This is a genomic window from Myroides sp. C1519 (genome assembly GCF_038039755.1).
Taxonomy (GTDB): Bacteria; Bacteroidota; Bacteroidia; order Flavobacteriales; family Flavobacteriaceae; genus Flavobacterium; species Flavobacterium phaeum_A.
Window position 1 is genome coordinate 1 of the sequence record NZ_JBBPHM010000007.1, and the last position, 115,343, is coordinate 115,343.

Annotated in this window: 103 protein-coding genes, 1 tRNA gene and 1 riboswitch (1 of these 105 running past the window's edge); of the genes, 62 read left to right on the top strand and 42 right to left on the bottom strand. The window is 33.7% G+C overall.

Going from position 1 to position 115,343, the window contains the following annotated elements:
* Positions 1-228: 228 nt before the first annotated feature.
* A tRNA-Gln gene (locus AABL81_RS05590) sits at positions 229-299 on the top strand.
* Between the two features lie 105 nt (positions 300-404).
* On the opposite strand, the gene AABL81_RS05595 is transcribed toward AABL81_RS05590, so the two are convergent.
* From AABL81_RS05595 to AABL81_RS05615, 5 genes are read right to left on the bottom strand one after another with little or no spacing between them, the layout of a single operon-like run.
* Positions 405-1,190 (bottom strand): enoyl-CoA hydratase/isomerase family protein, encoded by a 786-nt coding sequence (locus tag AABL81_RS05595; protein ID WP_341340537.1) that lies wholly within the window; start codon positions 1,188-1,190, stop codon positions 405-407.
* A gap of 11 nt (positions 1,191-1,201) precedes the next feature.
* A complete protein-coding gene (locus AABL81_RS05600) occupies positions 1,202-2,674 on the bottom strand; it encodes a sensor histidine kinase (RefSeq protein ID WP_158209905.1) in 1,473 nt (490 codons plus the stop codon).
* Positions 2,674-3,216 (bottom strand): CopD family protein, encoded by a 543-nt coding sequence (locus tag AABL81_RS05605; protein ID WP_341340538.1) that lies wholly within the window; start codon positions 3,214-3,216, stop codon positions 2,674-2,676. The genes AABL81_RS05600 and AABL81_RS05605 overlap by 1 nt, the downstream gene beginning before the upstream one ends.
* Positions 3,217-3,218: 2 nt before the next feature.
* Complete coding sequence (gene hemH, locus AABL81_RS05610; protein ID WP_341340539.1) at positions 3,219-4,235, bottom strand: ferrochelatase; 1,017 nt, start codon at positions 4,233-4,235, stop codon at positions 3,219-3,221.
* A gap of 3 nt (positions 4,236-4,238) precedes the next feature.
* On the bottom strand, positions 4,239-5,111 hold the full coding sequence (locus AABL81_RS05615; protein WP_158209908.1) for a helix-turn-helix transcriptional regulator: 873 nt from the start codon (positions 5,109-5,111) through the stop codon (positions 4,239-4,241).
* Positions 5,112-5,342: 231 nt separating this feature from the next.
* Between AABL81_RS05615 and hemA the strand changes: the two genes are divergently transcribed.
* From hemA to dnaG, 13 genes are all read left to right on the top strand, one after another.
* Positions 5,343-6,602 (top strand): glutamyl-tRNA reductase, encoded by a 1,260-nt coding sequence (gene hemA, locus AABL81_RS05620; protein ID WP_158209909.1) that lies wholly within the window; start codon positions 5,343-5,345, stop codon positions 6,600-6,602.
* Positions 6,595-7,524: a hydroxymethylbilane synthase gene (gene hemC / locus AABL81_RS05625; RefSeq protein ID WP_158209910.1), complete on the top strand. Its 930-nt coding sequence runs from the start codon at positions 6,595-6,597 to the stop codon at positions 7,522-7,524. The genes hemA and hemC overlap by 8 nt, the downstream gene beginning before the upstream one ends.
* A 1-nt stretch (position 7,525) precedes the next feature.
* Positions 7,526-8,191 (top strand): uroporphyrinogen-III synthase, encoded by a 666-nt coding sequence (locus AABL81_RS05630; RefSeq protein WP_341340540.1) that lies wholly within the window; start codon positions 7,526-7,528, stop codon positions 8,189-8,191.
* Between the two features lie 37 nt (positions 8,192-8,228).
* The gene (gene hemE / locus AABL81_RS05635) at positions 8,229-9,257 is read left to right on the top strand and encodes a uroporphyrinogen decarboxylase (protein WP_090409448.1); all 1,029 of its coding nucleotides are present in this window, start codon (positions 8,229-8,231) and stop codon (positions 9,255-9,257) included.
* Positions 9,258-9,323: 66 nt separating this feature from the next.
* The gene (locus AABL81_RS05640) at positions 9,324-9,683 is read left to right on the top strand and encodes a hypothetical protein (RefSeq protein WP_158209913.1); all 360 of its coding nucleotides are present in this window, start codon (positions 9,324-9,326) and stop codon (positions 9,681-9,683) included.
* An 8-nt stretch (positions 9,684-9,691) separates the two neighbouring features.
* A complete protein-coding gene (locus AABL81_RS05645; RefSeq protein ID WP_341340541.1) occupies positions 9,692-9,988 on the top strand; it encodes a hypothetical protein in 297 nt (98 codons plus the stop codon).
* The gene (gene hemF, locus AABL81_RS05650; protein ID WP_158209914.1) at positions 9,985-10,890 is read left to right on the top strand and encodes an oxygen-dependent coproporphyrinogen oxidase; all 906 of its coding nucleotides are present in this window, start codon (positions 9,985-9,987) and stop codon (positions 10,888-10,890) included. The genes AABL81_RS05645 and hemF overlap by 4 nt, the downstream gene beginning before the upstream one ends.
* Before the next feature lie 126 nt (positions 10,891-11,016).
* A complete protein-coding gene (gene hemB, locus AABL81_RS05655; RefSeq protein ID WP_341340542.1) occupies positions 11,017-12,009 on the top strand; it encodes a porphobilinogen synthase in 993 nt (330 codons plus the stop codon).
* A gap of 474 nt (positions 12,010-12,483) precedes the next feature.
* Positions 12,484-12,894 carry a c-type cytochrome gene (locus tag AABL81_RS05660; RefSeq protein WP_341340543.1) on the top strand — a complete coding sequence of 137 codons (411 nt, stop codon included), beginning with the start codon at positions 12,484-12,486 and terminating at the stop codon, positions 12,892-12,894.
* Positions 12,895-13,357: 463 nt separating this feature from the next.
* Positions 13,358-14,959: a fumarate hydratase gene (locus tag AABL81_RS05665; protein ID WP_158209916.1), complete on the top strand. Its 1,602-nt coding sequence runs from the start codon at positions 13,358-13,360 to the stop codon at positions 14,957-14,959.
* A 486-nt stretch (positions 14,960-15,445) separates the two neighbouring features.
* On the top strand, positions 15,446-16,486 hold the full coding sequence (rlmN, locus tag AABL81_RS05670; RefSeq protein ID WP_158209917.1) for a 23S rRNA (adenine(2503)-C(2))-methyltransferase RlmN: 1,041 nt from the start codon (positions 15,446-15,448) through the stop codon (positions 16,484-16,486).
* A gap of 161 nt (positions 16,487-16,647) precedes the next feature.
* On the top strand, positions 16,648-17,628 hold the full coding sequence (locus AABL81_RS05675; RefSeq protein ID WP_158209918.1) for a polyprenyl synthetase family protein: 981 nt from the start codon (positions 16,648-16,650) through the stop codon (positions 17,626-17,628).
* Between the two features lie 95 nt (positions 17,629-17,723).
* On the top strand, positions 17,724-19,706 hold the full coding sequence (dnaG, locus tag AABL81_RS05680) for a DNA primase (protein WP_341340544.1): 1,983 nt from the start codon (positions 17,724-17,726) through the stop codon (positions 19,704-19,706).
* Between the two features lie 41 nt (positions 19,707-19,747).
* Here the strand turns inward: dnaG and AABL81_RS05685 are convergent, their stop codons facing one another.
* Positions 19,748-20,209: a hypothetical protein gene (locus tag AABL81_RS05685; protein ID WP_158209920.1), complete on the bottom strand. Its 462-nt coding sequence runs from the start codon at positions 20,207-20,209 to the stop codon at positions 19,748-19,750.
* Between the two features lie 66 nt (positions 20,210-20,275).
* A complete protein-coding gene (nadE, locus tag AABL81_RS05690; RefSeq protein WP_341340545.1) occupies positions 20,276-21,079 on the bottom strand; it encodes an NAD(+) synthase in 804 nt (267 codons plus the stop codon).
* Between the two features lie 70 nt (positions 21,080-21,149).
* Here nadE and gldB point away from each other — a divergent pair, with 70 nt between their 5' ends.
* Complete coding sequence (gene gldB, locus AABL81_RS05695; RefSeq protein ID WP_158209922.1) at positions 21,150-22,136, top strand: gliding motility lipoprotein GldB; 987 nt, start codon at positions 21,150-21,152, stop codon at positions 22,134-22,136.
* Entirely contained in the window at positions 22,136-22,474 is a 339-nt protein-coding gene (gene gldC / locus AABL81_RS05700) for a gliding motility protein GldC (RefSeq protein ID WP_090409473.1), read from the top strand. The genes gldB and gldC overlap by 1 nt, the downstream gene beginning before the upstream one ends.
* 42 nt (positions 22,475-22,516) lie before the next feature.
* Here the strand turns inward: gldC and AABL81_RS05705 are convergent, their stop codons facing one another.
* From AABL81_RS05705 to AABL81_RS05720, 4 genes are all read right to left on the bottom strand, one after another.
* A complete protein-coding gene (locus AABL81_RS05705) occupies positions 22,517-23,497 on the bottom strand; it encodes a LuxE/PaaK family acyltransferase (RefSeq protein WP_158209923.1) in 981 nt (326 codons plus the stop codon).
* Between the two features lie 95 nt (positions 23,498-23,592).
* Positions 23,593-23,943, bottom strand: coding sequence for a T9SS type A sorting domain-containing protein (locus AABL81_RS05710; RefSeq protein WP_233269313.1), 351 nt, complete (start codon positions 23,941-23,943; stop codon positions 23,593-23,595).
* Between the two features lie 116 nt (positions 23,944-24,059).
* Positions 24,060-25,223 (bottom strand): hypothetical protein, encoded by a 1,164-nt coding sequence (locus AABL81_RS05715; RefSeq protein WP_158209924.1) that lies wholly within the window; start codon positions 25,221-25,223, stop codon positions 24,060-24,062.
* A gap of 380 nt (positions 25,224-25,603) precedes the next feature.
* Positions 25,604-28,351 carry a TonB-dependent receptor gene (locus AABL81_RS05720; RefSeq protein WP_341340546.1) on the bottom strand — a complete coding sequence of 916 codons (2,748 nt, stop codon included), beginning with the start codon at positions 28,349-28,351 and terminating at the stop codon, positions 25,604-25,606.
* Between the two features lie 182 nt (positions 28,352-28,533).
* Between AABL81_RS05720 and AABL81_RS05725 the strand changes: the two genes are divergently transcribed.
* The 5 genes from AABL81_RS05725 (at position 28,534) to AABL81_RS05745 (ending at position 32,023) form a co-directional block, all read left to right on the top strand.
* Entirely contained in the window at positions 28,534-29,226 is a 693-nt protein-coding gene (locus AABL81_RS05725; protein ID WP_158209926.1) for a response regulator transcription factor, read from the top strand.
* A 3-nt stretch (positions 29,227-29,229) separates the two neighbouring features.
* Complete coding sequence (locus AABL81_RS05730) at positions 29,230-30,291, top strand: sensor histidine kinase (RefSeq protein ID WP_341340547.1); 1,062 nt, start codon at positions 29,230-29,232, stop codon at positions 30,289-30,291.
* Between the two features lie 100 nt (positions 30,292-30,391).
* Positions 30,392-31,063: a tRNA (guanosine(46)-N7)-methyltransferase TrmB gene (gene trmB / locus AABL81_RS05735; RefSeq protein ID WP_341340548.1), complete on the top strand. Its 672-nt coding sequence runs from the start codon at positions 30,392-30,394 to the stop codon at positions 31,061-31,063.
* A 1-nt stretch (position 31,064) separates the two neighbouring features.
* Positions 31,065-31,691, top strand: a complete 627-nt coding sequence (locus AABL81_RS05740) for an amino acid permease (RefSeq protein ID WP_158209929.1) — start codon at positions 31,065-31,067, stop codon at positions 31,689-31,691.
* Positions 31,691-32,023: an MGMT family protein gene (locus AABL81_RS05745; RefSeq protein ID WP_158209930.1), complete on the top strand. Its 333-nt coding sequence runs from the start codon at positions 31,691-31,693 to the stop codon at positions 32,021-32,023. The genes AABL81_RS05740 and AABL81_RS05745 overlap by 1 nt, the downstream gene beginning before the upstream one ends.
* An 807-nt stretch (positions 32,024-32,830) precedes the next feature.
* On the opposite strand, the gene AABL81_RS05750 is transcribed toward AABL81_RS05745, so the two are convergent.
* Both AABL81_RS05750 and AABL81_RS05755 read right to left on the bottom strand, forming a co-directional pair.
* Entirely contained in the window at positions 32,831-34,156 is a 1,326-nt protein-coding gene (locus AABL81_RS05750; RefSeq protein WP_341340549.1) for a sensor histidine kinase, read from the bottom strand.
* 14 nt (positions 34,157-34,170) lie between these two features.
* Positions 34,171-35,517 (bottom strand): sigma-54-dependent transcriptional regulator, encoded by a 1,347-nt coding sequence (locus AABL81_RS05755; RefSeq protein WP_158209932.1) that lies wholly within the window; start codon positions 35,515-35,517, stop codon positions 34,171-34,173.
* Between the two features lie 154 nt (positions 35,518-35,671).
* Between AABL81_RS05755 and AABL81_RS05760 the strand changes: the two genes are divergently transcribed.
* From AABL81_RS05760 to AABL81_RS05820, 13 genes are all read left to right on the top strand, one after another.
* On the top strand, positions 35,672-36,913 hold the full coding sequence (locus AABL81_RS05760; RefSeq protein ID WP_341340550.1) for an efflux RND transporter periplasmic adaptor subunit: 1,242 nt from the start codon (positions 35,672-35,674) through the stop codon (positions 36,911-36,913).
* Positions 36,914-36,936: 23 nt separating this feature from the next.
* Entirely contained in the window at positions 36,937-37,620 is a 684-nt protein-coding gene (locus tag AABL81_RS05765) for an ABC transporter ATP-binding protein (protein WP_199269114.1), read from the top strand.
* A gap of 13 nt (positions 37,621-37,633) precedes the next feature.
* Positions 37,634-38,395 (top strand): GIN domain-containing protein, encoded by a 762-nt coding sequence (locus AABL81_RS05770; protein ID WP_158209935.1) that lies wholly within the window; start codon positions 37,634-37,636, stop codon positions 38,393-38,395.
* 6 nt (positions 38,396-38,401) lie between these two features.
* Complete coding sequence (locus AABL81_RS05775) at positions 38,402-40,780, top strand: ABC transporter permease (protein WP_341340551.1); 2,379 nt, start codon at positions 38,402-38,404, stop codon at positions 40,778-40,780.
* A complete protein-coding gene (locus tag AABL81_RS05780; RefSeq protein ID WP_341340552.1) occupies positions 40,773-43,211 on the top strand; it encodes an ABC transporter permease in 2,439 nt (812 codons plus the stop codon). The genes AABL81_RS05775 and AABL81_RS05780 overlap by 8 nt, the downstream gene beginning before the upstream one ends.
* A gap of 1 nt (position 43,212) precedes the next feature.
* Positions 43,213-45,630 carry an ABC transporter permease gene (locus AABL81_RS05785; RefSeq protein WP_341340553.1) on the top strand — a complete coding sequence of 806 codons (2,418 nt, stop codon included), beginning with the start codon at positions 43,213-43,215 and terminating at the stop codon, positions 45,628-45,630.
* A gap of 29 nt (positions 45,631-45,659) precedes the next feature.
* Positions 45,660-46,493 (top strand): GIN domain-containing protein, encoded by an 834-nt coding sequence (locus AABL81_RS05790; protein WP_158209938.1) that lies wholly within the window; start codon positions 45,660-45,662, stop codon positions 46,491-46,493.
* A 73-nt stretch (positions 46,494-46,566) separates the two neighbouring features.
* Positions 46,567-48,954, top strand: coding sequence for an ABC transporter permease (locus AABL81_RS05795; RefSeq protein ID WP_233269315.1), 2,388 nt, complete (start codon positions 46,567-46,569; stop codon positions 48,952-48,954).
* The gene (locus AABL81_RS05800) at positions 48,947-50,242 is read left to right on the top strand and encodes a TolC family protein (RefSeq protein WP_341340554.1); all 1,296 of its coding nucleotides are present in this window, start codon (positions 48,947-48,949) and stop codon (positions 50,240-50,242) included. The genes AABL81_RS05795 and AABL81_RS05800 overlap by 8 nt, the downstream gene beginning before the upstream one ends.
* Before the next feature lie 117 nt (positions 50,243-50,359).
* Positions 50,360-51,490, top strand: a complete 1,131-nt coding sequence (locus tag AABL81_RS05805) for an Mrp/NBP35 family ATP-binding protein (RefSeq protein ID WP_158209941.1) — start codon at positions 50,360-50,362, stop codon at positions 51,488-51,490.
* Positions 51,491-51,510: 20 nt separating this feature from the next.
* Positions 51,511-51,750 carry a NifU family protein gene (locus tag AABL81_RS05810; protein ID WP_090409512.1) on the top strand — a complete coding sequence of 80 codons (240 nt, stop codon included), beginning with the start codon at positions 51,511-51,513 and terminating at the stop codon, positions 51,748-51,750.
* Between the two features lie 118 nt (positions 51,751-51,868).
* Positions 51,869-52,924, top strand: a complete 1,056-nt coding sequence (locus tag AABL81_RS05815) for an NAD(P)/FAD-dependent oxidoreductase (protein ID WP_158209942.1) — start codon at positions 51,869-51,871, stop codon at positions 52,922-52,924.
* Position 52,925: 1 nt separating this feature from the next.
* Entirely contained in the window at positions 52,926-53,264 is a 339-nt protein-coding gene (locus tag AABL81_RS05820; RefSeq protein ID WP_090409516.1) for a 2Fe-2S iron-sulfur cluster-binding protein, read from the top strand.
* A 151-nt stretch (positions 53,265-53,415) separates the two neighbouring features.
* On the opposite strand, the gene AABL81_RS05825 is transcribed toward AABL81_RS05820, so the two are convergent.
* Positions 53,416-54,120, bottom strand: a complete 705-nt coding sequence (locus tag AABL81_RS05825; RefSeq protein WP_158209943.1) for a DedA family protein — start codon at positions 54,118-54,120, stop codon at positions 53,416-53,418.
* Positions 54,121-54,128: 8 nt separating this feature from the next.
* Positions 54,129-55,382, bottom strand: coding sequence for a dicarboxylate/amino acid:cation symporter (locus AABL81_RS05830; RefSeq protein WP_158209944.1), 1,254 nt, complete (start codon positions 55,380-55,382; stop codon positions 54,129-54,131).
* Between the two features lie 295 nt (positions 55,383-55,677).
* Here AABL81_RS05830 and AABL81_RS05835 point away from each other — a divergent pair, with 295 nt between their 5' ends.
* From AABL81_RS05835 to AABL81_RS05855, 5 genes are all read left to right on the top strand, one after another.
* Positions 55,678-57,579 carry a S9 family peptidase gene (locus AABL81_RS05835; protein WP_341340555.1) on the top strand — a complete coding sequence of 634 codons (1,902 nt, stop codon included), beginning with the start codon at positions 55,678-55,680 and terminating at the stop codon, positions 57,577-57,579.
* 161 nt (positions 57,580-57,740) lie between these two features.
* A complete protein-coding gene (locus tag AABL81_RS05840; RefSeq protein WP_341340556.1) occupies positions 57,741-58,583 on the top strand; it encodes a hypothetical protein in 843 nt (280 codons plus the stop codon).
* A 409-nt stretch (positions 58,584-58,992) separates the two neighbouring features.
* Entirely contained in the window at positions 58,993-60,192 is a 1,200-nt protein-coding gene (locus tag AABL81_RS05845; RefSeq protein WP_158209947.1) for an aminopeptidase C, read from the top strand.
* Between the two features lie 16 nt (positions 60,193-60,208).
* Positions 60,209-61,036 carry a mechanosensitive ion channel family protein gene (locus AABL81_RS05850; RefSeq protein WP_158209948.1) on the top strand — a complete coding sequence of 276 codons (828 nt, stop codon included), beginning with the start codon at positions 60,209-60,211 and terminating at the stop codon, positions 61,034-61,036.
* Between the two features lie 211 nt (positions 61,037-61,247).
* Complete coding sequence (locus tag AABL81_RS05855; RefSeq protein WP_158209949.1) at positions 61,248-61,832, top strand: DJ-1/PfpI family protein; 585 nt, start codon at positions 61,248-61,250, stop codon at positions 61,830-61,832.
* Positions 61,833-61,881: 49 nt separating this feature from the next.
* On the opposite strand, the gene dusB is transcribed toward AABL81_RS05855, so the two are convergent.
* Entirely contained in the window at positions 61,882-62,874 is a 993-nt protein-coding gene (dusB, locus tag AABL81_RS05860) for a tRNA dihydrouridine synthase DusB (RefSeq protein WP_158209950.1), read from the bottom strand.
* Between the two features lie 154 nt (positions 62,875-63,028).
* Between dusB and AABL81_RS05865 the strand changes: the two genes are divergently transcribed.
* Positions 63,029-65,395, top strand: coding sequence for a hypothetical protein (locus AABL81_RS05865; RefSeq protein WP_341340557.1), 2,367 nt, complete (start codon positions 63,029-63,031; stop codon positions 65,393-65,395).
* Here AABL81_RS05865 and AABL81_RS05870 read toward each other — a convergent pair.
* Entirely contained in the window at positions 65,376-66,533 is a 1,158-nt protein-coding gene (locus AABL81_RS05870; protein ID WP_158209952.1) for a Pycsar system effector family protein, read from the bottom strand. The genes AABL81_RS05865 and AABL81_RS05870 overlap by 20 nt on opposite strands.
* Positions 66,534-66,560: 27 nt before the next feature.
* On the opposite strand from AABL81_RS05870, the gene AABL81_RS05875 reads away from it, so the two are divergent.
* On the top strand, positions 66,561-70,289 hold the full coding sequence (locus AABL81_RS05875) for a metallophosphoesterase (protein WP_341340558.1): 3,729 nt from the start codon (positions 66,561-66,563) through the stop codon (positions 70,287-70,289).
* Here the strand turns inward: AABL81_RS05875 and AABL81_RS05880 are convergent.
* A complete protein-coding gene (locus AABL81_RS05880) occupies positions 70,272-71,153 on the bottom strand; it encodes an SdiA-regulated domain-containing protein (protein ID WP_158209954.1) in 882 nt (293 codons plus the stop codon). The two genes, AABL81_RS05875 and AABL81_RS05880, sit on opposite strands and share 18 nt — an antisense overlap.
* Before the next feature lie 301 nt (positions 71,154-71,454).
* Between AABL81_RS05880 and lepA the strand changes: the two genes are divergently transcribed.
* From lepA to AABL81_RS05895, 3 genes are all read left to right on the top strand, one after another.
* Entirely contained in the window at positions 71,455-73,251 is a 1,797-nt protein-coding gene (gene lepA / locus AABL81_RS05885; RefSeq protein ID WP_158209955.1) for a translation elongation factor 4, read from the top strand.
* A gap of 87 nt (positions 73,252-73,338) precedes the next feature.
* A complete protein-coding gene (locus AABL81_RS05890; protein WP_341340559.1) occupies positions 73,339-73,794 on the top strand; it encodes a hypothetical protein in 456 nt (151 codons plus the stop codon).
* Between the two features lie 78 nt (positions 73,795-73,872).
* Positions 73,873-74,166, top strand: coding sequence for a hypothetical protein (locus AABL81_RS05895; protein ID WP_341340560.1), 294 nt, complete (start codon positions 73,873-73,875; stop codon positions 74,164-74,166).
* Positions 74,167-74,198: 32 nt separating this feature from the next.
* Here the strand turns inward: AABL81_RS05895 and trxA are convergent, their stop codons facing one another.
* The 6 genes from trxA to AABL81_RS05925 form a co-directional block, all read right to left on the bottom strand.
* Entirely contained in the window at positions 74,199-74,516 is a 318-nt protein-coding gene (gene trxA / locus AABL81_RS05900) for a thioredoxin (RefSeq protein ID WP_090409899.1), read from the bottom strand.
* A 7-nt stretch (positions 74,517-74,523) separates the two neighbouring features.
* Positions 74,524-75,951, bottom strand: coding sequence for an MBL fold metallo-hydrolase (locus AABL81_RS05905; RefSeq protein ID WP_341340561.1), 1,428 nt, complete (start codon positions 75,949-75,951; stop codon positions 74,524-74,526).
* 78 nt (positions 75,952-76,029) lie between these two features.
* On the bottom strand, positions 76,030-76,821 hold the full coding sequence (locus AABL81_RS05910) for a sulfite exporter TauE/SafE family protein (protein ID WP_341340562.1): 792 nt from the start codon (positions 76,819-76,821) through the stop codon (positions 76,030-76,032).
* 6 nt (positions 76,822-76,827) lie between these two features.
* Positions 76,828-77,463: a Crp/Fnr family transcriptional regulator gene (locus AABL81_RS05915; protein ID WP_158209959.1), complete on the bottom strand. Its 636-nt coding sequence runs from the start codon at positions 77,461-77,463 to the stop codon at positions 76,828-76,830.
* A 321-nt stretch (positions 77,464-77,784) separates the two neighbouring features.
* Complete coding sequence (locus AABL81_RS05920) at positions 77,785-78,198, bottom strand: DUF6691 family protein (protein ID WP_158209960.1); 414 nt, start codon at positions 78,196-78,198, stop codon at positions 77,785-77,787.
* Positions 78,199-78,210: 12 nt separating this feature from the next.
* On the bottom strand, positions 78,211-78,771 hold the full coding sequence (locus AABL81_RS05925) for a YeeE/YedE family protein (protein ID WP_158209961.1): 561 nt from the start codon (positions 78,769-78,771) through the stop codon (positions 78,211-78,213).
* A 177-nt stretch (positions 78,772-78,948) separates the two neighbouring features.
* Here AABL81_RS05925 and AABL81_RS05930 point away from each other — a divergent pair, with 177 nt between their 5' ends.
* The 12 genes from AABL81_RS05930 to AABL81_RS05985 all read left to right on the top strand — a co-directional run bounded on the left by AABL81_RS05930 (position 78,949) and on the right by AABL81_RS05985 (position 94,148).
* Positions 78,949-79,308, top strand: a complete 360-nt coding sequence (locus AABL81_RS05930; protein ID WP_158209962.1) for a DsrE family protein — start codon at positions 78,949-78,951, stop codon at positions 79,306-79,308.
* Positions 79,309-79,393: 85 nt separating this feature from the next.
* The gene (locus tag AABL81_RS05935) at positions 79,394-81,835 is read left to right on the top strand and encodes a bifunctional UDP-N-acetylmuramoyl-tripeptide:D-alanyl-D-alanine ligase/alanine racemase (RefSeq protein WP_341340563.1); all 2,442 of its coding nucleotides are present in this window, start codon (positions 79,394-79,396) and stop codon (positions 81,833-81,835) included.
* Positions 81,836-81,886: 51 nt separating this feature from the next.
* The gene (gene mscL, locus AABL81_RS05940) at positions 81,887-82,351 is read left to right on the top strand and encodes a large conductance mechanosensitive channel protein MscL (RefSeq protein ID WP_158209964.1); all 465 of its coding nucleotides are present in this window, start codon (positions 81,887-81,889) and stop codon (positions 82,349-82,351) included.
* A gap of 264 nt (positions 82,352-82,615) precedes the next feature.
* Positions 82,616-85,972: a SusC/RagA family TonB-linked outer membrane protein gene (locus AABL81_RS05945; RefSeq protein WP_341340564.1), complete on the top strand. Its 3,357-nt coding sequence runs from the start codon at positions 82,616-82,618 to the stop codon at positions 85,970-85,972.
* A gap of 10 nt (positions 85,973-85,982) precedes the next feature.
* Entirely contained in the window at positions 85,983-87,473 is a 1,491-nt protein-coding gene (locus AABL81_RS05950; RefSeq protein ID WP_341340565.1) for a RagB/SusD family nutrient uptake outer membrane protein, read from the top strand.
* A 7-nt stretch (positions 87,474-87,480) separates the two neighbouring features.
* Positions 87,481-88,338, top strand: coding sequence for a substrate import-associated zinc metallohydrolase lipoprotein (locus tag AABL81_RS05955; RefSeq protein ID WP_158209967.1), 858 nt, complete (start codon positions 87,481-87,483; stop codon positions 88,336-88,338).
* A gap of 9 nt (positions 88,339-88,347) precedes the next feature.
* Entirely contained in the window at positions 88,348-89,184 is an 837-nt protein-coding gene (locus tag AABL81_RS05960) for a DUF4302 domain-containing protein (protein WP_158209968.1), read from the top strand.
* 81 nt (positions 89,185-89,265) lie between these two features.
* Entirely contained in the window at positions 89,266-89,877 is a 612-nt protein-coding gene (locus AABL81_RS05965; RefSeq protein WP_158209969.1) for a 4'-phosphopantetheinyl transferase family protein, read from the top strand.
* Positions 89,878-89,937: 60 nt separating this feature from the next.
* Positions 89,938-90,645, top strand: coding sequence for a Bax inhibitor-1/YccA family protein (locus AABL81_RS05970; RefSeq protein WP_158209970.1), 708 nt, complete (start codon positions 89,938-89,940; stop codon positions 90,643-90,645).
* A 72-nt stretch (positions 90,646-90,717) separates the two neighbouring features.
* A complete protein-coding gene (gene pnuC / locus AABL81_RS05975; protein WP_158209971.1) occupies positions 90,718-91,335 on the top strand; it encodes a nicotinamide riboside transporter PnuC in 618 nt (205 codons plus the stop codon).
* Positions 91,328-91,729, top strand: a complete 402-nt coding sequence (arfB, locus tag AABL81_RS05980) for an alternative ribosome rescue aminoacyl-tRNA hydrolase ArfB (RefSeq protein WP_341340566.1) — start codon at positions 91,328-91,330, stop codon at positions 91,727-91,729. The genes pnuC and arfB overlap by 8 nt, the downstream gene beginning before the upstream one ends.
* A 238-nt stretch (positions 91,730-91,967) precedes the next feature.
* Entirely contained in the window at positions 91,968-94,148 is a 2,181-nt protein-coding gene (locus AABL81_RS05985) for a TonB-dependent receptor (protein WP_158209973.1), read from the top strand.
* 463 nt (positions 94,149-94,611) lie between these two features.
* On the opposite strand, the gene AABL81_RS05990 is transcribed toward AABL81_RS05985, so the two are convergent.
* Positions 94,612-95,064: a Rieske (2Fe-2S) protein gene (locus tag AABL81_RS05990; RefSeq protein ID WP_341340567.1), complete on the bottom strand. Its 453-nt coding sequence runs from the start codon at positions 95,062-95,064 to the stop codon at positions 94,612-94,614.
* Positions 95,065-95,218: 154 nt separating this feature from the next.
* Here AABL81_RS05990 and greA point away from each other — a divergent pair, with 154 nt between their 5' ends.
* The gene (greA, locus tag AABL81_RS05995; RefSeq protein WP_158209975.1) at positions 95,219-95,695 is read left to right on the top strand and encodes a transcription elongation factor GreA; all 477 of its coding nucleotides are present in this window, start codon (positions 95,219-95,221) and stop codon (positions 95,693-95,695) included.
* Positions 95,696-95,712: 17 nt separating this feature from the next.
* Positions 95,713-96,102, top strand: a complete 390-nt coding sequence (locus AABL81_RS06000) for an HIT family protein (protein ID WP_158209976.1) — start codon at positions 95,713-95,715, stop codon at positions 96,100-96,102.
* Positions 96,103-96,148: 46 nt separating this feature from the next.
* Here AABL81_RS06000 and AABL81_RS06005 read toward each other — a convergent pair whose 3' ends face one another.
* Positions 96,149-97,288 carry a sensor histidine kinase gene (locus AABL81_RS06005; RefSeq protein ID WP_158209977.1) on the bottom strand — a complete coding sequence of 380 codons (1,140 nt, stop codon included), beginning with the start codon at positions 97,286-97,288 and terminating at the stop codon, positions 96,149-96,151.
* Positions 97,289-97,425: 137 nt separating this feature from the next.
* Here AABL81_RS06005 and AABL81_RS06010 point away from each other — a divergent pair, with 137 nt between their 5' ends.
* The 3 genes from AABL81_RS06010 (at position 97,426) to aat (ending at position 99,640) form a co-directional block, all read left to right on the top strand.
* Complete coding sequence (locus AABL81_RS06010; RefSeq protein ID WP_341340568.1) at positions 97,426-98,298, top strand: flavin reductase family protein; 873 nt, start codon at positions 97,426-97,428, stop codon at positions 98,296-98,298.
* Between the two features lie 33 nt (positions 98,299-98,331).
* The gene (locus tag AABL81_RS06015) at positions 98,332-98,934 is read left to right on the top strand and encodes a DUF3127 domain-containing protein (RefSeq protein ID WP_341340569.1); all 603 of its coding nucleotides are present in this window, start codon (positions 98,332-98,334) and stop codon (positions 98,932-98,934) included.
* 61 nt (positions 98,935-98,995) lie between these two features.
* Positions 98,996-99,640 (top strand): leucyl/phenylalanyl-tRNA--protein transferase, encoded by a 645-nt coding sequence (gene aat / locus AABL81_RS06020; RefSeq protein WP_341340570.1) that lies wholly within the window; start codon positions 98,996-98,998, stop codon positions 99,638-99,640.
* Here aat and AABL81_RS06025 read toward each other — a convergent pair whose 3' ends face one another.
* The 13 genes from AABL81_RS06025 to rplM form a co-directional block, all read right to left on the bottom strand.
* A complete protein-coding gene (locus tag AABL81_RS06025; protein ID WP_445929825.1) occupies positions 99,641-100,351 on the bottom strand; it encodes a HesA/MoeB/ThiF family protein in 711 nt (236 codons plus the stop codon).
* 10 nt (positions 100,352-100,361) lie between these two features.
* A complete protein-coding gene (thiH, locus tag AABL81_RS06030) occupies positions 100,362-101,474 on the bottom strand; it encodes a 2-iminoacetate synthase ThiH (protein ID WP_341340571.1) in 1,113 nt (370 codons plus the stop codon).
* A gap of 2 nt (positions 101,475-101,476) precedes the next feature.
* Positions 101,477-102,247 carry a thiazole synthase gene (locus AABL81_RS06035; protein WP_341340572.1) on the bottom strand — a complete coding sequence of 257 codons (771 nt, stop codon included), beginning with the start codon at positions 102,245-102,247 and terminating at the stop codon, positions 101,477-101,479.
* Positions 102,244-102,864 (bottom strand): thiamine phosphate synthase, encoded by a 621-nt coding sequence (locus AABL81_RS06040; RefSeq protein ID WP_341340573.1) that lies wholly within the window; start codon positions 102,862-102,864, stop codon positions 102,244-102,246. The genes AABL81_RS06035 and AABL81_RS06040 overlap by 4 nt, the downstream gene beginning before the upstream one ends.
* Positions 102,854-103,609: a hydroxymethylpyrimidine/phosphomethylpyrimidine kinase gene (locus tag AABL81_RS06045; RefSeq protein ID WP_158209985.1), complete on the bottom strand. Its 756-nt coding sequence runs from the start codon at positions 103,607-103,609 to the stop codon at positions 102,854-102,856. Before AABL81_RS06045 ends, AABL81_RS06040 begins: the two co-directional genes overlap by 11 nt.
* Entirely contained in the window at positions 103,582-104,208 is a 627-nt protein-coding gene (locus tag AABL81_RS06050) for a thiamine phosphate synthase (RefSeq protein ID WP_341340574.1), read from the bottom strand. The genes AABL81_RS06045 and AABL81_RS06050 overlap by 28 nt, the downstream gene beginning before the upstream one ends.
* A gap of 2 nt (positions 104,209-104,210) precedes the next feature.
* Positions 104,211-106,028, bottom strand: coding sequence for a phosphomethylpyrimidine synthase ThiC (gene thiC, locus AABL81_RS06055; RefSeq protein WP_341340575.1), 1,818 nt, complete (start codon positions 106,026-106,028; stop codon positions 104,211-104,213).
* A 37-nt stretch (positions 106,029-106,065) separates the two neighbouring features.
* Positions 106,066-106,272 (bottom strand): sulfur carrier protein ThiS, encoded by a 207-nt coding sequence (thiS, locus tag AABL81_RS06060; protein ID WP_158209988.1) that lies wholly within the window; start codon positions 106,270-106,272, stop codon positions 106,066-106,068.
* A gap of 65 nt (positions 106,273-106,337) precedes the next feature.
* Positions 106,338-106,437, bottom strand: a riboswitch (TPP riboswitch).
* A 167-nt stretch (positions 106,438-106,604) separates the two neighbouring features.
* Positions 106,605-107,771 (bottom strand): dicarboxylate/amino acid:cation symporter, encoded by a 1,167-nt coding sequence (locus tag AABL81_RS06065; RefSeq protein WP_158209989.1) that lies wholly within the window; start codon positions 107,769-107,771, stop codon positions 106,605-106,607.
* An 89-nt stretch (positions 107,772-107,860) separates the two neighbouring features.
* Positions 107,861-108,826, bottom strand: coding sequence for a translation elongation factor Ts (tsf, locus tag AABL81_RS06070; RefSeq protein WP_158209990.1), 966 nt, complete (start codon positions 108,824-108,826; stop codon positions 107,861-107,863).
* Between the two features lie 103 nt (positions 108,827-108,929).
* On the bottom strand, positions 108,930-109,670 hold the full coding sequence (gene rpsB / locus AABL81_RS06075) for a 30S ribosomal protein S2 (protein ID WP_090405891.1): 741 nt from the start codon (positions 109,668-109,670) through the stop codon (positions 108,930-108,932).
* Between the two features lie 141 nt (positions 109,671-109,811).
* Positions 109,812-110,198 carry a 30S ribosomal protein S9 gene (gene rpsI, locus AABL81_RS06080; RefSeq protein WP_158209991.1) on the bottom strand — a complete coding sequence of 129 codons (387 nt, stop codon included), beginning with the start codon at positions 110,196-110,198 and terminating at the stop codon, positions 109,812-109,814.
* Positions 110,198-110,653 (bottom strand): 50S ribosomal protein L13, encoded by a 456-nt coding sequence (gene rplM / locus AABL81_RS06085; protein ID WP_158209992.1) that lies wholly within the window; start codon positions 110,651-110,653, stop codon positions 110,198-110,200. Before rplM ends, rpsI begins: the two co-directional genes overlap by 1 nt.
* Positions 110,654-111,066: 413 nt before the next feature.
* Here rplM and AABL81_RS06090 point away from each other — a divergent pair, with 413 nt between their 5' ends.
* Positions 111,067-111,540 carry an immunoglobulin-like domain-containing protein gene (locus tag AABL81_RS06090; protein WP_341340576.1) on the top strand — a complete coding sequence of 158 codons (474 nt, stop codon included), beginning with the start codon at positions 111,067-111,069 and terminating at the stop codon, positions 111,538-111,540.
* Positions 111,541-111,638: 98 nt separating this feature from the next.
* Here the strand turns inward: AABL81_RS06090 and AABL81_RS06095 are convergent, their stop codons facing one another.
* From AABL81_RS06095 to polA, 3 genes are all read right to left on the bottom strand, one after another.
* Complete coding sequence (locus AABL81_RS06095; RefSeq protein WP_158209994.1) at positions 111,639-112,202, bottom strand: 1-acyl-sn-glycerol-3-phosphate acyltransferase; 564 nt, start codon at positions 112,200-112,202, stop codon at positions 111,639-111,641.
* A 276-nt stretch (positions 112,203-112,478) separates the two neighbouring features.
* Complete coding sequence (locus AABL81_RS06100) at positions 112,479-114,716, bottom strand: TonB-dependent receptor (protein ID WP_341340577.1); 2,238 nt, start codon at positions 114,714-114,716, stop codon at positions 112,479-112,481.
* A 108-nt stretch (positions 114,717-114,824) separates the two neighbouring features.
* Positions 114,825-115,343, bottom strand: the 3' portion of a protein-coding gene (gene polA, locus AABL81_RS06105; RefSeq protein ID WP_341340578.1) for a DNA polymerase I. It continues 2,301 nt past the right edge of the window; only the last 519 of its 2,820 coding nucleotides appear in the window; its start codon lies beyond the right edge, outside the window — the gene reads right to left on this strand; it ends in the stop codon at positions 114,825-114,827.

Below are 115,343 nucleotides of genomic sequence, written 5' to 3' on the forward strand. Positions count from 1 at the left end.
TCGAGTCCTAGTAGGCCAACGAAAGCCTCTTGAGAAATCAAGAGGCTTTTTTTATGTCTAAAAATTATTTGTTAAAGTTTTCTTATCGTATTATTGAGAATGAATGGGTTACGGTTTTACTGGGGAAAATAACAACAAAAAGTTTAAATAATATTTGCAAGAATAGAAAAATGTGCTAATTTTGCCCTCGCATTGAAGAAGTAATAACGCTTTTGAAATGATTGGTACTGGCCTATGGTGTAATGGTAACACAGCTGATTTTGGTTCAGTCGTTCTAGGTTCGAGTCCTAGTAGGCCAACGAAAGCCTCTTGAGAAATCAAGAGGCTTTTTTTATTGCTCAAGGTCATATAAGGAGTAGTGAATAAACAAAAGAGGTCAGATATATATCTGACCTCTTTTGTAATTAATTATGTCCTGTGAAATTTGCTTTTCTTTTTTCTAAGAAAGCCGTTGTTCCTTCTTTAAAATCTTCTGTTTCGAAACATTCTCCAAAGTTTTTGATTTCCTCGTGGTAACCATTTACATTCTCTTTGAAGTTTGCATTGATTGATTTGATTGCTTTGGCAATTGCAGTGGCTGAATTTAAAGCTATTTTAGATGCTATCTTCTTTGTGAAGTCTAAAAGTTCGTCTTGTTCTACAACGTGGTTAACTAAGCCGTAATTTAACGCTGTTTCTGCATCAATCATTTGTGCAGTCATAATCATTTCCATTGCACGTCCTTTTCCTACTAATTGTGGTAAACGTTGTGTTCCTCCATAACCAGGAATAAGACCTAATGTTACTTCTGGTAATCCCATCTTAGCATTTTTTGAAGCAACTCTAAAATGAGAAGCCATTGCTAATTCTAATCCTCCTCCTAATGCAAAGCCATTAATGGCAGAAATTACAGGTTTACCTAAATTTTGAATATAATCAAATAAAAGCTCTTGTCCTTTAGATGCTAATTGAGAACCTGCACTTTGTCCAAAGTTTGAAAATTCCTTGATATCTGCTCCTGCTACAAAGGCTTTTTCTCCACTTCCAGTCAAGATGATAACTCTTGTATCTTTATCTTTTTCAATTTGTTTTAAAGCCTGGTGTAATTCTTCAATAGTAGGCTTGTTTAGTGCATTTAGTTTAGTTGGACGATTAATCGTCACTATGGCTAAATTACCTTCTTTCTCGATTAGAATATTTTCAAAATCCATAATATATGTTTTTAAGTTTTAGTTATTGGTAATGTTACAATGAATGTAGTTCCTACATTTAGTTCACTTTCAAATGTAATGGTACCGTTGTAATTGGTGATAATATTTTTAATAATACCCAATCCAAGTCCCATACCACTTGATTTTGTAGTAAACTTAGGTTCAAATATTTTAGTTTTATCTTCAATTGTTATTCCAGTTCCATTATCTGAAACTTGAATAATAACGTTTTCACTTGTTCTTGAAATACTAACATTTACCTGAGGTTTTTCGTTGTCATCAGGGATAGCTTGTATTGCATTTTTGACTAAGTTAGTAATAATTCTGATTAGTTGTGTTCTGTCTATTTTGGAAATGATCTCTTTATCAGTGCTTTCAAAATGTATGAAGTTTTCATTAAAGATATCTAATGAAAGTTGCACTGCTTTTACAACATCGATCGTTTCATTTTGTTGTGCTGGCATAGAAGCAAAACTTGAGAATGCTGTAGCCACAGAGGTCATTGTGTCTATTTGCTGAATTAAAACTTGACAGAAGTCGTTTAGTTTTTCTTTTACATTAGGATCTTCTGGATTGAATCGTCTTTCAAAACTCTGTACCGTTAACCTCATTGGTGTTAATGGGTTTTTAATCTCGTGAGCAACTTGCTTTGCCATTTCCCTCCAAGCTTGCTCTCGTTCGTTTTGAGCAAGTTTGAGATACGACTCATCAAGTTTTTCAACCATATCATTATAGGCTTGTATAAGGGTTGAAATCTCTTTACTGGTTGAAGACATTTCAATCTTCTCATTTTTCTGCCCAAGTTTAGTACTTGTTATCTTTATACTAATGTTCTTTAAACTTTGTGTAATATAGTTGGATAGGAAGTAAGATATAGCAATGGACATAATTAGCATAATTATATACACTTGTCCGAACTTTATCATAAAGTTTTTAATCTCATTTTCATAAAATTCTGTCTTCTCTTCATAAGGAATTTTGATAATTCCCAAAGGCTTAAATTTTAGGTCTTTTAGAAAACTATAGGCAATGCGGATTCTGTTGTTGTCAATTGTTTGAATATCAACAAATCGCTTGTTTGGTGCCGACTGTATAGTCTTTAAGATTAAAGGGGATATGTTTTTAGGAATACTGTCGACAGAAAAAGTACCTCTTGATGAGATCAAGAGGTTACCTGTTAAGTCGTGTATATTAATTTCTGTATTGTGAATTGCCGCTAATTCGTGAATCTTATCTCTAAAGATAAGAGGAATATTCTCTGTGTTTAGAGGATATGTAGTTGTGGTGAGGATGTAATTTATATTTTCATTAACTGAGCTTTCCTTTCTTTCTAATCGATACTGGTGATAGGTACGCGCTTCTTCTCTGAATTGATAAACAGATACTGCTGAAATCAATACAGAAGATATTATACTCAGGAAAATTAATGAAAAGAATATTCTGTTTCTCAACGAGAAATTCTTCAATATAAATTCATCTTTCATTATCTATTGTTGCGTTCTCTCACGCGTTTGTAAAATTTAATGCCTATCATTAATAAAACAGAAAGGCCAACTAATCCTACCACGCCAAAGATCCAATTAAAAGTACTTTTTAAAATTACTAAAAATACAACAGAAAATAAAATAAGTGTCGCTCCTTCATTCCACAATCTAAAATAAGAAGACGTTTTTGTCAATGTTCGCTTATTTATTTGTTGCACATATTTGTGACATTGCAAATGGTAAGCAATTAATAAAACAACAAACAATAATTTGATGTGCATCCACGGCATTTGTAATAAAGCAGGACTGTAAATAAACATTCCAACTCCAAAAGCAGTAGCTAACACCGCAGCAGGCCACGTAATAATGTTCCAAAGCCTATTGGTCATTATGGTGTACTGATCTCTAAGAATCTTTTGCTCTATTTCTGATTTATCTGCTGTTTCAGCATAATAAACAAATAAGCGTACGATATAAAATAGTCCTGCAAACCAACATACAATGAAAATGATGTGTAGGGCTTTGAGGTAAAAGTATAACATGATTATTTATTTTGCCATTCTTTAATCCAAGTAACTAATGCGTCTATCCACATCTCGTCTTCATTTAAACAAGGAATTGTTCTAAATTCTTCTCCTCCGTGTTTGATGAATTCTTCGTGTGCTTCCATTCCGATCTCTTCCAAAGTCTCTAAACAGTCTGCTACAAAGGCTGGTGTTACAACAGCTAATTTCTTAATTCCCTTTTCTGCTAATCCATTTACAGTTGCATCTGTAGGTGGTTGTAACCATTTGTCTGCTCCTAAACGAGACTGAAATGAGTTTGTGTATTTGTCTGCCGGAATGTTTAATTTTTCAACTACTTGGCGTGTTGTTTCTAAACATTGATGTCTGTAGCAAAAGTCGTGCGCTTTTGATGCTGTAACACAACAAGAACCATCTATTTTACAATGTCCTTTCGTAACATCTGATTTTCTAATGTGTCTTTCTGGTACTCCGTGGTATGAAAAAACAATATGATCATAGTCATATCCTTCTAAATGTGATTGAATAGAATGTGCTAATGCATCTACGTATTCTTTTTTGTTGTAAAAAGCAGGGAAGCTTGTTACTTTCATTGCAGGGAAGTGTTTTTGTCTAACTTCTTCTGCTAATACATCAATTGTTTCTGTAGTAGCCATTGCAAATTGTGGGTACAATGGAATCATTAATACATCATCAACACCTTGAGCGTGTAAAGCTGCTAATCCAGTTTTGATTGATGGTTCGCCATAACGCATAGCTAATTCAACTGGAATATCAACCTTTTGTTGCACTTTTTTGTGTTGACGTTGTGAAATCACAATTAAAGGAGAGCCTTCTGGCCACCATATTTTCTTGTAAGCTTCTGCCGACTTTTTAGGTCTTGTGTTTAAAATAATACCTTTAACTAATAGAGCTCTTAAGATGTAAGGCATATCAATTACCCTTTCATCCATTAAGAATTCTCCTAAATATGGTTTAACATCTTTTGCAGTGGGTGTTTTTGGCGACCCTAAGTTTACTAATAATATACCTTGCATTGTTTAATTGTTTGAGTTTAGAGACATTAAGTATTTTTTTGGAGTAGTACCAAATTTCTTTTTAAAAGCAGCGATAAAATGGCTTGCTGAGCTGTAGCCAATTTTCAACCCTACTTCATTTACATTATAAGAACCGTTGTCTAATAATTTTCTGGCGTATTCCATCTTATAATCAAATAAGAAACTAAATACTGAGTCTCCGTAAATTTGTTTAAAGCCTAATTTTAATTTCTTAATATTAATTCCCACCATATCCGCTAATTCTTGCAATGTTGGTGGTTCTGCCATTTTACTTATTATAATATCCTTTGCTTTTTTGATTTTTACAACGTCATCTTCGTCAGATAAGAAAGGACAATTATCTAAGTTTTGGTCTTCGTTTTGGTTAAAAAGCAAGCTTAATAACTCGTATATCTTTCCTGTGTAATAAAGTTTTTTGATTGAAGGATTCATATAGAAATTGAACAATTGGTTCAAAACAATCGCCATTGAAGGGGTGATGTCTTCTTCGCCATAATACTTCTTGTCTTGATTCTCCGGAGTCAAAAAACCAATAAACTCTGCTTCTGTTGAGAAAAGAGAGTGGAATTTTTTAATAGAGATCAATACACTAATAATCCAAGTGTTTGGCGCTATTTCAAGATGAACCGGTAATTTCTTTTGTGGGTTATAAAGAATAAGGGATTTTTCTTCATTAAGAGCCAGTGCATAAGCTCCTTGGTTAAATATAAACTTCCCATTTCCCTTTAAACCAAAGTAGAATTGAATGACATCTGTGCCCATTTCTCTTTCAAAGCGAATAGATTGTTGGGTTGTGTTTTCAAAACGCAGTATTGAAAAATGTTCGTCTATAATAATTTCTTCAGTTGGACTCATAGCGATATTTTATGGTTAATAGAAAAAACTTATTGTTATACTTTTTATTTAGAAAGACTCTAATTAAGCTTTGTTAAAGCCCTTGCTATGCCTGCAAATGTACTGTATTATAACGGAATATGATTCTTTTTTTTTGATATTTCTCTTAGCGATATAAATAGTCCCTCCAGCGTTACTTTTGTCGATTCATTAATCCTAAATTTGTTTACTTTTTTGAAATAACGATATAGTATGGACAAAATAGATACGGCTAAATCCGCTACTTTTTATGCAGTTGGTTTAAGTTATAAGAAAGCAGACGCCGAAATGCGTGGGAAGTTTAGTCTAAGTGATGAAGCCAAAGATAATCTATTGAATCAAGCCAAGAATGAAGGAATCGGAAGTTTAATTGTGATTTCTACCTGTAATAGAACTGAGATATTTGGCTTTGCACAACACCCTTTTGAACTGATTAAATTACTTTGTGATAATAGTAATGGTACTGTGGATGATTTCCGCAATGTTGCTTATGTGTATAAAACACGTGAGGCTATTGAACATTTGTTCAGAGTAGGTACAGGGTTAGATAGTCAGATTTTAGGGGACTTTGAGATTATCAGTCAAATTAAGAATGCCTTCTATTTATCGAAAGAAAAAGGGTTAACTACAAACTACTTCGAACGTTTAGTTAACGCTGTAATTCAAGCAAGTAAACGCATTAAGAATGAAACAGAGTTGAGCTCTGGTGCTACTTCTGTATCTTTTGCTTCTGTACAATATATAATGGACCACGTTGAAAACATATCTAACAAGAATATCTTGTTGTTTGGAACGGGTAAAATAGGGCGCAATACGTGTGAGAATCTTGTAAAACACACGAAGAACGATCATATTACTTTAATTAATCGTACAAAAGAAAGAGCTTTAGAGGTTGCAGGTAAGTTTAATTTAATCGTTAAAGATTATGCTGATTTACAATCTGAAATTCGCAAAGCAGATGTGTTGATTGTGGCTACAGGAGCACAGAAGCCAACTGTTGATAAAGCGTTATTAAGCTTAAATAAACCTCTTGTTATTTTAGATTTATCTATTCCGATGAATGTTTCTGAGGATGTGAGAACACTGGATAATGTAGAGCTAATACACCTTGATTATTTATCTCAAATGACAGATAAAACAATCGAGAGAAGAAAAGAATTTATTCCCCAAGCAGAAGAAATTATTGAAGAGATAATGAAAGAGTTTATCGCTTGGACTAAAATGCGCAAATTCGCCCCTACGATTCACGCTTTAAAATCTAAATTAGAGGAAATAAAAGATGGTGAATTAGATTATCAAAAGAAGAAAATTGATAATTTCGACAGTGAGCAAGCTGAGATTATCAGTATGCGTATTATTCAAAAAATTACTACTCACTTTGCTAACCACCTTCGCCACGAAGAAACAGTGGTTGACCAAAGTATAGAGTGGATAGAAAAAGTTTTCCAATTAGAATCCAATCATAATGAATAGAGTTATCAAAATCGGTACACGTGATAGTGAACTGGCTTTATGGCAAGCAAACAAAGTTGAAAGTGAACTTAAGAAGTTAGGTTATCAAACTCAATTAGTACCTGTTAAATCTACAGGTGATTTAGTGTTAGATAAACCCCTATATGAAATGGGTATTACGGGTATTTTTACAAAAACCCTTGATGTAGCCATGATTAAGAAAGAAGTCGATATTGCAGTGCATTCGATGAAAGACGTGCCTACTATGTTACCTGAAGGTATTGTGCAAGGGGCTGTTTTAAAACGTGCTAACTCTGTTGATATCTTATTACATAAAGGTGATGTTGATTTTCTTAATCCAGACAAAGAAGCTGTTGTTGCAACAGGTAGTTTGAGAAGAAAAGCACAATGGCTTAACCGTTTTCCTAAACATACAATAGTTGATTTACGTGGGAATGTAAATACGCGTATGCAAAAATTAGAAGACAACGATTGGAATGGTGCAATCTTCGCTTCAGCGGGGTTAGATCGTATTAAAAAGAAACCTAAAAATTATATCAACTTAGATTGGATGATTCCTGCTCCAGCACAAGGTGCTATGGTTGTTGTTGTAAACAGTGACGATAGTTTTGCAATGGAAGCTGTTTCTATGTTGAACAACTATGAAACGGAAATGGCTACGCATATCGAACGTCAGTTTTTACGTACGTTAGAAGGTGGGTGTACGGCTCCAATTGGTGCATTAGCTACTTATAATGACCACGATGATACAATCAATTTTAAAGGGGTGTTATTCTCTTTAGATGGAAAAGAAAAGTTTGAAGTTAATAAAGTTGTTCCAATTGAAGAATGGAAAAAGCTTGGTTTTTTTGCCGCTAAAGAGATTCTTGAAAACGGAGGAAGTGTGTTAATGGAGAAGTTGCGCGAGCAATTAAAAAAATAATATGTCTGTAATTCCTACAATTTTATCTACACGTAAAGTAAAAGCAAAAGATTTACAAGGGTGGAATAACGCTACTTGTACACTTTTACAAGCCGACTTTATAACAACAGAGGCGATTCCTTTTGACTTAACAAAGGTGAATGAATACTTGTTGTTTACAAGTCAAAATGCTGTGCGCAGTGTTTTACAAATTGATGAGTTGGCAGTGTTGCAATCAAAACCGACACTATGTGTAGGGATTAAGACCAAAGAATTATTAGAACAAAATGGATGGGAAGTAAAAGCTTGGGCACATTATGCAAAAGATTTAGCTCCTATTTTGATAAAGGACTTTAAACACGATACAATCACTTTTTTTAGTGGGAGTATGCGCCGAGATGTTTTACCAGATGCATTTCGAGCGAATAATATTCACTTTAACGAGTTTAAAGTTTATGAAACAGTATTGAGTCCCCATAAAATATCTGATAAGGTTGATGGACTGTGTTTTTACAGCCCATCGGCAATTCAGAGCTATCTTCAGTTAAATACAATTACCGATGAGGTGTGTTTTTGTATTGGAGATACAACAGCAGAAGCATTAAAAGAAGTAACACAAAATATTGTATTGGCAGAACAACCAACAGTTGAAGCAACATTACAAGCTTGTGTCAAATATTATCAATAAAGTCAGCTAAAAATTGACGTATTAAAATCTATAGGAAATGATTAAAAATGATTTATTCTTAAGAGCCTTAAAAGGAGAAACAGTAGAAAGACCACCTGTGTGGATGATGCGCCAAGCAGGTAGATATTTACCAGAGTTTCGTGCCTTACGAGATAAATATGATTTTTTTACACGTTGTAGAATGCCTGAGATCGCGGCTGAAATTACAGTACAACCAATTCGTATTGTAAAACCAGATGCTGCAATTTTATTCTCAGATATTTTAGTAGTACCACAGGCGATGAATATTGATGTAGAAATGAAACCAGGTGTTGGACCGTGGGTACCTAACCCTATTCGTTCTGCAAAAGATGTTGAGCAAGTGATTGTTCCTAATATTGAAGAGACATTAGGATATGTAATGGATGCTATTAAAGTAACGAAGGAAATGTTGAATGATGAGGTGCCATTGATTGGATTCGCTGGTTCTCCTTGGACTATCTTTTGTTATGCAGTAGAAGGGAAAGGTTCTAAGAGCTTTGATTTAGCAAAAGGATTCTGTTTTTCTGACCCTGTTGCAGCACATACATTGTTACAAAAAATTACAGATACTACAATTTTATACTTAAAAGAAAAAGTAAAAGCAGGGGTAAACGCTGTTCAGATTTTTGACTCTTGGGGAGGAATGTTATCTCCGGTTGACTATCAAGAATTTTCTTGGAGATATATTAATCAAATTGTAGAGGCGTTATCAGAGATTACTCCTGTTATCGTTTTTGGTAAAGGATGTTGGTTCGCGCTTCCTGAAATGGCAAAATCTAAAGCATCTGCATTAGGAGTTGATTGGACTTGTAGCCCACAAAATGCTCGTTTATTTACAGGTGGAGATATTACTTTACAAGGAAACTTTGACCCAAGCCGCTTAATGTCGCCAATTCCTACTATCAAAAAGATGGTACACGAAATGATTGATGCATTTGGAAAAGATAAATATATCGTGAATTTAGGACACGGTATCTTACCTCATATCCCTGTTGACCACGCAAAAGCTTTTATCGAAGCTGTGAAAGAATACGAACAGAAATAATAAATATAAACAGAAAGGTTTACGAGTTAATTGTAAACTTTTCTGTCTTTTTATACCATATCGTTTATGCTAAATAAAGGAATAAAAAGTGAAGAGGATAGACGCATTGAGTCTATCGTTATGAAATTGTCGTCTATTGGTTTTGTACCAGAGGACAAAAAAGTTATGGAAGACTTAGATGAGGAGTTAAAGAAAGTAGGGTTGAGTTATGAACATATGTTGACAATGGCAGATAAGGAATTAGCACAACATTTACATCGACTTAATTTTGCTTGGGATAAAATGGAGCAATTTGCAGATATTTTAGTTCAATGGGCTAAAAAAGAGGTTGCTTTAAAGCCAAAAGCAAAGGCAGTCTATCAATATATTCAGGATGAAAGCAAAATGTTTTCATTTGATATAATGAGTAAGATTAGCCAATTATAAAAGGGGAAATGCATTACTTAAGAAAAGGAGTTATACTGACTTTTGGTATATGGTGTGTGCTATTAATCTATTTAATGTATGCGAATTTCGTCGAAATGCGTGAGCCGTATTGTCCAGAGTTTATACCTATTCATCACTTCTTTTTAGTCTTGAGTATCACTGTTGTTTTACCCTATCTGTTTTTGTTTGCGATCAACGTAATAGAGCACAATAAAAAGACTAATCAGTTTATGACCATAACAAAGTTGTACATCAGTACAATGCTATTGTTTGGGATAGGCTGTATCGTAGATTATTTAGTATGAAAGAAAAATTTTATCAGTATATACAACAACTACAAGACCAAATTACAAAAGGGTTAGAGGATGTTGATGGAAAAGCTAAGTTTCAAGAAGACTTGTGGACTCGCCCTGAAGGGGGAGGTGGAAGAACGCGTGTCATTGAAAATGGGAATGTATTTGAAAAAGGGGGAGTAAACATCTCTGCTGTTCACGGCGTTTTACCTGTTTCAATGCAAAAGTATTTTAATGTAGGAGATGTTGATTTCTTCGCTTGTGGATTGAGTTTAGTTATTCACCCTACAAGTCCAATGGTGCCAACTGTTCACGCAAATTGGCGTTATTTTGAAATGTATGATAAACAAGGAAATGTAGTTCGTTCTTGGTTTGGAGGAGGACAAGACCTTACGCCTTATTACTTATTTGACGAGGATGCGACTCACTTTCATTCTGTGTGTAAAACGGCTTGTGATAAACACAATGAAGCGTTTTATCCTCAGTATAAAAAGCAATGTGATGAGTACTTTTGGAATGCACACCGCAACGAAGCAAGAGGTGTGGGTGGATTGTTTTTTGACCGTTTAGAAGAAACGACAGAAATGACTTCACAGCAATGGTATGATTTTGTAACAGAGGTAGGAAATAGCTTCTTAGAGGCTTATGTGCCTATTGTTGAAAAACGCAAAGACTTGCCTTATACTGATGAACAAAGAAATTGGCAGGAAATTAGAAGAGGTCGTTATGTTGAGTTTAATTTAGTACACGACAAAGGAACTTTATTTGGACTGAAAACGAACGGACGTATAGAGTCTATTTTAATGAGTTTACCTCCACACGTGCAGTGGGTGTATGATCACCACCCTGAAGAAGGAAGCGAGGAGGCACGACTATTAGAGATACTTGGTAATCCAAGAGAATGGGCAATTTAGTTTTCTGTTAACTATAAACAATATTAAAAACACATCGTAGTTTCCAGTTAGTGGTTTGCGGTTTCAACACTATAAACAGTCAACCGTTAACTGTAAACTATCGACATTAATCAAAATATAAAGATTATGTTTCCATTACAAAGAGGTAGAAGATTAAGAACAAATGAGTCTATTCGTAGTTTAGTAAGAGAAACTATTGTGACTCCACAAGATTTTATGTTTCCAATGTTTGTCGCAGAAGGAACAAATGTACAAGAAGCTATTCCGTCAATGCCAGGAATGTTCAGACGCTCTGTTGACTTAACGGTTAAAGAGGTAAAAGAACTTTATGCATTAGGTATTCGCGCTGTAAATATTTACGTAAAAGTAAGTGAGCATTTAAAAGACAATGCAGGAACAGAAGCGTGGAATCCAAACGGATTAATGCAAACGGCTATTAAAGCAATTAAAGACGCTTGTCCTGAGATGATTGTTATGCCTGACGTGGCATTAGATCCATATTCAATTTATGGGCACGATGGTATTATTGAAAACGGAGTAGTTGTCAATGACCCAACAGTAGACGCATTGATGAAAATGAGTGTTTCTCACGCTGAAGCAGGAGCAGATTTCGTAGCACCAAGTGATATGATGGATGGTCGTATTTTACGTATGAGACAAGCGTTAGATCAAAGCGGATTTACAAACGTGGGAATTATGAGCTATTCTGCAAAATATGCGTCTGCTTTTTACGGACCTTTCCGCGATGCTTTGGATAGTGCACCTGTTGATAATATGGAGATTCCGAAAGATAAGAAAACGTATCAAATGGACTATGCAAATAGAATAGAGGCAGTAAAAGAAGCGTTGTATGACGTGGAAGAAGGAGCTGATATTTTAATGGTAAAACCAGGGATGGCTTATTTAGACATCGTACGTGAGGTTAAAAATGCAGTGAATGTGCCAATTTCAGTTTACCAAGTTTCTGGTGAGTATGCAATGGTTAAAGCAGCATCAGAAAGAGGATGGTTAGACCACGATCAAATTATGATGGAGCAATTGACTTGTATTAAACGTGCTGGGGCAAGTATTATCTCAACATACTTTGCTAAAGAAGCGGCAATTTTATTGAATAAATAATTTTTCAATTGTTATAACGAGAAGGGTGTCCTACTGGGACACCCTTTTTTATTGGGCTTTTTTTTCTGTAGTAGGGAGGTGCGGAATAGGAATGGATAGGAGAATAAACATTTTAATTTTTTACTAAAACCAGCATTTTTAAAGGCGATTTTGGATGAATATATAGTCTTAAAATAAAATTATCTGAGTGTTATGCTGTCTGTTTGTATATTTTTTCTATACCTTATGTAGATTGGATGTATGCTTTTACATAAGAAGTATACATTGACTATACATACAGTATACATACACTATACAAGGAAGCATTTTAAAACGTGTCTAATTCTGTATTATTTTAAGCACGCTTTGTTTATTTTAGGGAGTAGAGACGAGGCGTTTATTACGTCATTTTATCTAAATAAATAGAATGTTTTTCAAATCTATATTTTGGTACTGATTTTGTAGTTTTGTAAGAACAACAAATAAACAAAGTATATGACAACATTTATAAAATCTGCTTTAGTGGTTTTTGCCGCTATGAGTATGCTTGCTTGTGGTAATAAAGAAGAAAAGAAAGCACCAGAACCTGTTTATGAATCAGAAAGAGGTGGAGCGACAGAGATGTCTGAAACAGAGAAAATAGCTTTGGGTAAAAAGTTATTTGAAGGAAAGGGAACTTGTTTTTCTTGTCATATGGCAGATAAAAAAGTGATTGGACCAAGTATCAAAGAAATTGTTGAGGTATATGAAAAGCATAATGCAGACCTTGTTTCATTTTTGAAAGGTAATGAGGAAGCAATAGTAGAACCTTCTCAATTTGCTGTAATGCAGGCAAATTTTGCAATTACTAAAAAGATGACTGATGTAGAGTTGGAATCATTAGTTGCTTATATGAAAAGTATTTAGTTGAACTTTAAAAACGTTCTCATTTATAGTTAGAAATCCTGAGGTGTAATGCTTCAGGATTTTTTTTGTGATTTTTGAGAGCTATTAATCTTCTTTTAAAGTAAATAGCCTTTAAGTTTGATAATGAGTAAATTGATAGTTGGTTGCTCGCTAATTAGTAAAGTGTTTTTTTCTTAATGAATAAGTTTTTATAGAAGAAATGTGAATAGAATAATTTAATTAATTGTATGAAATATAGCGTTTTACTCTATTAAAATTAGAAAGATAATGGATTTGATGTATAGAGTGTTGAGGTTGTCTTTAAAAGTTGTAATAACCTTTTTACTCCATTCGCAAATGAATTATTTAGATGAATTCAAAATGTTGTTAAACCCTTGTAAATGCTGGTTATTTAGACTTATTCTAAGAATGTTTGAGGGGTATATTTAGTAACTTTACTAAGTTAAATTAAACTAACAATTCAATGGACTTCATATATCAAGAACCGTATCCAATCCTAAAGGATGATACACAGTACAAAAAGATATCTTCTGAGTATGTAAAAGTAGAGAAATTAGGAGATCGTGAAATTTTAGTAGTTGATCCTAAGGGGATTGAATTATTAGCAGAAACGGCAATGACTGACGTTTCTTTTATGTTGAGAACAGCTCACCTTGAAAAGTTAAGAGCTATTTTAGATGATCCAGAAGCGACAGATAACGATCGTTTTGTGGCTTATAACTTATTACAAAATGCAGCTGTTGCTATTGACGGGCAATTGCCTTCTTGTCAAGATACAGGTACTGCAATTGTAGTAGCTAAAAAAGGTGAAAATGTATATACAGGTTCTAATGATGCCGAGAGTTTATCGAGAGGTATCTTTGAAACTTACCAAAAGAAAAACTTGAGATATTCTCAAATTGTTCCGATTAGTATGTTTGAAGAGAAAAACTCTGGTTCAAATTTACCTGCACAAATTGATATTTATGCGACACAAGGGAATAAGTATGAATTCTTATTCTTAGCAAAAGGTGGAGGTTCTGCTAACAAAACGTTCTTGTACCAAAAAACTAAGTCTTTATTAAATGATAAAAACTTAACTGAGTTTATCAAAGAAAAAATTATGGATTTAGGTACTGCTGCTTGTCCTCCTTATCACTTAGCTTTAGTGATTGGTGGTACGTCAGCTGAGGCTAACTTAGCTGCTGTGAAAAAAGCATCTGCAGGGTACTATGACAATCTACCTACTTCTGGTAATATGGGAGGTCAAGCTTTCCGTGATTTAGAGTGGGAGAAAAAACTACAACTTATCTGTCAAGAGTCTCATATTGGAGCACAGTTTGGTGGTAAATATTTTACACACGATGTACGTGTAATCCGTTTACCTCGTCACGCTGCTTCTTGTCCTGTTGGATTAGGTGTTTCTTGTTCTGCTGATAGAAATATCAAAGCGAAAATTACTGCTGAAGGATTATTCGTTGAGCAATTAGAAACTAACCCAGCAAGATTATTACCTGCGACAGCTCCTCATTTAGAAGAGCCGGTAGTAATTGACCTTGATAAACCAATGAAAGAACAATTGGCTGAATTGACAAAACATCCAATTAAAACTCGTGTAATGTTAAATGGAACTGTGATTGTAGCACGCGACATCGCTCACGCAAAAATCCAAGAAATGTTAGACAATGGGCAAGAAATGCCTGAGTACTTTAAAAATCACCCAGTGTATTATGCTGGACCTGCAAAAACTCCAGAAGGAATGCCTTCAGGAAGTTTTGGACCGACAACTGCTGGACGTATGGACCCATACGTTGATGCTTTCCAAGCTGTAGGTGGTAGTATGATTATGCTTGCTAAAGGTAACCGTTCTCAAGCTGTTACTGATGCTTGTAAAAAACACGGTGGTTTCTATTTAGGTTCTGTTGGTGGACCAGCTGCTATCCTTGCAAAAGAGAATATCTTAAGCGTTGAGGTGGTTGACTTCCCAGAATTAGGAATGGAAGCTGTACGTAAGATTAAAGTGAAAGATTTCCCTGCGTTCATCATCACTGATGACAAAGGAAATGACTTCTTCCAAAACTTATAAGAATAAACTAACGATTCAATAAGCAAAAGAGCTAACTATTATAGTTAGCTCTTTTTTTATGGAACAATTTTAGTAGGTCATATTCTAAATGTAATAGCTGTTTATTTATGAAGTAAATACTTGATTCTTAAATAATAATATTATTATAAAACTGGTGTTAATATTAGCAAATATCAATGCTGTTTTTTTATTATTTCGTAATTTTAATATGTCCTAAAGAAGTGAATAAGGGTAGCGGGAATAGGGATGAAGATATACATAAAATACAGGGCATACTTTCTGTATGTGTTTACAAGAAAATAAGTTTACATAGTTTTGATTTATATTTGAGATTTAAAAGAGCAGGTAGTAATACCTGCTTTTTTTGTTTAAGTGTATTGCTAATTGTGCCTTTTTTGTAAGGGTGTATAAATGAATCGATTTGGGAAGATACTTTCATTTATATTTTGGAATCCAAATTAGAAGAAAATAAATTAACTTTGCAGCATGCAAACGGATAAAAAAGATATTAGAAGCTTATCGAAAGAAGAATTGAGAGACTTTTTTGTTGCTCAAGGTGATAAGGCATTTAGAGGGAACCAAGTTTACGAGTGGTTGTGGAGTAAAGGAGCTCATACTTTTGAAGATATGAGTAACTTATCTAAGACTACACGTGAAATGTTGATGGATAATTTTGTGATTAACCACGTAAAGGTGGATAATATGCAATGTAGTTCAGATGGAACTATTAAAAATGCTGTGAAACTTCACGATGGCCTTGTCGTTGAATCTGTTTTAATTCCAACTGCTACAAGAACTACTGCTTGTGTTTCGTCTCAAGTAGGATGTAGTTTGGATTGTGAATTTTGTGCTACTGCGCGTTTAAAACGTATGCGTAACTTGAATCCAGATGAGATTTATGACCAAGTATTGACGATTGACCGTCAGAGTCGTGAACATCGCAATATTCCATTGTCAAATATTGTATTTATGGGAATGGGTGAGCCATTGATGAACTACAATAATGTACAAAAAGCAATTGATAAGATTACTTCTGAAGAGGGATTAGGTATGTCGCCTAAGCGTATTACTGTGTCTACTTCTGGTATTCCAAAGATGATTACGAAATTAGCAGATGATGGCGTTAAGTTTAAACTTGCGGTGTCTTTGCACTCAGCTATTGAGGAGATTCGTAACCGTATTATGCCTTTCTCAAAAAGTTTTCCTTTAACTGATTTGCGTGATTCATTGCAATATTGGTATTCTAAGACTAAGAGTAGAGTTACTTTTGAATATGTGATTTGGAAGGGAATTAACGATGATAAAAAGTCTATTGATGCCTTAGTTAAATTCTGTAAATACGTTCCTTGTAAAGTAAACTTGATTGAGTATAATCCAATTGATGATGGGGAGTTTCAACAAGCAGATGAACAGGCAACGTTGAATTATATCAAAGCTTTAGAGGCAAATGATATTACTGTAGTGGTAAGAAGAAGTAGAGGGAAAGATATCGATGCTGCTTGTGGTCAATTAGCTAATAAATCGTAATTACTTTTGACAGAAGTAATATAGATTATTGGTTTAATGACGTTTTTTTTCAATCGATTTTAAGATTTGTTAGAAATGCTTGTTTTTTAGCTGTTTGTGATTGTGAAATCTATTAACAGGAAAGGAGCTATAGATATAAAAAAGTCGTATTTTTGGTTACAATGAATATAGTACAGCAAATAAAACAGCCCATACAGCAGGAGATGGACCTCTTTGAAAAGAAGTTCCGCAATTCAATGGCTACAAAAGTAGCCTTGCTGAATAGAATTACTTACTACATTGTAAATAGAAAGGGGAAACAAATGCGTCCAATGTTTGTTTTCTTAGTGGCTAAAATGACAGGAGAAGGACAAGTTAACGAACGCGCTTATCGCGGGGCTTCTGTTATTGAACTTATCCATACGGCTACTCTTGTACACGACGACGTTGTGGATGATAGTAATAAGCGAAGAGGGTTCTTCTCTCTAAGTGCTTTGTGGAAAAACAAAATTGCCGTTTTAGTAGGTGATTACCTTTTGTCAAAAGGATTATTGTTGTCAATAGACAATGGTGACTTTGACTTATTACGCATTATTTCTGTGGCTGTACGTGAAATGAGCGAAGGGGAGTTATTACAAATTGAAAAGGCAAGACGACTTGATATTACTGAAGATGTTTATTACGAGATTATTCGTCAAAAGACAGCTACATTAATTGCTGCGTGTTGTTCTCTTGGTGCGGCAGCTGTTCAACCAGAGAATGCTGAACTTATAGAGCGTATGCGTAAGTTTGGTGAGTTGATAGGGATGGCGTTTCAGATTAAAGACGACTTGTTTGATTATTCTGATGGGCCGATTGGTAAGCCAACGGGAATTGATATTAAGGAGCAAAAGATGACTCTTCCGTTGATTTATGCATTAAATGTTTCTGAGCCGAAAGACCGAAAATGGTTAATTAATTCTGTGAAGAACTATAATGAGGATAAGCGTCGCGTGAAGGAAGTGATTGCTTATGTAAAAGAAAAGGGAGGAATGGAGTATGCTACCAAAAAGATGGTTGAATACCAACTTGAGGCATTAGCTATTTTAAATGATTTTCCTGATTCTCCTTATAAAGAAGCGTTAACCACTATGGTTAATTACGTTATTGAAAGAAAAAAGTAGTAATCTACTTTGCTATATATACACAGAAGTTGCTTAGACTAAAATGGTTTAAGCAACTTCTTTTTTTATCTTTGTCTATTCAAAATTAAAGTGAAATGATTTCTAAAAGTACTATTGATGCCGTTTTTGACGCAGCTCGTGTAGAAGAGGTGATCGGAGATTACGTAAACCTGAAAAAATCGGGTAGTAATTTCAAAGGTCTGAGCCCTTTTGTAAACGAGAAGACTCCGTCGTTTATGGTATCTCCAGTTAAGCAGATATGGAAAGACTTTAGTTCTGGAAAAGGAGGGAATGTGATTAGTTTCTTAATGGAACACGAACATTTCTCTTATCCTGAAGCGATTCGCTACTTAGCCAAAAAATACGGTATCGAGATTGAAGAAACGCAACAGACAGATGAGGAGAAGGAGCATATGAATGAAAAGGAAAGTATGTTTGTGGTGTCTGAGTATGCCAAAAAATACTTTCACGATACAATGTATGAGACGGAAGAAGGAAAAGCAATTGGGATGTCTTATTTTAAGGAGCGTGGGTTTACACCAGAGACTATTAAAGACTTTGGGTTAGGGTATTCTCCTGATAAGTGGACTGCGTTTACTGACGATGCAATACAAAAAGGATATTCATTGGAGTATCTTGAAAAGACAGGGTTAACGATTGTTAAGGAAGATAAGAAGTTTGACCGCTTTAAAGGACGTGTGATGTTCCCTATTCAAAGTATGTCTGGTCGTGTTTTAGGATTCGGTGGACGTATTTTGACTAATGATAAAAAGGCTGCTAAATATCTGAACTCTCCTGAGAGTGATATTTACCACAAAAGTAAAGTGTTGTATGGTATTTACCACGCAAAACAAGAAATAGCAAAGAAAGATAATTGCTACTTAGTTGAGGGGTATACAGACGTTATCCAGATGCATCAAGCAGGGATTAAAAACGTGGTTGCGTCTTCGGGTACTGCCTTAACACCTGATCAGATTCGCTTAGTAAGCCGTTTGACAAAAAACATTACGATGTTGTTTGATGGTGATGCTGCAGGAGTACGTGCTTCGTTAAGAGGAGTAGATCTGATTTTGGAAGCAGGAATGAACGTTCGTGTTTGTTCATTGCCAGAAGGAGAAGACCCAGATAGTTTTGCAAGAAAACATACACAAGAACAGTTAGAGACGTATTTTGAAGGAAATGCGAAAGACTTTATCCGTTTCAAAGCAAGTTTGTTGATGGATGAAGCAAAGAATGATCCTATCAAAAAAGCTGACCTAATTAGGGATATGGTTGTGAGTATTTCTAAGATACCAGACCAAATTCAGAAAGAAATTTATGTGCAAGAATGTGCGCGTATAATGGATATTTCGGAGGAAGTATTGTTTAATTCTTTAGCACAAATCGGGCGAAAAGAATTAGCAGATGCTAATAAAAAGTTCATTGAAGAGAAGAAAAAACTTGAAGTAGTTCATTCATCTCCACAAGATAAAGAACAGATAGATCCTCAATATAATTTAGAGCGAAAGATAATAGAGATATTGCTTTTATACGGTAATGAACGTGAAGTATTTATAGAGTTACTTCTGGATGCAAATGAAGATAACGAAGTAATTGAAGTAGAAAATAAAGTAGAGCAAAAGGTGTATGAGCGCATTTTCTTGAGTTTACAAGAAGATGAGGTGCAGTTGGCTAATCCGTTATTTAAAGCTATTTACAGTGATATTATGGATTATTACAACCATAATGAGTGGAGTTTAGAAAACTATTTAAAAAGGTTAGCTCCGCAGTTTTCAAATGAAGTAACCAGTATCATTATGGAAGATGAAAAGAATTCATTGCACAAATGGGAGTCACAGAATATTATTGTGAAACAAAAATCACAAGGTATTTCTCAGTACGTTACTGAAACAATATTGACACTTCGAATGTATTTAGTAAATACAATGATAGATAAGTATAAAGCGAAATTGAAAGATGCAGAAGAGAAGCGTTCGTTGGAACTATTGTCAATCATTATGGATTATACAAGTCTGATAAATATGTTTTCAAAGCGATTAGGACAAGTAACGTCTCGTTTTAAAACAATAGATAATTAAACAAGAAAGCCACTTTAGACTCTAAAGTGGCTTTCTTGTATTTATTCGTATATGATTGTATCAACGACTACATCATCTGTTCTTAACTTTGGTACAATAGCATTGTACGTTATAAAGTCCTCATATCTTTGACGGTTATTGTAAAGTTTGACTTCTAATAAAACTTGATTAGAATAATTGCAAAATTGCGTTAGGATGGTTTCAATCTTTACATTTCTGTTTTTAATATAAACCTGTCCTATGATTAAATCATAGCGAGAAAAGTCTATTTGATTTTCAAAATAACGCGCATCTCTAACTCTATCTCTAAATTCTCTTTGAGATCTAATAACCGTGTATTCATTTCCTTTAAGTCCGCGAACGATTAAACCTCTTGGATCAATATTAGCAGAAGGCCTAAGATCATAAGTATTGACATATCCTTCATAGCATCCATAATCATCTGTTGTAGAACAAGCAGAGAAAGACAAGATTGCTATAAATAATAAAATAATTTTTTTCATTTCCTTATTTTTTGTCAAATGTAATATTTTAGCCAATAACTGACAAAAAGTATAGAATAGCGATTGCTATTTTAATTCTTGTGGTATTACACAAACTGGAATAGGCTGTATTTTGTGTTGATTGATTCGATTTAATCGGCTGTATATTTCGAAAACTTCTTTTTCTCTACCTGTAAAGTCCTCTGCTTTTGCACCTCTTTCATAAGCAAGCATTGCTACTTCTAATTCGTCATAATTAGCACCTAATTGATCCTCATCAGAACGTTCATCACCAAATAAACCATCTGTTGGTTTAGCGATTATAATGCTACTCGGAACTTTTAAGAACTCACCAATAGCTCTAACTTCAGATTTCATTAAGTCGGCAATTGGACTAACATCTACACCACCATCACCATATTTTGTAAAGAAACCAACGCCAAAGTCTTCTACTTTATTTCCTGTTCCTGCAACTAAGCTTCTGTGTAATCCAGCATAGTAGTAAAGCGTGGTCATTCTCAATCTCGCTCTTGTATTAGCAAGGGTAAGATTTAAAAGAGCTTCGTTATCAGAAGAAGGCACAGCATTTTTAAATGTTTCGAATGATGAAGTTAAATCAGCTTCTGTAGCGTGTACATTAGAAAAGTTTTGTTGTAAAAAAGCGATGTGCTCTTTTGCTCTACTAACCTGTGTAGGGTCTTGATGAATAGGCATCTCTACACAAAGAAGAGGTAATCCTGTCATAGCACATAAGGTTGAGGTAACAGCAGAGTCAATACCTCCTGAGATCCCAATTACATAACCTTGTACTTTTGCATTCTCAGCGTATTGTTTTAACCAAGTAACAATATGTTGCGTAACTGCTGGTGTATTGAAGTTTTTATTAATCATGTCTTAGAATATTTGTGATAGGTTGTGTACTATCTTAGTATATTTGTATTTGGTATAAAAATATAACAAGATGACTTTTTTCAAATTTAGTAATTTATCCCTTGTAGTTTTGCTTGCGAGTAGCCTTTTTTATGTTGGATGTGGCAATAAAGAAAGTCAGCTCGAAAAAGAAATAGGAGCTATTCCCGTTGAAATGCAAGTAGAGCGTTTTGATGAAATATTTTATGCAAGTAAAGCAGAAGAGTTACCTGCAGTAAAACAAAAGTTTCCTTATATGTTTCCTGCTCAACTTACAGATGAGTTTTGGATTGAGAAAAAGAGTGATACAATTTTTCAAGAGTTAAATGAAGAAGTAGAGAAACAATATAAAGATTTGGGTGCTTTGCCAAAGGACTTAGAATCGTTCTTTAAGCATATAAAATATTATTTTCCAGAAGAGGGGACTAAGAAGAAAGTAATAACAGCAATTTCAGAAGTTGATGTTTCTGTGAAAGCAATATATGCTGATAGTTTAGCTTTGATTGCCTTGGATACTTACTTAGGTAATGACCATCGATTTTATATGAACTTCCCTGAGTATTTAAGAGGAACGTTTGACAAAAGTCAGATATTACCAGATTTAGCAGAGAGTTTTGTGATGCAAAAGATGCGACCAAATACCGATAGAACATTTGTGGCAAATATGGTTCAACAAGGGAAGATGTTATATGCAAAAGAGCTATTGTTGCCAGGAGTTGATAAAGAAAATTTAATTGGATATACCAAAGAACAATTAGCTTGGTGTGGGGTAAATGAAGAGTATATGTGGCGTTATTTTGTGGAGAATCAATTGTTGTTTGAAACAGATTCAAAGTTAAGTACCCGTTTTATAGAGCCTGCTCCTTTTTCTAAATTCTATTTAGACATAGATGCAGATAGTCCAGGAAAAGTAGGAGCTTGGTTAGGTTGGCAAATTGTACGTTCGTATATGAAAAATAATAATGTAACTTTGCAACAACTTTTTAATACACAAGGAAAAGAAATTTTCGAACAATCAAAATACAAACCGAGAAAGTAATGAGTAAAAATCACGTTTCTGATATAAAAATTAGAGTAGAGTTAGATGAAAATCGCGTTCCAGAAAATATATCATGGACAGCAAAAGACGGTGGTGTTGAAAATGCTGCTTCAAAAGCGATGTTGTTATCTATATGGGATCACAAAGTAAAAGAAACTTTGCGTATTGATTTATGGACAAAAGATATGCCTGTTGATGAAATGAAGAAATTCTTTCACCAAACATTAGTAGCTATGGCAGATACTTTTGAAAGAGCAACAGAAGACGAAAAGATGTCTGCTACAATGAAAGACTTTTGTGATTATTTCGCAGAGAAAATGGACTTATTAGAAAAATAAAATAAGGTATAAAAAAAAGGAGCTTTTAAAGCTCCTTTTTTTTTATACTACCATAAGGTTACAACCTCGTATGTCAGAATTGTCAAATCTTCCCAGTATTTCGAAAGATCCATCTGAATATTTCTTTCCTAAATCTTGTGTTGCGATAAATGAACACGAGTTTATGTTTGCTAAATCAATTACATTCACTCCTCCAGTTTTTCCTTCTTCTACATAAGTTAAAGCATCTTCTGGATCACGAGTAAGTATATCCATCCACGGTGGGCATTCAAAAATACCATCTCCAAAAGAATATCCTTGAGACAGTAATTCTGTCATTCCATACTCCGAGTGTATTTTATTTACACCAAAACCATCACATAAGATTTTATGTAATTCCTCTCGGATCATTTCTTTTCTACGACCTTTCATTCCTCCTGTTTCCATAATAATGGTGTTTTTCAGGTCAAACTTATTCAGTTCGATTAAATCAAGAAGAGCATAAGTAACTCCAATAAGAAGAATGTTTTTTCCTTGTTGGTCTAAGTCAATTAATTTAGAAGATAATTCTTCGTAATTGTGAAGATAGAAACCACTTTCAGGATGAGCAGAAGAATTGATAAAGTCTTCAGCCATATAAATAAGAGAAGACCCTTCGCGCTCCAAATAAGAAGGCAAAAGGGCTAAGACTACATAGTCTTCAATATTTCCGTAAAAGTGCGAGAAAGCAGCTCTAAAGCTCTCCTCGTAGAAAGAAAGATCAGTTACGTGATGTTTACTTGTTACCATTCCTGTTGTACCACTACTTGTAAAAGTAGTTTTAATGGGATCTGTAGAGCTTAATACTTCTTTTGATTTAAAGAATTGAATTGGTAAAAAAGGCACGTCAACTAATGTTTTTACATTAGCAGGAGTTCTTTCTAATAAGTTACAGAATTGTTGGTATACAGGGTTATTTTCATACTGAAAGCGAAAGACTTTCATAGCTATTTTGTGAAACTCTTTCTTAGTTTGAATTTGTATGATTTCTTCTGGTTTAAACACGGTAAAAAATATTTTAAGGCAAAAGTACAAATAAAAAAAGAGCATCACTTTTATGCGATGCTCTTTTTCAGTTAAATCTAATATTTTAGAAATGCTTACTTGATAACAATCTTTCTTGTAGAAGTAGCATTGTTTTCTCTAATCTTTATAATATAAATTCCCGCATTAACGCTGTAAGGCAAACTAAGTTCTTTTGTATTCATCGTCATTGCAAATACTTTTTTACCCACTACATTATAAAGCTCAACCTCTTTCGGGTCGTTTTTCGTCGATTCTATATACAACTTTCCGCTGGCAGCAGCAGGATTAGGGGATATAGACAGCCCTTCGATATTCTGGTTCGAAAATCTTGGTTCATTGTAACGCAATCCACTTTGCGCGAATGCTGAGCTTGCGCCTAACATTGTAATGAACAATACGATAGTGTAAAAGTATTTATTTGCCATCTAAGAGAAATTATGGTATAAAAGTAGTAATAATAATTCTAATAAAAAATTAAAAAGCGTATGCTTTTTAGGGCATACGCTTTTTTTTAACATTTTTTATTTTGAAAAGTGATATATTATAGTCCCACTGTCCATCCTTTTGTCCATTCTGGAACACCAGCACCATTACCAGCACCGCTGTTATTTGCTTCACTTAGTACTTTAGTTGCATCAGAAGCATTTCCTTTTGTGTCTTTACCAGAAACTTTAGTTGTTACATCAATTAACTGTACATTTTTAACAAATAAAGAACCTTTAGATACGTTGTCAAGTGTTTCATCGTGTTCAACATCGATACCTACTTTCCATCCGCTTAATACTATATTTGAGATTTGACCTTTAGTCCCTTCACGTAATTTTAAGGCAGTACCTTCTCCTTTTTTAGCAGAGATTAAAGTAACTCCGTCAATTTTTGGATTAGAATAAGGATTTGCACTTCTGTTGTTGCTATTATTGTCTGCTTCAAATCCTCTGTCTGCAGTTCCTGATTGTTTAGAATACCAGAATTTGTTTTCTTGGCCATTCCATCCTTCAGTCCAATCGAATTGGTCGTCATCGTTGTTTGTAGATACTAAATATTGCGCACTTACAGTTCCACCAAACCACTCAAAACCATCATCTGAACCTTCGTGTGCTTGTACATATTGTATAGTAGTACCGCTACCAACACCAAACATTGAAAGACCATTAAATTCTTTTTCACTGTTGTAGTTTGCTCCAGCATATTCAATTCTTAAGTACTTGATTGAACCTGAGTTGTCGTTTGCAACATCTCCACCGTACGTTAAGTCTGATACTTCAGCAGTAGCAGATGTTCCTTTATTAATAGGTGCTTTACCACATAATACTAAACCTCCCCAGCTACCTCTTTCTTTTTCAGCAGCAGTCATAACAACTGGATTGTTTTTATTTCCTTCAACAAAGATTTGTCCTCCTTGTGCAACAGCGATATATGCGCTTGTTCCTCCTGTTCCGATAATTACAACACCTTCAGGAATAGTTAACTTAGCACCATCTCCAACGACAAGTTTACTTTTTAAGTTGTATGTTTTGTTTTTCTCAAGTTTTAAGTGTTCTCCTTTTTTAAGTTCCCCTCCAATTGTGTTTTCTGTTGTTGGTGGAGTAATTGTTCCTCCATCTCCAGGTTTACCTGTGTTGTTTGAATTGTCGTCTGATGAACAGCTTGCAAATAATACTGTTGCTAATGATAGTGTTAATCCAAGTCTAAGTAGCTTTTTCATAATTTAAAAGTGTTATAGTTTTTTTTCTATAACAAAGATGCAGTTGTAATATTACCACTGTGTTAATGAAGTGTGATGAAAATATTAATTATGAATGGGTTATGTGTCTTTTGTGTTAATATAAAGTGAGAGATACATTTAGATAATTACTTGTTTTTCAAGGAGAATATTACACAAGTGACTTTGAAAGGTTATTTTACTTCTATTTTATTGATGTACCTCTGCTGTTAAAAAGTTATTTGTAAGTGTATAAGATTAAAGGCAGTTTTTTAAAATATTTAATTCTAAGAATGGTATTGATTATGGTCAAAAAAAAACCGGTTGAATTTAAATTCAACCGGCATAAGTTCCCTCGAAAAGTTACTTATTTAAACACAACGTTAAAATGTATAATTAAAGCCTAAACTGAAATTAGAACCTACTTTATACGATTGTACTAATATGTCTTGTGTTAGATTCTCTTGTTTTCTTTCAATTTTTGGATCTAATAAGTTTTTAGCTGTAAAACTCATTCCAAAATTTTTAGAGAAGTTCATTTTAAAAGCGAAGTCTAACATTCCAAACGATTTGTCAACTAAGTTTCCTCCTTGTTCAGTACCTAAAGAATATAATTTATCAGAGAAGTGTGCATAAGAAATGGTAGTAGTCAAACTTTGGTCACCCCATTCTTTGATATACGAAAGGTCAGCATTTAATAAGAAGTCTGATGCTCCTGTAAAACTTGCATCTTCGTGTGTAAAAGAAGTACTCAGATATTTGTTTTCACGATTTACCTTTTCATTATCTAACTTTTGGTATGTTTTCATTATTGAAGCATTCACACCACCAGTAATTTTATTTGTATTCACATCATCAAAGCTGATTAAGTTTTTTCGAACCTCAATTTCCACTCCAGCTGCATAACCATAATCACCTGTGTTAGCATACGTGATATCATTTGAAGACGAAGAAGAAACAATCTCATTTATTGGATTTTCGATGTATTTACCAAAACCAGTTACAGAGAACACTTCATCATTAGTAGGGAAAAATTCCCATTTTAAGTCAAAGTTATAGTCGTCAGAAGCGTATAAGTCAGGGTTACCCACTTTAATTTCTGTTACATCTTCATAAATAAAACGCGCTCTTTCTTTGAATTGAGGCAGGGTATATGTTTTAGAAAAAGCAAATCTTAAATTGTTTTTATCATTAACTGCATATCGCAAAGACAAACTTGGTAAGAAGGCATTCTTAGAAAACTTATTCTCTGTTTTTATTACATCCAATTGCGTTTGCCAATCAACATTCTGAGATATCTTTTCAAAACGCAATCCTACAATACCTGAAAGTCTGTCTGATAATTTATATTCCACATTTGCAAAACCAGCGTTGATAAGTAAATCACCATTATAAGTCTGTGGTTTCAATGCATCAGGCGTATTTACACCACCTCTAAAAGTATACGTTTTGAAGTATCCGTTTTCAAAGTTAGTTTGATTGAAGAACTGATCTAAAGCATACGGATTAATATTATTATTGTATTCATTGTTGATTTGGAATACGAATTGAGTTGCTTCAAATTTGCGCTCTTTGCTTCTCATATTATATCCAACAGTAAGTTTACCATTGTATAAATTCTCTTCGTTTTTACCGAATTTATAATCTACAGCCAAGTTTGCTGCTATTTCATTTTCAGTAAGGTCTTCAAAGTAACGGTTGTTATCAGATCTTGAGTTTATTGAAAACTTATAAGCATCGCTATCTTTTAGTTTGTTGATTGTGTACTGTTGTCTGTCTGGAGTTTGTGCTGAAACACGGTTATATGCAACTCCCCAGTTTAAGTCAAATTGTTCTGTTAAGTTGTGAGTACCTAATAACTGATTAACAAACAACATATCTTGTTTATAGTTCTGTCTATTTAAGAAAGTATGGTCAGTATTGTCAAGTGTGATATCTCTGATGAATCCGCGGTATTCATCATTTTTTTCTTGAGAATCGTTGATGAATAATACGTTGTATTTAATACTGTTTTTAGCATTGATGTTGTAATCAGCATTAAACATTGCAGTAGTATTTGTATTGTATTCAAAAGACTCCATCTCTAAGTTCTTAGTAAAGTCGTTTTGCGCTTGTGCTGTGCGAGAAATACCCTTTTTGTGTTTGAAATTATTGCTAAAAGAAACTGTAGCAAATAAATTTAAAGACGATTCAGCTCCAAAGTAAAATGATTTACCACCATCTAAGCTAAGACCTAATCCATATGGAGTTCTCTCATTAGTCTGCGTAGTATTTGTAAAAGTATAAGCAGCTAAAGGATTAGTAGGAATGTCTTTTTTAGAAAAACCAATATAGTTTCTATTACCTGTTGTTCTAAAGCTATTTTGTTCAAAAGCATTTGAGTTAAGATTTGAACTAACTCCTAATTGTACATAACCTTCTCCACTGTGTTTTTTAGAAATAATATCAATATTACCCCCTGCAAAATCTCCATAATTACGAGTACTATACGTTTTGTCGATAGATAAATATTCAACAATATCTGTATTAAAGATGTTTAAGCTGATATTTTTCTTTTCCGGATCATTTGAAGAAAGAGGTAGCCCATTGAAAGAAGTACTATTGTAACGGTCACCTAATCCTCTTACGAAGATAGTTCCAGAGCCTTCTTGTTTAGAAACCCCTGTTGTTTTTGTCACAGCAGTCGCAACATCACTAACCCCTTTACGAGAAAGTTCTTGAGAACCGATATGCTGTTTGATTTCAGCAGAGCGTTGTTGCTCAATTAATAAAGCAGACTCTCTTGCTTTAGAGCGAGTAGCAGTAACAACTACCCCTTCTAATTCTACGTGTTCATCTTGTAAAGCTACATTAAGAGCTTTTTTTTCTTTTGCAGTAACTGTAATTTTTTGTTCTTGCTGAAGGTATCCGATATATTCAAAAATAATTATGTGTGTACCAGGATCTAAAGCTATTTGGTAGTTTCCGTCAAGATCTGTATTTACTCCAATTGATGTATTTTTAATACTAACAGTAGCATACGGTAAAGGTTCTTTGGTTGTGTTGTCTGTTATTTTTCCTTTGATTTCTGCTTTTTGGCCAAAGGCGATTGCAGTTGCCAATAAAAAAATAATTGATAAGTAGTTTTTCATAAAAATTTAAAAGTTGTGTTTATGAAGACAAATAACCTTTGTTTTTTGTGGAATAGCATTAATCTAATATTATGATTTTATAATCTAATATTAATTAATTGTTAACATATTAATTAATTGTAAAGTAAGTGTTTACTTCTATTTAATATTCTATATTTGGAAGGTAAAACATTGTTGAAATCATGAAAAACTCGAAGATTAAAATTTTGTTGGTAGATGATGACCTGGATATAATAGACGTTATTAATTACAATCTAAAAAAAGAAGGTTATAAGATTTTAGTTGCTAATAGTGGTGCGGAAGCATTAGAAATAGCAAGAAAAGTAAAGCCACATTTAATATTGCTTGACGTTATGATGCCTGAAATGGATGGTATAGAAACGTGTGAAGGGTTAAGAAAGATGAAAGGACTTTCTAATACGGTAATTGCATTTTTATCAGCAAGAGGAGAAGATTATTCTCAAGTTGCAGGATATGATGCTGGAGCAGATGATTATATAACTAAGCCTATACGACCAAAAGTTTTAATAGGTAAAGTAAAGGGATTACTTAGGCGTTTTGTAACTGATGAAGAAAATAATGGTGATTCGGTTTCTTTTGGAGACTTAGTTATTAATAGAGTGATGTATAAGGTTTTCTTGAAAGACGAAGAGATAAGACTCCCTAAAAAGGAGTTTGAATTGTTATCGCTATTGAGTTCTAATCCAGGAAAAGTATTTGATAGATATGAAATCCTTGATCTTATATGGGGAGTTGATGTTGTAGTAAACGATCGTACAATTGACGTTCACGTAAAAAAACTTCGCAGTAAGCTTGGCGAAAATATTATTAAGACTATCAAAGGAGTTGGCTATAAATTTGAAATGGAGGATTAACCAATGGCTGTTAAGTTTAAGAACTCTTATAAGTTTGCAATAAAGTCATCATCTGTGATTACTTTGATTAGCTTTATTGTATTATTTCCATTTACTTTTTTCTTTTTAGAGATTTCTGTGTGGTACCTTTTATTGTATTGTGCCTTTCTTTATACTATATCCTTTTTTATTCTACAATATAGAGTGGAGTACTTTATTTACCGTAGGATTAAAAAAATTTATGACAATGTTTCACTTTTAGAGCATAGTGAATTAAGATCGAGATCTGTAACGACGGATATTAAAACACTTACAGAAGAGATTGAAAAGTTTGCTTTAAACAAGAAAATAGAAGTAGAATCCTTAGAAGTTCGCGAAGAGTACAGACGTGAATTCTTAGGTAATATTTCACACGAATTAAAAACTCCCCTTTTTACAATCCAAAGCTATTTAGACACACTAATTGATGGTGCTGTTGATGACTTAGAAGTGCGCGATAACTATTTAGAACGTACAAGTCTCAGTGTAGAGCGATTAATCTATATTGTACAAGACTTGGATATGATTACTAAATTAGAAACAGGTCGACTTCATTTAAACCAAACTACATTTGATATTGTTGAGACTATTCAACATGCGTTTGACTTTTTAGAATATAAGGCTAAAAAACGCAATATTTCTTTGATTTTTGATATGAACTATGACAAGCCTATTTATGTAGTAGGAGATAAAGAGCGCATAGGTCAAGTTGTAACGAACTTAATTGACAACTCTATTAAATACGGTAAAGAAAAGGGAACTACTGAAGTAAGTATAGAAGACCTTGTGAAGAATAAATTAATCGTGAGAGTTACCGATAACGGAATAGGGATTAAAAAAGAGAATATCTCTCGTTTATTTGAACGTTTTTATCGCATTGATAAAAGTGGGTCACGAACAGTAGGAGGCTCAGGATTAGGACTCTCTATTGTAAAACATATTGTTGAAGCTCACGATGAACACATCTATGTAGAGAGTAGTTATGGCTATGGATCTGAATTTTCATTTACCTTAGAAAAGGCTTTAACGAGTAAGCTTGAAAAATAAAATCTGTATCTTATTGACAGATAGCGTTAAAGAAAAAAATAAAAAATTTTACTTTCGGTATAATTACTTAATTTTGCGCAAATTTTTAATTGAATAAAACGTGGGAAGTAAAAATAAATTAAAGCGATTCAGAGAGAACGAAACTTTTGACAACGTGTTTCAACCTACAAGAGAAGAAATGCTTGAAAATTTACCACAGAAAGGTAACTGGGGTAAAGAAGTATTTAAAAACGACAATCCAATTATCCTTGAGTTAGGATGTGGAAAAGGAGAGTACACTGTTGAGTTAGCAAAGCGTTTTCCTGAAAAGAACTTTATTGGAATAGACATCAAAGGAGCTCGTTTTTGGCGAGGTGCAAAAACTGCTGTTGATTCTGGAATGAATAATGTAGCTTTTTTACGTACTCAAATTGAATTGATTGAATACGCATTTGCACAAGGAGAAGTTAGTGAGATATGGATTACTTTCCCAGACCCTCAAATCAAGTACAAACGTACAAAACATCGTTTAACAAATAGTGAGTTTTTACAACGTTATAAAGGAATCTTGAAAGAAGATGGTATAATGAACTTAAAAACTGACAGTGAGTTTATGCACGGTTATACTTTAGGTTTATTACACGGAGAAGGACACGAAGTGCTTTACGCTAACCACCACGTTTACAAAAATGAAGGTGCTCCAGCTGTAGTAACAGAAATTCAAACGTTCTACGAATCTCAGTATTTAGAACAAAACAAAGCGATTACTTACATTCAATTCAGAATTAAGTAGAATGGTATTTGAGATATTTACATTACTATTATTAGGATTTTTTGCAGCAACTCTGGGAGTTTCCCTTCCCGGGTTGCTTAATATGACTGCCGTAAAAATAGCAAAGGAAGACGGAGGTAAACAAGCGTTCTTATACGTTTGTGGTGCTTTGGCTGTTATATTTATTCAAACGTATATTGCCATCTTTTTTGCAAAGTTAATTGACTCGAGTCCTGCTATAACAGAAGCATTACACGAAATAGGGCTTGTTATTTTTGGGTTGTTAACTATTTACTTTTTATTCTTTGCTAAGAAAAAAGAGAAGAAGAAAAAACAAAGTCCTTCTAAGCTTAAATCGCCTTTTCTATACGGAGGTTTATTAGCTGCTATTAATGTATTCCCAATACCTTATTACGTATTTTTAAGTGTTACTTTGGCCAGTTACAACTATCCTATTTTTGAGATGATTTATACGATTTTCTTTTCATTAGGAGTTGTTTTGGGTTCTGGGTTAATGTTTTATATCTACGTTTCTTTCTTTAAAAAGCCTTCACGTGAAGACGCTTTTATCCTCAAAAATATCAATTATGTGATTGGTTCAATCACAGGAGTAATCAGTTTAATTACCATTTACAAGCTGTTTTCGTAATGGCAGAGAAAGACAATTTCTTTGAGCGAGTTTATGCCGTTGTAAGGCAAATACCTGAAGGAAGGGTTACAACGTATGGCGCTATTGCAAAGGCGATAGGTGCTGCAAAGTCAGCCCGAATGGTTGGTTATGCGATGAATGCTTCTCATTTTGACGACACAGTGCCCGCACATCGCGTTGTAAACCGCGTTGGACTACTAAGTGGTAAGCATCATTTTGATGGAACTAACCTTATGCAACAGCTTTTAGAGAGTGAAGGGGTTGTTATTAAAGACAATAAAGTTCAAAACTTCCAAGAACTATTGTGGATACCTCCTGTATGTATAGAATAGTAATTATTCTGGGCTTTATTTATTATATCAGTTAGTTTCTTTTTTGAAAAACAAGGAGAAGAAGTAAAAAGTACCATTGTACAAAGCACCATTTTTTTGAGCTAAAAAGTTATTTAATGACTCTTTTGTAAAGCTTTTTTCTATAAAAACACTATTCAAAAGTTGTTTTTTCTTCAAATTAACCTATTTCAACCCTTTTTTTTGTAGTTAATTATAAATCTTTTTTCTTGCCCAAAAAAGGCTGTGTAAAAAAGATAAATCTCTTGTATCTCTTGCTATCAAAGAGTTTGTAAATGCTATTAGGATTGCATTCTCTTGTTAGCAGTAGGATTTATAGTATAATTTAGTCCAATTTTTAGATTAGTTATTGTCTGATATACACGCAAAATTGTCTGACAATTGTCCGAGTTTACTGGCCTGAGCATCATTTTAGTCGGACAACTGTCGGAGGATTGTCAGACAAGCCTCAGAGGAGCCTAAAAATAGAGCTTTGTCATTGTATTTTAAAAGAGTCTTTTTACTTAGTCTGTATAGGTAATTTGTCTCCGTTTAAATAATATTCAGCTTCTTTCTTTATAAGATGTAATTGGTGGTGTAGCACATCAAAAAGAAATTTTCTTTAAAGGCAAATATATTCTCAGGCAAAGTATTGTAGTTTAGGGAATTTAAAGGAATTTACAACAAGTAAACAAAGAGTAGGACATAACAATGCAGTAGTTAAATAGCCTACGAATACTCTTATAGCATTGCCAAGTGCTAAACGTTAAGTGAGATAAATGATGTCTACTATTTAGAGAGTAATCATTTTTAGGTAAGAGGGAAATTTAATGCGAATACAGTCGTTTCTTCCTTGCGACTATAAGAAAGATAACCATTGTGCATTTCTACGATATTTTTAGATAACGGCAGACCAATTCCAGCTCCTTCTTCACGGGTAGTGTAGAAAGGAATAAAAATCTTGTCCTTAATAGCCTCTTCTATACCAGGGCCATTGTCAATAACCTCAATCCACAAGCGATTGTTCTTTTCAAAAAGGTTGAGTTGTATTAACTTATTTTCTTGTTTATTAACAGCAAACATTGCGTTGGTTAATAAGTTTATGATTACTTGTTCCATTTGATGAACATCCCATTCAAGTGTCGGGTTGCTTTCAAAGTTATGCGCTAAGGTAATTTGTTTGTTTTTAAACAAAGGAGACAATGTTTCCATACTGTTTTTCAATACATCAGACACAGCTACTAATTGTTTTTTAGGACTTGGCATCATTGTCAACTTGCGGTAGTTATTGATAAACTGTTGCAAGTGATCTGTTCTATTAACAATAGTGTTTATACTCACCTTTAAGTCGTCAATATCGTCATCTGTCAGCGGAGTTTCTTCGTTTAAAATTTCTTGCGTATTATGAGCTAAAGAGTGAATAGGTGTAAGGGAATTCATAATCTCGTGAGAAATAATCTTCATTAGATTTTCCCACGTATCTCTTTCTTTTTTGTCCAATACCTTTTGAATAGAATCTAATAGAACAATGAAGTATTCTTGATTTTGGCTAACCGTCGTTGAGGTTTGTAAAATGAAGGTTTGTTTTTCATCATTTTCAATTTTAATATCAATAGGTTCTTTCGACTCCTTAAAGCCTAAGTGTTGTAAATGACTTGTCAATGCGGGTAATAAACGGTCTAAGTTTGTCCACGATTTTACCTTTGGAATATCAAACAAATGAGAGAAGTAATCGTTGATCAAAAACACTTCCCATTTGTCTTCTTTTCTTTCAAGGATAACAATTCCCGTTTCTATATTGTTTAGAATGTTGAGGTACACCAATTCTCTAACCTCATTTTCTTGTTGTTTATTTTGTAATTTTTGATATAGCAACTGCAAATTGTTCATTGTCTCATTCGCTTGTGGTTTATTTGATTTCAAAGAGAAGTCATCATAAATCATCGCTAATAATATGCGGTCAATGGTGTTGTAATACTTCTTTTGAAAAAAGTATAATTCCACAAAAAGAACAGCAATTAGCAATACTACTAATAGCAAAGAATAGTACAATCCCTGTGAATATAAATTCATAGCTAATACTCCTGAAAGAAGTATTAAAACGATGCGTATAAATGCTTTAGTGTGAAAAGACATATTGCGTATTCTATTTAGTTTTTAATGTTGTATTTCTCAAGTCTTCTATAAAGAGCAGCTCGTGATAAACCTAACTCTTCTGCCGTTTGACTAATATTGCCTTCGTGTTTTTCTAAGGCTTTTAAGATGGAAACTCGCTCCATATCTTGTAGCGTATTTTCTTCAACAGGACTATCATTTATCATTGTTGATGAAATGCCAAAGTCTGCTAACTTTAATTCAGCTTCATCTGTTAATATCAAAGCACGTTCAACGCGATTTTGCATTTCACGAATATTTCCCTTCCAATCATAAGCTTCTAAAGAAGAAATTGTTTGTTGACTTACCACAGGAACACTTCTCTCGTATTTAGAGGCGTATTCATTGATAAAGAAAGATAAAAGCGGACTAATATCTTCTTTTCGTTCTCTCAAAGGAGGAAGCTGCAGGGTTACTGTATTAATTCGATAATATAAATCTTCTCTAAATAGTTTGTTGTTTACTTCTTGTTCTATTGCAGCATTTGTAGCTGTAATAATTCGAATATCTACAGGGCGAACTTTTGATTCACCTAATCGAATAACACTTTTTGACTGAATTACCTGAAGTAGTTTTGCTTGTAAGTGTAAAGGCACATTTCCAATTTCATCTAAGAAAACAGTACCACCATTTGCTGCTTCAAAACGGCCTTCTGTATCTTGTTTAGCATCTGTAAAAGCCCCTTTAGCATACCCGAATAATTCACTTTCGAACAAGTTTTCATTCAATGAGCCTAAATCAACGTGTATAAACGGTTGGTCTTTTCTTAGGGAGTTGTCGTGAATGTACTTTGCTAATACGTATTTACCCGTACCATTTTCTCCTAAAATAAGCGCATTAACATCCGTTTTAGCAACGCGATTTGCCATTGTATATACCTTTTGAATACTTGGCGCTTCACCAATAAATACCTTATCTTGTTCAGAAGAAACAATAGGTAAGTTCCCTTTTTTACGGGCTTGTTTGACTGCTCCTTTTACAGTTTCAATCAACGCATCATTGTTCCAAGGTTTTAGAATATAATCCGTAGCTCCTAATTTAATTCCTTCAACAGCTGTTTCAATATTTCCATAAGATGTCATTAAGATGATCTGTGTATTAGGCGATAGACGTTTAATTTCTTTAAACCAGAAAATACCTTCTTTTCCGTCTTCAAAACCAACGCGATAATTCATATCCAAAATAACCACATCAACACTGTTTTCTCCTAAATATTCTATTATTTTTTTAGGGTTTGTATTCGTGTTTACTGTTTCAAAATGACGTTTTAATAACATTTTAGCCGCGATTAAAATCTCCGAATTGTCGTCTAATACTAATATGTTGGCTATAATCTTTCTCATAGTAATTTATTGCTGTTTCAAAAGCGGACAAAATAGTGTTCGTTATCGGACACTGTAAATTTGTCTTTTTTTGTAAGGTGTTGATATTTAAGGGTGTGCTATTTTATAGTCTACTGGCACATTTTTCTCATTGTAAAAGAAAAATAGCGTTAGTATGGACAGAACCCTTCCTCGTAAAAATAGAAAAAAACTTAAAGTATTAGTTACTATAGTAGGAATAATACTTTTATTGTTAGCTACTTACTTTACGTTTTTTCAGACGGTAGTCTTAAATGTACCTAAAAAAGAGATAAGAATTAGAGAAGTTACAGAAGACTTTTTTGAGGAGTATATTTCATTTCAGGCACAAGTAGAACCACTACATTCTTTGTTGGTGAATATCGTTGAGGGAGGATCTATTCAGGAGCGCTTTGTAGAAAATGGAAGTATGGTTGAAAAAGGAGAACCTTTAGTACGCATATATAATCCAACTGCGGAGTTCAGTTTTATGTCTCAAGAAGCATCGCTAATTGAACAAATGAATAATTTGAACGTGAATAAGATGAATATTCGAAGTCAAGAACTAAATTTAACAAAAGATTTAATTAGCATCGAATACGACTATAAAAATGCCGAATTGCAATATCAGTTAAACAAAAAGCTATATGACCAAGAGGTACTTTCTCAGAGTGATTGGGATAAAACAAAAGAGACATTGTCTTATCAAAAAAAGCGAAAAGCATTGATGGAAGAGAGTATCGCTAAAGAAAAGCAAAGTAATCAAGTACAGTTACAACAAATGGATCAATCACTGATTGTTTTAGCAAAAAGCTTAGAGAAGTTGAAAGAAAACAAAGGCAACTTTTTATTGAAAGCCCCTATTTCTGGAAGATTATCCTCTTTTGAAGCAGTGTTAGGGAAAACCTACCAAGCAGGTGAAAGTATTGGAAAGATAGATGTAATGGAGGGGTATAAGTTGGTCGCACAAGTTGATGAGTTTTATTTAGACAAGGTAGTTGTTGGACAAAAAGGACAGGTAGATTTAAAAGGACAAATTACAACTGTAGAAGTAACGAAGATATTGCCAGAAGTAAAAAGTGGCCGCTTTGAAGTACAGTTGAAATTTTTGACTGAAGGTGAATTAAAATTACAAGAAGGAACAAGTTTCGGGGTTAAATTATTCTTATCTGGAAAAGAAAAGAGAGTATTATTAGCCAAAGGAAACTTTTATCAAGACACAAAAGGCGAATGGGTATATGTGGTTAAAAATAACAAAGCCCAAAGGCGAAATATAGAAATAGGAAGAGAAAATCCAGCATATTATGAAGTGATATCTGGATTAGAAGTTGGAGAGCAAGTGATTGTATCGAGTTATAAAGATTATTTGAGAGTTGAACATTTAAATATAGAGGATTAGTTATGGTAATATCAATTAAAGAGATGTCTCGTGTTTTCCAAACAGAGGAAGTGGAGACAACAGCATTAAACAAAGTATCCTTAGAAGTGAGAGAAGGAGAGTTTATCTCTGTGATGGGACCTTCAGGATGTGGGAAATCAACATTGTTAAATATCATCGGGTTATTAGATGATGCGTCATCAGGAAGCTATTTGCTGTTAGATAAAGAGATGGTGGGGTTGACAGAAAGTCAACGTGCAAAGATTAGAAAAGAAAACATTGGATTTATATTTCAAAACTTCAATTTAATAGATGAGTTATCTGTTTATGACAACATTGAATTACCGTTGATTTATAATAAAGTGCCAAGTGGAGAACGCAAAAAACGCGTAATGGAAATAGCAGAACGCTTGAATATCGTTCACCGTTTAAAACATTATCCACAACAATTATCAGGGGGACAACAACAACGTGTGGCAGTAGGTCGTGCATTGATTAATAACCCTAAGATTATTTTGGCGGATGAGCCAACGGGTAACTTAGACAGTAAAAATGGTAGTGAGGTAATGGAGTTGTTGACAGATTTACATCAACAAGGGGCAACTATTATAATGGTAACCCACTCTAATCACGATGCTTCTTATTCAGAGCGTACTATTTTGATGAAAGACGGAATGATTCTTTCAGAAAAGGTAAATACCAAAATTGTAGATGTCTTTGCGGACTAAAAAAAGTAAGAATATGATACGTTTTATATTGACTTTATTGCTGATGTTGTGTACTTGGTTAATGAGTGCACAAGGAAAGCAAACAATAACAATCACAGGGGGGGCAACTCATTTATACACTTCGATGCCTATTGAAGTAACTGTGGACCCTACGAAGGATTCTAAAACAGTTGACATCGTTACAACCAAACAAGAAGGGGCTGATGCAATTAGTGTTAGACAAGTAGGAAAGAAAATTTACGTTGATTTATCAAGCGGTAATAGAAAGAGAAATTTTAAGGGCAGTATTGGTAGTATTAAAGTTTCCATTGCTCAAAAAGGAATTGTTAGTTATAACGTAAGTACAGTTTCAAAAGTAATTTTATCAGGAAGAGCAACCGGAGAAAATGTCAATATTAATTTGGATTCAAATGGGTATCTGACAGGTTCTTTTCAAGCGAATACAGTTTCTTTAAATATTGACTCAGCCAGTAAATACGAAGGAGATATTGTAGCGAAAACTATTAAAGCAAATTTGGATAGTGCAGGTAAGGCTGTAGTAACGGGAGATGTAGAAACATTAACAGTGAATATTGACAGTGCTGCGTATTTCAATGGGAAAGGCTTGGTTGCTAAAGATGTAAAAGTAGAGGCAGATTCGATGGGGAAAGCAGAAGTATATCCTACAGAAAGCCTAAATGCCTATGCAGACTCTATGGGGAGTGTGATTTACTACAACACGCCTAAAACACTTAAAAAATACACAGATTCGATGGGATCTGTTAAAGCAAAGTAAACTACGATGTTAACAAATTGGTTTAAAATATATCTAAATTATATCGGTAAGTCTAAGATGTTCTTTCTATGGAACATCCTTGGGTTAGCTATTGGTATGGCTTCCGTTTTAATGGCAGTTGTACACTTGAAAGAGGAGTACAGCTACAACAGATGGATAACAGATATAGACCAATTATATGAAGTTAATATTGAAATGGGGGAACAAGGAAACTCTGTCTTAATTCCCGCAGGTGTAGGTCCATCTTTAATGCAAGCAGGAGAAGTAGAAAGCTACTGTTATTTTGCATTAGAGTACATTGATTTTTATGGAGAAAGTCGCCAAGAACAAGGAATTGTCAATAAGATTCTCAATACGCAGAAGACTTTTTTCGACTTTTATAATTTCGATTTTATCTATGGTCAACCAGAAAGAGTTTTTAATGAAGAGTTGTCTGTGGCGATTTCTGAGCAAACGGCAAAGCGCTTTTTTGGAGAAGTAAATCCAATAGGAGATACACTCTCATTAGCACATCAAAAATATGTGGTTAATGGAGTATATCGCTTGAACCAAAAAGCAACGATAATGCCAGATGTTGTAATTGCTAATATTGAGTGGAACACTGCTGATTCGCCAAGTCTATGGCAAGAGAATACGTCTGGATTAGTGGTTAGAATTTCGAAAGAGCAGCCATTGGAAAATATCAGTAAAAAGGTTAGTACAGAATATCACGAAAAGAGAAAACAAAACAAATACGATAACGATGCGGGAGATAAAATAGCAGTTAAGTTGTCGTCGTTAAAGGAAGGTCGCTTTGATTCTAAGCAAACAGCGTTGTTAGAAGGTCGTTCAAAAATAGAAACTGTAAAGTTGATTTTTGGAAGTTCTCTATTGATATTTTTCTTAGCTATTTTAAACTATATCAGCCTTAATCAAGCCAATGTTTTGAGAAGGGTTAAGGAGTTTAAAATTAGAAGAATTATAGGAGCTTCAAAAAGACAGATAGTAGGACAGATAATTTTCGAAACGGTTTTAAATGCTGTAATCGCTTTGTGTTTAGCACTTGTATTTGTGGAGTTGAGTTTGCCTGTTTACAACAACTTTTTACATAGTGAACTTCAATTTGAAATAGGAAAACTAATAGGTGTTCTTGTGCTATTGTTGTTAGCGGTTATTTGTTTTGGAGGAGTTCTTCCTGCTTTATACGCGAATTATATTGCACTTAGAAACTTAACTAATGCCCCTTTTGTAAAGGGATATAAAGGAGCTGGTTGGCGAGGTACAATTGTAACTGTTCAAGTTGTTATTGCTTTTTTCTTTTTAATTGTTGGTTGGATAATTAACAATCAGGTAGGTTTTATGCAAAAACAACCTTTAGGTTTTGAAGGAGATAATGTTTACCAAGTGAAGTTATACACCCAACAAATCAGACGTAAGTTTTACCGAAATGAGAAGTTGGTGGAGGCTTTACAAGGGATAAAGGGAGTACAAGATGTTTCTTTATCAACTATTTCATACCGTGCAAAAGCAGTTAATCACAATTATACGGCTTATTTAGGATTGAATAAGATTACTGATTTTGTGATGGAGGGAGTAGATGATACTTATATACAGATGCTCGGTTTTGAGCACATTGCTCAAGCTAATATTGCAGTAGATAGTTTGTCAACAGTAGTTGTTAATCAACAATTTGTTGATAAAGTAGGAAAGAGAGCAGATGAAGTAGCTGGAGAGATAATTTCTTTTGATGGGAATACCTATATCGTTAAAGGGGTTATCAACAATTTTTACAGAGATGGGTTTGATGAAGTGATTAAACCGATGGTTTTGTTCAATTGGAAAGACATTGACTTTTTGCCATACAGTATAGAGTCTATTTCTATTTGTATTGACGAAGGAATAAAAGAAGAGACGCTGGAACGCATACAGGCATTTTGGTTGGTTAATGTAGATTATGAATATCCATTTGAACCTATTTTGGTGAAGGAGCAATTTGCTCAGACGTATCAAAAAGTACTATCACAACGCGATATGTTTGTGTTGTGGATTGTTGCCGTAGTGCTAATTTCTTTATTTGGGTTATACGCTGTGATATCATTTGTGGTGGAGCGCAGATTAAAGGAAATAGTTATACGCAAGGTCTTAGGTGCTGATACAGGGCAGATGCTAAGGCAGTTGTTATTGCCTTATGTGATAATGGTAATTGTTGGATATGCCATAGTAGTTTATCCAACCTATTGGTTGATGAATAGATGGCTAATGAGGTTTAGTTATCGACAAGAAATAGAACTATCGCCTTTTATATATGCCTTCTTTCTTTTGTTAGGGTTGATACTCTTGATATTGACAACAAAAGTTTTGAGAGCAACGAGAATTAATGTTTTGAAATACATCAAATATGAATAAGATGATAAAAAATTGGTTGAAAATATATTGGTATCATACAGTTAAGAACAAGATGTATTTCTTGCTGACTGTGATTGGTTTGGCAATCGGTATATCGGCAGTGATATTATCGTCTTTGTATTATTTGGAAGAGTCAAGCTATGACCAATGGAATCCGAATAAGGATGAGATTTATGTTTTGATGAATAAAGGCGAGACAATTACCTATTCAAGTCAGCCAATGCCATTAGGAAGAACGATAAAAGAGAGTTCTTCTGTAGTTGAGGATTATATGTACTATAATTCAGGTTATACGAGTGAATTAGTTGAGTATAACGGAAAAGGAGTAACTATTGAAAAGGTGTTTTTAACACAAGATAATTTCTTTTCTTTTTTTCCTTTTGAATTTGTTTATGGTAGCCCTTCAACAGTTTTTAAAAATCCCAATGATATAGCGATAGAACAAGGTGTTTCAGAACAATTATTTGGAAAGGGAGTTAATTCTATAGGGAAAGAAATTGTAATAAAAGACAAGTATTATATTGTTTCTGGAGTTTATTCAGTAGGAAAAGACAGGGGGTCTGTTAGTCCAAATATAGTTTTAATAGATCTAATGGAAGATATTTTGACCAATGATAATTGGTACACTTCTAATTTTGCTTTGTTGGTTAAAACGAAAGATTCGGGAAAAGTAACAGATGTAATCAATCAAACTTTTTTAGAGAATTATTACAAGCCTATGGCTCTTTCGAAAGGTATTAGTGTAGAAGCCTTAATAAAAGAACAACGCAATCATTTTTATACAGAGCCTGAACTGTATGTGCTAAATGGACTGAGACTTAGTGGAAATGAATATCATTTTCCTGAACGAAATGCAAACATACAGATGCTTAAAATAATGAGTGGTTTATCTATTTTGATTTTGGTGTTGTCTGTGTTCAATTATATCAATTTGACTTTATCTCAAATATTAGGTAGGGGAAAAGAAATCGGAATACGAAAAGCAATTGGGGCAAATAAAAAGGATATTGTGTTGCAAGGATTGTTTGAAGCATTGATAACAGTAGTGATAGCCTTGTTAATAAGTATTGTTTTTGTAGAGTTGATAATACCTTTTATTAACGCCTTTGTACAATCGAATATAGTATTTTCAATTGAAGATTTTCTACCCATATTAATCGGCGTTTTAATCTTTACAGTTTTTCTTGTAGGAGGTTTTCCAGCATTATATTTAGCAAACTATGAAACGCTGTCTGTTCTTAAAGGAAGCTTTTACCGCAGTAAAAAAGGGGATTTTGTTAAAAACACTTTTTTAGTTATTCAGTTTGCTATTGCTTGTTTTTTTATCATTGGTTCTCTTTTAGTAAATCAGCAAGTTAACTTTATGTTGAATAAAGATTTAGGGTTTAAAGGAGATCAGGTTATAGGGATTTCCTTTATGGATAAAGATCGTTGGGATAATGGGGAAGAACGTTTACATAAGTATTTTAACTTCAAAGAAGAGTTGCTTCAAGAATCTGGTATAGAGGGTGTAGCGATAGGTACTACTCATTTTGGTGACAAAGGAGGTTCGGGGACTTTCACTTATTATCCTTACAAAGAAGAAAATGTTTTGACAGCCCAGATCGCGATGGACTATGAGTATTTTGATTTGTATGAAATTAAAATGAAAGAAGGGAGAAATATTGCTAAAGAATTTGCTTCGGATAGTATAAGTAATGTAGTTGTGAATGAAAGTTTTGTAAAAGCAGTAAAGGAACCTTCTCCGATCGGAAAGTTTATAGAAGGTAATGGCTATAAATTTCAAATTATCGGTGTTGTTACCGATTTCAATACATCTGGATTAGAGAGTGGAGTTTCTCCAAGAATGTATATGCATTTAAACACAAGTAAACGCGTTAAAACACAGTTTCAGATAGTTTCTGTAAAACTTAAGCAAGAAAACATACCGGCTACTTTACAGGCTATTGAAAAGATTTGGAATAAGTATAATGTAGGACAGAAAGAGCCTTTTACTTATGAGTTTGTAGATAAGGAATTTGCAAAGACATTTGATAGGGTTCTCTTGGAGAGAAAAGTATTTAGTGTATTGAATTATGTAGTGTTGTTCATTGCCTTATTTGGATTGTTTGCAGTATCCTCATTTACGATTGGTACCAAGCTAAAAGAAGTGGCGATTCGCAAAGTGTTAGGGGCAGAGACCAGTAGCTTATTAAAGCGCTTGAGTATGCAATACGTGGTTTATTGTGTGATTGGTTTTGCTATTGCAGTCTTTCCGAGTTATTATTTTTTGAATAAATGGTTGAGTAATTACGCGTTCCGCATTGAAATAGGGTGGGGCGTGTTTGTAATAAGTTTTGTTGTTATTCTGTGTTTGACCTTACTCATTGTGTTGAGTAGAGCTTATGCAGCAACGAGAATAAATGTTTTGAAATATATCAAATACGAATAAGATGATAAAAAATTGGTTGAAAATATATTGGTACCACACGGTTAAGAACAAGATGTATTTCTTGCTGACTGTGATTGGCTTAGCAATAGGTATATCGGCAGTGATCTTATCGTCTTTGTACTATTTGGAGGAATCAAGCTACGACCAATGGAATCCGAATAAGGATGATGTGTTTGTGGTGGAGTCAAAAGTAGATAAAGATGTTAGTTGGATGAAGCTACCTTATCCCTTTGGCGAAAAGCTAAAAGAACTATCTCCTCAAGTCGTTGATTATAGCTATATGTTCAACTATTATGAAGAAGGAGTATTGATCATAAATGGTGAAAAGAAAGCATATAACAGATTGTTAGATGTGCAGTCTAATTTCTTTGATTTTTTTCCTTTCGAGATTGTAAAAGGAGATAAGAAGAAACCGTTTTCAGGAAAGAAAGCAGCTGTAATACGAGATAAATATGTTAAATATTTATTTGGGGACAAAGACCCTATTGGAGAAGTAATTCGCTATGAAGAGGAGAATTATGTGGTGAGTGGTGTGTTTACTTCAGGTGATAAGAGAAGCTCTGTTGCTGCTAATATCTTGGTCAATTCACAAGATGATTATGTCAAAGAGACTGATAGTTGGGGGAATTACAATGGAACTATTTGGTTAAAGTTAAACGATGTAAACAATAAGAGTCAGGTAGAGGACTTGATAGAAAAGTTATTAATTGATAATCTCTATGCTGTTCAAGCTAAGGCTGAGGGAAAGATTTTAGAAGATTATTTAATAGAAAATCCTTTTGAGAAAGGGTATGTTTTACACGATTTAAGTGGTCAGCGATTAATAAAGGAACTTAATTTGAATGGTACACCAGAAGGAGGGGCAAATGTTCGTTTGTTGTACACAATGATTGGATTATCAGTTTTAATCTTGGTCTTGTCAGTATTTAACTATATCAATATGGTTACTGCACAATCGATTAGTAGAGGTAAAGAAGTGGGAGTGCGCAAAGCAGTAGGAGCAAGCAAGCATAATTTGTGGATTCAAGGAATATTCGAATCGTTGTTAACGACACTGTTTGCTGTGCTAATTGCGATGGTAATAGTAGAGTTTGTATTGCCTTCACTAAAAGGATTTCTAAATACACGAATGGAATTTAAGTTGTTAGATTTCTTGCCGTGGTTGTTGTTGATAACTTTTGGAGTCGTGTTAATTGTTGGAACATTGCCAGCTGTATTCCTTGCTAATTTTAAAACATTAGAGGTTTTAAAAGGAGAAGTAACAAGAAGTAAAAAGGGCGTGAGGTTAAAACAAGGGATGTTGATTGTTCAGTTTGGTATAGCTTGTTTTTTTATTAGTGGGGCCTGGATTGTACAGCAGCAAATTACATATATGTTACAAAAAGACTTAGGCTTTAATGGAGAGCAAGTTGTTTCGGTTCCTTATTTCGGTAAAATTCCGTGGGAGAAAAAACGCGATGTTTATTTCAGTTTAAAAGAGGAGATGTCAAAAGTAAAAGGAGTTGAAGAAGTAAGTACGAGTTCTCTTATGTGGGGTGCAGGAGCAAGTGGAAGTTCATTAAAATATGGAAGTACAAACTCATTAGTCGAAAATGGAGGAATGGACTATAACTTCTTAGATATGCTAAATATCAAAATTAAAGAAGGAAGACAACTTTCAGCAGATTTAGCTTCTGATACAATAAGCAACATATTAGTAAACGAGAATATCGTTAGGAGATTAGGAATGACAGAGCCTATTGGTAAAAAGGTGCAGTGGAATGATTACGAATTTACAATCGTTGGCGTTGTTCAAGATTATCATTTATATGGTTTAAAAAGAGAATATAGTCCTGCTATTTATATGCACTTAAATACAGTGCCTTGGGTAGGGAATACAATCAACTATCTGTTTTTGAAAATAGATGTGAATCATATAGAAAAAACGATGAGTGAGGTTCAAAAGATATGGGAGAGAAGAGATATTTCTGATGAACCGTTTAGTTATGAATTTGTAGATAGGACGTTTGCTAAAACCTTTAACTCTACTTTAAAAGAACGCAATGTTTTCTTGATATTAAACGGTGTTGTCATTTTTATAGCACTGTTTGGACTATATAGTTTAGCCTCTTTTGACATCAATGGAAGATTAAAAGAAGTGGCAATTCGCAAGGTGTTAGGAGCATCAAGAAGAGAATTGTTGAGCCACTTGTCAAAACAGTATTTAGTGATGGGAATAATAGGATTTGTTGTATCAATTTTCCCGAGCTATTACTTTTTAAATAAGTGGTTAAGTAATTATGCATTTCGAATTGAAATATCTGCTATACCATTTATAGTAACATTTGTAGTGATTGCCTTGTTGACGCTTTTCATTGTGTTGATAAAAGCATTTAGTGCTACACGTGTCAATGTTTTGAAGTATATAAAATACGAATAATAAATAGAAACCCCCAAAAACGAATAGATATGAAAAAATTAGTAATGTTCTTCTTATTAGTAGGAAGCAGTGTTTTTGCACAAGTAAAAGAAACGCGCCAGGTAAGTGATTTTGATAACGTAAAAGCATCACAGGGAATTAGAGTTGAGTTTACCTATGGTGAGCCTAAATCAGTAGTTGTTGATGCAGAAGATCAAGAGTTATTAGATCGTGTAAAAACAGAAGTAAATGCAAATGGGCGTTTATCGGTTTACATAGAGTCAAAGGTCAGTAGAAAGCGAAATAAGGTTGTTTATATGGGAAGTAATGGGAAGTCAGTTGTTGTTACAATTCACAACCCTAAGTTAGAAGGAGTACAAGTGTCATCTTCAGCTCGTTTTAATTTGGTCAACGAAGCAAAAGCTAAGCACTTCTCAGTGACAGCATCAAGTTCAGGAAGATATGAAGGAGCCTTAGTTAAAGCGGATGACTTGACAATAGAAGGAAGTTCATCTGCTAAAATAGGAGGAAGCTTTACGGTGATGAGTAATGCAAGTTTATCTGCCAGTTCATCTTCATCAGTAGAGGTTAGTTTAACAAGTAAGAAAGCAAGTTTTGGAGTGAGTAGTTCAGGTAAAATTACTGCATCAGGAAAAGCAAATGAGGTTAATGCATCAGCATCAAGTTCTGGAAATATCAAAGCAAGAGAATTTGCTACAAAGACATTAGATGGCCGTGCAAGCTCATCAGGTTCAATGATTTTTACTGTTTCTGATGAGGTAGTAGGGAGAGCAAGTTCATCAGGGCGCGTTCAATACGTTGGTGATGTTCAAAAAGTAAATGTTTCAACTTCTTCATCAGGATCAGTGAAGAGAGTTGAGTAATCAATACAGATAAAATAAAAGTGTAAGGATTCCTATGATAGCGAATTGGTTTAAATTATATATCAAGAATTTAATGAAGAACAAGATTGTTTCTGCATTAAACATTTTAGGGTTGGCGGTTGGAATGACAGCTGTTATCCTCGTATTGTTATTTTGGAATAACGAGCATAGTTATAACCAGTGGAATCCTTATAAAAATAGAGTATATGAAGTAGAGGGAACGTCAGAGTCGTATTTTAAAAATTGGTTTCCAGCGCCTGTTACAAACAATTTAGATAAGCTATCAGATATTGTAGAAGCTTATAACTTTAGCTTTACGTTTGACGATATTTCAAGTGTTGAGGTAGAGGGACGCAAAGATTTTTTGTACGAAATAAGTGAGAAGCAAGCTAACTTTTTTGAATTTTTTCCGTTTGAAGCAATTTATGGAAGTGCAGAGGAATATAAAAAGAATTATAAAGACGCTTTAGCGATTGACATAACAGAAGCAGAGCGATTATTTGGTAAAGGGGTTAATCCAATTGGGAAGACGATTGTACTGGAAAATGGAAAGGTGTTATCTGTCCGTTTTGTTTATCGTGTTCCTGGAAATAGTTCCGTTACTTTTAAAGGCTTAACCTCTTTTGTTACTGAAGACCAAATAGCTTTTAATAGAGAAAATAATTGGGGAGATCACAATTATACTTTGTTGCTGAAGTTAAAAGAAGGAATCCAGATTAAAGATGTTCAGGAACGTATCAGAGATGTGATTTACGACGATGTTTTTCAAATGTATATGAAGAATAAGTCGCTTACTTTAGAAGAGTTAAAGAAAAATTTTAAAGATAACATTGTACTTCATTTTAATCCATTAGATACAGTTCACTTAAATCCCCTTTCAGGAGGATTGGGAGGAGGAGCAACTGCGGCAAAGGTGTTGAATATAATGATGGTTTCTGCTGTCTTATTGTTAGTGTTATCTATTATAAACGCAGTTAACTTGGCTTTAGTTAACAGTTTTAAACGCGCCAAAGAAATAGGAATCAGAAAAGCAATAGGCGTTACAAAAGGACAATTGTTTCAACAGTTTATTTTTGAATCAATTCTTACTGTAGCTGTAGCTTTGGCGATTGCTTTAGTGTTTGTTGAGGTATTACTACCGTATTTTAATTTGTTAGTTAATCGAACCATTGTGTTTAATCTATCTACTCTTGCATTGCCAATTGTTGGAATTGCTTTAGTGGTTATTTTATTGTCGGGTACATTGCCAAGTTTATTCTTGATTTCATTTGATACGTTGAAAGTGTTGAAGGGGAATTATATGCGTGGAAAAGCAGGTATTCGCATTCGAAATGTGTTTTTAATTTTACAGTTTGTCATCGCCTTTTTCTTTTTGACAACCGCTGTTTTTATTCACAAACAGGTAGATTATATTTTACAAGAGGACTTAGGCTTTAATGGCAATCAGGTTGTTAATATTAATTTTAAAATTAAGGATATTAGCAAGCGAAATACGCTTTATCAACAGATAGAATCTGACTTAAAAAAGATTGCAGGCGTAAAAGAAACGACGATGCATTCAATGCGTATTGGTGGAGGGTATAGCAGTGCTTCTGGAAATAAAATAGGAGACACTTCTGTTCAAAGTAACAATGTTTCTGTAGGTTATGATTTTTTAAAAGTGTTTGATGGAGAGTTGGTAGAAGGGCGTTTCTTTGATCGTAACCTTGCAACAGATAGTGTTAGTAAAGTTCTCGTTAATGAAACATTTAAAACAACTTTCAATTTTTCAGATGGAATACTTGGAAAGAAGATAAAGTGGAATGGAAAAGAGTTTGAGGTAATTGGTGTTGTAAAAGATATGAAGATAGAAGGGGTTAGTAAAAGCACTAATCCGTCAACCTATTTTATGCCTAATTCAGTTGATTGGTTTTATTATTTGGCGGATCATATCGCAGTAAAAATAGACGCTAAAGATACCCAAAAAACATTACAGGCATTAGAGGATTTTTGGAGTAAAAGGATAGACTCTACATATCCTATGCAATATACATTTGCAAATGAAGACTTCGCTAAGAGTTACCAAAAAACACTATATCAACGTACGTTGTTTATGTGTTTGATGGGGGTATCAGTATTTATAGCGCTGTTTGGCTTGATGGCAATTGTGTCTTTCAGTATTGAAAGCAGGTTAAAAGAAATAGCAATTCGCAGGGTATTAGGAGCTGATTCCACTAATCTGATTTTAAAGTTATCTGTGCGATTTATTGTGTATTGTCTTATTGGTTTTATCATATCAATTTACCCTGTAGTCTATGTAATGAATCTGTGGTTAGAGGACTTTGTTTATCGCATTTCAATCACTGTATTACCATTTGTTATTGCTTTTGTATGCTTGATGCTTTTCTCAATGTTATTAGTGTTTTGGAAAGCTTGGCAAGCAACGCGTATTAATGTTTTAAAGTATATTAATTATGAATAAAGTAAGTTGTTTATTGTTTGTCATAATGTTTGCGTTTAGTTCTTATGCTCAAGAACAATGGACTTTGCGTGATTGTGTTGAAAAAGGCAAAGAAAATAGCTATAAGCTGATGGTTGCCAGTTTAACGAAAAGCGTTGCAGAGAAGTCAAAGCAAAGTGTTGCTTCTTATTATTTGCCTAAAGTAAATTTAAATGGGAGTCAAGGATATAACTTTGGTTCGGCCGTAGATATGAGTACAAACTCGCGTGTTAGTTCAAATATTGCAACAACACAAGCTTCTGTAAATACCAGTTTAGAGTTGTTTAATTGGTCAAATTTTGTAGAAAATAAGCAACAGCAGTTATTGGTTGATTATGCAGAATTGAGCGAACAAGAAGTATTTTATGAATACCAATCAGAATTGTTGCAATTGTTTTTTGGGATTATTGGAACACAAGAATTTTTAAAGATTCAACAACAGCAATACGTCAATAGTGAAGAGAACTTCCACCGTGTAAGGAAAGAAGTTGAAGCAGGTGCAAAGCCACAGAGTGATTTGTATGATATAGACTTTATTTTTCACAATGAGAAAATCAATATTCAACAAACAGAGAATGATTTGAATAACCAAAAGATGAGGCTATTGCATTTGTTGAATATAGACTCGCTGTCAACAAGTCAAATTACGTTGGTTTATCAAGAGGAAGCAATGGACTTACTTACAGACTATACGTTCAATCCTACGCTTGAGAAGTTTCGTTTAAATCAGATGATTTTGGAGAAAGACAAGCAACTTTTAAGGTCATCTAATTTGCCTTATATATCAGTAAATTATTCTTTTGGATCTTTTTATTCACGTCCTTTCAATACTGCTTTAGACCTTGATATTAACGCTTTTTCAAAGCAAATGGGAGACAATAAGAGTCATTCTATTGGCTTGCAATTAACCATTCCAATATTTCAAGGAGGGAATATTATTCGTAAAGTGAAAAAGAAAGAAGAAGAATTGCGATTAAATGAAATGCGAATTAAAGAGAGTGAAACAGGATTATTGAAGCAAAATCAAGAAATAAATCAGGAGATTGAACAATTAGATTTAATAGCACAACAGCTGTCTAAGGGAATAGAGTTGTCACAGAAGTCATTCATTACAACGCAAGTTAAGTACGAGAATGGTAAAGCAGATATTTTTTCTTTCAATGCTGCTAAAAATCAAATGTTAAGTGCTCAATATGCCTTGATTAAGAATAATATAAACAGGTCTTTATTGGTAAAAAGACTTCAGTTAAATAATACTAATATGCTATAATTAAAAGTTATAGCATTATTTGTATTTAGAATATATTAACATTAAAATTTCAAATATTCCCACTATATTTGCGTTAGTCAGAATTTATATTAAATTGTTGAAAACTAATCGCATATAATGAAATTAGATAGAAAAGAAATTCTTAAAGCATTGGAAACTATTTCAATCGCTGGAGAAGGAAAGAATATGGTAGAAAGTGGAGCTGTTAGCAACGTAGTAACTTTTGGAGACGAAGTTGTTGTTGATTTAGTGTTAACTACACCAGCTTTACATATTAAAAAAAGAGCGGAAGTGGATGTAATGAAAGTTATTCACGACCAAATTTATGACAAAGCAAAAGTAAAAGTCAATATAAAAGTAGAAGCTCCAGAGAAACCTGAAATCAAAGGAAAAGCAATACCAGGTATTAAGAATATCGTTGCTGTATCTTCAGGAAAAGGAGGAGTAGGTAAATCTACTGTAACTGCAAACTTAGCAGCAAGTTTAGCAAATATGGGATTCAAAGTTGGTATTTTAGATGCTGATATTTACGGTCCTTCTATGCCAATTATGTTTGACGTAGAGAATGCTAAACCAATCTCTGTAGAAGTAGATGGTAAATCTAAGATGAAGCCAGTAACTGCATATGGAGTAGAAATTCTTTCAATCGGATTCTTCACAAAAGGAGATCAAGCGATCATTTGGAGAGGACCAATGGCAGCAAAAGCATTAAACCAGATGATTTTTGATGCAGATTGGGGAGAATTAGATTTCTTATTAGTTGACTTACCTCCAGGAACAGGAGATATTCACTTATCAATTATGCAGTCTTTACCAATTACAGGAGCAGTTGTAGTTTCTACACCTCAAGCTGTAGCATTGGCAGATGCTAAAAAAGGAGTATCTATGTTTATGTCAGAAAGTATCAACGTACCAGTATTGGGAATTGTTGAGAATATGGCGTATTTTACACCTGAAGAATTACCAGAAAACAAATATTACATTTTCGGAGAAAACGGAGCTAAAAACTTAGCAGAAGATTTACAAGTACCTTTCTTAGGAGAAGTGCCAATTGTACAAAGTATTCGTGAGGCAGGAGACTATGGTCGCCCAGCAGCGTTACAAAATGATACGATCATTTCAGAAGTTTTCAATAACGTTACAAGAAATGTAGTAGAGCAAGTTGTGTTAAGAAATGAATCTTTACCACCAACAGAAGCTATTAAAATTACTACTATGGCTGGTTGTTCATCAGCAGGTAAAAAATAATGATTAATTTATAAAGAAATATGACATCACAAACTATCAAACAGAATGTCGAAAAGGCGTTAGATGAAATCCGTCCGTTTTTACAAGCAGATGGAGGAGACATCACACTTTTAGACATTGTAGATGACAAGCACGTAAAGGTTCGCTTAGAAGGAGCTTGTACAGCTTGCAGTGTTAATCAAATGACGCTAAGTGCTGGAGTGGAAACTACTATTAAAAAGTATGCTCCAGAGATCGAATCTGTAGTTAATGTCGGCTAAAAATAACATAGTCAATTATCAATAAACAACCCGTTTGTGGTGTTATTCATTGATAGTTGACTTTTATCATTTTTAATAATTATAGCAAAGAGGAACTTTGCCCAAAAGAAACTACATCATGATTGAAACAGATATAATAATTATTGGAGCGGGCCCTACAGGTCTGTTCGCTGTATTCGAAGCAGGATTATTAAAATTAAAGTGTCATCTAATAGATGGGCTTCCTCAGCCAGGAGGTCAGTTAACTGAGTTGTATCCAAAGAAACCTATTTTTGATATTCCTGGATATCCATCAGTTGGTGCTGCAGAGTTGATCGATAATTTAATGGAACAAATTAAACAGTTCCAACCTGGATTTACATTAAACGAAGTTGCTGAAACAGTTGAAAAACTTGAAGATGGAACGTTTATCGTTACAACAAATAAAGGTACAAAACATCACGGAAAAGCAGTTGCTATTGCTGGAGGTTTAGGTTCTTTTGAACCAAGAAAACCAGAATTAGAGAACTTAGCTTTTTACGAAGATAAAGGAGTTGAATACTTTGTGAAAAAACCTGAAATGTTTGCAGGTAAGAAGATTGTTATCGCTGGTGGTGGTGACTCTGCTTTAGACTGGAGTATTTACTTAGCTGAGATTGCAGCTGAAGTTCATTTGGTTCACAGAAGAAATGAATTTAGAGGAGCTTTAGATTCAGTTGAAAAAGTACAGGTTTTAAAAGATCAAGGTAAGATTAACTTAATTACGCCTGCAGAGGTTGTTGCTTTAAAAGGGAATGACGAGAAATTAGAGGCTGTAGTGATTGAGAAAGATGGAGAGCAATCAGAAGTTGCTTGTGATTACTTTATTCCTTTATTCGGGTTAACACCTAAGTTAGGACCAATTGCTAATTGGGGATTAGAGATAGAGAAAAATGCTATTAAAGTTAATAATGCATTAGACTATCAAACTAACATTCCTGGTATTTATGCTATTGGAGACGTAAACACTTATCCTGGTAAATTAAAGTTGATTTTATGTGGTTTCCACGAAGCAACATTAATGTGTCAAAGTGTTTATAATATGATGAATCCTGGTAAGAAATTTGTATTAAAATATACAACAGTATCTGGAATTAACGGGTTTGATGGAACACGTAAAGAAGCAGAAAAAGCTGTTGTAAAAGCAATAGACTAATATGGCAGAAGATATTAAAATTACGATTGTAGACCGCGATGGCGTTGCCCATGAGGTAGATGCTCCTACAGACATGAATATGAACGTAATGGAGTTAGTACGTGCTTATGAGTTAGCACCAGAAGGAACGATTGGAATTTGTGGAGGTATGGCGATGTGTGCTTCTTGTCAATGTTACGTCTTGAATGCAGATGAAGTAGAGCTTCCTGAGATGAATCCAGATGAGGATGCTATGCTATCAGAAGCATTTAACGTAAAAGACAATAGTAGATTAGGTTGTCAGTTGCATTTAACACCTTCATTAGAAGGTTTAAAAGTTGAATTAGCGCCAGAAGGCTAATTATATAACAATACATAGTAATATAAAGGCTGTACGTTTACGTACAGCCTTTTTTTGTAACGATCATTGTAATCTTAGGTAAATTAAGGAGGATATTGATAAGTACAAAAAAAGGGATAACAATTTGTTATCCCTTTATGTATATTTTATTTTAAGCTTCTTCACTGCTTTTTTTCTTTTCAGAACCACCTTTGCTTTTCATCAATTTGATGATTACAGGAAGTGTAGTAACTAAAACCAAGAATAAAACAATGTACTCGATATAATCTTTTAAGTTGATACCGTAGCTATCCATTAACCATACTTGTAAGTAGTGACCTGCAAAGATTAATGTAGTAGCCCATAAGAAAGAACTGATTACGTTATATAACATAAAACGTTTGATATCCATTCTTACGATCCCAGCAATAATCGGAGCAAATGTTCTTACAACAGGTAAGAAACGAGCAAAGATAATAGCTCTACCACCGTGTCTTTCAAAGAATACTTTAGATTCGTATAAGTATTTCTTTTTGTAAATAAAGTTATCTTTTACGTTATACAAATAGTTACCACTTTTTGCACCAAACCAATAGCCAAAGGTGTTACCTAATATTCCGGCTAAGGCAACTAAAGTAGAAAGTAAAGCAACATTTACAAAGTCACTTTCAATTGCAAAAAGCTCTTGCATTAAAGCTGTGCTATAAATTCCAGAAAGGAATAATAAACTGTCTCCAGGTAAAAAGAATCCTGCAAACAATCCCGTTTCAGCGAATACAATGAATAGTACTACATAGATTCCGATTGAGTGACCAGCGATTTGTAGATTTATATAAAACTCAGGGTTAATTAACTGAGAAATTTGAAATTCGTCCATAATTGTTTTTATTCTATATCAAGTGTTTCATTAGTGTGTTCTTCTTTTTCCTCAAATTTATCAATTGCTGCAGTTGATAAAGCATTTCCTAATACGTTTGTCATACTTCTACCCATATCACAGAAGTGGTCAATAGGTAAGATAAATGCAATACCTTCAGGTGGAATATTAAACATTGCGCAAGTAGCAACAATAACAATTAAAGAAGCTCGAGGTACTCCTGCAACTCCTTTACTCGTAACCATTAAAACAAGAAGCATTAATATTTGATCACCTAAGGTCATAGGTACGTCGTAAATCTGGGCAATAAAGATACTGGCAAATGTAAGATACATCATACTACCATCTAAATTGAAAGAGTAACCCAAAGGTAAGGTAAATGAAACTATTTTAGAAGAACAACCGTAAGCTTTTAATTGTTCAACTAATTTAGGGAATACTGCTTCACTACTTGTTGTAGAAAAGGCAATTAGTAAAGGTTCTTTAATTGCTTTTAACAATCTCCAAACGTCTTTTCCAATAATAAGGAACCCTACCAAAATTAAAACAGCCCATAGAATCACTAATCCTAATGCGAAAGCACCTAAATATTTAGCATACGTGATAAAGATTGTTAGTCCATAAAGAGATACTGCACTCGCAATTGCTCCAAGAACTCCCAATGGGGCAGTCCACATAATATATGTAACCATTTTTAAAACTACTTCAGATATTCTGTCAAATAGTTTAATAACTGGTTTTGCTTTTTTTCCTAAAGTAGATAAGGCAATTCCAAAGAACACCGAGAATACTACAATTTGAAGAATCTCATTATGCGCAAAAGCTTCGAAAATACTCTTAGGGATTAAGTGCTCAATGAATGACTGTAAACTAAGTGCATCTGTTTTAGTCAATAAATCATTGGCAGAAGAAACATTATTTAAATCAAAGTTAGCACCAACACCAGGTTTAAACCAATTAACAAGGACTAATCCGATACCCAGAGAAACCATAGATGCTGTAATAAACCAGCCCATTGCTTTCATACCAACTCGTCCAACCATTTTCATATCTCCCATTTTAGCTATTCCGACTACAAGCGTACAGAAAACTAAAGGAGCGATAATCATTTGAACTAAACGAATAAAGATTGTTCCAAGTAATTTAATGTTGTTGGAAAAACCTTCGATATATTCAGGTAAGGTATAGTGAATAATACTTCCGAATATCACTCCGATAACAAGAGCGATAATAATTGCAATGAAAAGTTTGTTGTTCTTCATTTTTAGTTGTGATTTGAGCGTGAAAATAGTTATTTTTTTAGAAAAAAAAGTTCTTTTAGAAAAAAATAACAAATGTTTTTGTATCACTTCTATGTTTTTTGTGGAGAATTTATTAATATGAGAATTTTATAAGTGATTATTCGATTTTTATAACTATTTAAATCGATGTGAAAAAGGTTTGAGTTTTCAACAATTTTGTTTCTATCGAATTCTAAGGACGTTGTGATAGAATTCTTTATCTTTCGGCTCAAATCGAAAGAAAGTTTATATTTACACACTTTATAAAACCCTAATTATGAAAAAAATATTCTTATTTGCCTTGAGCTTAGCAAGTTTATCTTCATTTTCTCAGGAAGTTATGACCAAAGAATTGCTTTGGAAGCTGGGGAGAGTAACTCCGATTGGTGTTACTAAAGATGGTAAAAACCTTATTTACAAAGTAGGGCACGCTAATATGGAGGAAGATAAGTTTGATTCAAAGACTTATCAAATACCTTTAACAGGTGGTAATCCTGTTGAAGTAACAGATTTTAAATCGTTATTAGTTGACAAGAACATTTCTCCTGATGGAAAAATGATTTTATCTGACAAAGCAGTAAAAGTTGGAAAAGTTCTTGGAAAAGATTTATACCCAACAATGGAAAAATCGGATGCTTATGTGTTTGATGGTTTAGATTACAGACATTGGGATACTTGGAATGATGGAACACATAATCACGTTTTTTACAGTTCAGTAGAAGATGAAAAAGGTGCGATTGACATTATGGTTAATGAACCGTATGATGCTCCACAAAAGCCATTTGGAGGTGATGAGGATTATACTTGGACACCAGATGGAAAGAGTATTGTTTACGTTTCTAAAAAGAAATTCGGAACAGAATACGCTACAAGTACAAATACTGATTTGTATGAGTACAATTTAGAAACAAAGAAAACGAAGAACTTAACTGAGTCGAATTTAGGATACGATACTAATCCTACTTTCTCTCCACAAGGGCACTTAACTTGGTTGCAAATGAAACGCGACGGTTTTGAGGCTGATAAAAATGATTTAATCGTTCGTTACGATGGTAGAGATTTAAACCTTACTGCTAATTGGGATGGTACAGTTGCAGGTTACCAATGGAGTAAAGATGGTAACAAAGTTTATTTTACTGCTGCTGTAGGTGGAACAATTCAGTTATTTGAAATTAACTTCCCAGGAAGAAAGCGTATTGCTCCAGTAGTTCACCAAATCACAGACGGAATGTTTGACGTAACAGGAATTGTTGACGTGATTGGTGATAAAGCAATTGTAACGCGTACAGACTTCAATCACGCAGCAGAAGTTTTCTCTTTCGATATGAAGAAAAATGAGTGGACTCAAATTACAAAAGTAAATGACGAAGCTTATTCAAAAATTGCAATGAGTAAAAGTGAGAAGCGAATTGTAAAAACAGTTGACGGAAAAGATATGGTAACTTGGGTTGTATATCCACCAAACTTTGACCCTAATAAAGAATATCCAACTTTATTATACTGTCAAGGAGGACCACAATCTGCTTTATCACAATTCTATTCATTCCGTTGGAACTTCCAATTAATGGCGGCAGAAGGATATATTATCGTTGCTCCAAACAGAAGAGGTATGCCAGGACACGGAGTAGAATGGAATGAAGCAATCAGTAAAGATTGGGCAGGTAAACCAATGCAAGATTACTTAGCAGCTATTGATGATGTAGCACAAGAAAAATATGTTGATAAAAACAGATTAGGAGCAGTAGGAGCGAGCTACGGAGGATATTCAGTATTCTACTTAGCAGGAATCCACGAAAATCGTTTTAAATCGTTTATTTCTCACTGTGGAGTATTTGACTTAGTAAGTATGTACGGAACTACAGAAGAGGTGTTCTTCCCTAATTTTGATACAGGAGGAGCATACTGGGAGAAAGATAACAAGGATGCACAAAATGCATATGCAAACTTTAACCCAATCAACAATGTTGATAAATGGAATACTCCAATCTTAGTTATCCAAGGAGGAAAAGATTACCGTGTACCAATCGGACAAGGTCAAGAAGCTTTCCAAGCTGCACAATTAAGAGGAATAAAAAGTAGATTTTTATACTTACCAGAAGAAAATCACTGGGTTGTAAAACCACAAAATGCGCAAGTATGGCAAGGTGAATTTTTCCGTTGGTTAAAAGAAACTTTGTAATATAACATAGTATAATTTACGAAAAAGGCTGTCTTCTATAGACAGCCTTTTTTGTTTCTGTAATTTAATGAAAGAGAAATTGAATGTTTTGTAAAACGTATTTTAGTTAATTTTTTTAAGATATGTTTTGGCTAATTTTGTTAAAAATATAAATTTAAGATATGAAAAAGATTTTATTAAGTTTAGTAGTAATTGGAGGATTATTAGTGAGTTGTAGCTCAGATGACAATAGTTCAAATGAAAATGGAACTACAGTAGGTGGAATTACAGCACCTCATAAAGTGATTAGAGTTCTTGACAAGATTGAGGTTAGTTCAACTACAACTTGGCATGATGGAGAGGTAGAGACATCAAATAGTACAATTACTTATGAGTATGAAAATGGAAAGTTAGTTAAAATTGTTACTGATAGAAATGAGGTAGTAGGTGAGATAAAGTATAATAAAGGAGGAATTGAGAGTATTTCTAATATTGAGGATACTTTCTTTTTGTCTGAAATCACAGGAAAAAAGCTTGATGGGGCTAAATATGGAAAAGTGAATCAAATTCACAAAGGTAATCCTGTTGATCTTACGTTTTACTCATTTGATGAAGATGAAAAAGAAATTGAAGGAGAAATTCAAACAAAAATATCTTATGATGCAAAACCATTTTTTGCGTTCCATACTCTAAATACGACAGGGGCAATTGATTTATCTAAGAAAACACAGATTGATTTTGGTTCTCCAGTTGGTGCTGCTTTAAGTGGAATTAATGAGGCAAATAAGTTATTACCTGTGAATAATATTACTGGAATAAACCATATTTATGATGAAAAGGAATCATTTAGTGCTACTGTTACATATGAATATGACAAAGAGGGGTATCCTGTAACTGCTATTTTTGAAACAGTTGATAAATATACTTATAACGATTGGAATAGGGAAACAAGAGAGTCTTTTGAGGTTATAGCAGAAGATAAGGATAAAGGAACTGTAAAATTCTATTTCAAAGAAATAAAATAATATAAGGAGTTGAAAAGCTTGAGAGGCAAGTTATTTTAACTTAATTGTACTTTTGTTAAAGCCTAAGAGATTGTCTCTTAGGCTTTTTTGTTGTTTACTTGTTTAAGATTACTTTTAGATGTACTATAATGAAAACGAGGTAATCCTATTGTGTTTCCATACGATTTCCATAGTTTTTATGGTGCTACTGGAGAACTCTGTCTCGCCTTGCTATAGCTGTACACTTTTTTTGAGATTTTAATGTTAGCAAGGGGAAGGTAAAGAGAGGTAAAAACATTTTTTTTGTGCAAAAACTAATTTATTTTATACTTTAACTCCGTTTTTAATGTTGAAAATGTATGTTTGTTTGAAACAATTTGGAATAAACCTAAAGCTTTTTTTATCTTTACAAATCTAACAACCTAACAATATGTATAAAAATCAATTAAAAGCATGGGCATTAGCGCTTATGTTATCAGCTGGTTACTCTGTAACTTCATTTGGACAAGATAACTTAGTAAACTCACTAAGATTAAATGCAAGTGAAAAGAGTAAGGAATTATATCAATTTACAGATGTAGTTGATATTGAAGCAACTTCAGTAAAAAATCAAGGTTCATCAGGAACTTGTTGGAGTTATTCAGCAAACTCTTTTATCGAATCAGAAATGATGAGAATGGGAAGAAAACCAGTTGAGATTTCACAAATTTTCTCTGCTCGTAATGCTTATGTTGAGAAAGGAAAAATGTATGTGCGTATGCACGGAGCTGTTACTTTAGGTGATGGTGGAGCATTTCACGATGTAATGAATATGTACAAAATGTACGGAGCTGTTCCTCAATCTGTTTACACAGGATTAAATTACGGAACAGATAAAAATAAGTTTGGAGAAATGGCTGCAATACAAGAAGGAGTATTAAAAGCTATAGTTTCTAATCCAAACGGAAAGTTAACTCCAAACTGGGAGAAAGCTTATGCAGCTGTAATTGATGCTTATTTAGGAGAAGCTCCTAAAAAATTCAAATGGGAAGGAAAAGAATATACTCCTCAATCTTTTGCTAAAGAAGTTATTGGTGTAAATGCTGATGATTATGTTGAAATTGGTTCAGACTTAAATTACCCATTATATGATAAGTTTGTTTTATTAGTTCCTGATAACTGGGCTTTTAATCAAGCATACAACGTTAAAATGGATGAATTAACAGAGATTGTTGACCACGCAGTAAACAATGGTTTTACAGTAGCTTGGGCAGGAGATGTTAGCGAAAAATACTTTAGCTGGAAAAATGGTGTAGCTTTTGTACCTGAGAAGGAATATGAAGATATGACTTTGGAAGAAAGACAAGAAATGTTTAACGGACCAAAACCAGAACGTAAAGTAACGCCAGAAATGCGTCAAGAAGCTTTTGATAATTATACAACTACGGATGATCATGGTATGCATATTGTAGGAATTGCAAAAGATCAAAACGGAAGAGAGTATTATGTTATTAAAAACTCTTGGGGAATTTCAAATGACTACAAAGGATATATGTATATGAGTAAAGAATACGTTAAGTATAAAACTACTGATATTATGATTCACAAAGATGGACTTCCAAAAGGAATCGCTAAAAAATTAAAAATATAACAGATAAAAAATTGCTATGGAGAAGATTGTATTGAGTTTAGAAAACTTTTTAGAACAGATATTATTAGCCTTACCGAGATATGCTGTAGGTATATTGGTAATTATAATAGGTATCTATGTTATTAAAGGTGTTGTAGGTATTATAGGAAGAAGATTTGAGAAGAGAGACCTTGATAAATCATTAAGAGGGTTCTTGCTTAGTATGATTCGTTTCATGCTTTATATCGTTCTATTTGTTGTGGTATCGGGTATTATGGGCTTTAAGTCGATGAGTTTTACTGCCATATTTGGTGCCGCTGGTTTAACGATTGGTTTGGCTTTACAAGGAAGTTTATCAAACTTTGCAGGTGGAGTTTTAATCTTAATGTTTAAGCCGTTTAAAGTAGGTGATTATATTTCAAACACGGGTAGTACTGAAGGAACTGTAGAGCGTATAGATTTATTATATACTACGTTAACTACTGCTGCTGGATTAAAAGTTTTTAGTCCAAATGGTACATTAGCAAACTCAGTGATTACAAATTATAGTGAGATTACTGCAAGACGTTATGACTTTGTAGTTGGTATTTCTTACAGTGCTAATATTAAAGAAGCAAGAGAGGTTATTTTAGCTGCTTTAGATAAGCATGAGTCTATTCAAAAAGATCCAAAACCAATTGTTTTTGTAAATGGATTAGCGGATAGTTCAGTTAACTTAAACGTTCGTGCTTGGATGGCAAAAGAGGATTACTGGAATACAGTATTTGAAATTCAACAATTAGTAAAAGTTGCGTTGGATGAAGCAAATATCGAAATTCCATTTCCACAAACAGATTTACACATTATCTCAGATAATACAAAATAATACGAAGAGCCCTTTCAGTTTTGAAAGGGCTTTTTTATTGTCTATGCCTTTAAAGCTGTGGCTTGGTTACTAATTTAAGGCTATTGGAAAAGGAGTGTTTTAAGGTTGATTATAAGTAGGTTGAAATGTGTTATAGAGAAAGTTGCTAAAACTCTTCGCAATGAATTTTTATTGTATGTTATAAATTATAGTAGTTTTGAAATAAAAAAAGATGGAACGTAAGAATATCTACATTTACTTATTTGATGGTTACTCGGATTGGGAGGTTTCTTATATTATGCCTGAAATTCGAAAAAATGCACACTATAGACTCATCACTGTTTCTGACAAAGGAAGGGCAGTAATGTCAAGTGGAGGACTGCGAGTTTTACCGGATGTTTCTGTTGAAGAAATAAACTTAGCTAACGCAACAATGTTTATCTTACCTGGCGGTAAGTTGTGGGAAACCCAATTACCTACAGATATTAGAATAGATGCTGTTATTAATTATGCTTTGGCGCAAGGTATGATGATTGCAGGAATATGTGGGGCAACTGCTTATTTAGGTAAAAAAGGTGTTCTTGATAATCGTTTCCATACAAGCAATGATGTTTCTTATCTGAAAGCTTTAGCGCCAGCTTATACAGGTGATAAGTTGTATTTAAACAGTTTAGCAGCAAGTGATGATTTAATTATTACTGCAAGCGGAATTGGAGCTGTTGAATTTACAAGAGAAATTATGTTGCAATTGCTATTTGAAAAACAATATATAGAACAATGGTTTGAATTGTTCAAAAACGGAAATTTAGTTGCTTGATAAAGCGATGTTTTTAGAGAAGAAAAAAGCTCCTTAATTGGAGCTTTTTTTATTCTATAACGTAATCTTTGTATTCTTCCGCAATGCGATCAAATAAACTTAATAATTCAATAGGATCATCAGTTGTAACTAATTTTAAACGATGTGGTTTAAAACCGTGAATACCTTTGAAATAGTTAGTGTAATGACGTCTCATTTCAACGATACCAACACGCTCACCTTTCCATTCCATAGACCATATTAAGTGGTTTTTAGCAGCCTCTAAACGATCTTTTATTGTTGGAGGAGGAAGTAATTCACCTGTTTTAAAATAGTGTTTGATTTCATCAAAAATCCAAGGATATCCAATAGCTGCACGACCAATCATCATACCATCTAAACCGAATTTCTCTTTGTACTCTAATGCTTTTTGTGGACTATCAATATCACCATTACCAAAAATAGGCATTGTAATACGTGGATTGTTTTTAATGCGTTCAATATGTGTCCAGTCAGAATGCCCTTTATACATTTGTGCACGAGTACGCGCGTGAATAGTTAAAGCTTGTACTCCGATGTCTTGTAATCTTTCAGCTACTTCGTCAATGTTGATAGAATCATCATCCCATCCTAAACGAGTTTTAACCGTAACAGGTAAATTAGTACTGTTGATAACTGCTTTTGTTAAGCGTACCATCAAATCAATGTCTTTTAAAACACCAGCACCAGCACCTTTAGATACTACTTTTTTTACAGGACAACCAAAGTTGATGTCAACTAAGTCTGGTTGAACTGTTTCTACAATACGAGCAGACATTGCCATAGCTTCTTCATCTCCACCGAAGATTTGAATACCTACAGGTCTTTCGTAATCAAAAATGTCTAACTTCATCTTACTTTTCATCGCATCTCTAATCAACCCTTCTGAAGAAATAAATTCTGAGTACATAAGATCTGCTCCGTGTTTTTTACACAAACGACGGAATGGTGGATCACTTACGTCTTCCATAGGAGCTAAAAGAAGCGCGTGGTCAGGAAGTTCTATGTTGCCAATTTTAATCATATTCGTTTTCGAAATTTGATGCAAAAGTACAATAATTTTAGTTTTTCAAATTTTTGTAAGTAAGAAACTTGTCAATTCTACATTATACTGAGTTAATCTATAGCCCGACAAGTAGTTATTTGTTATCTTTAAGGCACTAAAGAACCCCATAATTATGCGATTAACAACTTTTGAATTTACGCCTTTTAACATTGAGTTTTCTTTTCATCGATTGATAAAAGCGATGAATGAATTTATTGTAGATCCGAACAGGAATGAGATAAAAAAGACTTATCTAAAAGATTTATTGGAGAGAATAAATGTTGTTCCTGATTTATGTACAAACATAACAGCTACAGAAGTTCTTCAAGATAATGAGGCTTTGATTCAAGAGTTGTTAGAGATTTTATTTCCAGTAGCTTTAAAAGACAATGAAATAAAAGCAGTTTCTATGCCCTTTCAACAATTGATGTTTAACTACACCAATCGTTTTAAAAAAATAATTGCCGAGAGTGGGATAAGTTATGATATAGAAATTCGTGATTTTGATCAGCATCAATATTATATTGCTTGTTGCTGTATTATTATGAATCATTATTTCAATGCTGATTTTGATTTGACTCGACCGTTGTTTATCGACTTGCCAGATGCAAAAGGAATTATACATCACTATCGCGTGTTATACAATGCTGATTTTGTTGAAATAATTCCAACTGATAAAGCTATTATGCTGACAAAGGCAGATATAGAATTGTTGCAAGATAATTTTGACAACTTAGACTTGTGGAAAGAGAAATTTCCTCAAGAAAGTTGGATTATACGTGGTTTTGGTATTGTTAGTTTGGTAGATGTTACGGTTGAAAGTGCTTTATCATTGTTGAAAGAAAACTTTTTAAAGTCGCAATTACAGCGAACACCTATTGGCGATACATTAGGACAAATATTCAGTTCTATTTTTAGAGTGCCTAATTTAAAAATTGGTTATACACCGATTGAATTAGAGACATTGGTTCAGAAAGAAACTCGTGATATAATGGGATTGAAAAGTCATTTATTGAATGATGAAAGCACAGGTATTGTTTTATCTAAAAAGGCTTATGAGGAGCTTATTTCAGAAAAAAAGTATTTCTGTATCTCTGATATTGATGAAATGATGTTAGATAAGCAGGAAGAGAAAATGTGTCTGCATCTGAGAAAACAAGGTGTTAGGAGCTGTTTGTTTAGACCTGTGGTTATATCAAGTGGTTTGGAGGGTATCTTGGAGGTTGTCTCTGAAGTACCTCGCGATTTACACACTGTAAACGCACAGAAGTTAGAAGCAATGATGCCTATTATTTCAGAAACTTTTGAGCGTGTAAAAGCAGATTTGCTTAACCAAGTTGAAGCTATTATACAGCGAGAGTTTACGACGATTCACCCAAGTGTTTATTGGAAGTTTATTGAAGAAGCAAAACGAAACTATATAGAAAGTGTTATTGATAAAGACTATATTATTAGTCCAATATCATTTCCAAAAGTATTTCCTTTGTTTGGAGAAATAGACATTAAAGGATCAAGCAAGTTGAGAAATGAAGCAATTGTTGCTGATTTGAAATCTCAATTGACTTATTTAATTAATATGTTTGATAAAAGTGCTTGTCGCAATGGGGCACTTGTTTTTGAGAAACACTGTTTGCGTTTAAATGCTTATTTACGTCAATTAGAAACTCGTTTTTATTCTGGTTTAGAACAGTTGATTCAGAACTATATTAAAGAAGAGATACACCCATTTTTAAGAAAAGAAGGGCATCTTTTTGATGAAGAAATATTAAAAGAATACCTGTCTCATATAGACGTTCAGTTTGATATTTATTACGAGCAACGCAAGGTTTTTGACAACCAAGTAGGTCGTATGAATAAGTGTTTTTCAGATATCTTAGACGAGCGTCAACAAATAGTTCAAAAAGTATTTCCACATTATTACGAAAGATTTAAAACGGACGGAATAGAACACAACATTTATATTGGGGAGTCTATATGTCCGGCGATGTCTTTTGATTTTACTTACTTACAAAACCTGCGTTTGTGGCAATTGCAAGTAATGACTGAATTGATGTGTGTTCACTACCGCAATAATATTCAGGATATGATTAAAATGGATGTTACAGTATTAATTTTTGTGTACGATACATCTTTGGGAATACAGTTTAGAATGGATGAAAAACGCTTTGATATAGATGGCTCATATAATACCCGTTATGAAGTAATTAAAAAGCGTTTAGACAAGGCGTGTATTAAAGGCACAGAAGAGCGAATTGTTCAACCACAAAAGTTGACAATTGCGTTTGCCTCTACAGAAGATTTAGAAGAATACAGACAATATCTAACGTATGGGCAACAAATAGGTGTGCTGCTTGGCGAAATTGAGCAATTTGAAATTGAAGATATGCAAAGTGTTTCAGGCCTACTTGGTCTGAGAGTAAATGTTAATTTAGACTTTGATATAGAACAATTAGATTACAATAATTTAATGCATGATTACCTTAGAAGCCAATACCTCTAAAAGCCAATACAAAAGCTAAAACAGATGCGATAATTCCAACTGTAAAGATGGTATAAGTAATGCGCAATAGTTTATATTTTTTATCAAGTACTACACCTAAATTGTACAAGTCTTTTGTCAATGCGTGGTGTAGGTACTTATTGTTTTTTAAAATAGTCATTAAAGTCTCTTCATACTCGTCAAAAGGCATTTGGTGAAATGTACCAAAGAAAAGTAAATTAACCTCGTTGTTGTCAACTTCTTCTTTTGTAAAGGTACCAGAGGTTACTTTTGGTCTTGTAGATTGTATGGCGAAAATAATCGTAGCCACGCTAAAAAACAATAAAATAAAAGTAGGGTAAATCAAGTGAGCATTGCTCGGACTATCTAATTTTGGAATTAAAGTAGAAAGACAAATAGAGATAATAATAGCATTTACAGAAAGCAATATATTCGCTTTTCTATCTGCTATAGCACTTAAAGAAGTGTGATTTCTCAAGGTCGTTCTGAACAAAGTATCAATAGTTCTACTTGATTCTGCTTTTTTCTTACGCGCCTTTCTGGTTTCTATTTTTTCTATTTTGGCAAGAATAGCCAATAAGTTTTTCTGTTTATAAGGTTGCCATTGTTGTTGGGCATACACAGTATAATATCTGTGTTTATAAAGCATAATATCTCTATTTTGCTCTAACCATTCTAAATCAGTAAAGGTTTTATTACAAAAATGTTCAACTTCTTTTCTTAGCAAGTCACTTACATCTACATAATTATCATCTGAAAAGTGAGCAAAATCAGCGTCTTTTAAAATGCATTCAAGATCATTTTCAGGAACATAGTCCAATTTTGTAGCCCTAATTAATTGCATAACAATATGTACGTCATCTACATCAACACCATTTTCAAGTAAGAAAGTTTGCGCCATTTGTGCACCACGTTCTTCGTGTTCTTCCCAAGAGTTGATATATCCAATATCGTGAAACCACGCAGCGTAACGAAGAATATTAGCTTCTTTATTTGTTACGTCAACAGTTTTTAGAATTTCTTCTAAACCATTAACAACACGTAATGTATGGTTAAAGTTGTGGTATGTATATTGATGTGATAGTGTATCTTTGTGTATCTGAAAGATATGTTCTTCAACCTTTTGTAGAATTGTCATATTCAAAACCTTTATAACCTCTAAATTATGAAATTATTTCCTCACATATCTATAAATGCTTTAAAAATAGGTTTAGCATCGCTATTTTCATTTACTGTTTTGAATTCTTGTGCCACGTATGGTACACAATATGGAAAGAAAAGTAAAGAGATAATTGCTGCTGAGGAGGCTGTTTCTAAAGCAGATATATCACATACTTATTACTTGTTAGGGAATACGGGATTTGACAAGAATAAGTCGAGAAAAAAACACTTCGATAAATTATCTTCTTTTATAGGCAAAGGTGAAAAAGAGTCAACGTTAGTTTTCTTGGGTAATAGTATCGATAGGGGAATGGCTAAAGAAGGTGCGAAAAGTAGAGGGAAAGTAGAAGAAACATTGGCCACTCAATTGGGATTGGCAAAAGATTTTAAAGGGAATACTGTTTTTATAAATGGAAACGCTGAATGGGCAAGAGGGTATGAAGGAGTTAAGCGTTTTTCAGATTATATGGCATTAAATTTAGAAGATAAGAAAGCGGTATTACCGAGAAAAGTTTGTGGTTTTGAGCGATTAAAAATCAATGATGAAACTGTATTAATTGCAGTTGATAGCGAATGGTATCTACAAGATTGGGATAAGCAACCCAATATTAATGAGGATTGTGATATCAAGACAAGAGAAGATTTTTTTGATGAACTAAGAGGAGAGATTAACAAAAATCAGAATAGAATAGTGGTGTTGGCAATGCATCACCCTGTTTACAGCAATGGAAATTATGGTGGTCATTTTTCTTTTAAAGACCATATTTACCCATTAAATTCCAATGTACCGTTGCCAATTATTGGTTCGGTTATAAACTATACAAGAGCACTTTCTGGCATTAATACACAAGATTTACAAAGTAAGAATTACAATGAGTTTAATAAGCGCATTAGAACAATGGCGCAGATGTATGACAATGTTGTAATTGCTTCAGCACATGAACAAAATTTACAATACATAGCACAAGATGGGGTAAAACAAGTTATCAGTGGAGGTATGGCTGAAACGACACCTTCAAGAGCTATTTTACCGAATGATATTTCAATCGCACAAGCTGGATTTACGACACTTGAGGTTTTGAAAGATCGCAGTGTAGTGTTGAATTTCTATGTTTTTGACGAAAAAGGTGTTCAGTTAGTTACTAAGAATAAAATATTTGAACCGAGTTCTTATGTTTATGAAGGAGATAATGAAGTAAAAGAAGGAATAACTAAAGCAAGTGTATATCCTGCAGAGTGGACAAAAAAAACAGCTTGGTATCGCTTTTTATGGGGAAAGCACTATAGAGATATATACAGCAGACCTGTTGAAGTTGAAATAGCGGATCTAACAAAGATTAAAGGGGGATTGACGCCAACTATTTCAGGAGGTGGTAACCAATCTATGTCGCTTCGTGTTGTTGATAAAGACGGAAAAGAATACGTAATGAGAGGGGTGCGTAAGAGTGTTTCTCGTTTTGTTCAAACAGCTGTTTTTAAAGATCAATATGTGATGAATTCGTTTCAAGATACTTGGGCGGAAAGATTTATTTATGATTTTTATACGACATCACATCCTTATACTCCGTTTATCATTAGTGACCTTTCTGAAGCAATAGGTATGTTTCATACAAATCCGGAGTTGTATTATATTCCGAAACAAAAAACATTGGGAAGATTTAATGAAAACTACGGAGATGAGTTGTATATGATTGAAGAGCGTCCTACCAGTGGTTTTGAAGATGAGGATAGTTTTGGAAATGCGACAAAGATAATTAGCACAACAGATGTGATTGCTAATTTGAGAAAAGACGAAAAGTATGCTATTGATCAAAAAGCATTTTTGCGTGCACGTATTTTTGATATGTTAATTGGGGACTGGGATAGACACGGAGATCAGTGGAGATGGTCTGAGTTTAAAGAAGAAGGTAAGGTAATTTATAAACCTGTACCTCGAGATAGAGATCAAGCTTTTGCTAAGATAGATGGTGCTTTGTTATCATTGATAAAAAAGCTTCCTCCCTTGAGACATATGCAAAGTTATAAAGAAGATTTTGCTAATCCTCGTTGGTTGAATAAGACGGCTTTTCCATTGGATCAGTATTTATTAAAATCAACTTCTGAAGAAGATTGGATTACAGAGGCAAAAGATATTGTGACAACACTAAGTGATGAAGTCATCGAAGAGGTCTTTGCTAAATTGCCTAAAGAAGTACAAGACAAAGAGATTGACGAAATCAAAAGAATATTGAAGGTTAGAAAGAGTAATATTGTTGCCTATTTGCCAAAGTACTATGCTAAATTGAGAGAGTATGTTATTGTAGCGGGTACGGATAAAAAAGACTTTTTCGACATAGAGCGCTTGTCAAATGGCGATGTAAAACTGACACAATATCGCGATAAGAAATCAGGAAAAGAACTTGATTTTGAAAAAGTATATTCGGCAAAGCAAACCAAAGAAATTTGGATTTACGGCTTAAATGATGAAGATGAGTATGTAGTGAGAGGAGAAGGAAAAGCAAAGATAAAATTGCGTTTAATAGGAGGTAAGAATCAAGATACATACGCGATTGAAAACCCACGTAAAACAATTGTTTATGATTATGCAGATAAGAAAAATGAAATAGCTGAAAAGAATGGTGTTGTTCGAAAATACAGTACGAATAAATATGATTTGAATAATTTCAACTATGAAAAAGTTCCTGTAAACATCAATATGTTATTGCCAAATATTGGTTTTAATCCAGAAGATGGTATTAAGTTAGGTTTTATGTATAGTTCAACTCGTATGAAGTTTTTACAAGACCCATTTACCAGTAAACACGAATTAAAAGGTTTCTATTCGTTTAATACAAAAGGCTTAGAAGCTGAATATAAAGGGTATTTTCCGAATGCTACAAATAATTGGATGTTTACTTTAGGGGCAAGAGCTACGAGTCCGAATTTTGCCAAAAACTACTATGGTATTGGAAACGAAACATATTATTCTGACAAAGAAAAAGGAGATGATTACAAACGTGTGCGTGTTGAAAGTTATTCAATAGCTCCTGGATACCGTTATGAGGGAAAACAAGGAGGCGCTTTTGAAGTAAATCTTGGATACGACGCATTAAAAGTACAAAACAAGTCTAATCGATTCATTACGAGTTCACCAGAAGTTGTCAATCAGAAAGTTTTTGATTTTCAACAATATGGTTCGTTTAATGTAGAGTATAATTATGAACAGTATAACTATCCTGCTAATCCAACAGTTGGATTTGGTTTCAATTCGAAAGCAGGATGGCGTATGAATTTAGAAGATACTAAACAGAACTTCGCTTACTTAGATATGCGAATGAACTTTATTCATTTTATAGACAGAGGAGAGCGTTTTGTATTTGCTACAAATTTCAATTATCAAACAAGGTTTAATGACAATTACGATTTTTATCACGCAGCAACAGTTGGTGGTAACGCAAATTTAAGAGGATTTAGACCAGAGCGATTTACAGGAAAGACATCATTTGTACAAACAACAGATATTCGTTTTAATGCAGGTCAGTTTACCGCTGGATTTATACCAATGAGTTACGGTTTCTATGCTGGTTTTGATTATGGAAGGGTATGGACTCCATTAGAAAGTTCAAATAAATGGCACAATGCTTATGGAGCAGGTTTTTGGATAAATGCCATAGAACAAGCAACCCTACACTGCTCTTATTTCAACAGTGTAGATGGAGGTCGCTTTGTGTTTGGATTAGGGTTTGGGTTTTAAAGCACCCAAATCCACTTTATAGATTTTACCACCTGTTTGCTTTTTAACTTCATCAGCAATGTAAACAGTATTGTTTCCATCGAAAGAAACAGATTCTTTTTGAGAAACGTGGTTTAATTTGTGTTCAGATATTTTACCATCTAAGATTGCGTTAGGATTGAATCCGTCAATAATCCACAATTTAGAATGTGATAATAAAACAAAAGTCTTTTGGTCGGGACTAATAGCAGCCCCTGTAATAGCACAGTGTTTATAAACATTACACCCTTTGAATGTTTGTACCAATTGAGCTTTGTGATGTCCTGCTACATTGGGAATTTTATAAACATTTGATCTACCGTCAAAGCCTTTACTTCTGTTTTTTGTAAAGATGTAAAAATTGTCATTATATAAAAAGAATGCCTCCGCATCATAAATCAACTCTGTGTCTTTGGGAGGAAATTGTTTTTGCTCAGGATATTCAAAAGAGATAATAGCAGAAGCATCAACTTCTTCTTTATCTAAGTTATTTTTGTCTACTTTAATAATTTTCAGGTCTTTTCTCGTGTTTTTGTTATTTCCAAAATCACCGATATACAAGTTTCCTTCAGAATCACTTGTAAGTTCTTCCCAATCTTTATTTTTTTGGTTTTTAACTTTAACGGTATGCACTATACTTCCAGTTGCATCTATTTGGTAAAGTTCATTGCTATTTCCACTGTCTTGAACGGTCCAAAATGTTTTAGAAGTTGCGTCGTAATGCAAACCAGAAACCTCTTGTAGATGATTAGGCAGTGTAATAAAATCTTCTGTAATTTCTTTTTTTTGACCACAACTAATCAATGTAAAAAAAGATAGTGTTGCGATGGATAAGAATGTTTTCATTGCGCGAATTTTTAGAAAGTATAAAGTTAGTAAAAGTGTTAATAAAAACGGGGCATTTGGCAGTTTAATCTTAGTGGTTAAAATACTTGGTCTGTAAAGGATGAAAAGTGTTGATAACTTTAGGTATAACGAAAAAAATGATTAAAAATTCAAACTTTAAAGTATATTTGCAAAATATAGGCTTATATTGTTTTAAACAGAAGAGAATAAAAGTCTTAGAATCTTGATTATATGATTATTGAAAGTTGTTTCAATACTTCTAATGGGCGTATAATCTAATTAAAACTTTGATATAACGAAGATGAAGAACATTAGAAACTTTTGTATTATTGCTCACATTGACCACGGAAAGAGTACGTTAGCAGACCGTTTATTGGATGCTACACAAACGGTAACTGCACGTGAGCAACAAAATCAGCTTTTAGATAGTATGGATTTGGAACGCGAAAGAGGGATTACAATTAAATCTCATGCGATTCAAATGGAGTATGAATATGAAGGCGAGAAATATATTTTAAATTTAATTGATACTCCAGGGCACGTAGACTTTTCTTATGAAGTTTCTAGGTCTATTGCTGCGTGTGAAGGGGCTTTGTTGATTGTAGATGCAGCACAAAGTATCCAAGCACAAACTATCTCTAACTTGTATTTAGCGTTAGAGAATGATTTGACTATTATTCCTGTATTAAATAAAGTTGACTTACCAAGTGCTAACCCAGAAGAGGTGAGTGATGATATCGTTGACTTATTAGGATGTGATTATGAAGAAATTATTCCTGCATCTGGTAAAACAGGTTTAGGAGTAGAAGATATTTTAAAGGCAATTATCGAGAGAGTTCCTGCTCCAAAAGGTAATCCTGAAGAACCATTACAAGCTTTAGTTTTTGACTCTGTTTATAACCCATTCCGCGGTATTGAAGTTATCTTCCGTGTTGTTAATGGTACTATTAAGAAAGGTCAGAAGATTAAATTTATGGCTACAGGGAAAGAGTATTTTGCAGATGAGATTGGTACACTTAAATTAAACCAAGTTCCTAAACAAGAGATTAAAACAGGTGACGTAGGTTACTTAATTTCTGGTATTAAGGAAGCTAAGGAAGTTAAAGTAGGGGATACGTTAACAGATGCAAAAGAACCAACTCAAAATATGATTGAAGGGTTTGAGAACGTTAAACCAATGGTATTCGCTGGTATTTATCCAGTAGATACAGAGGACTATGAAGAATTGCGTAACTCAATGGAGAAATTGCAATTGAATGATGCTTCTTTAGTATTTGCTGCTGAAAGTTCTGCTGCTTTAGGGTTTGGTTTCCGTTGTGGATTCTTAGGAATGTTACATATGGAGATTATTCAGGAGCGTTTAGAGCGTGAGTTTAATATGACTGTTATTACTACTGTACCTAACGTTTCTTACTTAGCTTATACTAAGAAAGAACCAGATACACCAATTGTAGTAAATAACCCATCTGATTTACCAGAACCTTCTAAATTAGAAAGAGTAGAAGAGCCATATATTAAAGCGACAATTATTACTAAAGCTGACTTCGTTGGTCAAGTAATGAGTTTGTGTATTGACAAACGTGGTATTATTACAAACCAAACTTATTTAACGGAAGACCGTGTAGAGTTGACGTTTGATATGCCATTAGCAGAGATTGTATTTGACTTCTATGATAGATTAAAAACAGTTTCTAAAGGATATGCTTCATTTGACTATTCTCCTATTGGAATGCGTACGTCTAACTTAGTGAAAGTTGACGTTATGTTGAACGCAAACGTAGTAGATGCTTTATCTGCTTTAATGCACGCAGATAATGCGTACTACATTGGTAAGAAGATGTGTGAGAAGTTAAAAGAACTTATCCCGCGTCAACAGTTTGATATTCCTATTCAAGCGGCTATTGGAGTGAAAGTAATTGCTCGTGAAACAGTAAAAGCACTTCGTAAAGACGTAACAGCTAAATGTTATGGAGGGGATATTTCACGTAAACGTAAATTACTTGAAAAACAAAAGGCAGGTAAGAAACGTATGCGTCAAGTAGGTAACGTTGAGATTCCACAAGAAGCTTTTATGGCTGTATTAAAATTGAATGACTAACAATTAGTTATATAAATAATGAAAAAAAACTATCAGTAAAACGATAGTTTTTTTTTGCTCAAAAATCACTTAAATACAAATTAACTGATGAAAAAAGTATTAATTGTCTTGGGGTTGCTAATACTAATCGGCTGTAAAGAAACTGCAGAAACAGAGTCAGAGGGTACACAAGAACTTACAGAAGAAAATAGTGTTGAACAAGAAGAAATAAAAGATGTTCATCGATTTACAGATGCTTATGGTAAAGAGGTAAAGGAGGTAATGACACTTTTATTACCCGCATATTATGATGATGATTCGACAGATACTTACTCTGCGATTAACGAAAATTGGTTGGAGTTTAGAAAGGTTGATAAAACACATTTTATTGTGAAACAAGCGGATTATAATTTGACAGATCCGATTTTGAATGAATGTACTGAAGTAAATCAAATTGGGGTATTCTCTCCTGAGGAAGAAGAGCCACTTTTTTTCTGTGCCCCTAATAAGTTACTTACTAAGGGAGATATTGTCTCTTTGCCTATTAAAAAGAAGCCATTATGACCAGGTGAAGTATATGAATACAAGTATAAAGGACATACATATGCTTTAGAAGCGGAAGGTACAGTAAAAAACACCTATATGTACACGGATGATACAGATCCAAAAGGGAAGGAATTTAGAGAGATTGAGGATTATAAATTGTATATCAGTGTAGATGGGGCACAGCAACAGATGGTTTTAAATATCCCTATTTTCAGTGATACTTTTGTCGAATTGCTTTTTGTTGGAGATTTAGATGGAGATGGTAAGCTTGATTTTGTATTTGATACATCAGCAGATTATGAACAAAAAGAAATACAAGTATATTTATCTAAAGAAGCAAAACACTATTTATATCTTGCAGGAAGTGGAGGATATGACTTTAGTTGTTAAATAAAAAAAGGTCTCAATTGAGACCTTTTTCATTAGTAATTATTCTTGTATTGCTCTATGTTAGCAAGTAAAGTTTGTTTATCCATATATCCGGATTGGCGCCATAATAACTTACCTTTTCTAAACAACATCAAAGTAGGTACACCTCTCATTTGATACTGTGTACTATATTGTGTTGTTAATGCTTGGTTTTTATCAACGTCAATCTTAATGATTGTAATATTGTCTTGTAGTGTTTGTTTTACTTCTTCCAAGACAGGTGCAAGCATCTGACAAGGACCACACCAAGTGGCAAAGAAGTCCACTAAGACTAACTGATCACTATTGATTAGTTCTTCAAATTTATTCATTTCTGTATTATTTTCCTGTTGTTGGACAAGTAGCAGTACAAGTGCTTTCTTTTAAAGCAATACCTGTATTTTTAATTGCTCCGAAACCTCCGATTACATCAATCATATTGTGGAATCCTCTTGCTTTCAAGATAGATGAAGCAATAAGTGATCTATATCCTCCAGCGCAGTGGATAAAGAAAGTTTCATCTGTTGGGAATTCAGCTAAATGATCGTTTAAGTAATCTAATGGTGTGTGGTTAACATTCTTATAGTCGATATGAGCAGAATTATATTCTCCTACTTTACGAACGTCAAAGATGTTGATATCTTCATTTTTAACTTTATTAGCTAACTCATCAGCAGTAACTTGTTGAACAGTGTCATATTCCATTCCTTCGTTCTTCCAGTTTGCAAAACCACCTTCTAAGTAACCTAATGTATTGTCATAACCAACACGAGAAAGTCTAATAATAGCTTCTTCTTCTCTTCCTTCTGGACAAACGATTAAGATAGGTTGTTTAATATCTGTAATTAAAGCACCAACCCAAGGAGCAAACTGCCCATCTAATCCAATAAAGATAGATCCAGGAATATGTCCCGCTGCAAACTCTGCACCAGGTCTAACATCTAAAATTAATGCTCCAGAATCATCAGCTAAAGCTTGGAAATCTTTAGGTGATAATTTTTTATTATTAGTGATAATCGTTTCAACGTTCTCGTATCCTTCTTTGTTCAACTTCACATTTAAAGGGAAGTAAGCAGGAGGAGGTAAAAGACCATCAGTAACTTCTTTTACGAATTCAGCTTCTGTCATATCCGCACGTAACGCATAGTTTGTTTGCTTTTGTTCACCAAGAGTACCTACAGTTTCTTTACTTAAGTTTTTACCACAAGCAGAACCAGCTCCGTGTGCAGGGTAAACAATTACGTCATCTGCTAACGGCATAATTTTCGTACGTAAGCTATTGTATAAAGTAGCTGCTAATTGCTCTTGTGTTAAATTAGCTGCTTTTTGTGCTAAATCAGGACGACCTACATCTCCTAAGAAAAGCGTATCTCCACTAAAAATAGCGTGGTCTTTACCATTTTCATCTTTTAATAAGTAAGTTGTACTCTCCATAGTATGACCAGGAGTATGTAAAGTTGTAATAGTAACTTTTCCAAGTTTAAAAACTTCTCCATCTTTAGCAATGTGTGCTTTAAATGAAGGGTTAGCATTCGGTCCATAAACGATTGGAGCGCCAGTTTTTTCAGCTAAAGTTACGTGTCCACTTACGAAGTCAGCGTGAAAGTGAGTTTCAAAAATATACTTGATCGTAGCATTATCTTTTGTTGCTTTGTCCAAATAAGGTTGAACTTCTCTCAGAGGGTCAATAATTGCCACTTCTCCTTCGCTTTCAATGTAGTATGCTCCTTGAGCAAGACAGCCGGTATAAATTTGTTCTATTTTCATATCGTAGTGTATTTCTGTTGTTATTATAAAGTAAAATTAGGAAGATGTTTTGAATTGTACAGTAACAAGAGTTACAAACTAAAGAAACACTTCTTTTATTAAAATATAGATGGCCATAATTAAAACAAAATAACCAAAGCCTTTTTTTAAGTTGTTATCTGGGACAAATTTAGTTAAGTATATCCCTATAAATATTCCGATGATTGAAATTGCACTAAAAGTTAGTAATAATGCCCAATCCATCGTTGTGTGTCCTATATCTCCTAAGAAACCGATTAGCGATTGTATAGCAACGATACATAGTGATGTACCTACTGCTTTTCGCATTGGTAAGTTTGAGAATAATACCAAAGCTGGAATAATAAGGAAACCACCTCCTGCACCAACTGTACCGGCTAATAATCCAATTAATAATCCTTGTATTACCAGTCCTCCTAAGTTAGGATTGCTTTCTTCAACTATTTGATCTTTGCGAGGTCGAATCATCTTGATCGCCGATGTAAGCATTACAATTGCAAACAGCACCATAAGTGCAATGTTTTTATCTAATTGTAAACTTCCAATAGAAATAATATCAGGAACTAAGGGGAGTAAAAATGCTCTTGTAATATAAACCGATATTAAAGAAGGAATACCGAATAAGACAACAGCTTTTGTGTCAACTTTTTTATCAATTAGGTTTTTAAAACCACCTACTAATGAGGTTGAACCTACAATAAATAGGGAATAAGCAGTTGCAACAAATGGTTCTATCTTCATTATATAAACTAAAATAGGAACAGTAAGTATTGATCCTCCACTTCCTATAAGTCCTAATGAAATACCAATTAGTAAGGCTAAAGAATAACCTATTAACGATGTGTAATCCATAGTGTTTTACTGAGATTTAAGTAACTCAATATATTTTCGATTGAGTTGTATAATTCCTTTGTTCTCAAGAGTTTTTAAGATACGAGAAATAACTACTCTCGATGTGTTAAGCTCTTCAGCCAACTCTTGATGTGTGTTGTTTATAAATCTACTATTGTAAACCTTAGCTTTATCTTGAAGTAATTTGCACAAGCGTTCTTCCATATTCATAAACGCTAAACTATCTACTGCAGAAAGTAATTCATTCATTCTGTTGTTATAGCTATTAAGTACGAAGTTTCTCCAACTTTTGTATTTCACTAACCATTCGTCCATTTTTCCAACAGGAACTAATATAACACTACCATCGCGTTCTGCAATAGAACGCACTTGACTTTTCGTTTCACCCAAACAACAAGTTAATGTCATTGCACAGGTGTCTCCTTGTTCAATGTAGTATAAGACAATCTCTCCCTCTTTTTGATCTTCTCTAATTATCTTGATAGCACCTGCTAATAGAAGAGGTATTTTTTTTATGTACTCTCCAATTTCCATCAGTCTTTCACCTTCTTTAAAATCTTTGATAGTTGAAACTTTGATAATTTCTTCTAACAATTCTTCTTCAAAGATGTAGCGGTATTTCGTTTTGATAATATGTTCCATAAAGATTGAATAAGATGGTTTTGGGTTTTAAAATTACTTTATTTAAAGCAACTTATCAATTTTATTACAATCTTAAAAGAGAATATGTGAAATAATGATAGCCGTAATTCTATGTTAATGACTGAAATAGAATAAAAAAAGACTAAAGAAGAGCGTGGTGTAATTGGACAATATCGACAGTGTTCTGGTACTTTTAACCAAAGAAATGCTTGTTTTCAAGAAGGAAGTACCAGAAATATGTCTATAAATTGTCACTTACTGCAAGTGAATATTTATGTAATGTTTTGTGTATGCAGTATTTCAAAAGCTAAGTATTGTTGATTAATGAGGCAAGTATTTTCTCACTAATCCATAAACCCAAGTACCAAGAAGTGCACCAACAATAGCGAAGATAATTGAGTAGAATCCTGCACCAAAGTTAGCAAACATAGGTCCTGGACAAGCTCCTCCAAGTGCCCATCCTAATCCAAAGATTATTCCACCAAATAAGTACCTTGGAATACTCATATCTTTTGGAGTAAATATGATTGGGTTACCAGAGAAGTCTTTAATGTTTTTCTTTTTGATAATTTGTGTTGCTATAACTGCAATTGTTAATGCTGTTCCCATAATACCATACATATGGAAACTGTCAAATTGGAACATCTCATAAATTCTAAACCAAGAAGCGGCTCCTGATTTAAACATTCCAATTCCGAATATCATTCCTACGAATAAATAAGCTAATTTTTTCATTTCGAATATAATTTAAAAGATGAATGGAAATAATAAATGAACCATAATAAGACCTCCAATGAAGAAACCAATTACAGCAATTAATGAAGGTAATTGTAGATTACTCAATCCACTAATAGCGTGTCCTGATGTACAACCACCAGCATAACGAGAACCAAAACCTACAAAGAAACCAGCTAAGATTAAAATTCCAATATTCTTTAAAGAAGAGAAAGTTTCGTTGCTGTAAAGTTCTGTTGGTACATAAGCTTTACCAGCACTCTCAATTCCTAATTCGTTTAATTTTTGAATGGTGTTTTCTCCTAAAGGAATAGCAGCTGCGTCAACACTTAAAAAGTGATATGCAATAAAACCTCCTGCAATTGTACCTACTAAGAAAAGTAAGTTCCACGTTTGTGCTTTCCAATTAAAGCAGAAGAAATCACACGATTTACCAGCTCCCATCATCGAACACATAGTTCGCAAGTTTGATGAAAAACCAAAAGATTTACCAAGAAGTAATAATAATATTAAGGTGATTGCGATAAATAATCCACCAAGATACCACGGCCAAGGCTCAAATATCCAACTCATTTTCTTATTGTTTAAAGAATTAATAATAGTACAAAGGTCTCTATTAAAAATGACACAGAATGTAACTTAGGATACACTACTGCAAAAAAGATATTTGGCAATAAGTGGTACTATTAGTGAGGTTTTTCATAGCTTTATAAAACCAAAAATTAAATCATAAATTTAAAAGAGAAGATTATGAAAGAAGCTAATCACAAAGTAGTTTTTCAATTAAACACAGATAATATAATTGAGCAAAATGCTTTGATTACGTATATCACAAATGTGAAAAATCACTGGGCAGATGATGTAGTAATTCACGTTGTTGTACACGGACCTGGAATTGGTATGGTGCGAAAAAGTAAAACGATGGTTGGAGAAGGATTGAGAATAGTTATGCAAAAGGGGATAAAGTTCTATGCGTGTCAAAATACGATGAATGCAAGAATGATATCGGAAGATGATATTATTGAAGGAGTAGCTTTTGTACCATCAGGATTAGTTGATATAATTGAAAAGCAAGAACAAGGATGGGCTTATATTAAGTGTAACCTTTAGTTGTAAATATTACGCCTTTTAAAAGTCGTTTAATTGAAACTCTCTTTACTTTTGCAAGTAGAATTTTTTGAAATAAAAAATAGTAATGAATATTGATACGAATGCTTTTTGTACGTTTTTAGGAGCAGAGGTTTTGGGAGAGAATGCCCAAGATAATTTGACTATTACAAATATCTCTGTTGATAGTAGGTCTTTGTTAAATGATGAGCATACGTTATTTTTTGCTTTGCAAGGAAAGAACCACAATGGGCACATATATATAAATGAGTTAATCACAAAAGGAGTTAAGTATTTTGTGGTATCAGAAGATAATCTACCTAATGAAACTTCTGGTGTCGTTTATTTTAAAGTAAAGAATACATTAGCTGCTTTCCAAAAAGCAGCTAATTTTCATCGCAGTCATTTTAATTTACCTGTAATTGGAATAACAGGAAGTAAAGGAAAGACTGTAGTGAAAGAATGGTTGAACTTTTTACTAAATGAAGAGTTCTCTGTTATAAAGAGTCCGAAGAGTTATAATTCTCAAACGGGAGTTCCTCTTTCTGTTTTTGGAATTGAGGAGAAACACAATCTTGGAATATTTGAAGTTGGTATTTCGACTATCGGTGAGATGGAACGATTAGAGCCAATAGTTAAACCTACAATAGGTGTGTTTACTGCTATTACTGAAGAACACAGCGAAGGGTTTGAGAGTGTAGAACAAAAAATTCAAGAAAAGATTAAGTTGTTTACAAATGTTGATAACATCGTTTGTGAAGACGATATTCGCATTACCTCTTTCTTACCAAAAGACAAGTTGTATTGTTGGAGTTTTGACAATAAAGAAGCACAAGTTTTTGCGTCTTTGCAGAATGATACGTTAATAGTTACTCCAAATGCTAAATCTGCTTTTGAAGTTAATTTACCTTTTTCAGATAATGCTTCTGTTCGCAATATTCTTACCTGTATCACTACGATGCTATTAATGAATTATTCGACTGAAATAATTAAGCATCGCATAGAATTATTATATCCAGTTGAATTGCGATTGCAGTTAAAAGACGGATTGAATAATTGTACTTTAATTGATGATGCTTATAATGCCGATTATCAGTCGTTAGTAATTGCCCTTGACTTTTTAGAGAAACACAAGATAAATAAGTCTAAAACTGTTATTCTATCAGATGTGTTTAGAAGTGGTTTTGAAGAAGCTGAATTGTATGATTTAGTTCGTTCGTTACTCCTTAATAATAATATTACACGCTTAATAGGAATTGGGAATCATATAACAGAGTACTTATATGGTATTCCAAATACTTACTTATTTAAAACAACAGAAGAGTTTCTTCAAAAAATGTCTGTTGAAGATTTTTCAGATGAGACAATTTTAATCAAGGGAGCAAGAGCATTTCGCTTTGATAAGATAGTTACTACCTTGGAAACAAAAACGCACGAGACAGTTTTAGAGGTGAACTTAAATGCCATACGACATAATTTGAACTTCTACCGTTCTAAATTAGAAAGTAAGACTAAGATTATGGTTATGGTTAAGGCGTTTGGATATGGTAATGGTAGTTTTGAGATAGCAAAATTATTAGCACACGAGAACGTTGACTATTTAGGAGTGGCATTTGCGGATGAGGGTATTGATTTACGTAAAGCAGGTGTTAATACTAAAATTATTGTAATGAACCCTGAGATAAGTGCGTTTTCTGCTATGATTGCGTATGATTTAGAACCAGAGGTTTATTCTGTCAGAGAATTGAACGCTTTTCTAAAAGTAGCTCGTGAGCGCAACTGTTATCAATATCCAATTCACATTAAGTTAGACACTGGAATGCATAGACACGGTTTTTTAACCAATGAACTTCAAGAGTTAGTAGAATTGCTAAAGACTACAAATGTTGTAGAAGTTAAGTCGATTTTCTCACATTTATCGTCAAGTGATATGCCAGAGTATCGTGAATTTACTTTGGATCAGATTAATATGTTTACCAAAAATGCAGATTACTTAACGAGTAGTCTTGATATACAACCTATACGTCATATTTTGAATACGTCTGGAGTTTATAATTTTTCAGCGTATCAAATGGAAATGGTTCGCGTTGGAATTGGCTTATATGGTGTAGGGAATGATGAAGAGGAGATGAAACAATTACATAATGTAAGCACATTGAAAACACGTATTATGCAGATAAAAGAAATTGAAGATGCAGAAAGTGTTGGGTACGGACGTCGCTTTAGAGCGGTTGGAAAAACGAAGATTGCAACAGTACCTATTGGGTATGCAGACGGCGTACATCGTTCTTGGGGAAATGGAGTAGGATATGTGTTAATTAATGGACAGCAAGCACCAATTGCTGGCTCAATATGTATGGATATGTTAATGGTTGATGTTACCGCAATTGATTGTGTAGAAGAGGATGAGGTAATTATTTTCGGACAAGATTTACCAGTTACACTAATTGCGAATAGAATTAACACTATTCCGTATGAAATATTGACAAGTGTAGCACAACGTGTGAAAAGAATTTTTTATGAAGAGTAAATTTGTACTATTTTTGCTCACTTAAACTCAATACTAAAAAAAAAGAAGACTATGGGATTTGTAAAAGAATTTAAAGAATTCGCTGTCAAGGGTAATGTAATGGACCTTGCAGTTGGGGTAATTATCGGTGGTGCATTTGGTAAAATTGTTACCAGTGCTGTAAACGATGTAATTATGCCGCTTGTATCTGCTGTAATTGGTACACCAGATTTTTCAAATATGTATACAGTGTTAAAAGGTACTGTTACAGAAGGAGCTGCATTGGCAGATGCTAAAGCTGTAGAAGGAGCTGTAGTTTTTGCTTATGGTAATTTCATTACTGAAGTGATTAGTTTCTTATTATTAGCTTTAGTTGTATTTATGCTTGTTAAAGGGATAAATAAATTAAGAGAAGCAGAAGAGAAATTAACTAAAAAGAAAGAAGAAGAAGCTGCTCCTGCTGTTGAAGAGCCAAAAGGACCGTCACAAGAGGAGTTGTTATCTGAGATCCGTGATTTGTTAAGAAATCAAAAGTAAAAGTTAACTTTCATTAGGTTAAATAAAACAATATATGTTGTTAAAGCCACGTTTAAACAAACGTGGCTTTTTTTATGCTAATTATTGATTGTGTTATTTTTATATATTTTAATGCGTTTTTTTCTGTAAAAAAGCCTAAATGATGAATAAAGTAGTAGTTATATCTTTGTTAAATAATATTTTATAAAAACTTAAATCAAGGTTGACTTTGTGGAATTTTTGTTAGTTATTTGTTAACGATAAAATAATAAATAGTTAATAAGTATGAGGAAATTTCTACTTCATTTCTTTTTGATGTTTATGACGCTTACTATAAGTGGTAGCGTATATGCTCAAAATAAAGAAATTAAAGGTAAAGTTGTAGCTGCAGATGACGGTATGTCATTACCAGGTGCGACTGTGTTTATTAAAGGCACAAAAGAAGGAGTTCAAACTGATTTAGACGGTAATTACTCTATTAAAGTTAAGAGTAATGAAACTGTATTAGTTTTTGAATTCATGGGATTCAACACTGTTGAAAAAAAGGTAGGAGCGCAATCTATTGTTAACGTATCTTTAGCTGAGGCTACAGAAATGATTGATGAAGTTGTTATTACTACAGGTTATGAAAAGCTTTCTAAAAGAACTTTCACAGGAGCGGTAAGTACTATTTCTGAAAAAGAATTGAAAGTAGATGGTGTAGCTGACGTAAGTAGAATGATTGAAGGTAAAGCTGCAGGGGTTTCAGTACAAAACGTTACTGGTACTTTTGGTTCTGCTCCTAAAATCACTGTTCGTGGTTCATCATCAATTCTTGGAGACACTAAACCATTATGGGTTATTGATGGTGTTGTTCAAGAGGATATCGTAAACGTTTCTTTCCAAGACTTAGCTTCTGGAAACTCTGAAACTTTATTAAGTTCTGCTATTGCAGGATTGAACAGTAATGATGTTGTTAGTATCGAAATCTTAAAAGATGCTTCTGCTACTTCTATCTACGGTTCTCGTGCAATGAATGGTGTTGTTGTTATTACAACTAAATCTGGTATCAAAGATTCTCCAATGAGAATTAACTATACTATGGAAAATGCTATTCGTACTGTGCCAAGTTATGCACAATATGATATTTTAAACTCTCAAGAAAATATGTCTATTTTACAAGAGATGTCAGGAAAAGGATTGTTAGAGTATCCAGATGTTGTTCAAAATAGATATGGTGGAGTTTACAACTTATTAGCTCGTTCTATGGGACAAGTTAATCCTGATGGATCATTTGTTGTAAGTAACTTTAATTCTGATAAAAATAAGTTTTTACAGCCGTATGAAATGGCTAATACAAACTGGTTCAAAGAGTTATTTAGACCAAGTATTACTCAAAACCATACTTTAAGCTTCTCTGGAGGTGGTAAAAACAATGCATACTTTACATCTATTGGATACTACACTGATCCAGGATGGACTATTGCTGACCAAGTACGTAGATTAACTATTAATACAAAAAATACTTTCTTCGTTACAGATAAATTTAATTTATCATTTGGTGTTAACTTCTCTAACCGTGATCAAAAAGCGCCAGGAAGTTACAGTAGTAAAACTGACGTAGTTAATGGTGGTACTTCAAGAGACTTTGATATCAACCCATTTAGCTATGCTTTAAATACATCAAGAACTTTACGTGCTTATGATGGAAGTGGTAACTACGAGTATTACCGTATGAACTGGGCTCCTTTTAACGTATTGAATGAGTTAGAAAATAACGAAATCGATATGAACGTTAAAGATATTAAAGCTCAAATTGATGCTGAATATAAAATTTTACCTAAGTTAACTTATAATGGTAGTGCGTCTGTACGTTATGCAATGTCAAAACGTGACCACAATATTTATGAAGGATCTAACGTGGTTGGTGCTTATAATGCAAACGAAACAACTATCGTTAACAAACAAAATATTTTCTTATATCAAGATCCAAACGATCCTGATGGAATTAAAGTTCCTGTTTTACCAGAAGGTGGTATCAGATACCGTCACAACAATAACTTATTAGCTTATAACGTAAGAAACAGTATTAGCTATAAAGATGTTTTCGCTGATAAACACGAATTAGAAGCATTTGTTGGTACTGAAATGCGTTCAGTAGATAGAAATTATGACTATTTAAGTGCTTTCGGATTACAATTTAATAAAGGATATGTTCCTTATACTGACCCTCGTCTATTAGAAAAAATTATTTCTGATGGTGGAACTTATTATGAGTTTGATGAAGAGCGTGAAAGAACTGTAGGTTTCTTTGGTAAAGCTTCTTATATCTATGATAACAGATATATCTTGTCTTTAACTGGACGTTATGATGGTTCTAACAGACAAGGAGATAGTAATGCTTCTCGTTGGTTACCAACTTGGACTGTTTCTGGAAAATGGAATGCTAAACAAGAGAAATTCTTATTGGATAATGAAACAATCAGTAACTTAAGCTTCAGAGGTTCTTACGGATTAACTGCTACTGCAGGTCCTGCTACTAACTCTTTAGCTATTTACAAAAGTATGATTACTGATAGACAATTTACTGGAGAAAGAGAGCCAGGATTAGAAATCGAAGATTTACAAAACGGTGATTTAACTTGGGAAAAACAACACGAATTAAACGTTGGATTTGACTTAGGTTTATGGAATAATAGAGTTCAATTAGTAGTTGATGCTTATCAAAGAAAAGCGTTTGACTTAATTGATGTTGTAACAACAAGTGGTATTGGTGGACAAAGATCTAAATTAGGTAATAATGCAGATATGACTACTAAAGGTATTGAGGTAGCTTTAACTACAAGAAATATTAGTACTCCTGATTTTAACTGGACTACTACTATTAATGCTTCTTACTACGATCAAGAAATTACAAGACTTCAGAATATTTCGAGAGTTATTGATTTAGTTGGTCCTACAGGAGGTAATGTAGTTGGAAGAGCAAGAAACAGTATTTATTCTTACCAATTTACAGGATTAAACGGAGAAGGTCTTCCTACTTTCGTTTTAGCTGATGGTGTTACTAATAACGTGTTTGGAGCTAACTTCCAAGATAGAAACGATATCACAGGATACTTAAAATATGAAGGATCTGTTGAGCCTAACAAATCTTTAGGTATTACAAATACTTTTAGTTACAAAAACTGGTCATTAAATGTTTTCATTGTGGCTTCAGGTGGTAACAAAATTAGATTAAACCCAGATTTCAAAGGAAATTATACAGACTTAGATGTATTCACTAAATCTTTCCAAAATAGATGGATTAATCCTGGTGATGAGCACATAACTGATATTCCTACTATTGCTTCTGCTTGGCAGATTGCTAACTACGGTAGCTCAAATATTAGTAAAGCTTATAATACGTATAACTATTCTGATGCACGTATTGTTGATGGTGGTTTCGTAAGATTAAAAGATGTTTCTTTAAGCTACGAGTTCCCTGATTTGTTAAAGAAACAATTGAAATTATCTAATTTCTCAGTTAGAGCTACAGCAAGTAACCCTTGGTTGATTTATGCTGACAAGAAATTAAATGGACAAGATCCTGAGTTCTTTAGAAGTGGTGGTGTTGCAATGCCAGTAACTACGCAATACACTTTAACTTTAAATGTAGGATTCTAAATTATAGATTATGAAAAGAGTTAAAATATTAATTGCAAGCTTAATATTAGCTGCAAGTTTTACATCATGTAGTGATTTCTTATCTGAGATTCCAGATAACAGAACTCAGTTAGACTCTTCTGTAAAAATTGGAGAGCTTTTAGTTACTGCTTATCCTCAGTATGGTTATCCTTCATTTACAGAGTTAATGTCTGATAACGTTTGGGATTGTGGAGATGAAACAATGACAATTGACTATCATTTATCAGAATTTAAATGGGAGTTAGAAGAGAGAATATCTCAAGATTCACCTTCTGCTTATTGGGATGGTTGTTATAAAGCTATTGCTGCTGCAAACGAGGCGTTAGATGCTATTGATAAGCTTGGTAATGATGACGGTAAATTAAACGCATTAAGAGGTGAAGCATTAATGGCGAGAGCTTATGCACACCATATGTTAGTTCAATTATGGTCTAAAGCTTATAATCCAGCTACAGCTGCTTCAGATGTTGGTATTCCATACGTAAATAAACCAGAGCGTAAATTAATTCAAGAGTATTCAAGAGGTACTGTTCAAGAAGTTTATGCAAATATTGAAAAGGATTTATTAGAAGGTCTTCCATTATTAACGGATAATTATAAACAACCGAAATTTCACTTTAATAGAACAGCAGGACATGCATTTGCATCTCGTTTCTATCTAACTATGGGGAATTTTGAGAAGGTTTTAGAACATTCAGAATATTTAGCTGCTAATCCAAGTGCTTTTATTAGAGATTATGCGGAATTTAATGCAATTAACTTAAATGCTAAATTCCAACAGTATAGTAGACCATCTGTTAGAACTAACTTATTGTTAACTACTGCTGTTTCTTCTTATAACCGTTATAATAGATATTCTCGCTTCTGGTTAACAGGTGCTGACGAAGAAATCATTATGGGACAAGATAAAAATCCATGGAAAAAATGGTGGTTATATGATTCTGGTTCTTTCAATGGTCAAAAAACTATGGTTTATCCTAAATTAGGAGAGTACTTTAGATTAGATGATCCATCTGCTGGAACTGGGTTACCTTTCGTTAACTTTGTATTATTGAGTAACGATGAGGTTTATCTTAATAGATTAGAAGCTTTAGTAATGACTAATAGAGTTCAAGAAGCTGTTGACGGATTGAACTTCTTTTTAGCAGCTCGTACTGAAGGATATGTTGCTTCTTCTGATAAGAAAGTTGATATTGCTAAATTGAAAGCATTATATCCTGCTGAAGAAGGTTATTTAACACCTGCCTTTGAAATGACAAATGAACAAGCTATTGTTATGAATGCTATTTTAGAAGCAAAACGTAGAGAGTTTATTCAAGAAGGACAAAGATGGTTCGATGTTAAGCGTTTCAATATTGTTGTAACACATGAATTTGTTTCAGGAGAGAAGTTAGTATTAGGAAAAGATGACCCAAGACGTCAATTACCTTTACCTCTACACGTAACAGCTGCTGGAATACCAGATAACCCAAGAAACTAATTTGACTATGAAGAAAATTGTAAGATTTGTAAGTTTATGTTGTTTAACTGCTATGTTCGGTTTAACAGCATGTTCTCAAGAAGATAGTTTAGGGGATTCAAGATTAGATACTACTCCTGAACAAAAAAATGCGTTGGATACATGGATTGATGATAACTACACTTATCCATACAATATGGCTGTTTTTTATAAATGGGATCCATATAAAGTTGACCAAGCACGTTTTTTAACTCCGATTGAAGTAAATAAAGTACAACCAGCTCTTGAAGTAATTAAGACTATTTGGTTAGATAGTTACAAAGAAATTGCTGGGGAAATGTTTGTTAAGAAAACTGCACCAAGAGAATTGGTAATGGTTGGGTCAGTAAATGCTAACACAACTAATACTGTAACTTTAGGGTTAGCTGAGCAAGGTGTAAGAATTTCTTTATTCTCAATGAATTATTTAGATACTAAGAATAAAGCAGAAGTTGAAGAATTTATTCATACTATTCAACACGAATATGTTCACATTTTAAACCAAGCTATTCCTTTTGATGAAGGAGAATATGGTAAGATTAGTGGTGCATATAGAGGTGACTGGCAAAATGGTAAATTACCAGAAGCATTTAAGTTAGGATTTATTTCTACTTACGCTCGTTCTAATGCTACTGAGGATTTTGCAGAACAAGCTTCTTGGATGTTAAAGGATATCAATGCTTATAACAAATTGGTGAAAGATAATCCATATCCAGAAGGAAAAGCTAAGATTCAACAAAAGGAGGCTTTCGTAGTTAAATATTACAAAGAAGCATTCGGAATTGATTTTTATGAGCTTTGTAACTTAACAACTGCAAATACAGAGAAAGCTGTTAACAAAAAATAAAAGTTAGAGATGAGAAAAAATATATTAAAAGCTTTTATTGCTTTTGGAGCAATAGCTATGTTTGCTTCTTGTAGTAGTGATAACTTTGAAAGTAAGTTTGATGAAAATCCAACTGAACGTTTTGAGAATAGAAAAAAAGATTTAACAAACGATCTTTTATCAAGCGAGTTCGGATGGAAAGCTACCTACTTTACGAATGATCAAAAATTCGGTGGTTATACGCACTTAATGAAATTTAAAGATGCTACTAACGTTGAAATGATTAGTGATTTTGATTATCAAAGCTATAATGGTTTGAAAGTTATAGAAAGTGAGTATAAAATCGGATGGAGTACTACTGTAAGCTTGATGTTTAATACTCCTAACCATATTCATATGTTAGGAAATAATCAAATCGCACCTGGTAAAAAAGGAAAAGGTTTTGAAGGAGACTTTGAGTTCTTGTTTAATGCTAAAAATGGACTTGATTTAGATTTCATTACAGTTAGAAGTGGTGTGAATGTTAAATTCGAAAGAGCTCAAGAGAGCGATTGGGAAGATATTAAATTCCATTACGATACTAAGAATGCATTGAATGTAAAGAGAAATTTAGTATTAGTTGAAAATGGTGAAGAAACTACATTTAGTTTCCAATTTGACAGAAATACAAGATGGGCTTGGGTTTTAAATGCTGATCAAACAGAATCTGTAAATGGTACTGGTGGTATTGGAATCGGGTTTAGAAAAGATGGAATTGTTATTAGTCCAGCTATCGAATTCGAAGATGGAACTTCAGTTTCGGAATTTGTTAAAGATGGAACTACTTATGTAGCACAAGTTGGTACTAACAGAGTTATTATCAAATAAATTTTAAAAGAGCCGCGATAGCGGCTCTTTTTTTTGTCTTGTATTGTAGTATCTTTGAATCTCATTTATTAAAGCAAAAGAATGCCATTATTAAAGGTTACAGATACAGGAAATGCTATTGTTTATCTTTGGAGGATTGAAGAATCTGTTGAAGAACTACTTGCTGGAGTAAACTTGCGAGAGGCAAGTAGTACTCGTTTAAGCAGTATGAAATCTGAGGTTCACAAACAAGGATTTTTAAGCATTAGACAATTACTTAAAGTTGCTGGATATAGCGATAGTGAGTTGCTATATGATACTAATGGCAAACCTTATCTAACAGATAAGAAGTGTATTTCTATTTCGCATTCATTTCAATATGCTACGATTATTATAAGTAATGAAAATGTAGGTATTGACATAGAAATGAAAAGAGAGAAGATTAAGCGTATTGCAGCTAAGTTTTGTAGTTTAAATGAGTTAGCAGCTGTTGAGGAAAGCGATAATGATATTCTCGAATTAACAACAATTTGGTGTGCAAAAGAGGCTATGTTTAAAATGTGTGACTCTCGTAGTTTAAGTTTTAAAGATCATATGTCTGTCGATGTTAGGCAAAGTATTTGTGAGGTGAATGCTAAAGCGTTCAATAAACAATTTAGTTTTGAAAGTGTTGACTTAGAAGATTTTTTATTAGTCTATGCTTTTGAAAAATAGAATAATAGTTTGTTTATAACTCTAAAATTGTATTTTTGGAGTGAAAATATATAGATGGATATGGAAAATAACTTTAATTACGTGGCAGTTGCTCACGAGTCAGAAGCTGTAAAAGCACAGTTTTATAAGAAGACGTATGCAAACCTTGCAATAGGTGTTTTAGCATTTATCGTTTTCGAAACAGTATTATTAAATACGCCTATTGTTGTAGAAGGAATGTTTCAATTAATGGGTATGGGTAGATTCTCTTGGCTTATTGTTTTAGGAGCTTTTATGGGGGTTACTTGGTATGCTCAAAAATTAGCTAATGAAACAGTGAACAAACCGAAACAATATGCTGGTTTTGCACTTTATGTATTGGCAGAAGCATTTATTTTTGTTCCGATTCTTTACGTTGCAATGCAAATGACTAATGACGGTTCTTTAATCGTTCAAGCAGGTATTTTAACTTTAGCGTTATTTGGTGGATTAACAGGTGTAGTATTTGGTTCTAATGCTAATTTCTCATTCTTGCGTTCTATCTTAACGATCGGTTTTTTCCTTGCATTAGGTACTATGATTGCAGGAATGATATTTGGATTTAATTTAGGTTTATGGTTCTCTTTAGCGATGGTAGCTTTAGCATCAGGATCAATTTTATATTCAACTTGGCAAATTAAAAACGAGTATGCTGCTGATCAATATGTTCCAGCTGCGTTGTCTTTATTTGCTTCTTTAATGCTTTTATTCTGGTATATCTTAAGAATATTAATGAGTAGAAATAACTAATTGTAGTTAATAAATTATACTTTTGAACCGCGTTCCTTTTGGATACGCGGTTTTTTATTAAATCATTTTCTTATGTTCGAATTTTTCTTTGGCGCTTATAAAGATGCCACTACATTGCAAATCGTATTAGAGATTATCGTTTTTTTCTTCGGAATTTTTAGTGTTTGGTATGCAGGAAAAGAAAATATACTTGTCTTTCCTACAGGATTAATAGCAACAGTTATTACCGTTTATTTATTATATAAAGCGGGGTATTTAGGAGATATGGTACTCAATGGTTACTATTCAATTATGAGTATCTATGGTTGGTATAATTGGTCGCGTGGCAAAGGGGGAGAAGATTCGCTTAAAATTAGTAGAACAAATAACAAAGAAAAGTTATACGGTTTTCTCATTTTTGTGGTTACTCTTTTCGTAATCTTCGGCGTTTATAAAGTAGCTGGAAATGAGATTATGCCAGAGAACTATATCGATATTTTTACATCAGGAGTTTTCTTTACTGGGATGTACTATATGGCACTAAAGAAAATAGAGAACTGGACTTTGTGGATTTTTGCTGATATTATATCTATTCCTTTGTATGCTTATAGAGGGTTAGGAATATTGGCAGTGCAATTCGCTATCTTTACCATATTGGCGATTATGGCTTATATATCGTGGTATAAAATTTTAAAAGCAGAAAATGAATAAAGAAATAATAGAAAGAGAATTAGATTTTAAAGCAGTGCGCAGTGGAGGTGCTGGTGGACAACACGTCAACAAAGTGTCTTCAAAGGTTGTGCTTTCTTGGAATTTCAGTGCTTCAGAAGGTCTTTCAGAAGATGAGAAAACGTTGTTTTTAGAACGTTTTAGCAATAGAATATCGAAAGATGGCTTGTTGGTTATGGATGCCGATAGTACGCGTAGTCAGATTAAAAATAAAGAGATTGTTATAGAACGTTTTTTCCTGCTTTTGGCATTGGGCTTAAAGATTGAGAAACCGAGACGTGAAACAAAAGTTCCAAGACGTGCTATCTTAAAGAGAAAAGACAATAAACAACAAATGTCGTTGAAAAAAGCACTTAGAAAGAGACCGAATTTTTAGTAAAAAGGATAGATAACTAAATCTATTTCAGTTATAACTACAATATGAGATTTATTATTACCTTTGCAAAATAAATCTCAAAGGGGTGCCGTACGGCTGAGATCATACCCATAGAACCTGGGCGGGTAATGCTGCCAAGGGAGTAAAGTAATCGTTGTTCAACGGTTGCTATGGAATAAGTGTAATTATTAATCTATTAAATAATTGCCCCTTTTATTTGTGAAAGTATTTTTTACGAATGAAAAAAAAACTAACTAATCCTTTATTAGCTCTTACCTTGTGTGTTAGTGCACAAATGTCTTCTTTAGCCCAAGAAAAACAAGTTAATGATTCAATCCACCATACTTCGTTGGATGAAATTGTTTTATCTGCTGTTAAGATTGACGACAAAACACCTATTGCATATAGCAATTTATCAAAGAAAAATTTAGCTGCTCGTAACTTAGGACAAGATATTCCGTCTATGATGGGATATATGCCTTCTGTTGTTACTACTACAGATGCAGGAAATGGTGTGGGATATTCAAGTTTTAGAGTTCGTGGTTCTGATGCTACAAGGGTAAATGTAACTTTAAACGGAATACCGTATAATGATGGTGAATCTCAAGGTTCTTTCTGGGTTAATATGCCTGACTTTACATCTTCTGTTCAAAGTTTACAATTGCAAAGAGGGGTAGGAACATCTACAAATGGTTCTGCGGCTTTTGGAGCGAGTTTAAATCTAAAAACAGATGACTATTCTCACGATGCAAATGGAGAAATTTCAAACTCTTTTGGTAGTTATAACACCAGAAAATCAACTGTGAAATTCAGCACTGGGTTGATGAATAACAAATTTGAAATCGCTGGTCGTTTATCTGATATGCATTCAGATGGATACATAGATCGTGCTGAATCAAAAATGAAATCATACTATTTACAAGGAGTTTATGTAGGTAATTCGTCTTTGGTTAAAGCAATTGTTTTCGGTGGAAAACAAAAAACTTACCAAGCGTGGAATGGTGTTGAACAGGCAGATATTGATAAATATGGTCGTCGTTATAACCCAGCTGGAAATTATAAAGACGATGAAGGTAATGTACAGTTTTACAACAATGAAACGGATAACTATATCCAAAATCATTACCAATTACATTGGAGTGAGCGTTGGTCTGATAGTTGGACTTCAAACGTGTCATTACACTATACAAAAGGGGATGGGTACTATGAAAACTATAAGAAAAAACAAAAGTTTAAAGAGTATGGCTTCAAACCTATTGTAGTTGATGGTAAAGAAGTGAATAGAACAGATCTTATTCGTAGAAAAGGATTAGATAATCATTTCTATGGTGCAGTGTTTAGTACAAACTATCACACAGATGATTTTAGCCTTTCAATGGGTGGAGGTGCTAATAAGTATGAAGGAGATCACTTTGGTCAAGTATTATGGACTAAAGAAGCTGTAGCGCATAGTTATAAGCAAGAATACTACAGAGATAGTGCTGTTAAAACGGATATGAACTTTTTTACAAAAGCTACTTGGCAGTTTACAGATAAGTTTAGCTTATTTGGGGATATGCAATATAGACGTGTAACTTATCAAACAGAGAGCCTTGAGGTAGGGGATTTGAATGAAAACTTTATTTTCTTTAATCCTAAAGCTGGTTTAACGTATCAAGCAAATGAGAATAACCAAGTTTATTTTTCTTATGCAAGAGCTAATAGGGAGCCAAACCGTACGGATTATAAAGAAAGAAAAATGGATGTGTTGCCTAAAGCAGAACGTTTAGATGACTTTGAGTTAGGGTGGAGATTTAATGGAAATGGATCTACAATTAACGTGAATGCATACTATATGAAATACAAAGATCAGTTAGTTGTAACTGGTGATTTGAACGATGTAGGAGCAGCGGTTAGAGAAAACTCTAAAGATAGTTACCGTTTAGGTATAGAAATTGATGCTAATGTAAAAGTGTTAGATAAGTTATATTGGAGTCCAAGTGTAACAATTAGCTCCAATAAAAACAAAAATTTTGAGTACTTCTGGGAAGGAGAAAGAAAGAATTTTGGAACAACAGCAATTGCTTTTTCTCCTGATTTCGTAGCGTCAAACGCATTGACTTATTTACCTATAAATGGGATGAGTGTTTCATTATTGACTAAGTTTGTTGGAGAACAGTTTATGTCTAACATTGAAACAGAGAATTCTAAGTTAGATTCTTATTTTGTAAATGATTTAAGTGCTACTTATGAGTTTCCAATTAAAGGATGGGTAAGAAGTATCGGAGTGTCTGTATTGGCTAATAATATTTTTAATGTGAAGTATATTTCTAATGGATATTATTGGACAGGGTATGATGGAACGAGTATGATGGATGGAGCAGGATATTATCCACAAGCAGAATTTAATATTTTAGCAGGACTTACAATTAAATTTTAATTTGTATCTTTTGATTAACAAATTGAAAAGTAAATTAAATAACTTACGATTACAGCAGTGATGGGTCGAAAAAGGAGCGTAAGCTCTACATTGTTGCAGAAAGCCTTTTACGAAAGTAAAAGGCTTTTTTTGTGGGTTTTATACAGTGTGTTTGTATAGTGTATGTATACTCTATGTATACCCGTTGTATACTTTCTATGTAAAAATATACAAGCATTTTACATATGATATACAAAAAGAATACAAGCAACACGCATAAAACGATTATTGTACTTGAAATACATAGTATAAGTATATGTTTTTGTAAGAAGTTACTTGAGTTTTTTTGTATAGAAATAGAGTTTTAAAAACCCAAATAAAGGTGCAAGGAGGCTATCTTTACTTAAACAGAGTAGTATCTGATATCGATTTCAAATAATTAAAATAATATTATGGAATTACCAATGTTATAGCGAGCATTATACTAATAATTTACAATTAAATAGTCTCCCCTTTTAGTAACAGGATAGGGTTTAAGCTGATAATTAATGCCAGGGGTTAGTGATTGTCCAGTTATCAAGCTAAATTGTGCTTCTTGTCCATTGTGTTGATGAATACATTTACAATTTACATAAACTCCTTTGTTGTCTTTGCGCATTAATCGAGAACACGGTCTCTCAATTGCGTGATTAGGACAGGCTAAATCATAGGCGAAAAACTGCCCACCACCATTAAAAATAGCTACTCCCATAATTCCTTCATTATAATTTATATAAACACCTCCTGGGTTTAGTACTTCTAAGGCATCAGGATTGTTTAGATATACTGAAAAATTCACCGGTTGACTTGGTAAATATGGGTTAGCGTATTTGCTATTGCTTTTACTACAAGCAACCAATATTAGGATAGAGAAAATAAATAGAAAAGCTTTTTTCATGGTATAAAGTATTTGCAAAACAAATTTAATTATTTAACTTTGACAAATAGAGTTCAAGATTTTATATATAGATTAAACGAAAAAAAATAATAAATATTTTATAGGAAGAATCCCGTTTTATGGGATTCTTTCTATTTATATAAACCAGATAATTATGAGTAAGATTTCGTATTATACTGCAGAAGGTCTTAAGAAATTAAAAGACGAGTTAGAGCAGTTAAAAAGCGTTGAGCGTCCTAAGGCATCACAAGCTATTGCTGATGCAAGGGACAAGGGGGATTTATCGGAGAATGCTGAGTATGATGCAGCTAAAGAAGCACAAGGTTTATTAGAACTTAAAATCGCTAAATTAGAAGAAGTAGCATCTAATGCAAGACTTATAGATGAATCTCAATTAGACAACTCTAAAGTGTTAGTATTGTCTAAAGTTAAGATCAAAAACCAAACAAACGGAATGCAATTAACTTACACGTTAGTAGCAGAAAGTGAAGCTGATTTAAAAGCAGGAAAAATTTCTGTAACTTCACCTATCGGAAAAGGTTTGTTAGGTAAATCTGTTGGGGATGTTGCTGAAATTAAAGTACCTAATGGAATTATGAATTTTGAAGTTTTAGAAATCTCAAGAGACTAATTAAAAAATAAGATATTATGAGTTCTATTTTTACAAAGATCATCAGTGGAGAGATACCTGCTTATAAAGTTGCAGAAGATGATAATTTTTTAGCATTTTTAGATATTAATCCTAATGCTAAAGGACATACATTGTGTATCCCTAAGAAAGAAATTAATAAGATTTTTGATATGGAAGAAGATCATTATATCGAATTAATGAAGTTCTCTCGTAAAGTTGCTATTGCCTTAGAAAAAGCAGTGCCTTGTAAACGAGTAGGTGTAGCAGTTGTAGGTCTTGAAGTACCTCACGTACACGTTCATTTAATCCCGTTACAGGAAATGGATGATATGCGCTTTACGAAAAAAGAAAAATTAGCTCCTGAGGAGTTTGAAAGTATAGCGAAAACTATTAATAGTCATTTATAGGACTAATAGAAAGATAGAAGAGAGGCTGCCCCATAGGACAGCCTTTTTATTTTTTATAAGTAATACAGAAGGTAGTTCCTTTACCTATTTCTGAGTGTAATACTTTTATTTTTCCATTTTGGAAATCTTCAACGATTCTCTTCGTTAGTGATAATCCTAATCCCCAACCTCTTTTTTTGGTGGTATAACCAGGTTCAAATATTTTGTTGAACATTTTTTTAGGAATACCTCCTCCTGTGTCGCTGATAAAGATGTTTACTTGTTTTGTATTTTCTTGAATTAAGACATCTAAGCCTCCTTTTCCTTTCATTGCATCAATTGCATTCTTAATTAAGTTCTCTATTGTCCAGCTGTGTAATTCTTTATTTAAAGGGATAAGAATTTCGTGTTGTGGACTTTCAAATGTAAAGTTGATTTGTTTAGAGTTTCTTAATCGCAAATAAGAAAATATTTTCTCTGTTTCAGCTACAATATCAATATTGGTTAATTGTGGTTTGGAACCAATCTTAGAAAAACGGTCGGCAATTATTTCTAATTTCTTGACGTCTTTTTCGATTTCTTCAATTATTTGAGGATCTACATTGTCTAACCTCATAATTTCTAACCAGCCTAATAATGACGAAAGAGGCGTACCTATTTGGTGGGCTGTTTCTTTTGCCATTCCTGTCCATAACCTGTTTTGTGTGGCTATTTTATTACTTCGATAGAAGTTGAATAATAAGATAGTGAAAAACAAAAAGATTAATACCAAAGAGATAGGATAGTACTTTAACTTGGTAAGTAAAGACGAGTTTCCGTAGTATAGGTATTGTGTGCTTTTCCCTACTTTAATTTCAATAGGAGGGTTTTGTGATTTTAGCTTTTTGAGGAAGCGTATTGTTTTTTCAGAACTGTTGATAATTTTATCATCAATATTGATCATTGATAAAATACTATCCTTATCTGTTGTTTGTATGATAGGAATTGTACTGTTTTCTGTAATGATTAATAGGGGTAATGATAAGTCAGTATCAAATTGGGTTGCATCATTTAAGGTATTAGATGCTTCTGCCCAGATGTTCATTTTTATTCGTTCTTCTTCTTTGTAAGTTTGAAAGAAGGAATAGGTATTCCACAAAATAACCAATAGGGTAACGAATGCCATTGCAATGACAGTCCAGCGAAATATTTCTTTTTTTCTAGTCAATTTTTTGTTGATTTGTAATCAGTATTTAAAAGTAAATAAAATAAATGAATTGCATACTTAGTTAAGTAGCTAATAAAAATTTTTACCTTCATAAAAGCTTTTGTAACTTTACTTTTTGCACTTAATATTAATTATTGATGAAAACAATTACACCAAAAGACATATCAACAGTTGACTTACAGCGCTATTTACAAACTGCTGTAGGGCCAAGACCTATTGCTATGGCAAGTACAGTAGATGCAGATGGACGACCAAACTTATCGCCATTTAGTTTCTTTAACTTGTTTAGTGCAAATCCACCGATCTTAGTTTTTTCGGCTTCAAGAAGGGTGAGAGATAATAGTTTAAAACACACATTGTTTAATGTACAGGCGACGATGCAAGTTGTTATAAATGTTGTAAATTATGAGATGGTACAACAAACTTCTTTGTCGAGTACAGAATATAAAGATGGGGTTAATGAGTTTGTAAAATCAGGCTTAACAATGATTCCGTCTGAGATTGTAAAGCCATTTAGAATTAAAGAGAGTCCGGTTCAATTTGAATGTGCAGTACAGGAGATAATTCCTTTAGGAAATGAAGGAGGAGCTGGAAACCTTGTAATTTGTGAGGTGTTAAAAATGCACATAAGTGAAGAGGTGTTGGATGAAAATGGAAATATTGACCAACATAAGATTGACTTAGTTGCGCGTATGGGAAGCAATTGGTACACGCGTGCAAATGAAGGAATGTTTGAGGTTGAAAAACCATTGACAACTTTAGGAGTTGGGGTAGATGCCTTGCCTAAAGAGGTTGTAGAAAGTGGGATTTTCTCTGGAAACGATTTAGGTATTTTAGGTAATATAGAACAGATACCTACAGATGAAGAGGTTGCTGAATTTGTAGCTTCAAATGGTGAAGTTCAGGAATTAGTAAAGCAGGGAAATCAAAGCGAGAAATTTAAAAAAGCAAAAATATATTTAGAAGAAAATAATGTACCTTTGGCTTGGAAAACAATTTTAGCTAAATAGTTACATTTAAATAACGAGGTAAAAAAGATCAACATGGAAGTAACAGGAAGAATCAGATTAATAGGACAAACACAAGATATCAGCTCATCTTTTAGAAAAAGAGAGGTTGTTGTAACAACAAGTGAACAATATCCTCAACATATTATGATTGAGTTTACTCAAGATAGAGTAGGTTTATTGGATTCTTATCAAGTAGGACAAGAAGTAAGAGTATCTATTAATTTGAGAGGAAGAGAGTGGCAAAGTCCACAAGGAGAAACAAGATACTTCAATACAATTCAAGGATGGAGAATTGAGCCTTTTACACAAGGACAAGAAGCAGCTCCTCAATTCCAACAACAACAATCTTACGGAGGACAACAAGGTGGTTTTAACCAAAACCAACAACAAGGTTCTCAGTTTGGACAAACAAATCAGTTTGCTCAACCAAACCAACAAGGTGGATTCAACCAAGCGCAACAGCAAGGTGGTTTTAATCAAAACCAACAACAGGGTGGTGGAATGCCTCAACAGAACTTTCAGCAAGGTGGTCAACAACAGTATAACCAATTTGCTCAAAACAATAATAATTCTGGTAATCAATTCCCTCCAGCTTCAAGTTATAATGAAGAGGAACACGATGATTTACCATTTTAATTAATAGTATAATTTAATCCCTAAGTTCTCTTACTTAGGGATTTTTTTTATTTATAACTATATGATTGCACTTTTAGACGAGAATACTTTATTTTTTCCTCCTGTTGATGAAACACACGAATCTGGTATTATTGCTATAGGGGGTGATTTGTCTGTGGAACGAATTGCTTTAGCTTATAAATCGGGTATTTTTCCTTGGTTTGAAGATGGTGAACCGATTACGTGGTGGTCGCCTGAATATAGAATGGTCTTGTTTTTAGATGAATTACGCGTTTCTAAGAGTATGCGAAATATCTTGAATAGAAATATTTTTAAGGTTACTTATAATACGTGTTTTCGAGAAGTAATTACGCATTGCCAGAATGTAAAACGCGAAGGACAATTAGGTACTTGGATTACGGATGAGATGTTAGAGTCATATTGTAAATTACACGAATTGGGGATTGCAAAGTCTGTTGAGGTTTGGCAAGAAGACCAATTGGTGGGAGGATTATATGGTATGGATTTAGGACATATATTTTGTGGTGAGAGTATGTTTTCTCTTGTGCCAAATGCCAGTAAGGTTGCCTTTATTAATTTGGTAAGAAAGTTAGCGGAAGAAGATTACGCTTTGTTAGATTGTCAAGTGTATAATGATCATTTAGACAGTTTAGGTGCTCGTGAGATACACAGAGAAGAGTTTATGGAATACCTCCATAGGAAGTAATCAGAAACTCAGTTTCTGTACTTCCCAATGTAAGGTATCTATGATAAGCAATTGATTGTTTAAGTGTGGTAAACCAATGATTACTTTTAGGGCTTCTTGTGCCATCATTGTTCCTATAACTCCTGGAAAAGTTCCTAACACACCGTTTAGGCTACAATTAGGGACATCACTTTCATTAGGTGGTTCCGGAAACAAATCTCTTAGGTTTTTACTCTTGTTGTGATTAAAGACGGCTAATTGTCCTTGAAAACCTAAAATGGTTCCGTATATAAGGGTTTTATTTAACTTCACACAATAATCGTTTACTAAATAACGAGTTTTAAAGTTGTCAGAGCCATCAATAATGTAGTCGTATAGACTGAATAACTTTTCTATATTTTCTATTGTTAGTTTTTCGTTGTAAGCAGTAAATACAATGTTTGGGTTAAGGTTGTGAATTTGCTGTTTTGCTATTGCTGTTTTGGCAACTCCTATATTTTGGGGCGTGAATAAGATTTGACGGTGAAGGTTGTGTTCCTCTATTATGTCAAAATCAACTACTGCCAAGTTGCCAACGCCACAAGTAGCTAAATAGGTTAGGATAGGAGAACCAAGTCCACCCGCGCCAATAACTAATACTTTTGCATTTTTGATAATTAGTTGTCCCTCCACTCCAATACTATCCAAAGCCATTTGTCTGCTATATCTTAAAAAATCAGCTGTGTCTATCATATTCTATTGTTTATGAGTAATACGAATGATGCCAGTCTTTCCAAACAGGGTCATAGCCTTGCGCTTTTATCATTTCGATAATTTGCTCAGTTGACCTGTTATCACATATTTCAAATTGTTCAAGTGAGTCTTCGTCAACAGCGTAACCACCAGGGTTAGTTTTAGAACCTGCGCTCATAGAGGTAGCTCCTAATTTGATGATGTTATTTCTCAATACCTCATTTTCTCTGGTAGAGATAGATATCTCTAAATCTTCATTCCACAAGCGATAAGCGCATATCAGTTGCACTAAATCTCTGTCGTCCATTATAAAGTTAGGTTCAATCATTCCTTCAGCAGGGCGTAATCTCGGAAATGAGACAGAATACTTGGTTTGCCAATACGTTTTTTGCAAGTAGTTTATGTGTAAAGCATTGAAAAAACTATCGACACGCCAATCTTCAAGTCCCAGTAATACACCTAAACCAATTTTGTGTATGCCCGCTTTTCCAATTCTATCAGGCGTATCAAGGCGGTATTCAAAGTTTGACTTTTTTCCTTTGGGGTGATACTGTTTATAGACTTCTTTGTGATAAGTTTCTTGATACACTAAAACAGCATAAATACCTAAAGTAGCTAAGGTGCTGTACTCGTCTTCAGAAAGAGGTTGTACTTCAATAGAGATAGAAGTAAAGTCTTTTTTGATTTGTTCTACTGCTTGTTTGAAATAGTTGATATTCACGGTGTAGTTAGCTTCTCCAGTTACCAATAAAATATGGTCATAACCTTGTTTCTTGATAACATCAACTTCCTGTTTAATCTCGAGAGAAGAGAGTGTTTTTCTCTTAATTTTATTGTCAAGACTAAAACCACAGTAAGTACAAATATTTTGACATTCATTGCTCAAATACATCGGTGCGTAAAGAGAGATGGTTTTACCAAACCTTTTTTGAGTAACTGTATGACTTAGTTGTGCCATTGTTTCAAGATAAGGAGCAGCGGCAGGAGAGATGAGGTTGATAAAATCCTCAAGCGTTTTTTTAGGTTGTTGTAAACTCTGTTCAACTTGATGTACGGTAGTGGCGTATATTCTTTGTTTTACGTCTTCCCAGTTATATTGGTTAAAAGTATCTAAGAAAGCCATAGTTATTCTTGTAAAAAAGTGGTGAGTGGACTTGATGCTTGTGCGTGAGAACGAATACCTCCCAGTTTGGCTTCAAAAGCTTGTCTGCCTGAGATAACAGCATTTTTAAAAGCAGTAGCCATTAATGCAGGATTACCTGCTACGGCAATGGCTGTATTAACAAGAACTGCATCAGCTCCTAATTCCATTGCTTTAGCAGCATCAGAAGGAGCGCCTATTCCCGCATCAACAATAACAGGGACATTGCTATTTTCGATAATAATTTCTAAGAAGTCGATAGTTCGCAAGCCTTTGTTAGTACCAATTGGTGCTCCTAACGGCATTACAGCTGCAGTACCCGCATCTTCTAAGCGTTTACACAAAACAGGGTCGGCGTGAATATAAGGCAGAATAACGAAGCCTAATTTAGCCAACTCCTCTGTAGCCTTTAGCGTTTCAATAGGGTCGGGTAATAAATATTTAGGGTCGGGGTGTATTTCTAATTTAAGCCAATTTGTTTCTAAAGCCTCACGTGCTAATTGTGCTGCGAATATGGCTTCTTTTGCATTCCGTGCACCAGAGGTATTGGGCAATAAATTAATATGAGGATGTTGCAGATGATTCAAGAGTAAATCAGTTTCTGTCTCTGCATCAATTCTTTTTAAAGCAACAGTTACTAACTCTGTTTCAGAGGCAAGCGTTGCAGCCTCCATCTGTGAGGGAGAACCAAACTTACCTGTTCCCAAGAATAGGCGAGAGTTAAATTGTTTGTCTGCTATGTGGAGTGGTTTCATTTTAAAATATCGTTTAGTTGTGTGAGTATTTCTGTTTTGTCTTGCGCATTGTATAGCAGGCCTGATAAAGCTATACCGTGTACGCCAGATTGAATAATCGAATGAATATCGCTGATTTCAATTCCGCCAATAGCGATAATTGGAATGTTGATATTATCCTGTTTCATCTGTGTTAATAATTGTTGATAACCCTCTAAGCCAAGAACAGGACTAAGTTTGTCTTTGGTTGTTGTAAATCGGTAAGGCCCCAGACCAATGTATGTACATTGTTCGTGCGCACGTTGTAAGATATGTTCATATGTATTAGCCGTTCCTCCAATTATTTTGTTCGGTAAGAGTAGTTTTGCTTGAACAACAGACAAGTCGGTTAATCCTAAGTGTACACCATCCGCATCTATTGCTTTTGCTAAATCTACGTGGTCATTGATAATAAGTGTAGCCTTATACGTTTCACAAAGTTTTTTCACTTTTTCGGCAGTACTCCATCGAATAGAAGATAAAGTATTTTTAAAGCGATATTGTATCCAATCTTGTCCAGCATCAAGTACTTTTTCAATGTGGTACAATTGTTCTTGTGGGGAATCCCCGTGACTGATATATTGAATTTTAGATAGCATGATATCCTAATAATGTATGGTTAGATTCTAAGTATTTTTCCATGTATCGCTTGGCGTTATACATAGCATATTCTATTGGTTCGCCCAAAGCTAAGTTGGCAGCGATAGCAGAAGAAAGCACACAACCCGAACCGTGTTTAGGGTAGTCAGATAGTTTTTTAGGAGCAAAGGTTTGTATGTTTTGTTTGTGGATGAGGTAATCAAAACCTAAAGCATTCTCATTATGCCCCCCTTTTAGAACGACCGTACAATATTGACTTAGTTCACGTGCTTTTTCTATGGCATCTTCATTTGTTTGTACCAAATCGTGTATCTCTAAGTAATTAGGAGTGATAATATCTATTTGGTTTAAAATCTGCAATAATGTCTTTTTCTCGATGTTATCCGTAAATTCAAACGCTCCAGTAGCTTTAAATACGGGGTCCCACACAATTTTTGTTGTAGGATATTTGTCTTTGATGAGGTTGATATAAAGAAGTAAATCTTTAGAATTTGGAATAATACCTATTTTAACCACATCAGGTTTATAGCGATTTAGTAAAGCAGATAATTGTTGTACGACAAACGCTTGTTTCTCCCAAGAGACAGTCAATACATTCTCTTCCGTTTGTATTGTGTTTGCCGTAATGACTGCTAATCCTAATACTCTGTGGTTTTCAAGTGTTTTAATGTCCGCCAGTGTTCCTGCGCCTCCCGTGGGGTCAAGACCAGCTATAGTTAAGACAATTGGTCGTAATGTTGACATAATTCAAATGTTTTTAAAGGGTTTTCAGATAGCCATATACTGCCAAGTAAGGCATAGTCTTCAAATCCCATTTGTTTAATAGCCGGTATATCGGTTGGCTTAATACCTCCTAATGCTACTAATGTTGTATGAGCATTGTCTTTTTTAGCTAATTCCTCTGTCCAATTCGTTGTTGATGCATATCCGGGTTTAGATATACTTGGGTAAATTGGACTTATGAACGCTCTATGATAGATTGTTGATAACTTATTATACTCACTTATACAATGAACAGATGTTGATAACTTTGGTAAGTAACTGATATATTTGTTAACAAGTGTTGTATTGATTGTTGATAAGTGTGTATAATAGCTGTCTAAATTGTTGATAACTTCTAAATACTGTTGAAAAAGGTATTCATTGTTGTTAATAACCTTGTTTGAAATGTGTATAACTAACTTTCTATGGTGCTGTTTATCTATCTTTTTTAGCCAAAGCTTTAGGTATTCAATATCACAATCAGGTTTTCTAACGTGAACAAGGGGCAAACCCTTATCAAACATTTTGTTGATAAGAGTTGCTTCTTGTTTTACCTCATTTGGCATCGTAATTAGAACCATTGTTATAGGTATATCTCTTTACCTGCCTCAATAAACTCTTCAGATTTTTCTTTCATTCCTTGTTCTGCCGAATCTCTAATCTCTTGAGATATTTTCATCGAACAGAATTTAGGTCCACACATTGAGCAGAAGTGAGCTACTTTAGCACCATCCGCAGGAAGTGTTTCATCGTGAAACTCTCTTGCTGTATCAGGGTCAAGTGAAAGGTTGAATTGGTCTTCCCATCTAAATTCAAAGCGCGCTTTGCTCAAGGCATTGTCTCTGTATTGCGAACCTGGATGTCCTTTGGCTAAGTCAGCAGCGTGAGCGGCAAGTTTGTAAGTGATAACACCATCTTTTACGTCTTTTTTGTTTGGTAAGCCTAAGTGTTCTTTAGGCGTTACATAACATAGCATTGCCGTTCCGTACCATCCGATCATTGCAGCACCAATAGCAGATGTGATGTGATCATATCCAGGAGCAATATCTGTTGTCAACGGACCTAAAGTGTAGAAAGGAGCTTCTCCACAATCGCGAAGTTGTTTCTCCATATTTTCTTTGATGAGGTGCATTGGTACGTGACCAGGACCTTCAATCATAACTTGCACATCGTGTTTCCAAGCGACTTTAGTTAACTCGCCTAATGTTTCTAATTCAGAAAATTGCGCTTTGTCATTTGCATCAGCAATAGAACCAGGGCGTAGTCCATCACCAAGAGAAAAGGCGATGTCATATTTCTTCATAATCTCACAGATATCTTCAAAATGAGTGTACAAGAAGTTTTCTTTGTGATGAAATAAGCACCACTTAGCCATAATTGACCCACCACGAGATACGATACCCGTAACGCGTTCTGCAGTTAAGTGAATATATCTTAGAAGTACACCAGCGTGTATAGTAAAATATGAAACCCCTTGTTCAGCTTGTTCTATAAGCGTATCTCTAAATATTTCCCACGTTAGATCTTCTGCAATTCCCTTCACCTTTTCCAGCGCTTGATAAATAGGTACAGTACCAATAGGCACAGGAGAATTACGAATAATCCACTCTCTTGTTTCGTGTATATTTTTACCCGTCGAAAGGTCCATTATTGTATCAGCTCCCCATCGACAAGCCCACACTGCTTTTTCTACTTCCTCCTCAATTGATGAGGTAACAGCACTATTACCAATGTTTGCGTTGATCTTTACTAAGAAGTTTCTACCAATAATCATTGGCTCACTTTCAGGGTGGTTAATGTTGTTAGGAATAATAGCACGACCAGCGGCAATTTCGTCTCTAACAAATTCGGGAGTAATATAGTTCTTAGGAGTATTAGCATTGAAACTATTACCAGGGTGTTGGTGTTTCATTGCCTTTGTAGCTTCGTTTAATTGCTCAATTTTTTGGTTTTCGCGAATAGCTACATACTCCATTTCAGGAGTAATAATACCTTTTTTAGCATAGTATAACTGCGTTACATTCGCATTATCCTTAGCCACTTTTGGTTTGTGTCTAAATTCAAATCTAAGATGGTCAAGTTTTTCGTCTTGCAATCTCGCTTGTCCGTAAGCAGAAGTGATATTATCTAAAATAGTAACATCATTTCTATCAAGAATCCATTGTTCTCTAATTCGTGGAATACCTTTTCTAATATCAATTGTGATGTTAGGGTCAGTATAAGGTCCTGATGTATCATATACAGTTACAGGTGGGTTTTTCTCTGTTCCACCACTTGCCAGTTTTGTATCACTTAATGTGATTTCACGCATTGCTACTTCAATAGGGAATAGGTTTCCTTTGATGTATACCTTTTTAGAATTAGGAAAAGGTGTTTGTGAGATTTTTTCGTGTTGTTCCATGTGTTTAGTTTTAGTTATGTTATTTTTTCAAATGGAATCAACCGCCTTGAGTGGCTGTAATAATCAAGATATTATCAGAAGGGTTTAGATAATAAGTAGCCCAATTATCTTTTGTAATCACTGTTTGATTAACAGCAATTGCAATGCCTTTTTGATGCGTTGGCTTATGAATATCAAGCATATTCTGAATGCTTAATTTATCACAGTTGAATTGTACTTTTTGATTGTTGATTTGTAATTCCATTCCATTGTTAATTTTGAGATATAACTTTAGGAATGGCTACAATAAGATACGGACGTACCTATTTATGAAGTCATCTTACTTTTCCCTACGCTGGTATTAACCAGATCAGGTTCAAAGGGTGAAGTCTCAGCCTACATAATGATGTAGACACCCCTAAAGTTGTTAGCAAATATAAACAAATTTTATTAGCATCCTATTGAATGATACTTTGTAGAGGAGTAAAAAAAGGTAGTTTATAAGCTATAAAATAGTCGTTAGGTGCTGATTTTAGGGCATAAAAAAAGGCAAGAAATTATTTCTTGCCTTTAGATATATTTGTTTTAGTAAATTAATTATGCAACCGATTTATTTGATATTTTGTTTACAATAACGGCAATTGCACCATCTCCCATTACGTTACAAGCAGTCCCAAAACTGTCCATCGCAATATAAAGAGCAATCATTAAACTTTGTTGTTCAGTATCAAATCCTAAGATTGAGTGTAACACTCCTAAAGAAGCCATAATAGCTCCACCAGGAACACCAGGAGCAGCTACCATTGCTATTCCTAACATAAAGATAAATCCTACAATTTGAAGAGGATCAATAGTGGCACCTTGTACGAGCATTAAAGCAATAGCACAAGCTACAATTTTAAGTGTACTACCACCAAGGTGAATAGTAGCACATAAAGGAATTGTAAAACCTGCAATAGTAGGGTTGACATCATTTTTTAAAGTTTGTTTTAAAGTAATTGGAATCGCCGCAGCAGAAGACTGTGTACCCAAAGCTGTAAAGTAAGCAGGTAACATATTTCTCATTAAAGTAAGCGGATTCTTTTTACTAACTACTCCAGCAATTGTATATTGGAATAGTAAAACAAAAATATGTAGAACGAAAATTACTCCGATGATCTTAACAAAAGTATCAAGAACAGCAAAGACTTGTCCGTTATAAGTCATATTTAAGAATATACCAAAAATAAAGAGCGGTAAGAAAGGAATAATAGCTCTGTTGATTAAAGACATTACTATTTTCTGAAACTCGTTAAAAACCCCTTCTAAATACGGGAAATCGTTTTTTGATATAGTTATTCCTAATAAGAAAGAAAGTATAAGAGCACTCATCACATCAAATAGAGGAGGCATACCAATTTCAAAAAAAGGAACTAAGTTTCTTGTATTTTCACTGATGTTTTCAAAAGATTCAGTAGAAAGGATACTTGGGAAAATAGAGTAACTTACCCCATAAGAAATGAATCCTGCAAAAAGTGTGGATCCATAAGCAATTGCTGTTGTTATAAGAAGTAGTTTACCCGCATTCTTTCCTATGTTTCCAATTGCTGGAACAATAAGACCAATAATAATTAAAGGAATGGAGAAGCTAAGGAAACTTCCGAAAATACTATTAAACGTACTGAAGATTCTACCTATTTGTTCAGGGAGAACGTTACCTAATATGCTACCTAAGAAAATAGCAATGATTATCTGCAAAAGCAGATGTTTTTTTAAGAATTTCATATTTTAAATCAATTGCGTAGAAGTAAATGTACGCAAAAAAACAAAAAGCCTCAGAATTTCTGAGGCTTTTTTAAATTATAATAAAAAGATTATCCTAAAGATGCTCTTTTGAATCCAGTGATTGCAACACCGAAAGCGTTAACGTAGTCTCCTACTTTTTTAGCCTCATCTTTAATAAAGTTTTGGTCTAATAAAGCTTTCTCTTGGTCTAAAGTTGTGTTATCGCTGATAAAACGTTGAATTTTTCCAGGAACGATTCTATCCCAAATAGCTTCTGGTTTACCTTCAGCTTTTAATTCAGCTTTAGCATCTTCTTCCGCTTTTTTCAATACTTCAGGAGTAATTTGAGCGTAAGAAATATATTGAGGTACATTTTTAAGAGTTTTTCCTAAACGTACTAATTCTTCATTTTCTTTTACGATAACAGCAATACGAGCTTCAGTTTCTTTAGCGATGAATTCTGCGTCAAAATCTTTGTAAGATAAAGTTTCAGCTCCCATAGAAGCAACTTGCATAGAGATATCTTTACCGATTTCTTCAGCTTTAGCAACAGCTTCAGATAAAGCAACGATAGCAGCAATTTTGTTTCCGTGTACGTAAGAACCGATGAAAGCACCATCTAATACTTCGAAAGAACCGATTTCGATTTTTTCACCGATAACTCCAGTTTGCTCGATACATTTTTCAGCAACAGTCATTGAAGCATCGTAAGGAGAAGCTAAGAATTCTTCTTTAGTATTAAAGTTGATAGCTTTTTCAGCTAATTCTTTAGCTAAAGTTTGGAAAGCTTCGTTTTTACCTACGAAGTCAGTTTCACAGTTTAATGTAATAACAACACCTCTAGTTTTATCAGCATTAACTAAAGCTACAGCAGCACCTTCGCTTGACTCACGGTCAGAACGGTTAGCAGCAACTTTTTGTCCTTTTTTACGTAAAACTTCGATTGCTTTATCGAAATCTCCTTCAGCTTCAACTAAAGCTTTTTTACAGTCCATCATTCCGGCACCTGTTTGTTGTCTTAGTTTATTTACTTCTGCAGCAGTAATATTCGCCATTTTAGTCGTATTTAAAGTTAATAATTAAAAAAAGTCGTTAGTGACAGTTGAATACAAAGGTAAACATCTATCAGCATAACGACTTTATGATATTGTTAAAAAATTATGCTTTAGCAGGAGCTTCTACTTTAGCAGCAGCTTCTTCTTTTTCAGATTTTCTTTCTGCATTACCTTCGATAATAGCAGAAGTAACTAAAGATAAAATTTTATCGATTGATTTAGAAGCATCATCGTTTGCTGGTATAACGAAATCAACTTGACGTGGGTCAGAGTTAGTATCTACCATAGCGAAGATCGGAATGTTTAATTTTTGAGCTTCTTTTATCGCAATGTGTTCAGCTTTAATATCTACTACAAATAGAGCTGCTGGTAGACGAGTCATGTCAGCAATAGAACCTAAGTTCTTCTCTAATTTAGCACGAAGACGTTCTACTTGTAAACGCTCTTTTTTAGAAAGAGTCATAAATGTACCGTCTTTTTTCATTCTATCGATTGAAGCCATTTTTTTAACAGCTTTACGAATAGTAACGAAGTTTGTTAACATACCACCTGGCCATCTTTCAGTGATGTAAGGCATGTTAGCCGCAGCTGCTTTTTCAGCTACGATGTCTTTTGCTTGCTTTTTAGTAGCAACGAAAAGAACTTTTCTTCCTGATGCAGCGATTTTTTTCAAAGCTTCATTAGCTTCTTCAATTTTAGCTGCAGTTTTATATAGATTGATAATGTGAATACCATTACGCTCCATATAGATATAAGGAGCCATGTTTGGATCCCATTTTCTAGTCATGTGTCCGAAATGAACACCTGCTTCTAGTAAATCTTTAACTTCTACTTTGTTTGCCATTTTCTAATAGTTTACGTTCTGTTACTTTAGCAATGAGTAAGTAGCGATTTCTCGGTCTTAATCATTTAGATGCTAAACTACCTCTTACAGCAATTGTAAGTGGGGCAACAAAAACCTAGATTTTTTAATAATAAATAAATATTAACGTTTAGAGAATTGGAATCTCTTACGAGCTTTCTTCTGACCGAATTTCTTACGCTCAACCATACGAGGGTCACGTGTAAGTAAACCTTCTGGTTTCAATACAGCTCTGTTTTCAACATCAATTTCACACATTGCTCTAGCGATAGCCATACGCACTGCTTCAGCTTGACCTGTTGTTCCTCCACCGTATACATTTACTTTAATATCAAAGTTCTCAGCATTTTCAGTTAATGAAAGTGGTTGTAAAACTTTGTACTGTAATGTACCAGTTGGGAAATAAATTTTAAAATCTTTTTTGTTTACTGTAATGTTTCCTGTTCCTTCTGAAACATAAACACGAGCAACAGCGGTTTTTCTTCTACCGATTTTGTGAATAACTCCCATTACTTAATTTCGTTTAAATTAACGGCTTTAGGTTGTTGAGCCTCATGCTTGTGCTCTACACCTACATTAACATTTAAATTACGGAATAATTGTGCTCCTAATTTGTTTTTAGGCAACATTCCTTTTACTGCTTTCTCAATTAATAATGCAGGGTTTTTTTCTTGCATTACTTTAGCAGTTAATGATCTTTGACCTCCTGGGTAACCAGTGTGACGGATGTAAGTTTTGTCATCCAATTTGTTACCTGTAAGGTTGATTTTCTCTGCATTGATAACGATTACGTTGTCTCCACAGTCTACGTGCGGTGTATAACTTGGTTTGTGTTTACCTCTTAAAAGTACTGCAACTTTTGAAGCAAGACGTCCCAAATTTTGACCTTCAGCGTCTACAATTAACCACTCTTTTTGAGCAGTTGCTTTGTTAGCTGATACTGTCTTGTAGCTTAAACTTTCCACAATAAATTTGTATTTAATTAAACATTCCATTCCCAATTAAGGGAGTGCAAAATTACAATTATTTATTTACTATACAAATACATAGCCGTATTTTTTGAATTAATTGGTATTCAAATGTTTGTATAGAAATTAAAATCGTTTTCACATTGCGAAGATATGTTTTTTTGTTGATGTTTTGAAAATTAGAATGTTAGGGGATTGCTAATTTGTTTTTAACCTCATTTACTGCAACTTCTGTGTAGTTAAATAGAATAAAATTGTTACGCTGTTCTGTTGTATATACGACTATGGTAAGGTGCTTTGTTTTTGTATTATTTCAATAAATAGATTTTAGCCTTTTTGTTTAAATGATGTATAAATCTGTAGCCTATTTTATTCTTTTTATCTACTTTAGTGGTGTAATTAATTATAGAATGAAGAAGTATATTTTGGTTAGTGCATTAGCTTTAAGCGGTGTATTACTTACAAGTTGTCAATCGAAAGAGAACAAAGTTGATCAAGTAGAGGAAAATGTCCAAACATCGAATGATGAGATGACGAATAAGGAGTTGGCAGATAAAGTAACGTTTAAAGCTGTTAAGGAGGTTTATGCTGAAGCACCAGATATGTTGAAAGTAAAAATGAAGAATAATTCTAACTACACATTGAATATGGGAACAGATTATTCAATAGCATTTTTAAAGGATGGGGAGTGGACTGATTTTGATATGACAGGTACTGCTTTTACATTGATGTTGCAGATTGTGCCAATTGATGAAGAGGTTACTTTTGAGATGTCTTTATTTAAAGATGTTTTTACTTACGAAAAAGGAACTTATCGTTTTACAAAAACAATAAATGGAGGAGAGCACAGTTTTCAAAAATCAGTTGAGTTTACAATTGAATAGTTAATTCTATGTATAAAATAAAAATCCCCTTGACCTTTTTAATATAGTCAAGGGGATTTTTTTATATGAGTCTTCAATAACTTATAGAAGATTATAATTTAGTAAAACTTAGGATTAAAGTTTTCCGGGTATTTTGCCATTTCTTTGCTGTAGTAAGGAGCTATTTCATCTAATACCTGTTCAAAAGTTTTATCTTCTACTTTAACAAGCTTCATAATTCCGCATTCTTTCTTTTTGTAATCAGCATAGCATAATGCAATTGGAATATCAGCTTGTTTAGCTATTTGATAAAATCCTTGTTTCCATCTGTCAGAATAACCTCTTGTTCCTTCAGGAGTATTTATCATTGCTATTTCATCTGCTTCATTAATTAATGTCACAGCATATTCGACAAGATTTTGTCTTTTTGTTCTATCGACTCCAATACAACCAAGTGCTTTAAAGAAGAAGCCAAACCACGATTTAGTATAGTAGTCTTTTATAAACATTTTGAACGGTACTCCAATAATCCAGAAACAAGCCAAACTATAGTAGAAATCCCAATTTGATGTATGAGGTACACAAATTAGAATAGACTTTTTAGCACCTTTAATAGATACATCATTCATCTGTAATTTCCACCCTGTAATACCAAGCATTATTTTGCCAAGCAGTTTTTTCATTCTGTAAAGTATTTATTTAAAGGGTAAATGTATGAATTTGGAGGATAATTATATCTATAAAAAAAAAGAAGTCTTAGTAAAAAGACTTCTTTTTTGGGAAAAGTTAGGATTAATCCTTTTGATAGCAATTTATATCAATATGTATTATGATATTATTTGCAGTCAATGATTTAGGTTATATTGCCTACAAACATAATACGTAGTGTATTTACTTTGTTTATAAAACTTGTGAAACCTTAGTTTTTTTGAGTAAAGCACTTTTATAATACTGATTTATTAAAAAGAGTACGAGTAAGTAAGAGTAAAAGTTCTTCCTCTTCCGTTATAATTGAATAAAGCAGGTAAGTTGTAAACAGAGTAAAATGTTTGTGCTCTTTTGCTCCAAATACTTTGATAGTCCGTATTTAGGATATTTTGTACACCTAAGTTTAACTTACCAACAGGTAATTTGTATTCTACCATTAAATCTGTTGTGTTGTATGCTTTGATGGTATTTTTAGCTTCATCAGTCAATTTCATATTTTGAGTAGATTGTACTCTAAATGACCAATTGTTATAAGCATAGCCTGCATAACCAATTACTTTAGATGGACTCGCTGTAGTGATATCTTGTTTATTCCATTCGTCATTTTTTTCAACTTCTGATGTAATGATTAATGTATTTGCACCAACTAAGAAACCATTTTTTGAATATGAAACTTCCGCCTCAATACCCATATTTCTCAATTTCTGATCTAACAATAATACTTGGAAGTTCTTTTTATCAACAGATAAGTTTTTGTTTGAATGGCTAATAAAACCAGATATTTGACCTTTAAATCCACTGTCAGTTTTAAATCGGTATCCTAATTCAAATTGGTTGGTTTTAATACCATTAAGAGGTTGGTCTTTTACATTTAAGCTCGACTGTAAGTCCCAATTTTGGGTAGTCGTGTTTAAGTTATATGTTCCATACCCATAGTATTTTGAAGGATCAGCAAGACTTACTCCTTGTGAGAATGTAGCCCAAGCTTGTTGATTTTGGGTTGGTTTATATAAGAATCCAAAATTTGTAGCTGTTGTATTATACGAACTTTTTCCACCTGGGATAATGTCAGCAGATTGTCCGTATCCCATATTAACTTGTGTGTTTTGAACAGATCCAACTATATCATCAATCTTGATATTTGTGTTTTGAAAACGTACACCTCCAGAAAGTTGAAATTGGTTTGTAATGTTGTACACAGCTTGTGCATAAGCTGCAAAGCTGAATGAATTGTTAGTAGGATAACGTGGAATAGTAAAAACAGTTTGGTTTACAAGACCACCACTTTGAAGTGATTTATCGTGATCAAATACATTTTGATTTCCTTCAAATTTTTCAAAGTCTAAATCTACTCCGTAAGTGAATTTTAAAAAGTTAATGTCTTTAGTCATAACTGCTTTAATCCCTGTATAGTGCGTGTTTTGTTGGGAAGCAGACATATATGTACGTTTTTCAGTAGGTAGTTTTACTGTACCAGGAAAAGGGTAGAAAGTTAGCTTTTCAGAACGGTGAGCTACTTGAACATACAAATCCTGTCCTCCTAATATATTATTTCCGTTGTAACTAAGGTTAGTCATAAAGCGCTCTGTTCCTGGCTTATGGTCAGTTCTAAAGCCTTTTCTCATACTAATCTGACTTGGATCAGCATTTGTAAAGGCACCTAAATTGTCTCCTAAGAAAGCACTTTTATCTCCTTGAAAGCTTGAGTTGTAATATTGGACCAAAGCACTAATTTTATGAGCGTCGTTAAAGTTATAACTTGCTGTACCCATTAAATCAAGAGAGCGGTTGTATTGTAAATCTGTTTGCGCTATATCCGCCATAATTTGCTCATCATTCGCATCATAAGTAGCGCCATTATCTTGAAAGGCAGCAGAAATGCGCGTTGAGAATTTATCGTTTTTGTAAGTCAATGATTGAGCTACTCGTAAATCGCGGTCTGTACTTCCAGCAAAGCCAGAACGAGCAGAAACTTCAGAATCTCCTCCCCAACCAAAGTTGTTTGCTTTTTTAGTGATGATATTTACAATACCACCCGTTGCATTTCCTCCATAAATAGAGCTTGCTCCTGATAATACTTCAATTTTTGCAATGTTAAAAGGGTCAATGGCATCTAATTGTCGGCTAATATTTCTCAAACTATTTAGAGAAACACCATCAATCATAACCAGCATTGAACGACCTCTCATATTTTGACCATAATTAGAACGCCCTTGGCTACCAATATCTAATCCTGGAACAAGAATGGCAAGCATTTCTTTTAAAGAAACACCATTTTTATATTGTTGTTGAATTTGTTGTGTGGGAATTACCCATACAGTACCGGGGATTTCAGAGATGTTAGTTGGCTTTCTCGAAGCTACAATGACAATGTCATCTAAAGAGTTAGCAATTGAGTCAAGAGTTGTTTGGTTATATTTAGGTAACTCTTGTGCTACTGATAAGGCAGCAGAGAATAGGCAAATAAGGGTTGTAATTTTAGCCTTCATATCATATTAGTTTTGAATCTGATGGCAAAAGTAATAAAGAATAAGTCTAAATAAAAAATGCTACTCATAAAAATGAGTAGCATTTCAAAAAAAATATTTAGCAATCAATTAATGAGCTTCAAGCCAATTAAGTCCAGTTCCTAAGTCTACCACTAAAGGAACCTCTAATTGGAATGCTTTTTCCATTTCTGATTTTACCATTTCTTTTAATTTATCAAGTTCGTCTTTGTATACATCAAAGACAAGCTCATCGTGTACTTGTAATAGCATTTTAGATTGCCAGTTTTCATTTGTCAATCGATTGTGAATATTAATCATTGCTATTTTGATGATATCAGCAGCACTACCTTGTATCGGTGCATTTACTGCATTTCGCTCTGCAGCACCTCTAACTACAGCATTGTGTGAATTGATATCCTTTAAATAACGTCTTCTACCTAATATTGTTTGGACATATCCGTTTTCACGTGCAAAGTCAATTTGAGAAGCGATATAGTCTTTTAACTTAGGATAAGTTGCATAGTATGTATCGATTAACTCTTTACTTTCAGCACGAGACAGATTTGTTTGATTACTCAAACCAAAAGCAGAAACACCATAGATAATTCCAAAGTTTACTGTTTTTGC

What these genes read in the sequence shown, in the direction of transcription:
- gldC (WP_090409473.1), top strand. Translation starts at nt 22,136, where the DNA reads ATGAGTAAAAATCACGTTTCTGATATAAAAATTAGAGTAGAGTTAGAT.
- thiH (WP_341340571.1), bottom strand. Translation starts at nt 101,474, where the DNA reads ATGGCTTTCTTAGATACTTTTAACCAATATAACTGGGAAGACGTAAAA.
- AABL81_RS05915 (WP_158209959.1), bottom strand. Translation starts at nt 77,463, where the DNA reads ATGGAACATATTATCAAAACGAAATACCGCTACATCTTTGAAGAAGAA.
- AABL81_RS05810 (WP_090409512.1), top strand. Translation starts at nt 51,511, where the DNA reads ATGACATCACAAACTATCAAACAGAATGTCGAAAAGGCGTTAGATGAA.
- AABL81_RS06010 (WP_341340568.1), top strand. Translation starts at nt 97,426, where the DNA reads ATGAAAACAATTACACCAAAAGACATATCAACAGTTGACTTACAGCGC.
- AABL81_RS05770 (WP_158209935.1), top strand. Translation starts at nt 37,634, where the DNA reads ATGATACGTTTTATATTGACTTTATTGCTGATGTTGTGTACTTGGTTA.
- AABL81_RS05660 (WP_341340543.1), top strand. Translation starts at nt 12,484, where the DNA reads ATGACAACATTTATAAAATCTGCTTTAGTGGTTTTTGCCGCTATGAGT.
- AABL81_RS05840 (WP_341340556.1), top strand. Translation starts at nt 57,741, where the DNA reads ATGAAAAAGATTTTATTAAGTTTAGTAGTAATTGGAGGATTATTAGTG.
- AABL81_RS05745 (WP_158209930.1), top strand. Translation starts at nt 31,691, where the DNA reads ATGGCAGAGAAAGACAATTTCTTTGAGCGAGTTTATGCCGTTGTAAGG.
- AABL81_RS06025 (WP_445929825.1), bottom strand. Translation starts at nt 100,351, where the DNA reads ATGATAGACACAGCTGATTTTTTAAGATATAGCAGACAAATGGCTTTG.
- AABL81_RS05895 (WP_341340560.1), top strand. Translation starts at nt 73,873, where the DNA reads ATGTACACGGATGATACAGATCCAAAAGGGAAGGAATTTAGAGAGATT.
- AABL81_RS05730 (WP_341340547.1), top strand. Translation starts at nt 29,230, where the DNA reads ATGGCTGTTAAGTTTAAGAACTCTTATAAGTTTGCAATAAAGTCATCA.
- AABL81_RS05890 (WP_341340559.1), top strand. Translation starts at nt 73,339, where the DNA reads ATGAAAAAAGTATTAATTGTCTTGGGGTTGCTAATACTAATCGGCTGT.
- AABL81_RS05865 (WP_341340557.1), top strand. Translation starts at nt 63,029, where the DNA reads ATGCGATTAACAACTTTTGAATTTACGCCTTTTAACATTGAGTTTTCT.
- AABL81_RS05815 (WP_158209942.1), top strand. Translation starts at nt 51,869, where the DNA reads ATGATTGAAACAGATATAATAATTATTGGAGCGGGCCCTACAGGTCTG.
- AABL81_RS05615 (WP_158209908.1), bottom strand. Translation starts at nt 5,111, where the DNA reads ATGAGTCCAACTGAAGAAATTATTATAGACGAACATTTTTCAATACTG.
- AABL81_RS05760 (WP_341340550.1), top strand. Translation starts at nt 35,672, where the DNA reads ATGGACAGAACCCTTCCTCGTAAAAATAGAAAAAAACTTAAAGTATTA.
- AABL81_RS05780 (WP_341340552.1), top strand. Translation starts at nt 40,773, where the DNA reads ATGAATAAGATGATAAAAAATTGGTTGAAAATATATTGGTATCATACA.
- AABL81_RS05870 (WP_158209952.1), bottom strand. Translation starts at nt 66,533, where the DNA reads ATGACAATTCTACAAAAGGTTGAAGAACATATCTTTCAGATACACAAA.
- AABL81_RS06100 (WP_341340577.1), bottom strand. Translation starts at nt 114,716, where the DNA reads ATGAAGGCTAAAATTACAACCCTTATTTGCCTATTCTCTGCTGCCTTA.
- AABL81_RS05950 (WP_341340565.1), top strand. Translation starts at nt 85,983, where the DNA reads ATGAAAAGAGTTAAAATATTAATTGCAAGCTTAATATTAGCTGCAAGT.
- AABL81_RS05740 (WP_158209929.1), top strand. Translation starts at nt 31,065, where the DNA reads ATGGTATTTGAGATATTTACATTACTATTATTAGGATTTTTTGCAGCA.
- AABL81_RS05720 (WP_341340546.1), bottom strand. Translation starts at nt 28,351, where the DNA reads ATGAAAAACTACTTATCAATTATTTTTTTATTGGCAACTGCAATCGCC.
- dusB (WP_158209950.1), bottom strand. Translation starts at nt 62,874, where the DNA reads ATGATTAAAATTGGCAACATAGAACTTCCTGACCACGCGCTTCTTTTA.
- AABL81_RS05605 (WP_341340538.1), bottom strand. Translation starts at nt 3,216, where the DNA reads ATGTTATACTTTTACCTCAAAGCCCTACACATCATTTTCATTGTATGT.
- AABL81_RS05755 (WP_158209932.1), bottom strand. Translation starts at nt 35,517, where the DNA reads ATGAGAAAGATTATAGCCAACATATTAGTATTAGACGACAATTCGGAG.
- AABL81_RS05855 (WP_158209949.1), top strand. Translation starts at nt 61,248, where the DNA reads ATGGAACGTAAGAATATCTACATTTACTTATTTGATGGTTACTCGGAT.
- hemC (WP_158209910.1), top strand. Translation starts at nt 6,595, where the DNA reads ATGAATAGAGTTATCAAAATCGGTACACGTGATAGTGAACTGGCTTTA.
- AABL81_RS05785 (WP_341340553.1), top strand. Translation starts at nt 43,213, where the DNA reads ATGATAAAAAATTGGTTGAAAATATATTGGTACCACACGGTTAAGAAC.
- AABL81_RS05790 (WP_158209938.1), top strand. Translation starts at nt 45,660, where the DNA reads ATGAAAAAATTAGTAATGTTCTTCTTATTAGTAGGAAGCAGTGTTTTT.
- AABL81_RS05715 (WP_158209924.1), bottom strand. Translation starts at nt 25,223, where the DNA reads ATGAAAAAGCTACTTAGACTTGGATTAACACTATCATTAGCAACAGTA.
- AABL81_RS05800 (WP_341340554.1), top strand. Translation starts at nt 48,947, where the DNA reads ATGAATAAAGTAAGTTGTTTATTGTTTGTCATAATGTTTGCGTTTAGT.
- hemA (WP_158209909.1), top strand. Translation starts at nt 5,343, where the DNA reads ATGGACAAAATAGATACGGCTAAATCCGCTACTTTTTATGCAGTTGGT.
- AABL81_RS05970 (WP_158209970.1), top strand. Translation starts at nt 89,938, where the DNA reads ATGGAAAATAACTTTAATTACGTGGCAGTTGCTCACGAGTCAGAAGCT.
- tsf (WP_158209990.1), bottom strand. Translation starts at nt 108,826, where the DNA reads ATGGCGAATATTACTGCTGCAGAAGTAAATAAACTAAGACAACAAACA.
- AABL81_RS05795 (WP_233269315.1), top strand. Translation starts at nt 46,567, where the DNA reads ATGAAGAACAAGATTGTTTCTGCATTAAACATTTTAGGGTTGGCGGTT.
- AABL81_RS05880 (WP_158209954.1), bottom strand. Translation starts at nt 71,153, where the DNA reads ATGAAAACATTCTTATCCATCGCAACACTATCTTTTTTTACATTGATT.
- AABL81_RS06015 (WP_341340569.1), top strand. Translation starts at nt 98,332, where the DNA reads ATGGAAGTAACAGGAAGAATCAGATTAATAGGACAAACACAAGATATC.
- AABL81_RS05955 (WP_158209967.1), top strand. Translation starts at nt 87,481, where the DNA reads ATGAAGAAAATTGTAAGATTTGTAAGTTTATGTTGTTTAACTGCTATG.
- AABL81_RS05775 (WP_341340551.1), top strand. Translation starts at nt 38,402, where the DNA reads ATGTTAACAAATTGGTTTAAAATATATCTAAATTATATCGGTAAGTCT.
- AABL81_RS05675 (WP_158209918.1), top strand. Translation starts at nt 16,648, where the DNA reads ATGAATATAGTACAGCAAATAAAACAGCCCATACAGCAGGAGATGGAC.
- AABL81_RS06095 (WP_158209994.1), bottom strand. Translation starts at nt 112,202, where the DNA reads ATGAAAAAACTGCTTGGCAAAATAATGCTTGGTATTACAGGGTGGAAA.
- trxA (WP_090409899.1), bottom strand. Translation starts at nt 74,516, where the DNA reads ATGAATAAATTTGAAGAACTAATCAATAGTGATCAGTTAGTCTTAGTG.
- mscL (WP_158209964.1), top strand. Translation starts at nt 81,887, where the DNA reads ATGGGATTTGTAAAAGAATTTAAAGAATTCGCTGTCAAGGGTAATGTA.
- hemH (WP_341340539.1), bottom strand. Translation starts at nt 4,235, where the DNA reads ATGCAAGGTATATTATTAGTAAACTTAGGGTCGCCAAAAACACCCACT.
- AABL81_RS05990 (WP_341340567.1), bottom strand. Translation starts at nt 95,064, where the DNA reads ATGAAAAAAGCTTTTCTATTTATTTTCTCTATCCTAATATTGGTTGCT.
- AABL81_RS05665 (WP_158209916.1), top strand. Translation starts at nt 13,358, where the DNA reads ATGGACTTCATATATCAAGAACCGTATCCAATCCTAAAGGATGATACA.
- AABL81_RS06090 (WP_341340576.1), top strand. Translation starts at nt 111,067, where the DNA reads ATGAAGAAGTATATTTTGGTTAGTGCATTAGCTTTAAGCGGTGTATTA.
- AABL81_RS05905 (WP_341340561.1), bottom strand. Translation starts at nt 75,951, where the DNA reads ATGAAAATAGAACAAATTTATACCGGCTGTCTTGCTCAAGGAGCATAC.
- AABL81_RS06035 (WP_341340572.1), bottom strand. Translation starts at nt 102,247, where the DNA reads ATGAAACCACTCCACATAGCAGACAAACAATTTAACTCTCGCCTATTC.
- nadE (WP_341340545.1), bottom strand. Translation starts at nt 21,079, where the DNA reads ATGATTAATAAAAACTTCAATACACCAGCAGTTACGCAACATATTGTT.
- AABL81_RS05965 (WP_158209969.1), top strand. Translation starts at nt 89,266, where the DNA reads ATGCCATTATTAAAGGTTACAGATACAGGAAATGCTATTGTTTATCTT.
- AABL81_RS05710 (WP_233269313.1), bottom strand. Translation starts at nt 23,943, where the DNA reads ATGGCAAATAAATACTTTTACACTATCGTATTGTTCATTACAATGTTA.
- lepA (WP_158209955.1), top strand. Translation starts at nt 71,455, where the DNA reads ATGAAGAACATTAGAAACTTTTGTATTATTGCTCACATTGACCACGGA.
- hemF (WP_158209914.1), top strand. Translation starts at nt 9,985, where the DNA reads ATGAAAGAAAAATTTTATCAGTATATACAACAACTACAAGACCAAATT.
- AABL81_RS05930 (WP_158209962.1), top strand. Translation starts at nt 78,949, where the DNA reads ATGAAAGAAGCTAATCACAAAGTAGTTTTTCAATTAAACACAGATAAT.
- AABL81_RS05825 (WP_158209943.1), bottom strand. Translation starts at nt 54,120, where the DNA reads ATGGACGAATTTCAAATTTCTCAGTTAATTAACCCTGAGTTTTATATA.
- rpsB (WP_090405891.1), bottom strand. Translation starts at nt 109,670, where the DNA reads ATGGCAAACAAAGTAGAAGTTAAAGATTTACTAGAAGCAGGTGTTCAT.
- arfB (WP_341340566.1), top strand. Translation starts at nt 91,328, where the DNA reads ATGAATAAAGAAATAATAGAAAGAGAATTAGATTTTAAAGCAGTGCGC.
- AABL81_RS05640 (WP_158209913.1), top strand. Translation starts at nt 9,324, where the DNA reads ATGCTAAATAAAGGAATAAAAAGTGAAGAGGATAGACGCATTGAGTCT.
- AABL81_RS05685 (WP_158209920.1), bottom strand. Translation starts at nt 20,209, where the DNA reads ATGAAAAAAATTATTTTATTATTTATAGCAATCTTGTCTTTCTCTGCT.
- AABL81_RS05845 (WP_158209947.1), top strand. Translation starts at nt 58,993, where the DNA reads ATGTATAAAAATCAATTAAAAGCATGGGCATTAGCGCTTATGTTATCA.
- AABL81_RS06065 (WP_158209989.1), bottom strand. Translation starts at nt 107,771, where the DNA reads ATGAAATTCTTAAAAAAACATCTGCTTTTGCAGATAATCATTGCTATT.
- AABL81_RS05630 (WP_341340540.1), top strand. Translation starts at nt 7,526, where the DNA reads ATGTCTGTAATTCCTACAATTTTATCTACACGTAAAGTAAAAGCAAAA.
- pnuC (WP_158209971.1), top strand. Translation starts at nt 90,718, where the DNA reads ATGTTCGAATTTTTCTTTGGCGCTTATAAAGATGCCACTACATTGCAA.
- AABL81_RS06050 (WP_341340574.1), bottom strand. Translation starts at nt 104,208, where the DNA reads ATGGTTCTAATTACGATGCCAAATGAGGTAAAACAAGAAGCAACTCTT.
- rlmN (WP_158209917.1), top strand. Translation starts at nt 15,446, where the DNA reads ATGCAAACGGATAAAAAAGATATTAGAAGCTTATCGAAAGAAGAATTG.
- AABL81_RS05820 (WP_090409516.1), top strand. Translation starts at nt 52,926, where the DNA reads ATGGCAGAAGATATTAAAATTACGATTGTAGACCGCGATGGCGTTGCC.
- AABL81_RS05750 (WP_341340549.1), bottom strand. Translation starts at nt 34,156, where the DNA reads ATGTCTTTTCACACTAAAGCATTTATACGCATCGTTTTAATACTTCTT.
- thiC (WP_341340575.1), bottom strand. Translation starts at nt 106,028, where the DNA reads ATGGAACAACACGAAAAAATCTCACAAACACCTTTTCCTAATTCTAAA.
- AABL81_RS05850 (WP_158209948.1), top strand. Translation starts at nt 60,209, where the DNA reads ATGGAGAAGATTGTATTGAGTTTAGAAAACTTTTTAGAACAGATATTA.
- AABL81_RS05945 (WP_341340564.1), top strand. Translation starts at nt 82,616, where the DNA reads ATGAGGAAATTTCTACTTCATTTCTTTTTGATGTTTATGACGCTTACT.
- AABL81_RS06045 (WP_158209985.1), bottom strand. Translation starts at nt 103,609, where the DNA reads ATGTCAACATTACGACCAATTGTCTTAACTATAGCTGGTCTTGACCCC.
- rpsI (WP_158209991.1), bottom strand. Translation starts at nt 110,198, where the DNA reads ATGGGAGTTATTCACAAAATCGGTAGAAGAAAAACCGCTGTTGCTCGT.
- greA (WP_158209975.1), top strand. Translation starts at nt 95,219, where the DNA reads ATGAGTAAGATTTCGTATTATACTGCAGAAGGTCTTAAGAAATTAAAA.
- AABL81_RS06040 (WP_341340573.1), bottom strand. Translation starts at nt 102,864, where the DNA reads ATGCTATCTAAAATTCAATATATCAGTCACGGGGATTCCCCACAAGAA.
- AABL81_RS05595 (WP_341340537.1), bottom strand. Translation starts at nt 1,190, where the DNA reads ATGGATTTTGAAAATATTCTAATCGAGAAAGAAGGTAATTTAGCCATA.
- hemB (WP_341340542.1), top strand. Translation starts at nt 11,017, where the DNA reads ATGTTTCCATTACAAAGAGGTAGAAGATTAAGAACAAATGAGTCTATT.
- AABL81_RS06000 (WP_158209976.1), top strand. Translation starts at nt 95,713, where the DNA reads ATGAGTTCTATTTTTACAAAGATCATCAGTGGAGAGATACCTGCTTAT.
- thiS (WP_158209988.1), bottom strand. Translation starts at nt 106,272, where the DNA reads ATGGAATTACAAATCAACAATCAAAAAGTACAATTCAACTGTGATAAA.
- AABL81_RS05830 (WP_158209944.1), bottom strand. Translation starts at nt 55,382, where the DNA reads ATGAAGAACAACAAACTTTTCATTGCAATTATTATCGCTCTTGTTATC.
- hemE (WP_090409448.1), top strand. Translation starts at nt 8,229, where the DNA reads ATGATTAAAAATGATTTATTCTTAAGAGCCTTAAAAGGAGAAACAGTA.
- aat (WP_341340570.1), top strand. Translation starts at nt 98,996, where the DNA reads ATGATTGCACTTTTAGACGAGAATACTTTATTTTTTCCTCCTGTTGAT.
- AABL81_RS05600 (WP_158209905.1), bottom strand. Translation starts at nt 2,674, where the DNA reads ATGAAAGATGAATTTATATTGAAGAATTTCTCGTTGAGAAACAGAATA.
- AABL81_RS05875 (WP_341340558.1), top strand. Translation starts at nt 66,561, where the DNA reads ATGAAATTATTTCCTCACATATCTATAAATGCTTTAAAAATAGGTTTA.
- AABL81_RS05985 (WP_158209973.1), top strand. Translation starts at nt 91,968, where the DNA reads ATGAAAAAAAAACTAACTAATCCTTTATTAGCTCTTACCTTGTGTGTT.
- AABL81_RS05765 (WP_199269114.1), top strand. Translation starts at nt 36,937, where the DNA reads ATGTCTCGTGTTTTCCAAACAGAGGAAGTGGAGACAACAGCATTAAAC.
- AABL81_RS05920 (WP_158209960.1), bottom strand. Translation starts at nt 78,198, where the DNA reads ATGAAAAAATTAGCTTATTTATTCGTAGGAATGATATTCGGAATTGGA.
- AABL81_RS05960 (WP_158209968.1), top strand. Translation starts at nt 88,348, where the DNA reads ATGAGAAAAAATATATTAAAAGCTTTTATTGCTTTTGGAGCAATAGCT.
- AABL81_RS05910 (WP_341340562.1), bottom strand. Translation starts at nt 76,821, where the DNA reads ATGGATTACACATCGTTAATAGGTTATTCTTTAGCCTTACTAATTGGT.
- gldB (WP_158209922.1), top strand. Translation starts at nt 21,150, where the DNA reads ATGACTTTTTTCAAATTTAGTAATTTATCCCTTGTAGTTTTGCTTGCG.
- AABL81_RS05835 (WP_341340555.1), top strand. Translation starts at nt 55,678, where the DNA reads ATGAAAAAAATATTCTTATTTGCCTTGAGCTTAGCAAGTTTATCTTCA.
- AABL81_RS05935 (WP_341340563.1), top strand. Translation starts at nt 79,394, where the DNA reads ATGAATATTGATACGAATGCTTTTTGTACGTTTTTAGGAGCAGAGGTT.
- dnaG (WP_341340544.1), top strand. Translation starts at nt 17,724, where the DNA reads ATGATTTCTAAAAGTACTATTGATGCCGTTTTTGACGCAGCTCGTGTA.
- AABL81_RS05805 (WP_158209941.1), top strand. Translation starts at nt 50,360, where the DNA reads ATGAAATTAGATAGAAAAGAAATTCTTAAAGCATTGGAAACTATTTCA.
- AABL81_RS05645 (WP_341340541.1), top strand. Translation starts at nt 9,692, where the DNA reads ATGCATTACTTAAGAAAAGGAGTTATACTGACTTTTGGTATATGGTGT.
- AABL81_RS05725 (WP_158209926.1), top strand. Translation starts at nt 28,534, where the DNA reads ATGAAAAACTCGAAGATTAAAATTTTGTTGGTAGATGATGACCTGGAT.
- AABL81_RS05925 (WP_158209961.1), bottom strand. Translation starts at nt 78,771, where the DNA reads ATGAGTTGGATATTTGAGCCTTGGCCGTGGTATCTTGGTGGATTATTT.